Raw genomic sequence first — 115343 nt, 5'->3', positions numbered from 1 at the left:
GGCGTCCGTCTGCCTGTACGAGTCGGCGTTCGCGCAGCGCACGGCTCGTCCCTCCACAGGCGACTGATCGGGGACTCCTCCCCAGACCGTCCGGTACCGGACGGCGGTATCCCACGGGCCGGTAGGCTTGGGTCTCGTGTCAGAACCTCTCGAGATCAGCGAATCGGCCGTCGCCGACGCCGTGGACCGGGCCCTCGCGGCGGTCCGCGCCACGACGACCGTCGCCGAGCTGAAGCAGGCCAGGGCCGAGCACACCGGCGAACAGTCCGCGCTGGCGCGGATGAACGCGTCGATGCGCAGCGTGCCGAAGGAGCAGAAGGCGGCCGCGGGCAAGCTCGTCGGACAGGCTCGTGGGCAGGTGAACGCGGCGATCGCCGAGCAGGAGTCCGTGCTCGCCGAAGCCGAGGAACGTGCACGCCTCGACGCCGAGCGCGTCGACGTCACCGCGCTCCCGGTCCGCCGCGCGCCCGGCTCGCGGCACCCGCTGTCGCTCCTCAACGAGACCGTGGCCGACATCTTCGTCGGCATGGGGTGGGAAGTCGCGGAAGGCCCCGAGCTCGAGCACGAGTGGTTCAACTTCGACGCGCTGAACTTCGACCCGGACCACCCGGCCCGGGCGATGGCCGACACGATCTTCGTCGAGCCGGTCGAGCGCCACCTCGTCATGCGCACGCACACCTCCCCGGTGCAGGTGCGGTCGCTGCTCTCGCGCGACCTGCCGCTCTACGTCATCGCGCCGGGCCGGGTGTACCGCGCCGACGAGCTCGACGCCACGCACCTGCCGGTCTTCACCCAGGTCGAGGGCATCGCGATCGACAAGGGCCTGACGATGGCGCACCTGCGCGGCACGCTCGAGCACTTCGCACGCCAGATGTTCGGCGCCGAGGCGCAGATCCGTCTCCGCCCGAACTACTTCCCGTTCACCGAACCCAGCGCCGAGATGGACGTCTGGCAGCCGAACGCCAAGGGCGGCGCCCGGTGGGTCGAGTGGGGCGGCTGCGGCATGGTCAACCCGAACGTCCTGCGCGCCGCCGGCATCGACCCGGCCGAGTACCAGGGCTTCGCGTTCGGCATGGGCATCGAGCGGACGCTGCAGTTCCGCAACGGCCTGAACGACATGCGTGACTTCCTCGAGGGCGACATCCGCTTCTCGCAGCAGTTCGGAACGGTGGTCTGATGCGCGTCCCACTCCGTTGGCTCGGCGAGTCCGTCGACCTCCCCGACGACGTCACCCTCGAGCACGTCCACGCGGCGCTCGTGTCGGTGGGCTTCGAGGAAGAGGACGTCCACACCTACGACCTCACGGGCCCGATCGTCGTCGGCCGCGTGCTCGAGCGCGAGCCCGAGCCGCAGAAGAACGGCAAGACGATCAACTGGTGCCAGGTGGACGTCGGCGAGCCCGAGCCCCGCGGCATCGTCTGCGGCGCGCACAACTTCGACGTCGGCGACCTCGTCGTCGTCACGCTCCCCGGCGCCGTCCTGCCCGGGCCGTTCCCGATCGCCGCACGCAAGACCTACGGGCACGTGTCCGACGGCATGATCGCCTCGGCACGCGAGCTCGGTCTCGGCGACGAGCACGACGGCATCCTCCGCTTCGCGGACCTCGGCATGGAGCCCGAGGTCGGCGCGGACGCCATCGCGCTCCTCGGTCTCGACGACGCCGCGGTGGAGATCAACGTGACCCCGGACCGCGGGTACGTGCTGAGCATGCGCGGTGTCGCTCGCGAGTACGCCCACGCGACCGGCGCGACCTTCCACGACCCGGTCGAGCGGGTCGCCCCCCGCAGCGCCGAGGGCTTCCCGGTCGTGATCGACGACCAGGCCCCGGTGCGTGGCCGGGTCGGCGCGCACACGTTCGTCACCCGTGTCGTCCGTGGCATCGACCCGACCGCGAAGACCCCGGCGTGGATGGTCTCGCGTCTCGCCCTCGCCGGTGTCCGGTCGATCTCGCTGCCCGTCGACATCACGAACTACGTCATGTTCGAGCTCGGTCAGCCGCTGCACGGGTACGACCTCCGGACGCTGCAGGGCGGGCTCGGTGTCCGTCGTGCTGCTGCCGGCGAGACCCTGACGACCCTCGACCACGTCGAACGGACGCTGGACCCGGAAGACCTCGTCATCACCGACGACTCCGGTCCCGTCGGCCTCGCCGGCGTGATGGGCGGCGCCCGGACCGAGATCTCCGACGCGACCACCGACGTCCTGATCGAGGCCGCCGGCTTCGACCAGACCTCCATCGCCCGGACCGCGCGTCGGCACAAGCTCCCGAGCGAGGCGTCCCGACGCTTCGAGCGCGGCGTCGACCCGCTCGTGGCCGAGGCCGCCGCGAACCGTGCGGTCGAGCTCCTCGTCGAGCTCGCGGGCGGCACCGCGGACACCCTCGGCTCGACGCTCGTCGACACCGACCCCCGCCCGACGGTCACGATGCGAACCGCCCGTCCGGCCGAGCTCGTCGGCGTCGACTACTCCGACGCCGAGGTCATCGACACCCTGCGCGCGATCGGTGCATCGGTCGACGTCGACGGGGACACGCTCGCCGTCGTACCGCCGACCTGGCGCCCCGACCTCACCGACGACACCACCCTCGTCGAAGAGGTCGCGCGCATCGTCGGCTACGACCGCATCCCGAGCATCCTCCCCGTCGCGCCGCCCGGCCGTGGCCTGACCGGTCACCAGCAGGCCCGTCGCCGCGTCGCCGCCGCACTCGCCGCCGACGGCCTGGTCGAGGTCGTCACCGCACCCTTCGTGTCGCAGGCCACGCAGGAGGCCTACCCGGGCATCGACGGCGCCGGCGGGCCGAGCGTGGTCCTTGCGAACGCCCTCGACAGCGAGCAGAGCCTCCTCCGTCGCAGCGGGGTGCCGGCACTCGTCGACGCCGCCCGCCGCAACGTGTCGCGCGGCCTCGTCGACGTCGCGCTCTACGAGACCTCGCGGGTGTTCCTGCCGGTCGCGGGCGAGACGCTCGGCACCGACACGGTCCCGGCCGGCGCCGTCCTCCCGGACCGCGACACCCTCGCCGCGCTCGACGCGTCCCTGCCGCCGCAGCCGTTCCACGTGTCCGCGCTGCTCACCGGCAACCGGGTCGTGAAGCAGCCCGGCGTCCAGCCCGAGCCGTACGGCATCGCGGACGCACTCGACGTCGCGCGCGCCGTCGCCTGGGCGGTCGGGGTCGAGCTCATGGTGGCACAGACGACGCACCCGTCCCTGCACCCGGGCCGCGCGGCATCGCTCCTCGTGGACGGAACCGTCGTCGGCGTCGCGGGTGAACTCCTGCCCGAGCTGACCGAGGCAGCGGTCCTGCCGCGCGTCGTCGCGGTCGTCGAACTCGACCTCGACGCCATGGTCCGGGCGGCACCCGAACTGGTCTCGGTGGCACCGATCGTGTCCTACCCGGCGGCGACGCAGGACCTGTCCCTCGTGGTGGGTGCCGACGTTCCGGCGGGTGACGTACTGGATGCGGTGCGCACTGGTGCCGGAGAGCTGTTGGAGTATGCTCGCCTCGTGGATGACTACCGGGGCACCGGCGTGGACGAGGGACAGAAGTCCCTGACGTTCGCGCTGCGCTTCCGTGCCACGGACCGCACGCTGACCGCTGCCGAGGCCACTGAGGCCCGTGACGGCGCCGTCCGACGTGCCGGCGAGCGATTCGGGGCGACCCTGCGCGACTGATCCCATCGGGACCAGCACCGCCCGGGGCCGCCGCCTCCGACTCTCTCGACGACCAGTCCGACCAAAGGTGGAATCCCATGTCCGTATCCGTCGCCGTGGCGGGAGCCTCCGGCTACGCGGGCGGTGAGCTCCTGCGCGTGCTCTCCGCCCATCCCGAGTTCGACGTCAGGACGGTGACGGCGTTCTCGAACGCCGGACAGCCGCTCATCGCGACGCAGCCGCACCTCCGCTCGCTGTCGCACCTGACCCTCGAGCCGACGACGGCGGACAACCTGCGCGGACACGACGTCGTGTTCCTCGCGCTGCCGCACGGCCAGTCCGGGGCCATCACCGCGGAGCTCGGCGACGACGCCCTCGTCGTGGACTGCGGCGCGGACCACCGGCTGACGGACCCGGCGGCGTGGGAAGCGTTCTACGGCGGCGACTACCACGGCGCGTGGACCTACGGGCTGCCGGAGCTGCTGCACGCGGCGCCGACGCCCGGGTCGGCGGACGAGTGGCGTGACGTGGACGACATCCAGACGCAGAGCCGGCAGCGGGCGGCGCTCGTGGGGACGAAGCGGATCGCCGTCCCCGGGTGCAACGTGACCGCGGTCACGCTCGGCATCCAGCCGGGCATCCAGGCCGGGTTGATCGAGTCGGACGACCTCGTGGCCGTGCTGAGCGTCGGCCCGAGCGGTGCCGGCAAGAAGCTCGCGAACACGTACCTGGCGTCCGAGATCATGGGCTCAGCGAGCGCGTACGCGGTCGGCGGGAAGCACCGCCACATCCCGGAGATCCAGCAGAACCTCGTGGTCGCCGGCGCGTCCGACGTGACGATCTCGTTCACGCCGGTCCTCGTCCCGATGTCCCGCGGCATCCTGGCGACGACGACGGCGAAGCTCGCGCCCGGTGTGAGCGCCCGTGACGTCCGGCTCGCCTGGGAGCAGGCCTACGCCGACGAGCCCTTCGTGCACCTCCTGCCCGAGGGCGAGTTCCCCCGGGTCGCCGACACCATCGGCGCGAACACCGCACTGATCGGGCTCGCGGTCGACGAAGCCGCCGGTCGCGTCGTCGCGGTGAGCGCACTGGACAACCTGGCCAAGGGCACCGCGGGTGCTGCGGTCCAGTCGACGAACATCGCCCTGGGCTTCCCGGAGACCCTCGGCCTCAGCGTGGACGGAGTCGCACCGTGACCGACGCAAGCCAGCCCACCCACACCGACCCGGGCCTCCAGGGCGTCACCGCGGCAGCGGGCTTCCGCGCGGCCGGCGTGACCGCCGGCCTCAAGTCGAGCGGCAAGCCCGACGTGGCCCTCGTCGTCAACGACGGGCCGGACGCCGCAGTGGCCGCGGTCTTCACCAGCAACCGCGCCCAGGCGCACCCCGTGATCTGGTCGCGCCAGGCGGTCGGTGACGGCACCGCCCGCGCGGTCGTCCTGAACTCCGGCGGTGCGAACTGCTTCACCGGTCCGTTCGGCTTCCAGACCACCCACATGACCGCCGAAGCCGTGGGCGAGGCGCTGGGCATCGGCGCCGGCGACGTCGTCGTCTGCTCGACCGGCCTCATCGGGGTCGGCGACCAGACGTTCCGCGACAACGTCCTCAGGGGCGTCGACCTCGCGAGTGCGGCACTGTCGGCCGACGGCGGTCCGGACGCCGCGACCGCCATCATGACCACCGACACGAAGCCGAAGCAGTCGGTCGTCACCGAGGACGGCTGGACCGTCGGCGGCATGGCCAAGGGCGCGGGCATGCTCGCACCCGGGCTCGCGACGATGCTCGTCGTGATCACCACGGACGCCGTCGTCGGCTCGGACGAGCTCGACCAGGCGCTCCGGGCCGCCACCCGCGTCACCTTCGACCGGGTCGACTCGGACGGCTGCATGTCGACGAACGACACCGTGGTGCTGCTGTCCTCCGGTGCGAGCGGCGTCACGCCCGAGGTCGGCGACTTCCAAGAAGCCCTGACCGCGGTCTGCGCCGACCTCGCACGGCAGCTGCAGCAGGACGCCGAGGGCGCGAGCCACGACATCACGATCCACGTCGTGAACGCCGCGACCGAGGACGACGCGGTCACGGTCGGCCGGAGCGTCGCCCGGAACAACCTGTTCAAGGCCGCGGTGTTCGGCAACGACCCGAACTGGGGTCGGGTGCTCGCGGCGATCGGCACCACCGACGCCGAGTTCGACCCGTACGCCGTCGACGTCTCGATGAACGGGGTCCGTGTCTGCCACGCCGGCGCACCGGACGAGCCGAGCGACCGCGTCGACCTGACGCCGCGCGACACCGACGTCCTCATCGACCTCGGCGTCGGACCGTTCTCGGCGACGATCCTGACGAACGACCTCACGCACGACTACGTCCACGAGAACAGCGCGTACTCCAGCTGATGGCCGACGACAGCATCCTCTCGAAGGAAGAAGAGCACGAGCTCGCGACCGTCAAGGCCGCGACCCTCATCGAGTCCCTGCCGTGGCTGAAGCGGTTCTCGGGCAAGATCGTCGTCGTCAAGTTCGGCGGCAACGCCATGGTGAACGAGGACCTCAAGCGCGCGTTCGCCGAGGACATGGTCTACCTCCGGTACGCCGGCCTCCACCCGGTGGTCGTGCACGGCGGCGGCCCGCAGATCTCGGCGGCGCTGAAGGAACAGGGCATCGCGTCCGAGTTCCGCGGCGGGTACCGCGTCACCACGACCGAGGCGATCACGGTCGTCCGCGACGTGCTCGCCGGCGAGGTCAACCGCGAGATCGTCGACCTGGTGAACGAGCACGGCGAGGGCCTCGCCGTCGGCGTCTTCGGTGACGGCGGCTCGCTGTTCACCGGCGAGAAGAAGGGCGTCGTCGTCGACGGCGAGCACTTCGACCTCGGGCACGTCGGCGACATCACGCACGTCGACCCCTCCGGTGTGCTCGCCGCGATCGAGGCCGGCCGCATCCCCGTGGTGTCGAGCATCGCCATCGACGACGCCCACCCGGACCAGGCGCTCAACGTGAACGCCGACGCCGCGGCGGGCGCACTCGCGATCGCCCTCAAGGCGTCGAAGCTCATGATGCTCACCGACGTCCCCGGCCTGTACCGCAACTGGCCGGACCGCGACTCGATCGTCGACCTCATCGCGGTCGAGGAACTCCGCGCCCTCCTGCCGTCGCTCGAGTCGGGCATGATCCCGAAGATGACCGCGTGCCTCGACGCCGTGGTCGGCGGGGTCGGCGGCGCGACGATCATCGACGGGCGGATCCCGCACTCGATCCTGCTCGAGGTCTTCACCCTGCGCGGCGCCGGCACCGAGGTGATCCCGGACCCGAGCCGACGCACCGAGAACCAGATGACCCACGCCGAGATCGGCCGACGCGTCGCAGCACCGTCGACGAGCAGCACCACCGGCCAACACGTGGCCAGCACGACCGAGAAGGGACAGCCGCAGTGAGCACCGAGACGCAGACCGAGACCTGGAACGACCGGTTCGGGGCGTCGCTCATGCGATCCCTGACCCCGCCGAAGATCATGCTCGAGCGCGGCGAGGGCTGTCGCGTCTGGGACGTCGACGGCAACGAGTACCTCGACTTCCTCGCCGGCATCGCCGTCAACTCGCTCGGCCACGCGCACCCCGCGCTGGTCGAGGCGATCAGCGACCAGGCCGCCAAGCTCGTGCACGTCTCGAACTACTTCGCGACCCCGCCGCAGCTCGAGCTCGCCGAGCGGCTCAAGCGCATCACGGGCGCGGGTGAGGCCGGCCGCGTGTACTTCGGCAACTCCGGTGCCGAGGCCAACGAGGCCGCGTTCAAGCTCGCACGCCTGAACAAGGGCGCCGACGGGCAGAAGACCCGCATCCTCGCGCTGAAGCAGGGCTTCCACGGCCGCACGATGGGCGCGCTCGCGCTCACCGGCAAGCCCGCCCTGCAAGAGGACTTCCTGCCGATGGTCCCCGGGGTCGAGCACATCGACTCCACGGTCGCCGCGCTCGAGGAGTCGATCGACGACACCGTGGCCGCGCTCATCGTCGAACCGATCAAGGGCGAGGCCGGCGTGGTCGACCTGCCCGAGGGGTTCCTGCTCGCCGCCCGCCGCCTGACCGCGGAACACGGCGCGCTGCTGATCCTCGACGAGATCCAGACGGGCGTCGGCCGGACCGGCAACTGGTTCACCTACCAGGGCCACGGTTTCGAGCCGGACGCCATCACGATCGCGAAGGGCATCGCGGGCGGGTTCCCGATCGGCGCCCTCGTCACCTTCGGCTGGGCGTCCGAACTGTTCTCGGCCGGCCAGCACGGCTCGACGTTCGGTGGCAACCCGCTCGGCACCCGGGTGGCGAACGCCGTCCTCGCCGAGATCGAGCGCGCGGACCTCGTGTCCGGTGCGGTGACGAAGGGGGAGCGGATCCGTGCGGGCATCGCGAGCATCGGCTCGCCCCTCGTCGAAGAGGTCCGTGGCACCGGCCTCCTCATCGGGGTCGGTCTGACCGGCCCGGTCGCCGCCGCCGTCAACGCCGCCGCGCTCGAGCGCGGCCTGATCATCAACGCCCCGAACGAGTCGAGCCTGCGCATCGCGCCGCCGCTCGTCGTGTCCGACGCCGAGATCGACGAGTTCGTGTCGATCCTCGGCGAGAGCCTGGCCGCAGTCGCCGCCGAGCAGGGCACCACCACCCAGGAGACCTCCGCATGACCCGTCACTTCCTCCGCGACGACGACCTCAGCCAGGCGGAGCAGTCCGCGATCCTCGACCTCGCCGAGCAGATGAAGGCCGACCGGTGGGGGGCCAAGCCCCTCGCCGGACCGCAGAGCGTCGCCGTGATCTTCGACAAGTCGTCCACCCGCACGCGGGTGTCCTTCCACGTCGGCATCTCCGACCTCGGCGGCAGCCCGCTCATCATCTCGACGGCGAACAGCCAGCTGGGCGGCAAGGAGACGCCGTCCGACACCGCACGCGTCCTCGAGCGCATGGTGTCGGCGATCGTGTGGCGCACCTACGGCCAGGCCGGGCTCGAGGAGATGGCGGCGAACACGAGCGTCCCCGTCGTCAACGCCCTGTCGGACGACTTCCACCCGTGCCAGCTGCTCGCTGACCTGCTGACCATCCGCGAGCACCGCGGGACCCTGGCGGGGCAGACTGTGGCCTTCATCGGCGACGGCGCGAGCAACATGGCGCAGTCCTACCTGCTCGCCGGGGCCACCGCGGGCATGCACGTCCGCGTCGCGGCACCGGCCGAGTTCTCCCCGGCGGCCGAGGTCGTCACGGACGCCGAGCGTCGTGCTGCCGTGACCGGCGGTTCCGTGCTCGTCGTGACCGACCCGGTCGCGGCCGTCGCCGGAGCGGACGTCGTCGTGACCGACACCTGGGTGTCGATGGGCAAGGAAGACGAGAAGCAGGCGCGGCTCGACACCTTCAACGGGTACCGCGTGGACGACGCGGTGATGGCGCACGCCGCCGACGACGCCGTGTTCATGCACTGCCTGCCCGCCGACCGTGGGTTCGAGGTCACGGCCGAGGTCATCGACGGTCCGCGGAGCATCATCTGGGACGAGGCGGAGAACCGTCTCCACGCCCAGAAGGCGCTGCTCGCCTGGCTCCTCGCAGCGAACGCGACCGGTGCCCCCGCGACCGGCGCCCCCGCGACGACCGGCGCTCCCGCGACCGCCTGACCCAGGGAGACCACCGTGGCAGACCGCGTCGTCCTCGCGTACTCCGGCGGACTCGACACGTCCGTCGGCATCGGCTGGCTGCGTGACGCCACCGGCAAGGACGTCGTCGCCCTCGCGGTCGACGTCGGCCAGGGCGGCGAGGACATGGCGGCGATCCGGCAGCGCGCGCTCGACTGCGGCGCCGTCGAGTCGATCGTCATCGACGCGAAGGACGAGTTCGCCGACGACTACCTCGTCCCCGCGCTGCAGGCCAACGCCCTGTACCAGAAGCGCTACCCGCTCGTCTCCGCGCTGAGCCGTCCCCTCATCGCCAAGCACCTGGCGCTCACGGCGAAGCAGCTCGGCGCCGACAGCGTGGCGCACGGGTGCACGGGCAAGGGCAACGACCAGGTCCGCTTCGAGGCGGCCGTCGCGGCCCTCGCCCCGGACCTGACGAGCGTCGCACCGGTGCGGGACCTCGCGCTCACCCGCGACCGAGCGATCGCCTACGCCCAGCAGCACGGCCTGCCGATCGAACAGTCGGAACGCTCGCCCTGGTCGATCGACCAGAACGTGTGGGGTCGAGCGGTCGAGACCGGTCACCTCGAGGATCCGTGGAACGCCCCGGCGGAGGAGCTCTACGCCTACACGCAGGACCCGACCGTCCCGCGTGCTCCGGACGAGGTGACGATCACCTTCGAGCAGGGGGTCCCGGTCGCCATCGACGGACAGCGGTTCAGCGTGCTGCGCGTCGTGCAGGAGCTCAACGCGCTCGCCGGCAAGCACGGTGTCGGTCGGATCGACGTGGTCGAGGACCGCCTCGTCGGCATCAAGTCGCGCGAGGTGTACGAGGCGCCGGCCGCCGTCGCCCTGATCGCCGCGCACGAGGAGCTCGAGAACCTGACCCTCGAACGCGACGTCAACCGGTACAAGCGGCAGGTCGAGTCGGACTGGGCCGACCTGGTCTACGACGGGCTGTGGTTCAGCGGCCTGAAGCGGAGCCTCGACGCCTTCATCACCCACACCCAGCAGCACGTCTCCGGCGACGTCCGACTCCGGCTCCACGCGGGCCGAGCCGTCGTGACCGGACGCCGCTCCAGCCAGAGCCTCTACGACTTCGACCTCGCGACCTACGACACGGGCGACGCCTTCGACCAGTCGCACGCGAAGGGGTTCATCGACATCTGGTCGTTGCCGAGCAAGATCTCCGCCCGCCGCGACCTGGCCAACTGAGCGCACAGCGCACAGCGCACAGCGCACAGCGCACCGACATCCCGCCCCCAAACCCACGACCGGACGACGAGAGAACCATGACCGACGCGAACCAGCCCGCCGCCAAGACCGACGCCACCAACACCGGCGCCCTCTGGGGTGGCCGCTTCGCGGACGGCCCGAGCGCCGAGCTCGCCGCCCTCTCCCGATCGACCCACTTCGACTGGCAGCTCGCCCCCTACGACATCGCCGGCTCCCGCGCCCACGCCCGCGCGCTCAACACCGCCGGGTACCTGACGGCCCACGAGCTCGAGCGGATGCTCGCCGGCCTCGACCGCCTCGAGTCCGCGCACGCCGACGGCACGCTGCAGCCCGCCGACAGCGACGAGGACGTGCACGGCGCCCTCGAACGACTCCTCATCGCCGACCTCGGCCCCGAGCTCGGCGGGAAGCTGCGCGCCGGCCGGAGTCGCAACGACCAGATCGCGACGCTCGGTCGGATGCACATGCTCGACCACGGTCGCCGGATCGGGCACCTCGTCATCGACCTCGTCGACGCGATCTCCCAGCAGGCCAACGAGCACCCCGGCGCGATCATGCCGGGTCGCACGCACCTGCAGCACGCGCAGCCGGTCCTCCTCGCACACCACCTGCTCGCACACGCGTGGCCCCTGGTCCGTGACCTCGAGCGGCTCCGCGACTGGGCGGACCGCGCGAGCGTGAGCCCGTACGGCGCCGGCGCCCTCGCGGGGAGCTCGCTCGGGCTCGACCCCTCGGCGATCGCCCACGAGCTCGGGTTCGCCCGCCCCGCGGACAACTCGATCGACGCCACGGCGGCTCGTGACGTGGTCGCCGAGTTCGCGTTCGTCCTCGCGCAGATCGGCATCGACGTCTCCCGCCTGGCGGAGGAGATCATCCTCTGGAACACGAAGGAGTTCGGCTTCGTCCGGCTGCACGACGCGTTCTCCACGGGGTCGAGCATCATGCCCCAGAAGAAGAACCCGGACATCGCCGAGCTCGCCCGGGGCAAGTCGGGCCGGCTCATCGGGAACCTGACCGGCCTGCTCGCGACGCTCAAGGGCCTGCCGCTCGCCTACAACCGCGACCTGCAGGAGGACAAGGAGCCCGTCTTCGACTCGGTCGCCACCCTCGAGGTCCTGCTCCCCGCATTCACCGGCATGGTCGCGACCCTCTCGTTCGACACCGACCGCATGGCCGAGCTCGCGCCGCAGGGCTTCTCGCTCGCGACGGACGTCGCCGAGTGGCTCGTGCGCCAGGGGGTGCCGTTCCGTGACGCGCACGAGGTGTCCGGCGCGCTGGTCCGGTACTGCGAGGAGCGCGGGATCGAACTCGACGACCCCACCGACGACGAGTACCGGACGGTGTCCGAACACCTCACGCCCGAGGTCCGCGGCGTCCTCACCATCGAGGGTTCCGTCGCGTCGCGCGCCGGCATCGGCGGCACCGCGCCGGACCGCGTCGCCGAACAGCTCGCGTCGCTCACCCGCCGCGTCCACGACCTGGCGGAGGGCGTGCCCTTCACCCGATGACCGACCCCACGCTCGCGCTGCTGTCCGAACCGGCGCCGGTCTCGGCGCCGGCATTGCTCGGTGCGACGATCGCGGGCAAGGGCGTGACCCTGCGCATCACCGAGGTCGAGGCCTACTTCGGCCCCACCGACCCTGGCTCGCACGGCCACCGCGGCCCGACGCCGCGCAACCGTCACCTGTTCGGACCGCCCGGGACGCTCTACGCCTACCGCTCCTACGGCATCCACACGTGCGTCAACGTCGTCAGTGCGCCGGAGGGCACGTCGTCGGGATCGCTGCTGCGGGGCGCGCAGGTCGTCGAGGGCCTCGAGACCGCCCGTTCCCGCCGCGGCGAATCCGTCACGGACGTCGCGCTCGCGCGCGGTCCCGGCAACCTCGGCGGCGCGCTCGGTGCGGTGCTCGGTGAGGACGACGGCAGCAGACTCCTCGACGGCTCCGGCCCGTACGTGCTGACGTTGGCTGCCGGCCTGGAGGCGCGGCTCGCCGCCGTCGGACCGACTCGCGTCGTCGAGGAACTCCTGTCCGAGACTGTGCCGGGCCCGGCGGCGACCGGTCCGGTCCCGCGGATCTCACGAGGGCCGCGCACCGGCGTCGGCGGCATCGCCGGCGGCGCGCGCTTCCCCTGGCGCTTCTGGCTCACCGGTGACCCGACGGTGTCGGCGTACCGGCGGCACAAGGGCGCCTTCGATTGACGGAGCCGACCCGCGCCTCCTGGGCCGCGCGCGCCGCTACGATGGCTGGGTGTCCAGTGAATCCGCTCACGATGTCCTGACGCGCCAGCAGAACGACCCGAACTTCGCCTCGGTCTGGGACGAACTGCGCTGGCGTGATCTGGTGCACGTCTCCACCGACGAGACGGCACTCAAGGAGGCCCTCGACGGCGAGCCGATCACGTACTACTGCGGTTTCGACCCGACGGCGCCGTCCCTGCACTGCGGGAATCTGTTGCAGCTGCTCACCATGCGCCGGATCCAGCTGGCGGGGCACAAGCCGCTCGCGCTCGTCGGCGGTTCCACCGGGTTGATCGGCGATCCGCGGCCGACAGCCGAACGGACGCTCAACACCCGCGAGACCGTGCAGGAGTGGGTGACGCGGTTGCAGGGCCAGGTGTCGCGGTTCCTCAGCCCCGACGGCGACAACGGCGTGCGGCTGGTGAACAACCTCGACTGGACGGCGCCGCTGTCCGCGATCGACTTCCTGCGCGACATCGGCAAGTACTTCCGCGTGAACTCGATGCTCAAGAAGGACGCCGTCGCCGCGCGCCTGAACTCCGACTCGGGCATCAGCTACACCGAGTTCAGCTACCAGATCCTGCAGGGACTCGACTACCGCGAGCTCTTCCGCCAGTACGGGTGCACCCTGCAGACGGGCGGCTCGGACCAGTGGGGCAACCTGACCTCGGGGACGGAACTCATCCGTCGTGCCGAGGGGGCGACGGTGCACGCGCTGGGGACGCCCCTCATCACGAACTCCGACGGCACGAAGTTCGGCAAGAGCGAGGGCAACGCGATCTGGCTCGACCCGGACATGACCTCGCCGTACGCGTTCTACCAGTTCTGGCTCAACACGACGGACGCCGACGTGATCGCCCGGCTCCGCCAGTTCACGTTCCTGTCCCGCGCCGAGATCGAGCGGCTCGAGCAGGCCGTGGCCGACGAGCCGTTCCGGCGCGAGGCGCAACGGACCCTCGCGTTCGAGGTGACGGCGGTCGTGCACGGGGTCGAGGCGACGCAGGCGGCGATCGATGCCTCCGCGGCGTTGTTCGGCAACGGCGACCTGGGCGCGCTCGACGCCACCACCCTGCGGTCGGCGATCGCCGAGCTGCCGGGGTCGGTGGCGCTGCCCGGTGATGCGGACGTGGCCCGAGCGCTCGTCGACACCGAGTTGGTGAAGTCCCTCGGGGAAGCCCGTCGCGCCATCGACCAGGGTGGTGTGTACGTGAACAACACCCGCGCCGAGGACCCGACCGCGTCGCTGTCCGACCTCGCCCTGCCCGGGGGAGTGCTCGTGCTCCGTCGTGGCAAGAAGACCCTGGCCGGTGTGACGCTCTCCTGATCGTCGCCGCTCGTCGATGCCCGGTTCCCCTGGTGGGAGTCGGGCATCGCTGCGTCCGGGCCGCACGTGTTGCACAACGCGACACGCCCGGGATGTGGCCCGTCTTGGCGCACCCGCTGAACGCTGCGTATAGTTCTTACTCGTCACCCCAAAGGTGCGGCGGAGCGGCTGGAGCGAAAGCCCAGAGCACGCCGGCCCTCAAGCGGGACCATCCTCCACTGAAGTTCAGATCTGGCCTTGCGCTGGATCGCTTCGACGCCTAGGATGACTACTCCACCGGTTCTCTCCTACGGGATGAGCCACTGGGCCTCAGGGTCCGACGACACACCGGTGGTCAAACCAAGAACGAAAGCCTCTCTGGCGGAACCTCTTTCGGGGTCGAGTGGGGAGTGCGTCTGGTCCTTGAGAACTCAACAGCGTGCACATTGTCAATGCCAATTTATTGACCCCGTGACTCATCAGCTTGCTGGTGGGTTCGGAGACAATTCCTTTTGGATAGACAGAATTGTCAGTAGACAGTTCTTTTTGTCAGAATCAACTCGCTGACATCTTCGGGTGTTGGTTGTAATTTTTTTACGGAGAGTTTGATCCTGGCTCAGGACGAACGCTGGCGGCGTGCTTAACACATGCAAGTCGAACGATGATGCCCAGCTTGCTGGGTGGATTAGTGGCGAACGGGTGAGTAACACGTGAGTAACCTGCCCCTGACTCTGGGATAAGCGTTGGAAACGACGTCTAATACTGGATATGACTGCCGGCCGCATGGTCTGGTGGTGGAAAGATTTTTTGGTTGGGGATGGACTCGCGGCCTATCAGCTTGTTGGTGAGGTAATGGCTCACCAAGGCGACGACGGGTAGCCGGCCTGAGAGGGTGACCGGCCACACTGGGACTGAGACACGGCCCAGACTCCTACGGGAGGCAGCAGTGGGGAATATTGCACAATGGGCGAAAGCCTGATGCAGCAACGCCGCGTGAGGGATGACGGCCTTCGGGTTGTAAACCTCTTTTAGTAGGGAAGAAGCGAAAGTGACGGTACCTGCAGAAAAAGCACCGGCTAACTACGTGCCAGCAGCCGCGGTAATACGTAGGGTGCAAGCGTTGTCCGGAATTATTGGGCGTAAAGAGCTCGTAGGCGGTTTGTCGCGTCTGCTGTGAAATCCCGAGGCTCAACCTCGGGCTTGCAGTGGGTACGGGCAGACTAGAGTGCGGTAGGGGAGATTGGAATTCCTGGTGTAGCGGTGGAATGCGCAGATATCAGGAGGAACACCGATGGCGAAGGCAGATCTCTGGGCCGTAACTGACGCTGAGGAGCGAAAGCGTGGGGAGCGAACAGGATTAGATACCCTGGTAGTCCACGCCGTAAACGTTGGGCGCTAGATGTAGGGACCTTTCCACGGTTTCTGTGTCGTAGCTAACGCATTAAGCGCCCCGCCTGGGGAGTACGGCCGCAAGGCTAAAACTCAAAGGAATTGACGGGGGCCCGCACAAGCGGCGGAGCATGCGGATTAATTCGATGCAACGCGAAGAACCTTACCAAGGCTTGACATACACCGGAAACGGCCAGAGATGGTCGCCCCCTTGTGGTCGGTGTACAGGTGGTGCATGGTTGTCGTCAGCTCGTGTCGTGAGATGTTGGGTTAAGTCCCGCAACGAGCGCAACCCTCGTTCTATGTTGCCAGCGCGTTATGGCGGGGACTCATAGGAGACTGCCGGGGTCAACTCGGAGGAAGGTGGGGATGACGTCAAATCATCATGCCCCTTATGTCTTGGGCTTCACGCATGCTACAATGGCCGGTACAAAGGGCTGCGATACCGTAAGGTGGAGCGAATCCCAAAAAGCCGGTCTCAGTTCGGATTGAGGTCTGCAACTCGACCTCATGAAGTCGGAGTCGCTAGTAATCGCAGATCAGCAACGCTGCGGTGAATACGTTCCCGGGCCTTGTACACACCGCCCGTCAAGTCATGAAAGTCGGTAACACCCGAAGCCGGTGGCCTAACCCTTGTGGAAGGAGCCGTCGAAGGTGGGATCGGTGATTAGGACTAAGTCGTAACAAGGTAGCCGTACCGGAAGGTGCGGCTGGATCACCTCCTTTCTAAGGAGCATCTGGCTCGTCGTGTCCTTCGGGGGACGGTGGGTCCAGGCGCCGGATCGAGACGAACGTTCTCGCCGGTAGCTCATGGGTGGAACATTGACAGTGCAGTCGGGAGCGCAGCTTCCTGATCTCAGTACGCCGGGGCCTTCGTGGTTCGGGTTGGAACGGGTTGGGGGTGAGCGGGTCGGCTGGTGCACGTTGTTGGGTCCTGAGGGACCAGGCTTCCTGACCGTGATGGTCGGGGGTTGAGCCGTGACTGGGGCCTTTTGGGTTCTGGTTGGGTTCTTCGGTGGGCCGCATGATGCTGGGAGCATGGCTTCTGGGGGAGTGTGGTGCCGATCGTATGTTGAGAACTACACAGTGGACGCGAGCATCTTAGATCGCTCGGAACGATGATGACTTTCGGGTTGTTGTTGTTGTGAGTCGATCGCAATTTTAATCTTTGTGGTCAAGTTTCTAAGAGCAAACGGTGGATGCCTTGGCATCTGGAGCCGAAGAAGGACGTAGAAATCTGCGATAAGCCTCGGGGAGCTGATAATCGAGCTGTGAGCCGAGGATTTCCGAATGGGGAAACCCCGCTGGGCGCTTTTGTGACCTGGTGACTCCCGCCTGAATATATAGGGCGGGTAGAGGGAACGTGGGGAAGTGAAACATCTCAGTACCCACAGGAAGAGAAAACAACATGTGATTCCGTGAGTAGTGGCGAGCGAAAGCGGATGAGGCTAAACCGATCATGTGTGATAGCCGGCGGGCGTTGCATGGTCGGGGTTGTGGGACACGTCGCTCAGTTCTGCCGGACTGGGGCGGTTACAGCGCATCATAGTCGAACCGGTTTGAAAGCCGGGCCGTAGTGGGTGCCAGCCCCGTAGACGAAATGGTGTTATGGCCGGATGTGTATCCCAAGTAGCACGGGGCCCGAGAAATCCCGTGTGAATCTGTCAGGACCACCTGATAAGCCTAAATACTCCCAGATGACCGATAGCGGACAAGTACCGTGAGGGAAAGGTGAAAAGTACCCCGGGAGGGGAGTGAAATAGTACCTGAAACCGTTTGCTTACAAACCGTCGGAGCCTCCTTGTAGGGGTGACGGCGTGCCTTTTGAAGAATGAGCCTGCGAGTTAGTGATATGTGGCGAGGTTAACCCGTGTGGGGCAGCCGTAGCGAAAGCGAGTCTGAATAGGGCGATTTGAGTCGCATGTCCTAGACCCGAAGCGAAGTGATCTATCCATGGCCAGGTTGAAGCGACGGTAAGACGTCGTGGAGGACCGAACCCACTTCAGTTGAAAATGGAGGGGATGAGCTGTGGATAGGGGTGAAAGGCCAATCAAACTTCGTGATAGCTGGTTCTCTCCGAAATGCATTTAGGTGCAGCGTTGCGTGTTTCTCGCCGGAGGTAGAGCTACTGGATGGCCGATGGGCCTCAACAGGTTACTGACGTCAGCCAAACTCCGAATGCCGGTGAGTGAGAGCGCAGCAGTGAGACGGTGGGGGATAAGCTTCATCGTCGAGAGGGAAACAACCCAGACTATCAACTAAGGCCCCTAAGCGTGTGCTAAGTGGGAAAGGATGTGGAGTTGCATAGACAACCAGGAGGTTGGCTTAGAAGCAGCCACCCTTGAAAGAGTGCGTAATAGCTCACTGGTCAAGTGATTCCGCGCCGACAATGTAACGGGGCTCAAGCACACCGCCGAAGTTGTAGATTTCGCACACTCGATAAGCCTTCGTGGTTCAGTCGTGCGGAGTGGTAGGAGAGCGTCGTGTGGCGAGTGAAGCGGCGGAGTGATCCAGCCGTGGACGCTACACGAGTGAGAATGCAGGCATGAGTAGCGAAAGACGGGTGAGAAACCCGTCCTCCGAAAGACCAAGGGTTCCAGGGCCAGGTTAATCCGCCCTGGGTAAGTCGGGACCTAAGGCGAGGCCGACAGGCGTAGTCGATGGACAACGGGTTGATATTCCCGTACCGGCGAACAACCGCCCAAGCTAATCCAGTGGTGCTAAGAGTCCTAACCCGCATTGACCGGATCCCTTCGGGGTGATGGCGTGCGGTCTAACGCTCGACCCCATGCTGGTGCGGTTAGCGTATGAACAGGTGTGACGCAGGAAGGTAGCTGAGCCAGGCGATGGTATCCGTAAGGTGATCCTGGTGTAAGGATGTAGGGCTGACGATAGGCAAATCCGTCGTCTAGATGCCTGAGATCCGACGCGTACCCGTAAGGGGAAATCAGTGATCCTATGCTGCCGAGAAAAGCATCGACGCGAGGTTGCAGCCGCCCGTACCCGAAACCGACTCAGGTGGTCAGGTAGAGAATACCAAGGAGATCGAGAGAATCGTGGTTAAGGAACTCGGCAAAATGCCCCCGTAACTTCGGGAGAAGGGGGGCCGGACACGTGATGCGGACTTGCTCCGCTGAGCGTTGAAGGCCGCAGAGACCAGTGGGAAGCGACTGTTTACTAAAAACACAGGTCCGTGCGAAGTCGCAAGACGATGTATACGGACTGACGCCTGCCCGGTGCTGGAAGGTTAAGAGGAAGGGTTAGCCTTTGGGCGAAGCTCTGAATTTAAGCCCCAGTAAACGGCGGTGGTAACTATAACCATCCTAAGGTAGCGAAATTCCTTGTCGGGTAAGTTCCGACCTGCACGAATGGCGTAACGACTTCCCAGCTGTCTCAACCGCGAACTCGGCGAAATTGCACTACGAGTAAAGATGCTCGTTACGCGCAGCAGGACGGAAAGACCCCGTGACCTTTACTACAGCTTGGTATTGGTGTTCGGTGTGGCTTGTGTAGGATAGGTGGGAGACTGTGAAGCGGGCACGCTAGTGTTCGTGGAGTCGTTGTTGAAATACCACTCTGGTCACTCTGGATGTCTAACGTAGGACCCTGATCGGGTTCATGGACAGTGCCTGGTGGGTAGTTTAACTGGGGCGGTTGCCTCCCAAAGAGTAACGGAGGCGCCCAAAGGTTCCCTCAACCTGGTTGGCAATCAGGTGGCGAGTGTAAGTGCACAAGGGAGCTTGACTGTGAGACTGACAGGTCGAGCAGGGACGAAAGTCGGGACTAGTGATCCGGCAGTGGCTTGTGGAAGCGCTGTCGCTCAACGGATAAAAGGTACCTCGGGGATAACAGGCTGATCTTGCCCAAGAGTCCATATCGACGGCATGGTTTGGCACCTCGATGTCGGCTCGTCGCATCCTGGGGCTGGAGTAGGTCCCAAGGGTTGGGCTGTTCGCCCATTAAAGCGGTACGCGAGCTGGGTTTAGAACGTCGTGAGACAGTTCGGTCCCTATCCGCTGCGCGCGTTGGAAATTTGAGAAGATCTATCCCTAGTACGAGAGGACCGGGATGGACGAACCTCTGGTGTGTCAGTTGTTCTGCCAAGGGCACCGCTGATTAGCTACGTTCGGACCGGATAACCGCTGAAAGCATCTAAGCGGGAAGCCGTCTTCGAGATGAGATTTCCATGCACCTTGAGTGTGAGAGGCTCCCAGCAGACTACTGGGTTGATAGGCCGGATGTGGAAGCGGGGACTAACGACCCGTGGAGCTGACCGGTACTAATAAGCCGAAGACTTGACAACACAACTATTTCCGTGACCTTCGGGTCACGGGCTCGCGTCCACTTTGTGGTTCCCGACAGACGATCGGGAATCAAACTGAATACTTCAGCTTGTACTGAAGGAACGGTTTTGATCCAGGATCTGGGTCGAAGGTGTTCCGGTGGTCATAGCGAGAGGGAAACGCCCGGTCACATTCCGAACCCGGAAGCTAAGCCTCTCAGCGCCGATGGTACTGCAAGGGGGACCTTGTGGGAGAGTAGGACGCCGCCGGACTCAATTTAGTAAGAAGATGTGGGCCATCGGCCCTCCATCGAGAACTCGTAGGGGAGACCCTCGTTCTCGGGAGGCCGGTGGCTACTTCTGTTTCTGCCGCACCTCGCTCGACTCGTGCGCTCGTTCGTGATGGACTGGGTACGCGCGTGCGGGCGGGGACAGTGCGGCGCCGACACACACAACGACACAGCGGACGATGGCCTGGGCGAGCGCTCGGGCACGCAATGAGGAGCAACGGTGGCGAACGACGACGGTCAGCGGCGGAACGACGGCGATCGTGGAGACCGACGAGGCCGCGATGGCGACCGGTCCCCTCGGCGTGACGGTGGGAACCGTTGGTCGTCCGGGCCGCGCGACTTCGAGCGCCGCGAGGGCGACCGGCGCGACGCTCCCCGGCGCGATGGGGATCGTCCTGCTCGGGATGCTGGTTCGTCCCGTGACGGAGCGCGCTCCTACCGGGACGGCGATCGTCCGTTCCGCGATGGCGGCCGGCGGCCCGCGTGGCGTGGTGACCGTGACGACTCGAGTCGTCCTCCTCGTGGTGACGGTCCGCGCGGCTCGGATCGTCCTGCTCGTGACGGGGATCGCCCGTTCCGTGGGGGTTCTGAGCGTCCTCGTCGTGATGGCGACCGTCCGTTCCGCTCGGACCGTCAGGCTCGCGATGGGGATCGTCCCCGCCGCGATGGCGACCGTCCGTTCCGTGGTGGCGACGACCGTCCGCGTCGTGACGGTGACCGTCCGTTCCGGTCGGACCGTCCGGCTCGTGATGGCGACCGTCCGTTCCGGTCGGACCGTCCGGCTCGTGATGGCGACCGTCCGTTCCGGTCGGACCGTCCGGCTCGTGATGGCGACCGTCCGTTCCGTGGGGGTGCCGACCGTCCGCGTCGCGATGGTGACCGTCCGTTCCGGTCGGACCGTCCGGCTCGTGATGGCGACCGCCCGTTCCGCTCGGACCGTCCCGCCCGTGACGGCGATCGACCCCGTCGTGACGGTGACCGTCCGTTCCGCTCGGACCGTCCCGCGCGAGACGGCGACCGACCCCGTCGTGACGGGGACCGTCCGTTCCGCGGCGGCCAGGACCGTGACCGCGGTGGTCGCGACGATCGTCAGCGCTTCGGCGACGGCAGCCGGCACGCCGGTGCGCGGTTCGGCGAGGCCTCGCGGGACGACTGGGAGGACCGCGACCCGTACGGCACCAAGTCGATCCGCCCCCGCCACGAGGACCCGGAGATCCCCGAGGACATCCAGGCACGCGATCTCGACAAGGTCGCCCGGGCGGAGCTCAAGACGCTCAGCAAGGACAACGCCGACTGGGTCGCCCGCCACCTCGTGGCCGCGGCACTCCTGGTCGACGAGGACCCCAAGACCGCAAACCAGCACGCACTGAGCGCGGCTCGTCGAGCCGGCCGGGTCGGCGTCGTCCGTGAGACAGCGGCCATCACGGCGTACCGCCTCGGTGACTTCGCGACGGCGCTGCGAGAGCTCCGGACCTACCGACGCATCTCCGGCCGGAACGACCAGCTGCCGATGATGGTCGACTGCGAGCGTGGTCTCGGCCGTCCCGAGCGGGCGCTCGAGCTCGGCCGGTCCGTCGACCGCGCGGCGCTGGACACGGCCGTGCAGGTCGAGCTCGCCATCGCCATGTCCGGTGCGCGCCTCGACCTCGGGAATCCCACAGCTGCACTCGGCGAGCTGGAGATTCCACAGCTCGACCCGTCCACTGCCTACAGCTGGTCCCCGGCGCTCTACAGTGCTTACGCGGCCACGCTCGAGGAGCTCGGCCGCCAGGACGAGGCCGACGAGTGGTGGGCCCGTGTCGATCGTGCGGCAGCGGCCCTGGCCGAGGTCGCCGACGAGAACGCTTGGGAGACAGTTGATGTGGTCGAGGAAACGCTCGAAGTCGAAGGACCCGCAGATGAGCTCGCCGGAGCCGTCGACGACGAGCCCGACGCCGAGCTCGCCGACGAGCCCCTCGGTGACGAGCCCGACGACGACGAGCCGGCCGGAGACGAGCCCGGCGAGATCGACGACGACAACCCCTCCGACGTCGACGGGTCCGCAGCCGACTGACCTGCCGAAGCCGCCGACGGACGGTGTGGACGTCGTCCTCACCGACCTCGACGGCGTCGTGTACCGCGGCCGCAACGCGATCCCGCACGCGGTCGAGGCGCTGACCCGCGCCTCGCTGACCGCCCGCGTCGGCTACATCACGAACAACGCATCGCGCCGACCAGTCGACGTCGCCGAGCACCTCGAGCGGTACGGGCTCGAGGTGTCCGAGGACGACGTGGTGACCTCGTCGCAGGCGGGCGTCCGGCTGCTCGAGACGCTCGTCCCGGCGGGCGCGACGGTGCTCGTCACGGGTGGTCTGGGGCTGACGAGCATCGTCGAGGCAGCGGGCTTCACCGTGACGTCCAGCGCCGAGGACTCGCCGGCCGCGGTCATCCAGGGGTTCTCCCCCGACCTCGGGTGGACCCACCTCGCCGAGGCATCCTTCGCCCTGGCCGACCCGGACGTGCCGTGGGTCGCGACGAACATGGACTGGTCGATCCCGGTCGAGCGCGGCATCGCGCCCGGCAACGGCACGCTCGTGTCCGCCGTGCACCAGGCCGTCGGTCGGATGCCCGTGGTCGCCGGCAAGCCCGAGCGGCCGATCTTCGACGCAGCCCTCGCGCGCTTCGGTGGTGAGCACCCCTTGTTCATCGGCGACCGCCTCGACACGGACATCAAGGGCGCGAACGACGCCGGTATCCCCAGCGTCCTCGTCCTCACCGGGATCGACAAGGCCAAGCAGGTGCTCGCGGCCGACCAGCGTTCGCGTCCCACCTACATCCTCGGCGACCTCCGTGGCCTGTCCGAGCCCTACCCGGTGACCGTCCGGCGGGAAGACCCGGACGGCACCCGCTACGCCACGGTCGGTGCCGTCACGGTGGCGATGCGCGGCCACGTCGTACGGGTGCTCGACGACGGCGACGCGATCGACCTGCTCCGCGCCGGGACCGCCCTCATCTGGGAGTCCGGGCTCGCGATCTACGGACTCGACGTCGACCCGAAGCTGTACGGTGGCGAGTAGCGTGACCGAGGTGTCGAACGACGAGCGGGACCCCGAGCGTGACGCCCGCCCGGGCGACCCGGACCAGGTGCGGACGGACGACCACGCCGTGACGGATGACTTCGGGCAGCGCACCGCCGCGGCCGAATCGCTGCCGCTGGCCGAGCGCGCCGATGCGTTCTCCGCGCTGCACGACGAACTGCGGACCCGTCTCGAGAGCGGCGGCAGCACGAGTGCCTGACGAGCACGGCAACGGCGACGAGACCCTGCAGGACGAACGGCCCGTCCGACTCGATGCCCTCCTCGCTTCCCGCGGGCTCGCGAAGTCCCGCACGGCAGCGTCGAAACTGATCCAGGACGGCCGCGTGACCGTCGCCGGCACCGCGGTCGTCAAGCCGTCGGCGCCGGTGCGGCCATCGGCCCCGATCCACGTCGCCGGTGCGGACGAATGGGTGTCGCGTGCTGCGCTGAAGCTCCTCGGCGCGCTCGACACGTTCGGCGTCGACCCGTCGGACCGTGTCGCGCTCGACGTCGGTGCGAGCACCGGAGGGTTCACCCAGGTGCTCCTGAGCCGCGGCGCACGACGCGTGGTGGCACTCGACGTCGGGCACGGGCAGCTCGACCCCCTGGTGGCGCTCGACTCCCGTGTCGCCGTCGTCGAGGGCACGAACGCGCGCAACCTCACGGCCGAGGCCTACCTCGCGCTCGACCCCGCCGCGGCCGAGACGAGCCTCGTGGTGGGGGACCTGTCGTTCATCTCGCTCCGGCTCGTCCTGCCGGCGCTGGTCGAGTCCGTCCCCGCCGACGACTTCGTCCTGCTCGTGAAGCCGCAGTTCGAGGTCGGCCGCGGTGGTGTCCGTGAGGGCATCGTCCGTGACCCGGCGCTCCGGAACGACGCGCTCATGAACGTCCTCTGGGCAGCGTGGGACCTCGGTCTGGGCACCTCGGGGCTCGCGGCGTCGCCGATCGTCGGCACGCACGGCAACCACGAGTATCTGGCGCGTTTCCAGCGGGATGTCGGTGCCAATCCGACAGAATGGATCGTCCGGGCGACCGAACTGACGGAAGGGACGGCATGAGCGACGACCGGCACATCCTCCTGGTGTCCCACACGGGCCGCCGCGACTCGATCGACGCTGCGGTCGAGGTCTGCGACCTCCTGCACGCCGCTGGTCTCGTCCCGGTCATGCCGTTCGACGAGTACGCCGACATCCGCCGCGCCGAAGCCTCGGTCGGGCAGGTCGACATCCTCGGCGTCGACGTCCAGGCCGACCAGCTCGAGATCGTCATCGTGCTCGGTGGCGACGGCACGATCCTCCGCGCGGCCGAGCTCGTGCGCGGGACGGGCGCCCCGATCGTCGGCGTCAACCTCGGACACGTCGGGTTCCTCGCCGAGAGCGAGCGGGACGGGCTCCGGGCGACGGTCGAACGAGCCCTGTCCGGCGAGTACCACGTCGAGGAACGCGTCACCCTGCAGGTGGACGTCGTCGTCGGCAACGAGGTCGTCTACTCGTCCTGGGCGCTCAACGAGGCGACCATCGAGAAAGCCTCCCGGGAACGCATGCTCGAGGTCGTGACCGAGGTCGACGGCCGCCCGCTGTCGTCGTTCGGCTGCGACGGTGTGGTCGTGTCGACCCCGACCGGCTCCACGGCCTACTCGTTCTCCGGAGGCGGGCCGATCGTCTGGCCCGACGTCGACGCGCTCCTCATGGTGCCGCTGAGCGCCCACGCCCTCTTCGCGCGACCGATCGTGGTCGGCCCGGACTGCACCCTCGCGATCGAGGTGCTGCGTCGCACGAGCGGTGTCGGCGTCCTGTGGTGCGACGGTCGACGCACGCACGACCTCCCTCCGGGTGCCCGCGTCGAGGTCCGGCGCTCGCCGGACCCGGTGCGTGTCGCCCGCCTCAAGGACGCCCCGTTCACCGATCGGCTCGTGGCCAAGTTCCAGCTCCCCGTCGCCGGGTGGCGCGGCCCGCAGCAGGACGACGAGGACACCCTGTGATCGAGGAGATCTCCATCTCCGACCTCGGGGTCATCGGCGAGACCACCCTCGAGCTCGGCCCCGGCTTCACCGTGGTGACCGGTGAGACCGGTGCGGGCAAGACGATGATCGTGACCGCGCTCGGGCTGCTCCTCGGCGCCCGTGCCGACGCGGGGTCCGTCCGCCGCGGCGCGTCGACCGCCGTGGTCGAGGGGCGTTGGCACGTGCCCGAGCACGACGCCGTCGCCGAACGTGTCGAGGACGCCGGTGGCACCGTCGAGGACGGCGAGCTCATCCTGACGCGCACGGTCTCGGCCGAAGGTCGCAGCCGCGCGACCGTCGGCGGCCGCAGCGCTCCCGTCGCGGTGCTCGGCGAGCTCGCGGACCAGCTGGTCACCGTGCACGGACAGTCCGACCAGATCCGGCTGACCTCGGCGACCGCGCAGCGTGCCGCACTCGACGGCTTCGGCGGTCCGGCGCTCGAGAAGGTCCTCGCGGCGTACGTGCGGGCCTACGACACCTGGCAGCAGCACACCGGCGAGCTCGAGACCCTCACCCGTGACCGTGACGACCGGGTGGCCGAGGCCGAACGCATCCGCGCGGCGTCCGACGAGATCGAGGCGGCGGACCCGCAGCCCGGCGAAGACGTCGAGCTGGCCGACCGTGCCGAGCGCTTGGGGAACCTCGAAGAACTCCGGCTGTCCGCGGGCCTCGCGCACGAAGCCCTCTCGAGCGAGTCGCTCGACGGCGTGCAGGACGTCGTGGGCCTCGTCGAGTCCGCTCGCCGGGCGATCGAGCGGGTCGCGGCGTCCGACGCCGAACTGCAGCCCGTGCTCGAGCAACTCACGGAGCTCGGCATCCAGGCGTCCGAGGCCTCCGCGAGCCTGTCGAGCTACCTCGGCTCGCTCGAACCCGACGCCGGCCACGACCTCGAACTCATCAACGAGCGGCGGGCCCTGCTCGCCGGCCTCACGCGCAAGTACGGCGAGACCGTCGACGACGTGATCGCCTACGGGCAGCGCGCGAGTGATCGGCTGCTCGAACTGGACGGCGACGACGACCGCATCGTGGCGCTGCAGCAGGCGGTCGAGCAGGACGAGCAGACGCTCGCCGGTGCCGCCGCGGCCCTGACGACGGCACGGACCAAGGCGGCGAAGGACCTCGCCGAGCGCGTCACCGCCGAGCTGAAGTCCCTCGCGATGGCCGGGGCGACCCTCGTGGTCGAGGTCTCGGACGCCGGCGACTACCGGCACCACGGCCGCGACCAGGTGTCGATCCTGCTGCAGCCGCACTCCGGTACCGACCCGCGGCCGATCGGCAAGGGTGCGTCGGGTGGCGAGCTCTCCCGCGTCATGCTGGCGATCGAGGTGGTCATGGCGGGCAGCACGACGGTGCCGACGTTCGTCTTCGACGAGGTCGACGCCGGCGTCGGCGGTGCGGCGGCGATCGAGATCGGTCGTCGTCTGGCGAAGCTCGCGGAGCGCACGCAGGTCATCGTCGTGACGCACCTGGCGCAGGTGGCGGCGTTCGCGAACAACCACCTCAACGTCGTGAAGGACGCCAGCGGGGCGGTCACGTCGTCGAGCGTCCGTCGCCTCGAGGGCGAGGACCGCCTGCAGGAGATGGCGCGGCTGCTGTCTGGCCTCGGTGACAGTGCCAGCGGCATCGAGCACGCGCGCGAGCTGCTCGACGTCGCCGGCCAGAAGGCCTGATCGCGTCCCCGCCTGCCGGTCCAGGAGGCGCGGCTCGCGCCCGCCTCGCACCGTGCGTCGGGTGTCGGTCGGTGCGAGGCTCCCGACTCGGTGCGGGGTCGTAGCCGGGCACCGTGCGTGCAACCTCGCACCGGGCGACAGAACGCGCACGGTGCGAACGCGGCGGCTCCCGGCCGCCGCCCCGACCGTCCGCCGGAGCGCCCGGAGACCCGGCCACACGCCCGACGCAACGCCCACGGCGAACCGAGGTCGCGCCTCCTGGCAGTTCTGACGTACGATGGAATCCCGTGGCGGACACTCTCAGCGGCGGAACCAATTCTTCGAACGCGACCCCGAAGGTGACGAAGCAGATCTTCGTGACCGGCGGGGTCGTCTCGTCCCTCGGCAAGGGCCTGACGGCGGCCAGCCTCGGCAACCTCCTCACGGCTCGTGGCCTCAAGGTCGTCATGCAGAAGCTCGACCCGTACCTCAACGTGGACCCGGGCACCATGAACCCGTTCCAGCACGGCGAGGTCTTCGTGACCGACGACGGCGCGGAGACGGACCTCGACATCGGGCACTACGAGCGCTTCCTCGACATCAACCTGTCGCAGTCCGCGAACGTCACGACCGGCCAGGTCTACTCGACGGTGATCGCGAAGGAGCGTCGGGGCGAGTACCTCGGCGACACCGTGCAGGTCATCCCGCACATCACCGACGAGATCAAGCGTCGGATGCGCGAGCAGGCGCAGAACGACCCGCAGCCCGACGTCATCATCACCGAGGTCGGCGGCACGGTCGGTGACATCGAGTCCCAGCCCTTCATCGAGTCCGCGCGGCAGGTCCGCCACGAGCTCGGCCGCAACAACGTGTTCTTCGTGCACGTGTCGCTCGTCCCGTTCATGAACGCCTCGGGTGAGCAGAAGACGAAGCCGACGCAGCACTCGGTGGCCGCACTCCGTTCGATCGGCATCCAGCCGGACGCGCTGGTCCTGCGGAGCGACCGTCCGGTGTCGGACTCGAACAAGAAGAAGATCGCGCTCATGTGCGACGTCGACGAGGACGCCGTGGTGAACGCGGTGGACGTGCCGTCGATCTACGACCTCCCGACGCTGCTGAACAACCAGGGCCTCGACCAGGTCATCGTCGACGCGCTCGGGCTCGCGGCGGGTCCGGTCGACTGGACCTCGTGGACCCCGGTCCTGCGTGCCGTGCACGAGCCGAAGAAGGACGTCACGATCGCCCTGGTCGGCAAGTACATCGACCTGCCGGACGCGTACCTGTCGGTCACCGAGGCGCTCCGTGCGGGTGGCTTCGCGCACGACGCGAAGGTCACGCTGAAGTGGGTCGTCTCCGACGACTGCACCACGCCCGAGGGTGCGGCGAAGCAGCTCGGCGACGTCGACGGCATCTGCATCCCCGGCGGGTTCGGCGTGCGCGGCATCGAGGGCAAGCTCGGCGCACTGCGGTTCGCGCGTGAGCAGGGCATCCCGACGCTCGGTCTGTGCCTCGGTCTGCAGTGCATGGTCATCGAGTACGCCCGGCACGAGGTCGGCTTGACCGACGCGTCGAGCACCGAGTTCGACCCGGAGACCTCGACGCCGGTCATCGCGACCATGGCGGAGCAGGTGGACATCATCGCCGGTGGCGACCTGGGTGGCACGATGCGCCTGGGCCTGTACCCGGCGTCGTTCACCGAGGGCTCGCTGGCGGCGGAGCTGTACGGCGCTCCCGAGGCGTCCGAGCGGCACCGTCACCGCTACGAGGTGAACAACAAGTACCGCGAGCAGATCGCGGACGCCGGCCTGGTGTTCTCGGGCACGTCGCCCGACGGCACGCTGGTCGAGTACGTCGAGCTGCCGCGCGAGGTGCACCCGTTCTACATCGCCACGCAGGCGCACCCCGAGCTGCGCTCGCGTCCGACGGACGCGCACCCGCTGTTCGCGGGGCTCGTCGGTGCCGCGATCGAGCGGCACGAGGCGTCGAGCCTCTTCGACCCGCAGGAAGAGGAGCAGGTCGCGTAACGCGAGTGGTCTCTGACGGGAGGCGCGGTGCCAGCTGGCACCGTCCTCCCTCGCAGGCTCGGTCGGCGCGCCCCGCGCAACGCTTCGCGTTGCCGCCGAGCGGGGCGCGCCAGTGCCAGGATGGTCGCGTGACTGACGCACCCATCGCTGACGAACCCGCCTCGTTCGAGGTCACCGAGTCCACCGTCGTGTACGAGGGCGCCGTCTGGGACGTGCGCCGCGACAGCATCGCGTACCACGACGACACGATGGTCCGGGAGTACATCGACCACACCGGTGCCGTCGCGGTCTACGCCGAGGACGACGAGGGCCGCGTGCTCGTCATCCAGCAGTACCGGCACCCGGTGCGGATGCGCGACTGGGAGCTGCCGGCGGGGCTGCTCGACATGGCGGGCGAGGACCACCTGACCGCGGCGCAGCGCGAGCTGGCGGAGGAGGCCGACCTCGAGGCCGATGACTGGGAGCCCCTCGTCACCTACAACACCTCGTCCGGCGGCAGCGACGAGTTCCTGCAGATCTACCGCGCCCGTGGGGTGCGGGCGACCGCGACGGCGTTCGACCGCGAAGCGGAAGAGGCCGACATCGTGAAGCGGTGGGTGCCCCGGGCCGAGCTGGTGGAGGCGATCCTCGACGGTCGGCTGCACAACTCCGGGCTCGTCGTGGCCGTGCTCGCGGTGGACGCGCTCGAGCGGCGCGCGGCGTGAGCCTCGCGGCGCTGCTTGACCAGGGGCGGTGGACGCACGAGCCCGTTGCGGCGACGCTCGACGGCGACGCCCTGCGGGTGACGGCCGTCGAGGGCAGTGACGCCTGGCGCACCACCTCGTACGGGTTCGTGCACGACTCCGAGCACGCGCTGCTCCGCCCGGTCGACGGGGCGTTCTCGGTCGAGGTGTCGTTCGTGCTCGACTACACGGAGCAGTTCGACCAGGCGGGGGTGTTCCTGCGGGTCGACGAGCGGAACTGGATCAAGGCCGGCGTCGAGTTCGCCGACGGGACGCCCCAGGTCGGAGCCGTCGTCACGCGCGATGCGTCGGACTGGTCGGTGGCCCCCGTGCCGGAGTGGACCGGTCGGGTCGTCACGGTCCGGGCCAGCCGCGACGGCGATGCCGTGACGATCCGGGCGTGGGCGGACGACGAGCCGCCGCGGCTCGTGCGGGTGGCGTACCTCGACCCCGATGCCCACGTGTCGGCGGGGCTGCTCTGCGCGGCACCGTCCCGCGCGGGACTGACCGTCGCCTTCACCGGGTTCCGCGTGGGGGAGCCGGACGGGTCGCTGCACTGACGCTCCCCGAGCGACGCTAGCCTCGTGGGGTGATCCCGTTCGAGCGTGCCACGGAGACGTACCTGCGGCACATCGCGATCGAGCGGGGGCTCTCGCAGCACACGCTGTCGGCCTACCGGCGGGACCTGCTGGCGTTCGCGGAATGGCTCGCGTCCGCTCCGGTCGTGGAGTCGGACGGCGCCGACCGTGCCGGGGGATCGGCGGTGCTCGACGACGTCGGGAGGATCGCGCGCGCGGACCTCGCGGGGTTCGTGGAGCACCTCGCGACCCGACCGTCCGGGCCGCTCGCGCCGAGGTCGGTGGCACGCATGCTCAGTTCCGTGCGGTCGTTCACCGCGTTCGCCGCCGGCGAGGGGTGGCTCCAGCTCGACCCCGGCGCGTCCGTGCGGCCACCGAAGGCCCCGATGCGGCTGCCGAAGGCGATCTCCGTGCACGACATGGAGCGGTTGCTCGGGGCCGCGTCCGCCGGGTCGCCCGACGGTGCCGCCGACGACCTCGTGGGGCTGCGGGACCGGGCGTTGCTCGAACTCCTCTACGCCACGGGAGCGCGCATCTCGGAGGCCGTCGGGCTCTCGGTCGACGACGTGACGACGCTGTCCGACGGCTCCGGTGACCTCGACGACGGGCTGTCCGTCGTCAAGGTCACCGGCAAGGGCAACAAGCAGCGGGTGGTGCCGCTCGGCAGTTTCGCGCGGGCGGCGATCGACGCGTACCTCGTGCGGGCTCGCCCGGTGTTCGCGGCACGGGGAGCGTCGACGCCGGCGCTGTTCCTCGGCGCCCGGGGCGCACGGCTGTCACGGCAGAGTGCGTGGCTCGTGATCCAGTCGGCAGCGGAGCGTGCGGAGCTCTCCGAGCACGTGTCGCCGCACACGTTCCGGCACTCGTTCGCGACGCACCTGCTCGAGGGGGGAGCGGACGTGCGGGTCGTGCAGGAGCTGCTCGGGCACGCGAGCGTTGCGACGACGCAGATCTACACGATGGTGACGGCGGACATGCTGCGTGACGTGTACCAGACGGCGCACCCGCGGGCGCGGCGGTAGGGTCCGCACGCCAGCGGGGCGGAACCGCTCAGAACAGGTGGAACTGCGCGGACGCCGCCACGGCAGCCGTCGCCACCCCGAGGACCAGGGCACTCGCCGAAGCACTCCGCGCCAGCACCCGCCAGCCCCCGGTCGCCCCCGGCCATGCGACGCCGAGCACCCCCGCCACGATCGCCGCCGCACTGCTCGCACCCCAGGGGTTCACCACCACGGAGGCCGCCGCGAGCAGCACCGCCAGGGTCGAGAACGCACTGAAGCGGTGGACGCCGGAGCCCCCAGACGCCCAGGAGCGTGTCCTGATCGCCGCCGGCTGCACCGAGAACGACGGTCCGACGGGCGCGACGACCACCGGGACGATCGGCTCGGTCCGGCTCGGGAGCACCCGTGTCGCCGCTCCCCAGGCGCGCCCGTCCCACCAGCGCAGGCGGCTCGCGTCCTGCGGATCGGGGAACCAGCCGGCGGCCGGCAGCGTCACGGGGTGCTCCTCGGGGTGCGTGGGAAGGTGCACGTCGACGCTACGGGAGTGCGGGAAGCGGCCACAGTCCCAGCCCGGGTGTCGGCAGGAAGGGGGACCACCCGCGTGCAGTAGCGTCGAGCGGGTGACCTCGACGCTCGACGACTTCTGGCGTGACCGGCGCGACGAGCGACCGGAGTTGCCGACGGCCCTGCCGGAGGCGTGGTCGTTCGGCGCGACGCCGGCGCAGGCGGACGATCTGCTCGACCTCGTGCTGCGCGGGGTGAAGGACGGGACGGCGTCGTCGTTCTGGGACTACGAGGCGTCCGGGGACCGCGTGCCGGAGCTCGGGGACATCGGCATCGTCACGGACTCCACCGGGGCACCGCGGGCGGTCGTCGAGACGACGAGCGTCCGGATCGTCCCCTTCGACGAGGTCGATGCGGACCACGCCCGGGCCGAGGGGGAGGGCGACCGGACGCTCGCGCACTGGCGTCGGGTGCACGAGGCGTACTGGCGCGCGCACTCGGAGGACCCGCGCGGGTTCGATCCGCGGATGCCGGTCGTGTGCGAACGCTTCCGGCTCGTCTGGCCCGCACCGGCGACGACCCCGCCCGCACCGGACCCGACCGCCGTCGCCTGACCGCCCGTCAGGCCGGGACGGGCGCCGCGTCCACCTCGCGCATGATGTCCTTCACCGAAGCGAGCAGCCGGGCGTTGAACTCGACGCCGAGCTGGTTCGGCACCGTGACGAGCACGGTGTCGGCAGTCCGCACGGCCTGGTCCGCCGCGAGTTCGGCCACCAGGTCCTCCGGGGATCCGATGTACGACCGGCCGAACCGTGCGAGCCCGCCGTCGAGGTGCCCGACCTGGTCCTGGCCCTCGACCTGTGCCCGGACACCGAAGTAGTGCTGCGACTCGTCGTCGATGATCGGGATGATGCTGCGGGACACCGAGACCCGAGGGGTCCGCTCCCAGCCGGACTCGGCCCAGACCCGACGGAAGCGTTCGATCTGCTCGGCCTGGAGCTCGTCGAACGGCACACCGGTGTCCTCGGTCAGCAGGGTCGACGACATGAGGTTCATGCCCTGCTCGGCCGTCCACTCCGCGGTGGCCCGGGTGCCGGCGCCCCACCAGATGCGGTCGCCGAGCGAGTCGGAGAGCGGCGAGATCGGCAGGGACCCGACCGAGCCGGTCATCTGCGGGTTCGCGTTCGCCATCGGTTCGCCGGCGATCGCCCGTCGGAACACCGACGTGTGCGCACGGGCCATGTCCCCGCCGTTCTCGTCGGAGGCGTCCGGCACGTAGCCGAACTGCTGGTAACCGGCGAGGGCGGTCTCGGGTGAGCCCCGGGATACGCCGAGCTGCAGCCGACCACCGGAGATGAGGTCGGTCGCAGCCGCCTCCTCCGCCATGTACAGCGGGTTCTCGTAGCGCATGTCGATGACGCCGGTGCCGATCTCGATGCGGCTGGTCTTCGCTGCGATCGCGGAGAGCAACGGGAAGGGCGCCGCCTGCTGGGGCGCGAAGTGGTGGACCCGGAAGTACGCGCCGTCGACGCCCGCCTCCTCGGCGGCGACCGCGAGGTCGATCGCCTGGACCAGGGCCTCACGACCGCTGCGCACCTTCGACCCCGGCACGTCGCGCCAGTGTCCGAACGACAGGAACCCGATCTTCGTCATGTGGATACGAACGCATCCGACAGCACGGTCATTCCGGGCCGACTACGGTGGCCGGCATGGACGATCCTCGCCAGGCACTGGTCGCGGAGCGGGCGCGCAACGAGCGGCTCCTCGCGGACGTCGAGCGGAGCATGCGGGACGTCAGCGACGCCCGGCAGGACGCCAACTCCGACGACGAGCACGACCCCGAGGGCGCGACCCTCGCCTGGGAGCGCGGCTCGCTCGGCGCCGTGCGGGACGACGCCCGCGAGCGGATCCGGTTGGTGGACGCCGCGCTCGCGCGGCTCGACGCCGGGACCTACGGCCGCTGTGCGGTCGGTGGGGAACCGATCCCGGAGGCGCGCCTCGCCGCCGTCCCGTGGGCCGCGACGTGCGTGGCGCACGCGTGACGCGCCTCCTGGCCCGCACCGTCTGACGGGAGGCGCGGGTCGGCCCCGCCACGCGCCTCCCGTCCCGGACGCACCGCACGTCCACCGCGCGCGCCGCGGTTTCCCAGCCGCGCGCCCTACATTGCGGCACATGGAAGGCGACCCGAACGACCGGACCGACGCGGTCGAACGTGCCGAGACGCCGCACCGGCGGTTCCAGTGGTTCCACGACGTCCGCGCCTGGATCCACGCGCGTCCCCACCTGCACCTCTTCTACAAGGTGCTCGTCGGGATCGTCGGCGGGCTCGTCGTCGTGATCGGGTTGATCCTCGTGCCGCTGCCCGGACCGGGGTGGCTGGTGGTCTTCATCGGGCTGACGATCCTCGCGAGCGAGTTCCACTTCTTCCACCGGATCATCACGTGGCTCCGTGCCCAGCTGCACCGCTTCTGGGACTGGGCGAAGGCGCACGGGCCGCAGTGGCTCCGGAACGCCGCCGATCGCGGCAAGGCGGACGTCGACGCGGCGCACACCGGTGCTGCCCGGACGGTCGGGGTGCGCGGGCGCGGTGCGAAGCGGGCGCGGCCCGGGCACTGAGCCGCGCGCCCGTCGCGCCTACTCGGCAGGGGACACCCGGACCGAGCCGGTGCAGGTGCGCTCGAGCACCTCGGCGGCCTGCTCCTCGACGGCGGCTGCGTCCCGCGACACGAGCTGCAGCACGAGGGCGACGACCGCGGCGAGGACGATGAACGCCCCGTACCCGGCGATGACCGGCACGAGCCCGACGGTCGGCTCGAGCAGCCCTCCGACGACGGCCGGCACGCCGAACGCCAGGTAGCTCACCACGTAGATCGTGGAGAGCAGCCCCGCACGGTGCGTCGGTGCCGCGGTGGCGAGCAGCATCCGCAGCGGTGCCTGGAACCCGGCGCCGAAGCCCACGCCTGCGATCGCACTGCCCACGACGAGGCCGGGCAGGGAGTGCGCCATCACGAACGCCACCGTGACGATCGGTCCGAGCACGAGGGCGACCAGGCCGATCAGGACCGCACGACGGGCGTCCATCCGCTGCGTCGCGAGGCCGGTCAGCGCGCCGACCCCGGTGACGACGGCGATCAGGGCACCGGCGGCGAAGTGGTTCGTGATGCCGAAGACCGCGCCGAGCGCCGAGGGGACGAGCGACAGGAACATCCCGCCGAGGGCCCAGCTCGCGATGAGCGATCCGGCGACGCTGCGGAACAGCCGCCGCGAGGACCGGGGCACGCTGATCCGGGGGACGAGGGAGCGGAGGGCACCCGGTCGCGGGGTGACCCGCTCGGGGACGACGACGAGTGCGATCACCATGAGGACGAGCAGCGCCCCGAAGAGCAGGTACACGAGCTGCTCCGGCGCGGGACCCCACTGCACGAGGGCGCCGCTCGACATGGCACCGGTCGCGAGGGCGATCGGCGGGATGACGCCGTTCAGCACCCCGGCGAGGGTGGGGAAGCGCTCGAGCGAGTTGTCGATGAGCGCCGCTCCGAGGGCGCCGATGAGCAGCCCGACGGAGACGCCCTGCACGATGCGGTCCACGATCAGGGCGCCGACACCGTCCGCGACCGCGAAGAGTCCGAGGGACAGCGCGACGCCGAGGCCGCCGACGACGAGCACGGGCTTGCGGCCGACGTGGTCGGACAGGCGCCCGGCGACGAGCAGGCTGGCCAGCAGTCCCGCGACGTAGATGGCGAACACGCCGGTGAGCATGAGCGGGGTGAGGTGCCACTCCGCGGCGTACACGGGGTAGATCGGCGAGGGGACCGCCGACGAGGCGACGGACACGAGGAGCATCGCCGCGAGGATCCAGAACCCGGCGACCGAGCGAGCTGACTGCGCCATGTGCGCCACCTTCCGTTGCGAGCGGGACAGTACGAAGAGAGTCGTACAGTATCGAGTCGTGCTGTACGACGCAAGTCGTACTATGAGCGGAACGGTGGTAGCGTCCCGTCCATGCCCGCGACCGTGGATGCTCCCGAACACCTGCCGCAGCCGACCGTGGCCGAGATGGACCTGCCGGTCGTGATGGACGCCCTGAGCGACCCGATCCGGCTCGCGATCCTGCACCGCTACCTCGTCGACGCCGCCGGTGGCATCCGCAGCTGCGGCTGGGTCGGCATCGACCGGCCGAAGTCCACGCTGACCCACCACTTCCGCGTCCTGCGCGAGGCCGGGCTCCTCGAGCAGCACCAGGAGGGGCTCACCCGGTCGAGCCGCGTCCGCATCGAGGACGTCGAGCAGCGGTTCCCCGGGCTCCTCGACCTCGTGTTCGCGTGGGAGGTCCCCGCGGCCCTCATGCGCACGGACCTCGCCGAGGGCGCCGCATGAACGCCGCCGCCGCCTCCGCCTCCTCCGCCGACTTCGCCGCGTCCACCGGGACCCCGCACACGCTCCCGACGATCGGCGCCGACGCCGCCGTCACCGATGCGCTGCGCCAGGACCTGACCGACGCGGGGTTCACGGTCGAGCGGGTCGACGCCCTGTGGGGGGCCGAGGCTGCCGCGTCGCTCCACCGCGGTTCGCGCGTCGCAGCGCTCCGGGCGCTCGCCGCCCGCGACACGACACCGCTCGGCACCCTCGCGACGCTCTTCGTGCTCGGGCTCCCGGTCCGTCGTGCCGACGCGGACGCCGCGTTCCCGTCCGCCGGCGTGCAGTCCGTCGAAGCGAGCGGTCTGGTCCGCGTCGACGCCGACTCCGTCGCCCCCGCGGTGGACCTCCGCCCCTACGCCTTCGTCGACGACCTCGGCGCCGGCAGCTGGTGGATCGTCTCGGACCTCGGCGAACTCGCACTCGGCACGGCCCTCGGTGAGGAGCACGTCCTCGGCATCGGTGGTGCCACCACGACGCTCTCCGGCCTGCAGGTCCCCGTGCCCGTCCGTCGCGTGCTCGACCTCGGCACCGGCTGCGGTATCCAGGCGATGCACGCCCGGCGCTTCGCCGACGAGGTCGTCGCCACAGACATCTCGCGCCGGGCCCTCGACATCGCCCGGTTCAACGCGCAGCTCAACGGCATCGACGGCATCGAGTTCCGCTTCGGCTCCCTGTTCGAACCGGTCGCGGGGGAGCGCTTCGACCGCATCGTCTCGAACCCGCCGTTCGTCATCACGCCCCGCAGCGAGGGCGTCCCCGCCTACGAGTACCGCGACGGCGGCATGGTCGGCGACGCCCTCGTCGAGACCGTCCTGATTGGGCTCGGCGACCACCTCGAACCCGGCGGGACCGCGCAGCTGCTCGGCAACTGGGAGTACCACTGGGGCACGGACGGCCTCGACCGCGTGCGGTCCTGGTTCGAGCGCGCAGACACCGACGGACTCGGGCTCGACGCCTGGGTCATCGAGCGGGAACGGCAGGACCCGACGGCCTACGCCGAGACGTGGATCAGGGACGGCGGGACGAAGCCCGGGACGCCCGAGTTCGACCGGCTGGTCGGCGCGTGGCTCGACGACTTCGCGGACCGTCGGGTGACCGGCGTCGGCTTCGGGTACGTCGTGGTCCGGAAGCCACGGCCAGGGCCCACGCGGGCCGGCTCCGACGCGTCGCGGAGCCTGCGGAGCGACGTGGCGGCCGAGCCCGTGGGGAGAGGCGCGGCGCACCTCCGCCGCTTCGAGCGCGTCCCCGAGACGCTCGGCTCCAACCCCGCGGGTCTCGGCGCGACGGTGGCGCGGGTCCTCGACGCGGCCGCGTGGCTCGCCGCGCACGACGACGTCGCGCTCGCCGCCGCCCACCTCGTGGTCGCCGGCGACGTCACCGAGGAGCGCTTCTACTGGCCGGGCAACGACGACCCGACCGTGATGGCGCTCGTGCAGGGCGGTGGACTCGGGCGCCGCGTGGACGCCGACACCGCGCTCGCCGCGTTCGTCGGGGCCTGCGACGGGGAACTGTCGGTGGCGGCGATCGTCGGCGCCCTCGCGCAGATCACCGGGGTGGACGAGCAGGTGCTCGCCGCCGACCTGCTGCCGGCGGCGCGCGATCTGGTGCTCGACGGCCTGCTCGTCCCAGCCGCCTGACGATCAGGCGCGGTGGTCGCGCCAGCTGTGCTCGGGGGCGTAGCCCAGCAGCTCGCGGGCCTTCTCCGACGAGAGCAGCGAGCTGACGCCGTCGATGTCCGCGCGGCGCTCGATGTCCGGCACGTAGCGCTCGACGAGCTCGATCGTCGGAGTGTCCATGACGGTGTCCGGGCTCGCGATCACGAACGCCTCGAACCCGGTGAGCTCGGCCTCGAGGGCCTTGCGCACGGCCTGGGCGCCGTCGCGGGAGTCGATGTACGACCAGAGGTTGAACGTCTTCGCCTCGGGGGTGGCGTCCCAGGGGAACGCGGGGTAGTCGGTCTCGTCCATCACGTTCGAGAACCGCAGACCGATCATCTTCAGCTCCGGGTCCCAGCGGGTGAAGTGACGGGCCATCTCCTCTTCCACGGCCTTGCCGAGCGAGTACGACGACTGCGGGCGCACCGCGAACTCCTCGTCGACGGGCAGGTACGGCGGGTGGTGCTCACCCATCGGGATGCCGAGCAGGGTCTCGCTCGACGCCCACACCAGGTTCTTGATCTTCGCGGCGCGTGCGGCGTGGAAGACGTTGATCGACGACGTCACGTTGTTCGTGATGAGCGCGACGTCCGGCACCTGCCCGGGAGCGGGGACCGCGGCGAGGTGCACCACGGCGTCGACGTGGTCGTACCGGTCGTCGACGCCGAGCAGGACGTTCAGCACCTGGCCGTGGTCGGTGAGGTCGGTGCGGACGAACTGCACCCGTTCGGGCTTGTCGGGGAAGGGCACGCGGTCGACCAGGACCACGTCGTACCCGTGCGCATCGAGGTCGCGCACCACCGCTCGCCCGAGCTTGCCACTGCCGCCGGTCACCACTACACGCGTCATCGCTTCACTCCACATCGTCGTCGGGTCGCCCTCGCGGGCAGGCTCCATCCTGCCCGGCGCGACCTGACCCGACCAGGCCCTGTCCGTACCCCGTTGCCCGGGGTCAGGCGGTGGGGGTGACCTGGGCGATCGCGAGCCGTGCGACGAGCTCGACGTGCTGCGCCATGTCGCGCGACGGGTCGAACAGCCACTGGATCTGCATGCCGTCCGAGACCGCGAGCAGCACGCTCGTCAGTTCCTCGACGTCGACGTCGACGCGGAGTCGTCCGTCCTCCTGCATGGCGCGGAAGTCGGAGGACAGGTCGCGGCGGCTGCGCTCGTAGCGCTCGCGGAAGTACTCGTGCGCCGGGTGCTCCGGGTCGGTCGCGGCCGCGGCGGAGAGGTTGACGAACATCTGCACGAGGCCGGGGACCTCGGCGTTGTGCCGCACGATCGCGGCGAGCAGCGCTGCCGGGTCCGGGGCGTGCCAGTCGTGCTGCAGGTCGATCTCGTCGCGGCGCCGCAGGATCTCGACCCAGAGCTCGTCCTTCGAGTCGAAGTAGTGCAGCAACCCGGCCTGCGTCAGCCCGACGGCATCGGCGATGTCCTTGATGCTCGTGCGACGGAAGCCCTGCGACGCGACGAGGTCGAGCGCCGTCGTGAGGATCTCCTCGCGCTTCGCGATGCCCTTCGCGTACGAACCCCGTCGTGCCATGGCAGGACTGTACCGCTCTCGGCGACCGCCCAGAAAACCTAGCCCCGGTTGGTTTTGGTGTTACGGTGGCACGAGCCGCCGACGAAGGCGTGCGAGTCGCCGACGCAGGCGGCGTCCCCGAGAAGAGGTTGCAGTGGCCAACGATGCCCTGACCGTCAACGACACCCCGACCGCCGTCGCGCCCACGCGCGGCCGGGGCAATCCGCTCATGTACACGCTCGGCATGCCGATCGCGATGCTCGGCCTGTACATCGCGCTGCTGCCGCCGGTGCTCGTCGCCATGGCGCTGAAGGTCGCTGAGATCGCGCCGGACGACCAGGCGGGCGTGCTCGGCCTGGCGCTCGGTGTGGGGCGCGTTCGCCGCGATGGTCGCCAACCCCCTTGCCGGTCGCTTCAGCGATCGGACTGCCGGGAGGCTCGGCATGCGTCGTCCGTGGATCATCGGTGGCACCGTGGTCGGCTTCGCGGGCCTCGTGGTCGTCGCGACGACCACCTCGACCGTCGTGCTGGTCCTCGCGTGGGGCGTCACGCAGATCGCCTACAACGCCACGATCGCGGCGCTGACCGCCGTCATGCCGGACCACGTCACGCGGTCCCAGCGCGGCCGGGTCGCGGCGCTGCTCGGGCTCTCCCAGAACCTCGCGCTCGTCGGCGGCACGTTCCTCGTGCAGCTCTTCTCGACCTCGGCGACGCAGATGATCATCCCCGGCGCGATCGGGTCGATCGTCGTCGTGCTCTACGCGCTCGTGTTCCGCGACCGCGTGCTCACCAACCGGCCGACGTCGAAGCTCAGCGTCGGGCAGGTCTTCGGGTCGTTCGTGTTCAACCCGGTGAAGCACCCGGACCTCGGCTGGGCCTGGCTGACCCGCTTCCTCATGGTCGCCGCGCAGTACACCGCGGTGAGCTACCTGACCTACTTCCTGCGCGACGACATCGGCGTCGAGTCCGAGCACGTCGCGAACGCGGTGTTCCAGGGCACGCTGTGGAACGTCGTGGGGATCGTCCTCACGTCCCTCGTCGCCGGGTGGCTGTCCGACAGGCTCGGCCGCCGCAAGCTCTTCGTCGCCGTGGCCGGTGTCGTCGGCGTGGTGGGCCTCGTGCTCATCGCGCTCGCGCCGTCGCTCGGCATGGTGCTCGTCGGTGAGTTCGTGATGGGCGCCGGCATGGGTGTCTTCTACGCCGTCGACCTCGCCCTCATCACCGACGTGCTCCCCTCCGACGAGGACAACGCGAAGGACCTCGGCGTGGTGAACATCGCGCAGGCCCTGCCGCAGTCGATCGTCCCCGCCTCCGCCCCCGGTGTGATCGCCCTCACCGGCGGGTACAGCGGCTTCTTCATCACCGGCGCCGTCGTCGGACTGCTCGGCATCGCCTCGGTGTCCCGCATCCGCGGCGTGCGCTGACCACCTGTTCTGGCTCTGAACGAAAGGACCGACCACCGTGACTACCGTGGACGACGTGACCACCGCCTCCAGTACGGCCGAGCGCATCGAGGCGCTCGTCGGCCAGCTGACCACCGACGAGAAGGTGCAGCTCCTGACGGGGCGCGACTTCTGGACCACCTGGCCGATCGAGAAGATCGGGCTGCGCCGCATCCTCATGTCGGACGGCCCGTCCGGCGTCCGCGGTGAGGTCTGGGACGAGCGCGACCCGTCGCTGAACCTGCCGTCCGCGACGGCGCTGAGCGCGTCGTGGGACCGCGCGATCGCGAAGCGCTACGGCGCCGCAGCGGCCGTCGAGGCCCGCCGCAAGGGCGTCGACGTCGTCCTCGGCCCGACCATCAACCTGCACCGCTCGCCCCTCGGCGGCCGGCACTTCGAGGCGTTCAGCGAGGACCCGGTGCTCACCGGCGACCTGGCGGCGTCGTACGTCGAGGGCGTGCAGGAGAACGGCGTCGCCGCGACCCCGAAGCACTACATCGCGAACGACTACGAGACCGACCGCTTCACCGCGTCCACCGAGGTCTCCGACCGTGCCCTGCGGGAGCTCTACCTGCTCGCGTTCGAGAAGGCCGTGACCGAGGCGCACGCCTGGGCGATCATGTCGTCGTACAACTCGATCAACGGCGTGACCGCGTCCGAGAACGAGCTGCTCGAGACGCCGCTGAACTCCGAGTGGGGCTTCGACGGCATCGTCGTCTCCGACTGGACCGGCGTCCGCTCGGTCGACTCGGCGAAGGCGTCCCAGGACGTCGCGATGCCCGGGCCGAACCAGTGGTGGAGCGAGGGGCCGCTGCTCGCCGCCGTGCAGTCCGGCGACGTGCCGATCGAGGCGATCGACCGGAAGGTCCGCCGCATCCTCACCCTCGCCGCCCGCGTCGGCGCACTCGAGGGCTTCGAGCCCGTGGCCGCGCAGCCCGTGCACGTCGAGGACGGCGTCGCGTTCGTCCGCGAGGCCGAGGCCGAGGGCACCGTCCTCGTCCGCAACACGGGCGTGCTGCCGCTCGACGCGCCCGCCGTCTCACGCATCGCCGTCATCGGCCACAACGCCGACCAGGCCCGCACGCAGGGCGGTGGCTCGGCCACGGTCGTGCCGTCGCAGGTCGTCTCGCCGCTCGACGGGATCCGTTCGGCGTTCCCGGGCGCCACGGTGGACTACGCGATCGGTGCCGTCGTGCAGGAGGGCATCGCGGAGTTCCCGCTGTCCACCATCACCAACCCCGGTACCGGCGAGCCCGGCGCCCGCGTCGCGTTCGTGCGCGACGGGACCGAGCTGTACGTCGAGGACCGCCGTGCCACGGCGCTGTTCTGGTTCGGCGGCGACGCCCCCACGCGCGAGGCCGACCGGCTCGACATCACCACGACCTACACCGCGCCGTCCACCGGCACGGTCCGGATCGGCATCGGCGCAGCGGGTCGCTCGCGCATGTGGATCGACGGCGAGCTCGTGCTCGACGAGGACGTCCCGTTCGAGGGCGACCAGCTCGGCGCAGCGTTCCTCAACCCGCCGGCACGGTCGGTGCCCGTGTCCGTGACGGCCGGCCAGGACGTCGCGATCCGCATCGAGTACGACGTCATCCAGGACGAGACCCTCGGCGGCGTGCTCGCGTACCAGTTCGGTACCGAGCCGAGCGACGAGGACCCGTCGGTGCTGATCGACGCGGCCGTGGCTGCCGCGACCGGGGCGGACATCGCCGTCGTCGTGGTCGGGACCAACTCGAAGGTCGAGTCCGAGGGCTACGACCGCTCCTCGCTCGCGCTCCCCGGTCACCAGGACGACCTGGTCCGTGCGGTCGCCGCGGCGAACCCGAACACCGTGGTCGTCGTGAACGCCGGCTCGCCGGTCGAGATGCCGTGGCGGAACGACGTCGCCGCGGTCCTGCTCACGTGGTTCGGCGGACAGGAGTACGGCAACGCGCTCGCCGACGTCCTCACCGGTGCTCGCGAGCCGGGCGGCCGTCTGCCCACCACCTGGCCGGTCGCGATGGCGGACGTGCCCGTGCTGGACGTCACCCCGGTCGACGGCAAGGTGTCCTACGACGAGGGCGTGCACATCGGCTACCGGGCCTGGCTCCGCGCGGGCACCGAGCCGGCCTACCCGTTCGGCCACGGACTCGGCTACACGACCTGGACGATCGACGGCGTCACCGCGACGCCGACCGTCCGCGAGGGCGACGCGGTCATCGTCACCGCGACCGTCGCGAACACGGGCGACCGTGCCGGCAAGCACGTCGTGCAGGTCTACGCCTCGCGGGAGTCCTCGGCGGTCGACCGTCCGGTCCGCTGGCTCGTCGGCTTCGCGCCCGTGCGGCTCGACGCGGGGGAGTCCACCGAGGTCTCGATCGAGGTCCCGGCCCGGGCGTTCGCGCACTGGGACGGTGCATGGGCCCACGAGTCCGGCACCTTCACGCTGCACGTCGGCGCATCGGTGTCGGACGAATCCGGCACCGTGACGGTCCAATCCGCGTGAAGTCGTCCGGTTTCCGCGCTGACGCCGTGATCATTCAGTAACATCGATCTGCGCCAGGCGGCTGGTTACCGTCGGCGTGCGCACCGAGAACGGGGTCGCCATGCGTGCGACACGGTCTCCTGATCCGGCCGATGGAGCCCTGGTGGCCCTGGTGCGTCCAGAATGCGTCCCCGCGTCCGCGCGGGGACGCATTCGTTCGTTCCGGCAGATGCCAACCGGTTGACTTCTTCCCGCCTGGGAGAAACCAGTGAACGAACGTCACTTTTTCGGTCCATCAACCGCAATCCGGTGTGACAAACCACTCGGTAGGTGGAACGATGGGTGCACCATCCCGTGCGGATCAGGGACGAGATGGTCATCCGGTCGGGCTCCCGGGGGAACTCACCAACCCCCGGCGCGGGCCCGCCGGATGCCCCGCATCACTCCGCTCGGACGATGGGTGCCACGTCCTCGGCGACGATGCGCAGGATCCGCTCGTGCGACGCGGCGTCACCGTTCGCGGGCAGGGTGATCACGAGTTCGTCGGTCGACCGCACGGCAGGGTCGGCGAGCAGCGCGTCGACGATGGCCGACGGCTCGCCGGAGACGACCTTGCTGAAGCGGAACGGCGGGTTCCCCGAGAGCGGCCGCCCCTCGTCGTCCATGCCGCTCGCGTACCCGGTGAGGAACTCCTCGTGCACGGCGCGGTCGTGGTCGTCGAGCAGCGGGACCACGATCCGGCCGACGGCGACCTTCGGGGTGCGGTCGGGGTGCAGCTGGGCGAAGCGCTCGCGGTACGCGGCGATCTGGTCCGCCTGCGCCTCGGCGAACGGCGCACCGGTGTCCTCGGTGTTCAGGGTCGAACAGTGCAGCAGCAGGCCCTTCTCGGCCGTCCGCACCGCGGTGCCCATGCTGCCGCCGCCCCACCACACACGGTCGCGGAGTCCGGGACTGAGGGGCTGCAGCGTCAGCTCGGCGCCGGCCGGGATGCTCTCGTAGCCCGTGCCGGCAGTGCCGAGCGGCTCGCCCTGCAGCACCTCGAGCAGGCGGGACGCGCGCGCCTCGGCCTCGTCGCGGAAGCTGCGGTCGGACGCGCCGAACACCGGGTCGAGGATCGGGCCGTAGCCCGCGATGCCGGTCGAGATGCCGAGCTGCACGCGGCCGTCGCTGAGGAGGTCGACCGTGCTGGCGTCCTCGGCGAGGCGGATCGGGTCCTCGTAGCGCATGCCGAGGACCGCGGTGCCGAAGCCGATCGAGCTGGTCCGCTGGGCGGCGGCCGCGAAGAAGGTCATCGGGCTGGTCAGGAACGGCTCGAAGTGGCGCCCGCGGACCCAGCCGGTGCCGTACCCGAGCGACTCGGCGGTCTCGAAGAGCCGCAGGCCGTCCTCGAGGGCAGCGGCGGCGCCGGCCGTGCCGCCGTGGTTCGGGACGAAGGAGAGGAAGCCGAGTTCGCGCACGACGTGAGTCTATGCGCGCGTATCGAGCCGCGCCTCCCGTCGCGTCTGACCGACGGGAGGCGCGGCTCGGCGCCGCCCCGCGCCTCCCGTCCGTCACCATGCACCTGGGAGGATGGTGCCATGACCGACGTCACCACCCAGCCCCCGCTCGTCGCCGCCCTGCCGGCGGCGGTCGACGGTGTCGTCGACCCGGACGCCGTGTACGAGGCGTTCGCGGCCTGGGCGGCCGAGGGCGGGCGCCCGCTCTACCCGGCGCAGGACGAAGCCGTGATCGAGCTCGTGTCCGGCGCCAACGTCGTGCTTTCGACGCCCACCGGCACCGGCAAGTCGCTCGTGGCCGCGGGTGCGCACTTCGCCGCGCTCGCCGAGGGCAAGCGGAGCTACTACACGGCGCCGATCAAGGCACTCGTCTCCGAAAAGTTCTTCCAGCTCGTCGAGCTGTTCGGCGCCCAGAACGTCGGCATGGTCACGGGCGACTCGAGCGTCAACGCCGATGCCCCGATCGTGTGCTGCACGGCGGAGATCCTCGCGAACCTCGCGCTCCGGCAGGGACCGGACGCCGACGTCGACGTCGTCGTGATGGACGAGTTCCACTACTACGGCGACCCCGACCGCGGATGGGCGTGGCAGGTGCCGCTGCTCGTCCTCGAACGGGCGCAGTTCCTGCTCATGTCCGCGACGCTCGGCGACGTCACGACCATCGCGGACGACCTCTCGCGCCGGACCGGACGGCCCACCGCGCGGGTCACCGGGGTCTCGCGTCCGGTGCCGCTCGAGTACGAGTACGTGATGACGCCCGTGCAGGAGACGGTCGAACGGCTGCTCGAGGAGGGCAAGGCACCGATCTACATCGTCCACTTCGCCCAGGCCGCCGCACTCGAACGGGCGCAGGCGCTCATGTCGGCGCGCGTCGCGTCACGCGAACGCCGAGACCAGATCGCCGAGGCCATCGCCGGGTTCCGCTTCAGCGCCGGGTTCGGGCAGACCCTGTCCCGACTCATCCGGGCGGGCATCGGCGTCCACCACGCCGGCATGCTGCCGAAGTACCGACGGCTCGTCGAGCAGCTCGCCCAGCGCGGGCTGTTGCCGGTGATCTGCGGCACCGACACGCTCGGCGTCGGCATCAACGTGCCGATCCGCTCGGTGCTGCTCACCGGGCTGACGAAGTTCGACGGCACGAAGATGCGGCAGCTGTCCGCTCGTGAGTTCCACCAGATCGCCGGTCGAGCCGGTCGTGCCGGGTACGACACCGAGGGCGACGTCGTCGCCGAGGCACCGGAGCACGACATCGAGAACGCGCGGGCGGTCGCGAAGGCCGGTGACGACCCGAAGAAGAAGAACAAGATCAAGCGGAAGAAGGCACCGGACGGCTTCGTGTCGTGGGGCCAGGCGTCGTTCGAGCGGCTCATCGCGGCCGAGCCCGAGCCGATGGTCTCGCGGATGCGGATCACGCACGCGATGGTGCTCTCCGTCGTCGCGCGCGGCGGTTCGGCGTTCGAGTCCGTCCGGTCGCTGGTCTTCGACAACCACGAACCCCGGTCGCGGCAGCTCGCGATGGCCCGGCGGGCACTGACCATCGCACGGACGCTCATCAACGCGCGGGTGATCGAGAAGGTCGACGGGGAGTACCGGCTGACCGTCGACATCGCGCCGAACTTCGCGCTCAACCAGCCGCTCTCGCCGTTCGCGCTCGCGGCGTTCGAGCTGCTCGATCCTTCGTCTCCCAGCTACGCGCTCGACATGGTCTCGATCGTCGAGGCCACCCTCGACGACCCGCGGGCGATCCTCTCGCAGCAGCAGTTCAAGGAGCGCGGCGAGGCCGTCGCTCGGATGAAGCAGGAGGGGATCGAGTACGACGAGCGGATGGAGCTGCTCGAGGAGGTCACGTGGCCCCGCCCGCTGGCCGAGCTGTTGGAGGCGGCGTACGAGGCCTACGCTGCCGAACAGCCGTGGGTCCTCGACTTCGCGCTCTCGCCCAAGGCCGTCGTGCGCGACATGTACGAGCGGGCGATGACCTTCGGCGACTTCGTGCGGTTCTACCAGCTCACCCGCTCGGAGGGGCTCGTGCTCCGGTACCTGTCCGACGCGTACCGGACGATGCGGCAGACGATCGCCGACGAGCAGCGCACCCCGGAGCTCGACGACCTGATCGAGTGGCTCGGCGAGGTCGTCAAGCAGACCGACTCCTCGCTCGTCGACGAGTGGGAGGCGCTGCTGAACGGTGACGTCCTGCTCGCGTCGGAGGAACACGAGGAGATCGCGCCGCCGCAGCCCTCGCGGCTCACCGGGAACCCGCGGGCGTTCCGGGTGCTCGTGCGCAACGCCCTGTTCCAGCGGGTGCTGCTCGCCGCCGCCGACGACGTCGCCGGACTCGCGGCGCTGGACGGTGCGGCGGGCTTCGACGAGGACGCGTGGGACGCCGTGCTCGAGGAGTACTACGAGGCGCACGACGAGATCGGGACGGGTGCCGACGCCCGGTCCATGCAGTACCTGGTGCTCGACGAGGCCGGGGCCACCGGGGTGTCCGGTGCGGCGGGCTCGGCACGCGTCTGGCGTGCGCGGCAGATCTTCGCCGACCCCGCCGGCGACAAGGACTTCGGGTTCTCCGCCACGATCGACCTCGACGCGTCGGACGAGGCGGGCGAGGCCGTGGTGCGGGTCACCGAGATCGGACGCTTCGACGGCTGGTCGGACGTGGACGTCGACTGATGCCCGTGGTGCGCGAGCTCGGCGGCTCCTCGGCCGACGGTGACGTCGCCGCGCTGCAGGACCTGCTCGAGTCGGTGCCGGACTACGCGTTGCGGATCACCGGGTACCCGCCGGGGCCGTCCGACGGGCTGAGCGCGCTGCTGTCGGTGCCGGACGGGTTCGATCCGGCGGGGAAGGTCGGGCTCGGGCTGTGGGAGGGGGAGCGGCTCGTGGCGTTCGCGGACGTGCTGCTCGGGTACCCGTCGCCGTCCGTCGCGTACATCGGGCTGCTGGTCGTCCGAGGGGGCGAGCAGGGTCGGGGGCTCGGGCGGGCGATGCACGACGCGGTCGTCGAGCGGGTCCGGGCGGCGTCCGGGCGCTCGGGCGCGGGGCGCTCGCGCCGCTCGCGCCGTTTGCGCCTCGGGATCGTCGCGTCGAACGCGTCGGTGGCGGAGCCGTTCTGGCGGGCGCTCGGGTACGAGCCGACGGGGGAGGAGAAGCCGTTCCGGTACGACCACCTCGTCAGCATGGTCGCGCTCTGGGAGCGGCCGCTCTCGGAGCGGCCGCTCTCGGAACGGCCGCTCTGACGGTCAGAACAGGGTCGCGGGCGGGGTCGCCTCGGGCAGCGCGGCCGGTTCGGTGACCTCGACCCCGGGCCACCCCGGGCCGTGCGGCACCTCGGTGCCCTGCTGGTAGGCGGTCGCGGCACCGCGGGCGCGGACGTCGGCCGCCTCGTTCATCTCGTGCCCGACGTGGCCACGGACCCACTCGAAGGTGACCTTGCGGCCCTGCAGCTCGGCGTCGAGCTCCTTGATGATCTCGACATTCAGCACGGGCTTGCCGTCGGCCTTCCGCCAGCCCTTCCGCTTCCAGCCCGCGAGCCACTCGGTGCACGCCTTGATCGCGTACTGGCTGTCGCAGAGGATGTGCAGCGGCTCGCCGGTGTCCTTCGTGGCGCGGAGCAGCTGGAGGACGGCGGTCAGCTCGCCCTGGTTGTTGGTGGCGTTCGGCCACCCACCGGCGGCCCAGCGGTCGTCATCGACGTACCAGGCCCAGCCGGCCGGGCCGGGGTTGCCGAGGGCTGAGCCGTCTGCTGCGGCGACGATCGTCACGGTGGGACCTCCTGCGTGTGGCGAGTGCTGGTCAACCGTAACGGACCGGACCGACCCCCGGCGTCAGCGGTTCGCGGGGGAGATGTTGAGGGTGGCGTCCTCGTTGAGCCACTTGTCGCCGCGGAGCTCGAGGTAGGGGTTCATCCACTCGAACTGTTCGGGGGTGACGCCGAAGCGCTTCGACACCGTGGTGAGGTCGTCCCCGTGCGACACCATGTACCAGGTGGGCGTGCCGTCGACGTCATTCACGTACCCGTACGCACCCGGGCGGGCCTTCCCCACGGTCACGCGCAGGTCCGGGTAGGGGTTCGGGATCTTCCACGTCAGCGTGCCGACCGCGAGCACGGAGCCGACCCACGGACGGTCCGCGTCGCTGGTGCCGTCGCCGGACGACATCGGCACCAGGACGGCGCTCGCGAGGTAGTCGGGCCGTGCGCCGGCGTCGAGCGTGTACGAGTCGGGCGGTCCGGACGCGCGGTCCCACTGCACGAACCCACGGGTGACCGCGTCGTAGCCGTCCTGGAACCCGGCGACGCGGTGGCGGAACTGGATCGACATCGGCTGCGGGTTCGTCGTCCGGTAGTCCGAGAGGTGCACCGTGAACACGCCGCCGGCATCGGCGGTGACCCGCACGTGGATCGACGTGTCCCCGGTCTTCGACACGACGTCGGTCTCGGCGGCGACCGTCCCGGCAGGGAGGACCTGCTCGGGGGTCGGGGAGGCGGAGGGCGTCGGTCGCTCGGTGGCGTCCGGTCCCTGCACGGCCAGTCGGGTCGGACTCGGTACCGGATCGGGCCCGCTGAACACCGAGCAGCCGGTCAGTCCGATGGCTGCGACCGCCGACAGCAGCACCACCGCAGTCGTCCGTCCCCTCGTCACCGCTCGTCGCATGATCCCCCTCGTCCCCGGCCGGCGTCGGATCTCGCCTGGCCCGCGGCGATCGTAGCGTGGGGTCGAGGCGCGTTCCGGGCTCGTGACCGGATCGGTACCGATGCTGCGGGATCGAGCGGTCGCCCTCGGGCGGACCACCGGTCGGGTGCGTCGATCGGACTGCCGGGGGCGTCGCTCGGGCAGCGGGGCCTACGGTCGGCGCCATGAGCGACAGCATCCCCGACGTCCCGGGCCCCGAGGACTCCGACGACCGCGCACGCACCGACGCCCTGCGCGAGGCCGCACACCACGAGGGCGCGGACGGGGTCGGGGAGCGTGAGCAGCGCGCGGCCGACACCTCGTACAGCCCGTCGAGCGAGCGGGAGACCGAGGCCTCGCAGACGTCGCAGCGTGATCGCGCCGACCTCGAGGCGGACGGCATCGACCCCTCGAGGATCGTCGCCGCTCCGGGCACGGGTGGTGCCGACGACGCGGGTGACGTCGAGCCGGAGCCCGGCGACCTGCACCTGCCGTGGCAGTCCGAGGAGGACCGCCGGGGCTGAGGTTCCGGGGTACGGATCGCCCAGCCCGCCGGCGTAGCGTCCCGCGCATGCCGGTTCCGTGGATGGAGCGCACTGGTCGGACCCCAGGCGGGGTCGTCGGTGCGTGGTTCAACGTCGTCGTCTGTGCGGCGCTCGTCATCGGATTGCCGCTGAGCGTGCTGAGCCGTGGGCACGACCTCGCGCACGTCGTCTTCGCGATCGTCCTGACGGCGATCGCGGTCACCCTGGAGGTCGTGTTCGTCCGGAACCTCCGGCAGCAGATCGAGCGAAGGCGGGGGCGGTGACCGGCGCGACCTGGTTCGGCATCGGTGCGGTCGTCGTGGCGCTGTGGGGTGTCACGATCGCGGTGTTCAACCGGTGGGCGCAGTCCATCGGTGGCGACGAGCTCATGAACGGCAGGCCACTCACCCCGCGGTTCGTCCGGGTGATCGGCATCTTCCTCGCAGTCGTGGGGACCGGGATCGCCGTGGTCGCCTTCAGTGGGCTGCTCCCGACCGGCTGAGCGCGTCAGGACACCGAGTCCGGGTGGGACCCCGTGCGCTGCCCCGACTCGAGCGACGCGATCGCTGCCAGGTCGTCGTCGCTCAGCACGAACCCGTCGACGTCGAGGTTCGACCGGATCCGCGACGGCGTCACCGACTTCGGCAGCACCACCACACCCTGCTGCACGTTCCACCGCACGAGCACCTGCGCCACGCTCACCCCGTGGGCGTGCGCGATGCCGGTGAGCACCGGCTCGTCGATGAGCCGCCCGCGGCCGAGCGGCGACCAGGCCTCGGTCACGATCCCGTGCTGCGCGTGGAACGCCGTGAGGTCGCGCTGCGGCAGCCACGGGTGCCGCTCGACCTGGTTCACCGCCGGGACCTCGCCCGTCTCGTCGATGAGCCGTTCGAGGTGCGGCACCTGGAAGTTCGAGACCCCGACGCTGCGCGCGCGCCCCGACTCGCGCAGCTCGACGAGGGCGCGCCAGGTGTCGACGTAGCGGTCGTTCGCCGCGGCCGGCCAGTGGATCAGGTAGAGGTCGACGGTGTCGAGCCCGAGTCGCTCGAGGCTCGCGTCGAACGCCCGCAGGGTCGCGTCGCGCCCCTGGTGGTCGTTCCACACCTTGGTCGTCACGAAGACGTCGTCACGGTCGAGCCCGGAGGCGCGGATCGCCTTCCCGACGCCGGTCTCGTTGCCGTACATCTCGGCGGTGTCGACGTGCCGGTAGCCGGCGTCGAGCGCGAGACCGACCGCCGTCTCGGCCTCGGTGTCGTCGACCTTGTAGACGCCGAAGCCGATGGCGGGGATCGATGCGCCGTCGTGGAGGGGGACTGAGGTGACCATGCACCCATCCTGCCGATCGTGGCGGGGGTGCGCCGCGCCTCCAGGCTGGGCGTCGCACCACGACATCGACGTGACACGCGTCGATCGACGCACGGGACGTCGAAACACGCGTGTTTCGCGACCTAGGTGGGGATGTTCACCGGCTCGGTGTCGGGGATGGGGCTCGCGTCGCGACCACGCAGGTCGGGCAGCCAGCGCCTCGTGACGAGCGGCAGGACGACGCCCACCGCGGCCATCACGGCGCCGACCATCATCCCGCCGGTCGCCCCTTGGCTGTCGATGAGGAAGCCGGCGACCGCGGAACCGCCCGCTGCACCGATGAGCTGGCCAGTGCCCATCCAGCCGTACGCCTCGGCCGTGTCGGAGAACTTCACCGTCGCCGAGACCGAGCCGAACATGACGGCGAGGGCCGGAGCGATGCCCGCGCCGGCGATGACCAGGGCGAGGCAGAGCCACCAGAAGTTCGTGCCGCCGACGGCCAGGGCAAGTCCGACGAACACGATCGACATCCGCGTCCACAGGGTGTTGCGCGAGATCGGCAGGTGGCCGAGCGTGAGACCGCCGATGAGCGACCCGATGGCGAACACGGCCAGGACGATGCCGGCGTTCGGGCTGCCCTCGCCGAAGACGCTCGTGACGCTCGCCTCGACCGCCGCGCACGCCCCGATGAGGAGGAGGCCGGTGAGGGTGGCGACGACGACCGACGGCCGCTTCAGCACCACGCCGAACGCGCGCTTCGACCGCGGGATGCGGACCCGGCCGAGTTCGGGGGAGGCGATGAACCACGTGCCGCCGACGACCAGGAACACCATCGCGACGACGATCGCCTGGACCGTGCCGATCTGCGTCGCGACGAACGTCGTGATGACCGGGCCGGCGACCCAGATGAGCTCCTGCGCGCTCGCGTCGAGGGAGAAGAGGGGCGTGAGCTGCGACGAGGTCACCATCTTGGGGTAGATGGTGCGCACCGCTGGCTGCACGGGCGGGACAGCGAGGCCGCCCAGGAACCCGACGACCACGTAGGCCCACAGCGGCATGACGAAGAACGCGATGACGGCCATGCTCACGAGCGCGACGAGGCTCGTCAGGATGAGCACCGGCCGCATGCCCCAGCTACCCATCCAGCGGCTGGTGAGCGGACCCGCGATCGCCTGCCCGATGCTCGTCGTCGCGAGCACGAGACCGGCGGCGCCGTACGAGTCGAAGACGTGCTCGACGTGCAGCAGGTACGCCAGCGACAGCATGCCGAAGGGGAACCGTGCGGTGAGCTGCGCGGCGATGACGCGACCCACGCCGGGAGTCTTGAGGAGGGGGCCGTACGTGCTCACGAGACGAGTGTACGGACCGGACGGACGGCCCTGTCACCCGTCCGGGGGAGGTGTGGACGGAGAGCTGCCCGCGACACGCCGACACGCTGATTCCACACATGTGGATCGACGCTGTCCACGGGTGTGGGGAAGTGTCGGTGGTCCGCTGGAGAATGGCGGAATCACGGGCCTCTCCGAGCTGTTCACACTGTGGAGGAGCTTGTGGAGAACTACACGGCTGTAACACTTCCTCTTGTGGTCGGTGACTCCGCCAGCCACTAGATGTAGTGTGGAGGCATCGCAGCGGCCCCTCCCGGAACCTGCTGCACACAGGCATCAAGACAACCACCACAGCAACAGCAGAACCAGGGGAGATCATGGCCGTCACCGTCTACACCAAGCCGTCCTGCGTCCAGTGCACCGCGACGTACCGGGCGCTCGACAACAAGGGCATCCAGTACGAAGTGCACGACGTCTCCACCGACGAAGCCGCGCTCGAGCACGTCAAGAGCCTCGGCTACCTGCAGGCGCCCGTCGTCGTCACGGACGACGACCACTGGTCGGGCTTCCGTCCCGACAAGATCGCGACGCTCAGCGCCGAACTCGCGTAGTTCGACCCACGTCCGCGGGTGGTGACCCGAGCTCGTTCAGGAGGCTCGGATCACCACCGCAGGACACCCACGGTCCGTCTGTCCGCACCTTCTCATCGGAGGGGCACCATGAGCCGACTGGTCTACTTCTCGAGCGTGTCCGGGTACACCGCACGCTTCGTCGAGAAGCTCGGCCGTGACGCGGACCGGATCCCGCTCTACCCGAACGACCCGTTCCTCCACGTGGACGAGCCGTACGTGTTGGTGCTGCCCACCTACGGTGGCGGCAACGGGCAGGGAGCGGTCCCCAAGCAGGTCATCAAGTTCCTCAACGACGAACGCAACCGCTCGCTCATCCGCGGAGTGATCGTCGGGGGCAACACGAACTTCGGCGAGGCCTACGGTCTCGCGGGGGACGTCATCGCACGCAAGTGCAACGTCCCCGTCCTCTACAGATTCGAACTCTTCGGGACTCCTGACGACGTGTCAGCGGTCAACACAGGATTGGATGCATTTTGGACGCAGCAGTTGCAGACGTCGATCTGACGTCGCCGCAGACGGGGATGGACTACCACTCCCTCAACGCGATGCTCAACCTCTACGACGCGGACGGGAACATCCAGTTCGACAAGGACCGTGAAGCCGCGAAGCAGTTCTTCCTGCAGCACGTCAACCAGAACACCGTCTTCTTCCACAACCTGAAGGAGCGGCTCGACTACCTGGTCGAGAACGAGTACTACGAGCGCGAGACGATCGACATGTACTCGCTGGACTTCATCCAGAAGCTCAACGACCTGGCGTACTCGAAGAAGTTCCGGTTCCAGACGTTCCTCGGTGCGTTCAAGTACTACACGAGCTACACGCTCAAGACGTTCGACGGCAAGCGCTACCTCGAGCGCTTCGAGGACCGCGTCGTGATGACCGCCCTCGGCCTCGCGCAGGGCAACGAGCAGCTCGCGATCGACCTCGTCGAGGAGATCATCGCCGGCCGCTTCCAGCCCGCGACCCCGACGTTCCTCAACACCGCGAAGGCCCAGCGCGGCGAGCTCGTCTCCTGCTTCCTCCTCCGCATCGAGGACAACATGGAGTCGATCTCGCGCGGCATCAACTCCTCGCTGCAGCTCTCGAAGCGCGGCGGCGGCGTGGCCCTGCTCCTCTCCAACATCCGCGAGGCCGGCGCCCCGATCAAGCAGATCGAGAACCAGTCCTCGGGCATCATCCCCGTGATGAAGCTGCTGGAAGACTCCTTCTCCTACGCGAACCAGCTCGGTGCGCGTCAGGGCGCCGGCGCGGTCTACCTCAGCGCCCACCACCCGGACATCATGCGGTTCCTCGACACCAAGCGTGAGAACGCCGACGAGAAGATCCGCATCAAGACGCTGTCCCTCGGTGTCGTCGTGCCGGACATCACGTTCGAGCTCGCGAAGAACAACGAGGACATGTACCTCTTCTCGCCGTACGACGTCGAGAAGGTCTACGGCATCCCGTTCGGCGACGTCCCGATCTCCGAGAAGTACCGCGAGATGGTCGACGACTCGCGCATCAAGAAGACGAAGATCAAGGCGCGTGACTTCTTCACCACGATCGCCGAGATCCAGTTCGAGTCGGGCTACCCGTACATCGTGTTCGAGGACACGGTGAACAAGGCCAACCCGATCAAGGGTCGGATCAACATGTCCAACCTGTGCTCGGAGATCCTGCAGGTCAACACCCCGACCACGTTCAACGAGGACCTCTCGTACAACGAGATCGGCAAGGACATCTCCTGCAACCTCGGCTCGCTGAACATCGCGCTGACGATGGACTCGCCGGACTTCGGTCGCACCATCGAGACCGCCATCCGCGGCCTCACCTCGGTGTCGCAGATGTCGCACATCACGTCGGTCCGCTCCGTCGAGGACGGCAACGACAAGTCGCACGCCATCGGCCTCGGCCAGATGAACCTGCACGGCTACCTCGCTCGTGAGCGCGTGTACTACGGCTCCGAAGAGGGCATCGACTTCACGAACATCTACTTCTACACGGTGCTGTTCCACGCCCTTCGTGCGTCGAACAAGATCGCGATCGAGACCGGCGAGACCTTCGACGGGTTCCGCGACTCGAAGTACGCGTCGGGCGAGTTCTTCGACAAGTACACCGACCAGGCGTGGACCCCCGCGACCGCTCGCGTCGCCTCGCTCTTCGACAACGCGAACATCACGATCCCGACGCAGGACGACTGGAAGGCGCTGAAGGCGTCCATCCAGGAGCACGGCATCTACAACCAGAACCTGCAGGCCGTCCCGCCGACCGGTTCGATCTCGTACATCAACCACTCGACGTCGTCGATCCACCCGATCGCGTCGAAGATCGAGATCCGCAAGGAAGGCAAGCTCGGTCGCGTCTACTACCCGGCGCCGTTCATGACGAACGACAACCTGGACTACTACCAGGACGCGTACGAGATCGGTGCCGAGAAGATCATCGACACGTACGCCGCGGCGACGCAGCACGTGGACCAGGGCCTGTCCCTGACGCTGTTCTTCAAGGACACCGCCACCACGCGTGACATCAACAAGGCGCAGATCTACGCATGGCGCAAGGGCATCAAGACGATCTACTACATCCGTCTCCGCCAGCTCGCGCTCGAGGGCACCGAGGTCGAGGGCTGCGTCAGCTGCATGCTGTAGAGCCTGCCGCTCTGCATTCTGGAGGCGCGGTGCCAGCCCGCACCGCGCCTCCAGTCCCGTAATCATCACCATCTCTTGAAGGAAACGTGCGTTGGTCGAGAAGCTGAAGCTCATTGATCGGGTCCAGGCCATCAACTGGAACCGCATCCAGGACGACAAGGACGTCGAGGTCTGGAACCGCCTCGTCAACAACTTCTGGCTGCCCGAGAAGGTGCCGCTGTCGAACGACGTGCAGTCGTGGAACACGCTGACGCCGGCCGAGCAGAAGCTGACCATGCGCGTCTTCACCGGCCTGACGCTCCTGGACACCATCCAGGGCACCGTCGGCGCCGTGTCGCTCATCCCCGACGCGATCACCCCGCACGAAGAAGCCGTCTACACGAACATCGCGTTCATGGAGTCGGTGCACGCCAAGAGCTACTCGTCGATCTTCTCGACCCTCGCGTCGACGCCCGAGATCGATGAAGCCTTCCGCTGGTCCGAGGAGAACCCGAACCTGCAGAAGAAGGCCCAGATCGTCATGGACTACTACCAGGGCGACCAGCCGCTAAAGCGCAAGGTCGCTTCGACGCTGCTCGAGTCGTTCCTGTTCTACTCCGGGTTCTACCTGCCGATGCACTGGTCGTCGCGGGCGAAGCTGACGAACACCGCCGACCTCATCCGCCTGATCATCCGTGACGAAGCGGTCCACGGGTACTACATCGGGTACAAGTACCAGAAGGGGCTCGAGCAGCTCACGCAGGCCGAGCGTGACGAGCTGAAGGACTACACGTTCTCGCTCCTGTTCGAGCTGTACGAGAACGAGGTGCAGTACACGCAGGACCTCTACGACGAGGTCGGGCTGACCGAGGACGTCAAGAAGTTCCTGCACTACAACGCCAACAAGGCGCTGATGAACCTGGGCTACGAGCCGATGTTCCCGAAGAACATCACGGACGTGAACCCGGCGATCCTGTCCGCCCTGTCGCCGAACGCTGACGAGAACCACGACTTCTTCTCGGGGTCGGGGTCGTCGTACGTGATCGGCAAGGCTGTGAACACTGAGGACGAGGACTGGGACTTCTGAGTCTGGTCTGATTCGTGGGGGCGCCCCGTTGGCTTCGGCTGACGGGGCGTTCTTCGTTCGCGAGCACGGTCGCGCATCCGGCCGGATAGGGGGCGCTCATCGAGATTCGTTCCGGACGAGCTATGTGAGACGTGAAGGCCGTGGAGCGCGTGCCGCGGGAGGCGGTGTCCGATGGAGGACCGACTATCGGACGGCCATCAGGATCCCTATCGGAGACGCTGATGGGTAGCGACGGCTCTTGCGAGATCGGTCGCGGCCGTACTCTGACCTCCTCGCGTACTACGGTTCGAACGTGCCCGCGTTCTCCACTGACGACATCCTCGGCAACAGGCTGGACTTTGAGATTGCCCGCGACGGATTCGTCCGCAGGCTGCGAGACGATGCTGCGTTGCGCAATGCCGAGACGTGGCTTCGGCGCGAGGGCTATCGGGTCATCGAGCTGGACGCCGGGGCTTGGCAAGAAGGCAAGCAGATGCACATCGCCTTCGCGACGGCCCTTCAGTTCCCCAGCCACTTCGGGAAGAACCTGGACGCGCTCAACGACTGCATGTCAGACGCAGCCGAGGCGGACTACGGGTGGGATGCGACCGAGACAGGCCTCGTCCTGATCCTCTCCGGCTTCGAGCGTTTCACTCAGCGACTCCCACGGATAGCCGACGATGTGCAGCACATTCTGAGGAGGCAGGGACGCTACGCAGCACTCTTCGGGAACCGGCTCCTCACGATCTTGTCCTGAAGAGGATCCGCTGCCGGGCTGGTCGGGCGATGCAATTCGATCCGAGTGACTGTTGTTCTAGTCGGTGGCTTTGCTGGCGGCGATGGCGGTGAAGACGCTGACGATCAAGAAGGCGATCGCGACCAGGATCGCAACGATGCCTTGTGCGTTGCCGTTGAGCAGGACTGCTCCGCCCAACCAACCGAGCCCTACAGCGACCACGGCGACGGCAGCTGCCCAGACAGCAACGGCGATGTTGCCGTGTGCCTGGTGATGGAGACGGGTCGCGTTTCGAATGTTCGCGATGGTCGAGATGACGGCGCTGATGGTGAGGATGAGGAACGCCACGATGACCACGTCGGAGGCGCGCGTGGCGAGCTCGAAGTACGCCAGGAACACGGCAATAACCGCCGCACCGATCAGCGGGCGGATCGGATGCGTCGGTGTTGTGGTCTGAGCGTCGGTGACGGCCATCGGGGTTCCTTTGTCGGCGATAGGTGTGTGGAAATGCTACTGGCGGATCAGGGGGCGACAGCGACTCATCGCCCCCTGATCAGTCTCAGTAGTTCGTCGTGAACGCCTTCGAGGAGTTCACGTGGAGCGACATGTAGAGATCCTCCGACTGATGCCCGGTGTTCCCGACATAGTGCGCGTGGGCGGTCCAACGCCGCAGGAATCACCGCGGTGGTCCATGCGCTCGCGAAGGCTCCGCATGCGGCCGATGCGATCGCCACGGCGCTGATCGAGCGGGAGGTGCGAGAGAAGTGCGACGGCTGATGCGGCGGTGATCCGGTGAGCCCCCTGTCTTCCGAGCGGACCCTCATGGGCCCATCTGCTCGGCTACTGAGAAGCCTCGGTGTTGCGGATCTCGTGGCTGCCCCGTTCTGAGTCGCGTCGCTGCCGAAGTCGAGTTGCCCGCAACACGCCGGTCACGATCAGGACCGTCATGACGATCCACCCGGTGATCGCGAGCGGCCCGACAAGGCGTTGGTCGAACGGCGGAAAGAGGATCGACTGGTACGTGGCGAAGCTGTTGAGCGCCGCGTGTGCGAGGACGCAGGGCAGAAGCGATCCGCTCGCAAGCCGGAGCCAGCCGATCAGCACGCCGGCACCCACGCAGCCGATGGTCATCATGATGATCCCGAGCGGGTCACGTTGCTCGTAGTTCAGGCCGAGCAGGATCGCGGGGGCGTGCCAGAGACCCCAGATCGCCCCGCTCAGGCTGAGGGCCCACCCGGTTCCGAGCGGCAGCAGTTTCGGGAGGAGCCAGCCGCGCCAACCGATTTCCTCGCCCGTCGCAGCGATCGCCGTGATCGCTATCCCGATGGGGAGGTTCACCAGTTGCAGCAGCGCAAGGAGCGCCATCGGCATCGGCGGCTGCTCGCCCGTGACTCGAATGATGAGCTCTCTCGCCACGGACCGCTCAGGATCGAGCTGCACCCACCCGAGCAGCAGGCCGAGACTCCAGCTGCCCAGAACCAGCACCGCAGCTCCGGCGATGCCGGCGCCAGCGAAGCGCCAGCCCTGACGGGTGAAGAATCCTGTCAGACCGAGCTCAACCAGGAGCGCTTTCCCGCGATGACGCTGGAGCATGACTGCGACCAGCAGCGCTGCGAGGCCCGGTGTGAACATCATCGCCACGGTCGCGATGTAGGCGCCTGGGCTTCCGACGGGATCCGAGAGATCCGCGCTCGTCTGAACCGCTGGCCAGAGCAGCCCCCACGCTGCACCGTACGCCAGGCACACGAACACGCTGACCGCACCCCATCGGGTGCCCCGCGGCCTGCCTGCCGTGGTCTCCCTGTGGTCCTTTCGCGCCGTGATCTGCCTCATGGTGCCTCCTTGTCGATGCGAAGTAGCCAGTACGGAACGACTGCCCACGCCGGGCCTGCCAGGAGTACCCACCACGCTGCTGGTGCCACGATCGAGGCCGCGAATCCCGCGATCATCAGCCAGCTGATCGCCACAGTGGCGATGAACCCAGCGGTCACCGCGCAGGCGATCCGACCCTTCCGTCGATCTCGCGCGAAGGCCGATCCGACCGCCGCGACAAGAAAGAGGGTCTGCACGGCAGCGAGAAGGCTCACCGTCCCCAGCGGGGTCCCGTATCCGCCTGGGCTGCCGTCCGGACCGAAGGTCGTAGCGATCCGATCGGGGAGTCGGTTCCACCACGCACTCGTGACTGCGATCTCGATGAAGACGGGGACGGCCGCGGCGAGGGAGCCAAGAGACGCGCTACGCACGTGCTGCGCGCTCACCGGACCCCAGCGCCATTCACGCTAGGGCTGTGCACGGTGGCGTGGTGCCTTCTGACGAGGCGGGACCAGAACTGGTGCGTCTGCTCATGCGGCGTGTACGGCATCGCGGCGATGCCGACGATCGCAATCATGATCAGCCCGAAGCTCCAGAGCCCCATCGTGATGATGATCGCCCCGTGCAGCACCACGCACAGGACCAAGGCAATCGAACGACTTCGCGGGCCACACAGAATCAGCACACCGATCGCGATCTCCGCTATCACCGCACCCCAGGTCAAGCCCACCGTCACAGCGGGCAGCGTCGTCGCAGCTTGTAGGACAGGAGCAAGCGGTCCGCTCGCCCCGAAGAACGGGTCCCGAAGGACGTAGTACTCGGCTGTGCCGTTGACCCATTCGGTCGCGAACAGCTTCGCGATCGCGGCATTGAAGTAGATCGCAGCGACCTGGACCCGCATGACCATGAGACCACCGAGTGCTACTTGCCGGCGCCATATCGCGACGTGCTCCGGCGGACCAAGCAGCCAGCGACGTTGGTCGGCCAAACTCACGGCGATGAGGAGCAGGGTGCACACCGCAGCCGCCTGGTCGCCACCGTCGGGGAGCGAGATCGACCCAGCGATCGAGAACGCAACCCAGGCGTGCAGGATCGCCATCGTGGATGGTGCAACCCCGGCAGCGACCCCGACGAGGATCATGACCATGGCGGATGTGACGAGTCCATCGGGCAGGAAGCGCCCTAAGCAGTACGTCGACACGTTTCGCAGCCCGTCACAGACCGGACCGGCTCCGCTGCCCACCAAGGTCTGCATCAACGCGTCGTAGGGCGTTGCGACGAGGATCGTGAGCTGGGCCAGCGCGAGAATGCCCCGGAAACCGCTGAAGCGGAGCGACTGAAGGTCGAACCCGCGGATGGTGCGCCGCAGCCGGGGCGCGCTCACCTCAGCGAAGATCAGTTGCACGACACCTCCACCCGTGCAGCCTGCAGCACCCGGAAGTTCGGGAGATCGAAGCTACGGAATTCGAACGGCGTCGCCTTTTCCTGAGCCAAGAGGAGATCCCCGCAGAGAGTCCTCCGCTTCGCCTCATTCTTGAGAGACTGCGGTCGAACTTCGGCGGCCTGTCGGATGCACTTCTGCGAGGCAGATTTGTCTGTGCACTTCGTCCAGTTCGCCACACGCTGATGCAGCGCTGCTAGCTCAGGGCCCTGGGCGCGCTGTGCGCGCGAAACGCCGAACATGTTCGTCGCTCTTGCTTGCGGCAGTGACAGTGCTGATTCGCCTGTCTGGGTGCGGTACGCGACGTACTGCCGGCCCTTGGACGATGCGGTGAAGAATTCCCAGCGCTGTGGGGCGATCGCCAGCACGGTATCTCGCACCTTCACCGCAGCAGGATCGCGACTCGACAAGGCGTGTGGCGACAACGACTGCACGATCGTGAGTGCCGTCCAGCTCATCAGCAGCACAACCGTCGTGACAAATGGCCAAACCGGTCGGTTCTCACCCATCAGCGAAGCGCGCGAGTCAGCTCCGAAGCAAAGAGCGCACCGGAGTCACGATCTGCCGACTTGGGCCCCCAGAACTTCACCGAGACGGAGACAGCCGCCCAGACCAGGACACCGACGGCGAGGACCACGAGGCACTTGCCATCGCCGGTGATCGCGGCAGGCTGTGAGGTGGCGATGCGCTCGGTCGCGGTTTCGAACGCGTGCAGCGCATCGAGTACTCGGTAGGGATCGCCGCTCTGGAGGGGGATGGTGATGTTGTCGTGGAACTGTGGGTAGGCGTTCTTGTACTCCGCGGTCACGGCGGAGATCTGCGCAGCTGTCAGCTTCTGCTCTGCGCTTGGTACGTACGTTGCAAGTTCAGGGTGTTCGGCGATGATTCGCCCCTGCCCGGTGAACAGCTCGATCACGTTCCGATCGGAGAGCGGGGCTCGCTCGGCGGCGAGGTGATGCGTCGTCGGTGTTGCTGCCTGGGCTGGCAGCGCCGGCACTGTGATTGCAGCGGAAACGGTGACCATCACGGCCGCAGCCGCGATCATGATCTTCGACATCGAAGGTTTTTCCTCTCGAGGTTCTTGTCAGTTGCTCGACGGCAAAGCAGCCGCCAGTTCGGCCGCGAACTGTTCCTCGGTCACGGCGGAGCCGGATCGGCCAGCAACCCAGACGAGGACGCCCAACCAGAGCGTGGCCGCGACCGCGACGGCGATCAGCAGGGCGCACTTGCCGTCGCCGGTGATGGCGGCAGGCTGTGAGGTGGCGATGCGCTCGGTCGCGGTTTGGAAGGCATGCAGCGCGTCGAGGACCCGGTACGGGTCGCCGCTCTGGAGCGGGACGGTGATGTTGTCGTGGAACTGTGAGTAGGCGTTCTGGTACTCCGCGGTCACAGCGGTGATTTGCGCAGCTGTCAGCTTCTGCTCGCCGCTTGGTACGTACTTCGCTAGTTCAGGGTGTTCGGCGATGATCCGCCCTTGCCCGGTGAACAGCTCGATAACGTTTCGATCAGAAAGCGGAGCCCGTTCCACTCTGACGTGTTGCGACGTTGGTGTTGCTGCCTGGGCAGGCGGCGCCGGCACCGTGGTTGCAGCGGAAACGGTGACCATAGCGGCCGCAGCCGCAATCATGAACTTCGACATCGAAGCCCCCTTCTGGCGCAGCCCCTCCGCGCCGAGGACAACGTACACATACCGAAGTGTGATGCGCAACATATCGATGTAGCCCTGGCCTCGTACCAACGCAACCTGTCAGCCGGACGGCGGCCGCGCCTCCAGGCCGGATCGAGAGCCGCGCACGCGGCGGACGCAACACGAACGGCGGCCCTCCTCCTCCCGGAAGAGAGCCGCCGTGGTGTTTCGCAGTGTCAGCGCGCAGAAGGAACGGCCGCGCCGACGAGCTCGGCCCGCACGATGTCCGCACCAGCGGACAGCGCACTGAGCTTCCCCAGCGCCGCACCCCGCGCCAGCGGCGCCATCCCACAGTTCGAGCTGGGGATGAGCTTGTCCGCATCGACGAACTCGAGCGCCCGCCGCAGCACCTCAGCGACCTCGTCCGGGGTCTCCACGACCTCGGTCGCGACGTCGATCGCCCCGAGCATGACCTTCTTCCCCCGGATGAGCTCCACGAGGTCGAGGGGCACGTGCGAGTGGATGCACTCCAGCGACACGATGTCGATCGACGACTGCTGCAGCAGCGGGAACGACTGCTCGTACTGCCGCCACTCCGCCCCGAGCGTCTCCTTCCACTTGTTGTTCGCCTCGATGCCGTACCCGTAACAGATGTGCACGGCGGTCTCGGCGCGGAGCCCCTCGGTGGCGCGCTCGAGCGCGGCGACGCCCCAGTCCTGCACCTCGTCGTGGAAGACCGTGAAGGCGGGCTCGTCGAACTGGATGATGTCGACGCCGGCGGCTTCGAGCTCCCGGGCTTCCTGGTTGAGGATCGCGGCGAACTCCCACGCCAGCTTCTCGCGGGACTTGTAGTGCTGGTCGGAGAGCGTGTCGATCATGGTCATCGGCCCGGGGAGCGCCCACTTGATCGGCCGGTCGGTCTGCGCTCGGAGGAACTTGGCGTCGTCGACGAACACCGGGGCGGGCCGACTCACGGCGCCGACGACCGTGGGGACAGCAGCGTCGTAGCGGTCGCGGATCCGGACGGTCTCCTTGCGCTCCTGGTCGATGCCGTCGAGGTGCTCGATGAACGTCGTGACGAAGTGCTGGCGGGTCTGCTCGCCGTCGCTGACGATGTCGATTCCGCGGTGCTCCTGCTCGTGCACGGCGGATCGGAGCGCGTCCTGCTTCCCTTCGGTCAAGGCGGCTCCGTCGAGCTGCCAGGGGGACCAGAGGCGCTCGGGCTCGGCGAGCCAGGACGGCTTCGGCAGGCTGCCGACGATCGCGGTGGGGAGGAGAGAACTCATGGAGGTGACGGTCCAGACGGTCAGCGGGCGGGGACGGGCTCGGCAGCGAACTCCGAGAGGAGTGCGCGGTGTGGCGTCACGAGGTGCTCCTCGGTCCACCGGCCCTGGGTGATCCCGAGGCGGCTGCGCTCCTCGCGGTCGTAGGTGACCGGAGTGGGCGTGAAGTCGGTGTGGTCGAGCGTGGGGCGGTACGTGCTGCCAGCGGGGCTGTTCGCGGCGTAGATCTCCGGGCGGTAGATCTTCTGGAACGTCTCCATGGTGGCGATCGTGCCGATGAGCTGGAGGTCCGTGTAGTCCCCGGTCAGGTCGCCGCGCGTGTAGAACGCGAGCGGGGCCGACGCTCCGGCGGGCTGGAAGTACCGGACCCGCATGCCCATCCGGCCGAAGTAGTCGTCGGTGAGCGAGGAGTGCTCGTGCTCGTACTCGGCGCCGAGGACCGGGTGGACGTACCCGGTCCGGCGGTAGGTCTGGCTCGTCGAGACGCTGATGCAGACGACGGGCTCGGCGCTGAAGCCGTCGTGGAACGCCGACGACGAAAGGAACCGCTGGAAGAGGGCCCCGTGCAGCACACCGAAGTCGGACGGCAGGCCCGGCGACGACGGCAGCAGCACCGAGAAGTCGTAGTCGCGCAGGTACGACGAGAAGTTGTTGCCGAGGATGCCGTGGTGGTGCTCGCCGGTGTGCTGGTCCACGATCGTGACGTCGAGCATCTCGAGCAGCGGGAACTCGGCGTCCGATCCACCGTCGGAGAACTGCAGTGCGGCCGAGACGATGTCGAGCTGCAGGCGGTAGCGATCACCGGCAGCCGAGAGCTCGTTCGCGCGGCCGTCGATCATCGCCAGCGCAGCACGGAGGTTCTCCTGCCGGCGCTCGCCGCGCGCCAGGTTGGCGAAGTTCGTGGTCAGCCGGGAGCTGTCCGACGGGGAGTAGTCCTCGTCGAACCGGGTCCGGGTGATGCTGAAGGTGATCTCGCTCGCCATGATGCATCGATCATGGCGGGATCCCGAGGCCATCAGGTAATACCGAGACACTATGCGGCGGTATAGCCTCGGCCTATGGCCCGGGTCTCGAACGACATCACCCTGCAGCAGCTCCGGTACTTCATCGAGGTCGCGACCGAGGGCTCGATGAGCGCCGCGGCCGATCTGCTCTACGTGTCGCAGCCGACCATGTCCGCGGCGATGAAGGACCTCGAGACACGGATCGGTCGCCCGCTCTTCACCCGTTCGGCCCGAGGCGTCGTGCTCACCGTCGACGGCGTCGAGTTCCTCGGGTACGCCCGGCAGGTCGTCGAGCAGGTCTCCCTGCTCGAGCAGCGGTACGTCGGGCGGCAGGCGTCGCGTCGACTGCTCGGGGTGTCGGCGCAGCACTACTCGTTCGCCGTCGAGGCGTTCGTCCGGATGGTCGAAGCGGCGGCCGCGGACGAGTACGAGTTCTCGCTCCGCGAGACGCGCACCTGGGACATCATCGAGGACGTCCGCACGCTGCGGAGCGAGGTCGGCATCCTCTACCGCAACGACTTCAACAAGCAGGTCCTCGGGAAGCTGCTGCGGGACGCCGGTGTCGTGTTCACCCCGCTGTTCGTCGCCCAGCCGCACATCTTCGTCTCCCGGCGGAACCCGATCGCGTCGCGGGAGCGCGCGACCCTCGAGGACCTCGCCGACCTGCCTCGACTCACGTTCGACCAGGGCGCGAACAACTCCTTCTACCTGGCCGAGGAGATCCTGTCGACGATGTCGAGCAAGCGGGAGATCCGGGTCTCGGACCGGGCGACGATCTTCAACCTCATGATCGGCCTCGGTGGGTACACGATCTCGACGGGCCTCATCAGCGACGACCTCGACCCCGAGATCGTCGCCATCCCGCTCGACGTCGACGAACGCATCGAGATCGGGTGGATCGCCCACGCCTCGGTTCCCCTCACCGTGCAGGCGCAGGCGTACCTGGACGAGTTGCGAGCGGTGGTCAGGAGCTACGGCGTCGAACCGCTCGCGCGGTGACCAGCCTGGAGGCGCGACCCGCCTCCGTCAGGCGGGTCGCGCCTCCAGGCTCCCGCGACCGGCGCGGGGCGCGACGGACCGCCGTATCCTGGCTGCCGGCCCGCGTCGACTCCGCGGCGCGGAGGGAACTGCCATGAGCATGGAAGGCGCGGCCTGGAGCTCGCTCTACAAGATCTCCACCGCCAAGGACGGCAGGAACGGGTTCTCCCGCGAGTCGCTCCGGCGCATCATGACATTCGCGACGCCGTACCGCGCCAAGCTCGTGGTCTTCATCGCGCTCTCGATCGTCGGCGCGTTCCTCGCGGTCGCGACTCCGGTGCTCGCCGGCCAGGTGGTCGACGTCATCGCCGCTCGTGGCGCGGTCGGCACGATCGTCTGGCTCGCGGTGGTCATCGCCGTCGTCGCCGTGGCCGACGCTGCCTCGTCGCTCGCGACCCGGTGGTACTCCGCCCGCATCGGTGAAGGGGTGATCCTCGACCTGCGGACCGCGGTGTTCGACCACGTGCAGAAGATGCCGATCGCCTTCTTCACCCGGACCCGGACGGGCGCGCTCGTCAGCCGCCTCAACAACGACGTGATCGGAGCGCAGCAGGCCTTCAGCGGCACGCTGTCCGGCGTGGTCACGAACCTCGTGGCGCTCGTCCTCACCCTCGCCGTGATGCTCAGCACGTCGTGGCTCGTGACGGTGATCGCGGTGCTCATGCTGCCGCTCTTCCTGGTGCCGGCTCGCCGCATGGGTGGTCGACTCGCGGCCCTGCGTCGCGAGGCCGCCGACCACAACTCGGCGATGAGCACGCAGATGACCGAGCGCTTCTCCGCTCCCGGAGCCACCCTCGTGAAGCTCTTCGGTCGGCCGGAGGAGGAGTCCGAGGAGTTCCGCGTCCGTGCGGCGCGCGTCCGGGACATCGGGGTGCGCACCGCGATGCTGCAGTTCGTCTTCGTCACCGCCCTGACGCTCGTCGCGGCCCTCGCCCTCGCGCTCGTGTACGGCCTCGGCGGGGTCCTCGCCCTCGGCGGCCAGCTGAACACGGGTGACGTGGTCACGCTCGCGCTCCTCCTCACCCGGCTGTACGTGCCGCTGACCAGTCTCGCGAACGCCCGTGTCGAGATCATGAGCGCGGTCGTCAGCTTCGAGCGGGTGTTCGAGGTCCTCGACCTCGAGCCGCTCATCCAGGAGAAGCCCGGCGCCGTGGCCGTGCCGGACGGTCCGGTCACGGTGGAGTTCGACGACGTCCGGTTCGCCTACCCCTCGGCGGACCGGGTGTCGCTGGCGTCGCTCGAGGAGGTCTCCACGCTCGACACCCGGGGCGGGGACGAGGTGCTGCACGGCATCTCGTTCCGGATCGAGCCCGGACAGACCATCGCGCTCGTCGGGACCTCGGGCGCGGGCAAGTCCACGATCGCGCAGCTGCTCTCGCGGCTCTACGACGTCGACCAGGGCGCCGTCCGGCTCGCCGGTGAGGACGTCCGCGACGTGACCTTCGAGTCCCTCCGGCACACGATGGGCATGGTGACGCAGGACGGGCACCTGTTCCACGAGACCATCCGCTCGAACCTGCGGCTCGCGCGGCCGGACGCCTCCGACGACGAGGTGTGGGACGCGGTCCGCCGCGCGCGCCTCGAGACGCTGATCCGGTCCCTGCCGGACCAGCTCGACACGATGGTGGGGGAGCGCGGCTACCGGCTGTCCGGCGGGGAGCGACAGCGGATGACGATCGCGAGGCTCCTGCTCGCCCAGCCGCGGGTGGTCATCCTCGACGAGGCCACGGCGGCCCTCGACTCCACCTCGGAGGCTGCGGTGCAGGCTGCGCTCAGCGAGGCGCTCGAGGGACGCACGGCGATGGTGATCGCGCACCGACTCTCCACCATCCGGAGCGCGGACCAGATCCTCGTCGTCGAGGACGGCTCGATCGTGGAGCGCGGGACGCACGAGGAGCTGCTCGCGGCGGGTGGCCGGTACGAGGAACTGCACCGGACGCAGTTCGCGGTGCAGAAGGACGTCGCTCCGGACGAGGTGGGTCCGGCGAGGGCGTAGGTGCACTCGGCCGCCGTGCTGCACTACGGTCGGGGCGGGGGTTCGATGCTCCCGCCGACCCCCGAGGAGCGCACCGTGTCGTCACCGACGCCGCCAGGCTGGTACCCCGACCCGTCCGGTCAACACGCCACCCGGTGGTGGGACGGCACCCAGTGGACCGTGCAGGTCGGCCCGCCGCCCGCGCAGCTGCCCCGCCAGCGGCTCCCCGAGCACGTGCCGACGGACACCGTGTTCGTCTGGGTCCTCGCGCTGCTCCCGCTGCTCTCCCTCCCCGTCACCTTCCTCTACGAGCCGCAGGTCCGTTACGGCGTCGGTCCGGGAGGCGTCCGGACGGTGGACCCGACCTCCATCTACACCGCCGGGTACTTCCTGCTGCAGGCGTTCTCCGTGCTCCTGTACGCCGCGAACGTCGTGCTCGCGTTCTTCGACCACCGGGCCCTCGGGCGGCGCGGCGTCGTCCGGCCGTTCTCGTGGCCGTGGGCGTTCCTGTCGCCGATCGTCTACGTCATCGGCCGGTACGTCGTCGTCCGCAAGGTCGCACCCGGACGGCCCATGTGGCCGCTGTGGATCAGCATCGCCGTCGTCGTCATCGGCATCATCGTCGGGATCGGTCGGGCCGTCGCGGTGTTCCAGCAGGTGCTCCCGTAGGCGTCACCGGACGAGGACGAGTCGTGCACTACACACGAGCGACGAGCGACGACCTGGACGAGTTGCGGACGTTCCTGCTCGAGGCCGACCTGACGATCGCCGGCCTCGACTCGCCGGCCGTGCAGGTCTGGCTCGAACGCGGACCCGAGGGCGGGATCACCGGCAGCACCGGATTCGAGCTCAGCGCGGACGGCGCGCACGCCCTGATCCGGAGCGTCGCGGTGTCCGGCTCGATGCGGGCGTCCGGGGCCGGTACGCGGCTCGCGCGCTTCGCGCTGGCTGAAGCGGCTCGAGCGGGCGCGGGTCGAGCGTGGTTGTTCTCGCGGCGGTCGGGGCCCTTCTGGCAGAAGCTCGGCTTCACTCCCGCAGACCGCGACGTGCTCGCTTCCGTCCTGCCCGGGACGCAACAGGTGCGCCTCTTCACGTCGACCGGGCAGCTCGGACGCGAGGTCGCGTGGTCACGCGAGCTCGTCAGTGGTGACGTCTCGTTCCGGGTCCGCGAGCGGGGCGCGTAGCATTGCCCGACCCGGCGCTCGGTCGCGGTCCACACCCCAACGCACGGGAGGCAACGTGAACGGCCCACTGCGGAGCACTGTTCGTGGACGGCGTCGAGGGGGAGCCCGGGTCGTGGCCGGAGTGGCCGTCGCACTCCTGGCGATCGTCGTGTCGGGGTGCTCCACGCAGACGGCCCCGAAGGCCGCCGATCCCCTCGCCACCTGGAACGCGGCCGTGGCCGACCGGGCCGACGAACCCGCGAACTGGGTCGCCCTGGGGGACTCGATCACCGAGGGGCAGGGTGCCTCCGCCCGCTCCACCCGGTGGATGGACCTCACGCTCGACGGGCTCCGCACGGAGCACCCGACGGACGGTGTCACCGGTGGCGCCGGGTACCTCCCGGCACAGTTCGCCGTGTACGGCCCGGACTCGACGTGGGGTGACTGGGCGACGGCGAGCACGGGGTCGAGCCAGTTCGACGCCACCGCACCCGACCTCGGCTACCGATCGGTCGCGATGCAGGCAGGCGCTTCGCGCACCTACGCATTCACGGGCACCGGGATCGACATCTGGTGGGCGCGCTACCCCGGGTCCGGCGACTTCACCTACAGCGTCGACGGAGCCGCACCGGAGACCGTCGCCACGACGGGGTCCGCCAGCACCGGCACGACGACGACGGTGGACGGGTTGTCGAGCGGGGAGCACACGGTGACGGTCACCGCTGTCTCGCCGTTCTCCCTGCTGGGGTTCACGATCTTCGACGGCGACCGGGGCAAGGGCATCCACCGCTACGACTCCGCCCACTCCGGAGCGACGATCGCGACCTTCACCGAGGACCAGGAGGGCTTCCTGACAGCGATGCGTCGTGCTGCGCCGGACCTCGTCACGATCACGCTGGGTGGCAACGATGCGTCGAAGCTCACCCCCGAGGAACTCGGGACGCAGTACGTGGCGTTCCTGAAGGCGCTCGCGGCACTCCCCACGAAACCCTCGCTGCTCGTGATCGGCGAGTTCGACCCGGCCTCGAGCATGACGGACGGCATGGCGAGCCCGTGGTCGACCTACCTCGCCGAGATCGAGAACGCCGCAGCGAAGGGTGGCGCCGCCTTCGTCGGCCTGGCGGACGCTCTCCCGCAGGCCGACCACTCGGGCACGGGGATCTACTCGACGGACGGCATCCACCCGAGCGACTCCGGCCAACGGCGGATCGCGAAGCTCGTGCTCGCCACCCTGGCTGCGCACGAGGACGACTGACGGACTGGAGGCGCGGTGCCAGCTGGCACCGCGCCTCCCGTCCGTCAGTGCGGAGCCCGTCAGCGAGTGCTGACGGTGACCCGGGTCAGCGCGAACGCGCCGTCCTGCGCGAAGAGCGCGAGACGCCCGGACGGGCGGTCGTAGAGGCGCGTGCTCAACGCGACGGAACCGTCGACGACGGCGACGCAGAGGTCGCCGTCGAGGTGCACGTCGATGCGGTGCGGGCCGGGAGCGAGGGGGACCGGGCGCTCGAGCTCGACCGCGTGCGGGACGTCACCGAGGATCTGCCACTGCTCACCGCCGGTCGTACCGCGCGGCCACCGATCGAGGACGAGTCGGGAGCGGTCCGGTTCGAGGCGGAGCGCGTAGCCGGCTTCCGCGTCGTCGCTCGTGCGCAGGAGCACACCGAACGACCGCGTGTCCGGGGCGACGTCGAGCTCGATCGTGACGAGCGCCTCGGCGGGGAGTTCCGGCCCGGTCCAGGATGCGAAGCGGCTCGATGCGCCGTCTCCGACGACCGGTGCCGCGCCGTTCACGGGTGTGAAGACATCGGTGACGTCGACCTCGTTCGCGTACGCCGCTCGGAGCGTCCGGGGGAGGTCGAAGCCCAACGATCCGTCCGCTCGCTGGTGCGCCTGGAGGGTCGCCATGGTGCCGGCCCACTGCCACGCCCCGGCGTCGCGTTCGCCCTCCTTCGTGGCGATCCACCCGACGAAGAAGCGGTCCTCGCCGAGGGCGACGGTCTTCGCGGCGTAGAACGCGCGGCCGTCGACGGTGTCGTCGGCGGGCGCGAGCCACGGTCCGTCGGGCGACGTCGCGACGCGGTAGCGCGTGCAGAACGCGTCGGAGAACTCGGAGTACACGAGGTACCACCAGTCGCCCCACCGGAAGACGTCCGGGCACTCGTGGGCGATGAACCGGTGCGGCGCCCAGATCGGGTCGGCGTCGCGCCAGGTGACGAGGTCGTCCGACTCGAGGCGGGCGACGAGACCGGAGCGGCGGTAGGGCTCGTCCGAGCGGCGGGTCGCGAGGAGCATCTGCCAGGGGCGCTCGGGCGACGGGCGGAAGACGAACGGGTCGCGCCAGTCCTCGGGCGCGTAGCCGGGGAGTGCTGGCAGGTCCCACTCGGGGTGCTTCGTCCAGCGCGTGAGGTCGCCGTCGGAGGTCGCGTGGCAGACGACCTGGACGTCCTTCCGACCGAGATCGGTGTCGGTGGTGATGCGCGGGTTGTGGCCGGTGGAGAACAGGTGCAGGAGCCCGGAGTCGTCGCGGACGACGCTGCCCGTGTAGCAGTCGAAGTCGCTGGCGTCGGGTCCGCCCGAGGGGAGCACGACGCCGTGGTCCTCGAAGGTCACGAAGTCCGTCGTCGAGACCGCGCCCCAGGGCATGCCGGTCGGACGGTCGACGGGTGCCGCGTCCGGCCGTTCGTCGAGCAGGTAGTACAGCCACGCCCGGTCGTCGGCCGCGAACGGGATGACGTCGCCCACGAAGCCGTTCGGCGGGCGGAAGTGGGTGCTCGGTTCGGCGGTCACTCGGACTCCTGCGGATCGGTTGCGGGTGCGGGTGCTGGGGCGTCCCGTGGCGTTGCGAGGGAGCTTCGCGGGACGTACTCGCAGGGCACGAGGTGGCGCCCGGGATCGTGCGTCTCGGCGAGCAGGAGCGTGCCGGCGTCGAAGCCCATCTGCTGGTGGGGGAGCGCGACCGTGGTCAGCGGCGGGTGCATCTGGTCGGCGAGGTCGGGCTGGTCGTCGAAGCCGACGATGCTGACGTCCTCCGGACAGCGGAGCCCGAGGGACTGCGCCGCCATCAGTGCGCCGACGGCCATGCGGTCGTTCCCGCACACGAGGGCGGTCGGCGGGTCGTCGGCGAGGAACTCCATCGCGAGGTCGTAGCCGGAGCCCACCTGGTAGGTGCCGTACCGGACGGGGACGGCGTCTGCTCGGAGACCGGCTTCGGCCGCGGCCTCGTCGAACCCGCGCTTGCGCTCGCGGCAGGCGTAGTCGTCCTCCGGACCGCCGAGGAACGCGACGTCGGTGTGCCCGGCGGCGAACACGGCAGCGGCGACGTCGTGGCCACCCTGGAACTCGTCGGCCAGCACGGTGACGGCCGGGGCGCCGTCCGGCGGGAAGCAGTTCACGAAGACCGTCGGCACGCCCTCGACGCCCGACACTGGCGTGACGTCCTCGGGGCCGGGGGCGGCGTAGATCAGGCCGGCGACGCCCTGCTGCACGAGGTTCGCGACGGCCGCCGTGCCGCCGTCGGACGTCTGCGCGGTCTCGACGACGAAGCAGACGTACCCGGCTTCCTGCACGGCCTGCTGCACACCGAGCACGATGTGACCGGCGTAGGGCTGGGAGACGAGCCGGTCCGCGATGACCCCGACCGTGTAGGACCGGTTCGACCGGAGGGACTGCGCGGCACGGTTCGGCTGGAAGTTGAGCGCCTTCGCCGACTCGAGCACGCGGGCCCGGGTGTCCGCGGCGATCGAGACGTCGCGCCGGTCGTTCAGCACGAACGAGACCGTCGGCTGCGAGACGCCGGCATGCCGCGCGACGTCCTTCATCGTGACGCGGTGCGACGGTTCCGTCTGCTTTCGGCTCGCCATCTGTCCTCCTTCGACATGCTCATCATGGCAGAAGCAAATACGTATTGCCTCATCTGGACGACTTGTGTACAGTCGGCGAGCAAATACGTATTGGCTCCGACTCGACGGGGCCACGATCGCTCAGAGAGGAGCGACCCATGGCGAACGGATTCAGCACTCCGATCGACCGACGCACGCTGTTCAAGTTCGGTGGTGCCGGACTCGCACTGGCCGGCATCGGATCGCTCGCGGCGTGCTCCACCTCCGGCAGCGGCGGTGGCGCGACGGGCACGATCAAGATGCTCTACTTCGGGGAGCAGAGCGCGGCGACCGCACTCCAGAAGGCCATCGAGCCGAAGATCCGGCAGCTCGACAAGACGGCGAAGCTGCAGGTCACGGCCATCAACGGCACCGACTGGAACGACTTCCTGGCGAAGGTGCTCACGCAGATCGCTTCCGGGGACGTGCCCGACATCGTCAGTGTCGCGACCGAGGGGCAGCAGCTGCTCGCCTCGAAGAACCTGCTGACGCCGCTCGACGACCTCGTCACCAAGAACCTGTCCGGGCTGTCGACGTACTTCAGGGGCATCCACCCCTCGCTGGTCGAGTCGACGATGTACCAGGGGCACCTCTACACGCTGCCCGACAGCTTCAACGCCGGCAGCATGTTCTACTCGACGTCGCTGTTCGACAAGGCGGGGCTCTCGCGTCCGGCTGCGAACTGGTCGATGGACGACTTCCACTCGTCGGCGGAGAGCCTGGCCAAGGTCGGCGGCAGCACCTACGCGTTCGACTGGGTCGTGCGGCTCTGGGGCAGCTGGACCTCGTTCCTCTACGCGAACGACGGCAACCTCCTCGAGGAGGGTCGCTACTCCGGCGGCGACTGGCTCTGGGGCAGCAAGGCGTTCGACGGCAAACGCCGTGGGCGTGAGCGGCCGCAAGGGAGGCTGGAAGTGGGGCGACCCGACGGCGAACTCCGACGCCGCGGTCGAGGCGCTGCAGTACGTGATCGACCTGCAGAAGTCGGGGGCGTCCCCGTCGCCCGACGTCGGCGGTGGCGGCACGCTGCAGGGCCTCTTCGCGTCCGGGCGCATCGGCATGACGATCGGTGGTGGGTTCTGGGCGGGTGGTCTCCACAACGCGGGCATGAAGGACGGCAGCTTCGACGTCGTGGAGTTCCCGACGTGGAAGAGCAACAAGTCGCTCTTCGGTGCCGGCGGGTACGGCATCTTCGACTCGTCGAAGCAGAAGGACCTGGCGTTCGAGGTCATCAAGCTGATGGTGCAGCCGGAGAGCTTCGACGCGCTCTGGCCCGGCAACGTCACGACACCGGCGCAGAAGTCGCTGCTGACGGCCGATCGGTACAAGACCACGGGGCCGGAGCACTGGTCGGTGTTCTACGACCAGCTCGACAACTCGGTGCCGATCTCCGCACCGCCCTACTACAACGCGCTCGCGACGGCCCTCAACCAGCGCACCACCCAGGCGATCTCGTCCGGCAACGCGAAGAAGGCGCTCGACGGCCTGCAGGCCGACATCGAGAAGGCCGCCGCGCAGGCGTCGTGATGACCGCGACGACAGGATTCCGCACCCGGCGGGCTGCCGAGGTCGCAGCCCGCCGCCCGGCGGCCAAGCGCGTCCGGCGCCGTGAAGCCTCGTTCGGCTACGCGATGATCGGACTGGCGGTGGTCTTCGTCGCCGTCTTCACGTTCATCCCGATCCTCGCGTCGCTCGGGCTCTCCTTCACGTCGTGGGACGTGATCAGCAGCCCGGAGTTCGTCGGCCTGGACAACTACGTGCGGCTGTTCACCGACGGTCCGGTCCTGGCCTCGTTCGGGGTGACCGTCGTGCTGGCGGTCTGCATCGTCGCGTTGCAGATCTCGCTCGGCATGCTGTTGGCGGTGCTGGCGAACAACCGGAAGCGCAACGCCACGCGCGTCTTCTTCCGGACGTCGTTCTACCTGCCGCTGCTCGCGTCGTCCGCGGCGGTGTCGATCTTCATGGGCTACATCTTCGACACCAAGTTCGGGCTCATCAACTACTACCTGAACGAGATCGGGCTCCCGGGCGCGCACTGGCTCAACGACCCGTTCTGGGCGAAGGTCACGGTCGTGCTCGTGGTGGTCTGGCAGCAGGTGGGGTTCACGTTCGTCCTGTTCGTGGCCGCCCTGATGTCCGTGCCGGTCGACGTCCAGGAGGCCGCAGCGATCGACGGAGCCGGGCCGTGGCGCACCCTCTTCCGGATCAAGATCCCGTTGATCAGCCCGACGATCCTCTTCGCCACCGTGATCGCGATGATCAACGCGATGCAACTGTTCGACCAGCCGTTCATCATGACGAAGGGCGGGCCGGGCACCGCGACGACGACCGCGACCATCTCCCTCTACCAGGCCGGCTTCCAGAACCTGCAGTTCGGGTTCGCCTCCGCCATCGCGATCCTGTTGCTCGTCATCATCGGCATCATCACCGGGATCCAGTTCATCGCCGCACGAAAGCTGGTGTTCTACCAATGACGACCACCGACGTCATCAACCCGCTCCACGCGCCGGAGACCGTCGCGCAGCCGAGCGTCGCCCACATCGTCCGTCGCCGCCGACCGGTGGCGAAGGTCGGCAGCGTCATCGGGCTGGTCATCCTGATCATCGCCGCGGTGTTCGCGCTCGGGCCGCTGCTCTGGACCCTGACCACCTCGCTCCGCACCCCGGCCGAGTCGTTCGACAACCCGCCGCAGTGGATCCCGCTCTCGTGGGACTTCAGCAACTACGCGGCCGTGTTCAACCAGATCCCGATCGGCCAGTTCTTCGTGAACAGCGTGCTCGTCACACTGCTCATCGTGGTCGGCCAGACCATCACCTGCACGCTCTCGGGCTACGCGTTCGCGATGATCAGCTTCCCGGGGAAGAACACGATCTTCGGGATCTTCCTCGCCACCATGATGGTGCCGATCCAGACGATCATCATCCCGGTGTTCGTCATCCTGAAGGACATGGGACTGACCGGCTCCATCGCCTCGCTCATCGTCCCGGCCCTCGGCAGCGCGTTCGGCACCTTCCTGATGCGGCAGTACTTCATGCAGATGCCGAAGGAGCTCGGTGAGGCGGCGCGCATCGACGGAGCGACGCAGTTCGGCGTCTTCTGGCACGTGTACTCGCGGATGGCCAGCCCGGCGATCGCGACGCTCGCGATCCTGAACTTCTCCGGGTTCTGGGCCGAGTACTACCGGCCGCTGATCTTCCTGAACCAGCAGGACACGTTCACGCTCCCGCTCGGCCTGGTCGGCCTGCAGGGCAACCTCGGCACCGGCTCGATCTCGGTCGTGCTCGCCGGCGTGGTCCTGACGATGATCCCGAGCGTGCTGCTGTTCATCGTCGCCCAGCGGTACTTCATCGAGGGCGTCACGGCGGGGTCGTCACGATGACCGACACGCCCGTGACCGAGGCGCCTTCGGCAGTGGCCCCGCCGGCCGACGCCCGCGCCGTCCCCACCCCGTCCCAGGAAGCAGCACCGACCGTGATCGCACCAGCCGACCACCACCTCCCGCAGTTCCACGTCCGCCTGCCCCGCGGGTACGTCAACGACCCGAACGGCCCGATCGACATCGGCGGGCAGGCGCACCTGTACTTCCAGTCCCGGCCGCGCGTCGACCTCGACGTCCCGGTGGAGTGGGGACACGTGACGAGCCACGACCTCGTGCACTGGACGCTCCACCGTCCGGCGATCGTGCCGGTCCCGGGCGGTGCCGACTCCGGTGGTGCCTGGTCGGGCAACACCGTCCTGCACGACGGGGTCGTCCGCGCCTACTACTCCGGCAAGGTCGACCACAGCCCCTTCCAGTCGGTGCTGCTCGCCGAGTCCACCGACGGCGGAGCCACCTTCGGAGCCCCCGTGCAGGTCGTCGCGGACCCCGGAGCCGAGGAATCGATCACGATGTTCCGCGACCCGTTCGTGTGGTCCGACGGAGACGGGTGGTCGATGGCCGTCGGCGCCGCGGACGCCGACCAGGTGGCGTCCGTCCGGCACTACCGCTCGACCGACGGTGTCGACTGGGCGTTCGTCGGCGACCTCGTCGCCATGCCGCGCGCGACGGTGCACGGCATCGACACCGGCGAGGGCTGGGAGTGCCCGCAGATCATCACGATCGACGGCGCCGACGTGGCGATCGTCGCGTCGTGGTCCCACGCGGAGGGGCCCGGCGACGTGCTCGCGGTGCCCCTGACCGGTGACCCGCGGCCCTCCCGGATCGACGACGGGCAGCACTTCTACGCGGCCTCGGTGATGCGGACGGGGTCGTGGGGCCCGGTGCTGTTCGGGTGGATCACCGAGGGCCGGACCCGGGAGTGGACCGAGCAGGCCGGCTGGTCGGGCGCGATCTCCCTGCCGCGCCGCGCGTGGGTCGCGGACGGACGGCTCCTGACCGAGCCCCACCCGGCCCTCGATGCGCTGCGCGTCGGTTCGGCGACGGACGGCCGCGCGGAGACGATCGGCGCCCAGGCGGAGATCGTGCTCCACGACCCGGTCACCGGTCGCATCCGGGTCCGGTTCTCCGACGCCGAGTTCCTCGACATCGTCGTCGACACCGAGGCGGACACGCTCACCGTCGACCGGTCCTGCGCCAGCACCGACCAGCGCGCGGACCGGCACCCCGCCGAGATCCGTCATCCGTTCGACGCCGCGGCGGACCGCCCCGCGGTGCGCGTGCTGCTCGACGGTTCCGTGGTCGAGGTCTTCACCAGCGCCGGACGCTCCGTCACGACGCGGGTCTACCCGGTGCAGGCACCGCCGTGGACCGTCGAGGCCCCGGAGGGCGCGTCGTGGTGGCCGCTCGAGTGCTCGGTCACCTCGGTGGCGTCCGCTCCGCGGGCGGTCGTCGCCGGCGCCGGGACTGCCTGATGTCGCTGCGGTACGGCCCCGTCGCCGGTCCGGGAACGACACGGACGTGTCGATGATCACCGTCGCCGGCGAAGCGCTGGTCGACGTCGTCGGTCAGGGCCGCGAGGTCCCCGGCGGCGGGCCCGCGAACGTTGCGCTCGGCCTGGGGCGGCTCGGCGCCGAGGTCGAGTTCGCGACCTGGCTCGGTGCGGACGAGCGAGGACAGCGCGTCGCGCATCACCTCGAGGCCTCGGGCGTGCAGCTCGTCGCCGGCGGCATCGGCGCTGCACGGACGTCATCCGCGACGGTGCTGCTCGGTGCGGACGGGCAGCCCAGCTACGCGTTCGACATCGAGTGGGACCTCCCGCGCCTCCAGCGGACACCGGAGTGGTTGCACGTCGGATCCATCGCCGCGTTCCTCCAGCCGGGGGCGGAGAAGGTGCTCGCTGCGGCCGAACGGACCACGGCCGCCGGTGGGATCGTCTCGTTCGACCCGAACGTCCGCCCCGCCCTGCTCGGCACCCGGTCCGCAGCACGCGCCCGGTTCGAGGAGCTGGCGGCCCTGGCGACCGTGGTGAAGCTCTCCGACGAGGACGCGGCATGGCTCTGGCCCGGGCGTGACACCGACGCGGTGCTCGACGCGATCATCGCGCTCGGGGCGGAGCTCGCCGTCGTCACCGCCGGGGCATCGGGATCCGTCCTGTCCACGCCCTCGGAGCGGGTGACGGTGCCGGGGGAGCGCGCGGCCGTCATCGACACGGTGGGCGCGGGGGACACCTACACCGCGGCGCTCCTCTGGCAGTTGACCCGCTCGAGGCCGTGGCCGGCGGACTCGTCGTCGACGGGCAGTGGCTCGTCGCTGGGGCACCTCGACGGCACCGCGTTGTGGGAGCTGGGACGGACGTGCTCCATCGCCGCGGCGATCACGGTCGGACGTCGCGGGGCCGACCTGCCGACCATCGACGACGTCCGGCTGGCCTCCGGCCCGAAGGCCGTCCGGTGACCGCGTCGACCGTGCGGACCCACCGACCCTCGTCCACGACCTGAACCCTCGAAGGAGAACACCGTGCTCGGCAACCTCACCGGCATCCACCTGCTCGTCATCCTCGGCATCGTCATCCTGCTCTTCGGCGCCACCAAGCTCCCCGCCCTGGCGAAGGGTCTCGGGCAGTCGCTCACGATCTTCCGCCGCGAGGTCCGCGACACTGAGCCGCACGGCACCCCGACCGGCGACTCCACTCCCGCCGCGACGTCGACCCCGACGACGCCCGTCGAGTGACGACACCGCCTCGAGCTGAGCGGAGCGCACCGTGGACGCCGAGAAGCTGATCGTCATCGGGATCGTCGCCGCGGTCTTCGTCGGACCGCACCGCCTCGTCGGTCTCGCGCAGCAGCTGGCCGGGTTCGTCCGACAGCTCCGTCACTGGGCGGAATCCACGAAGGCCCAGGTCGAGGAGGAGATCGGCGTCGAGATCGACTGGTCCGAGCTCGACCCGCGTCGGTACGACCCGCGCCGGATCATCCGTGATGCGTTGACGCACCCGTCGTCAGCGAGCGAGTCGGGGAAGCGGGCGTCAGCGGCGACGGCTGTCACCCATGAGACTCAGCAGTGATGCCCCGCGCCGCTCCGCGGAGCGCGTGAGTTCCCCCACCACGCGATCCGCGGTCGAAGCGTCTGATGCACGAACGCCTCAACGGACAGCAGCGCTCGACCAGAGCCCGCGCGCGAGTCCCCACGCCCGGCGGAGGACCGGGTGCAGTTCCGTGGCTGCCGCGACGAGCAGCGTGCAGGCCTGCGCGATCAGGAACACCACGAGCGCAACCGACGCGACCGCGGTGACGATCCACGCGGTTGCCAGCACCAGGAGCAGCACCCCGAGTACCCGGACGGCACGGGGTTCCACGGGCTGCCGCGCGGAGAGGGCCCCAGCTGCGACGAAGGCGAGCGGGACGAGTGCCTGCAGGACGAGCGCGACGGGGAACCACAGCTGACTGCTGGTCGCCGGGGACAGCGTCGCCACGAAGCCGACGACGCCAGCGGCGACGAGGATGCGCACGGCATCGCGGGTGAACGCTCCACCAGCGACAGCCAGCGACCCTGCTGCCACGGACGTCGCGGCGAGGACGGGTACGGCGATCGCGCCGAGGACGTGGTGCCCGGTGAAGCCCAGCAGGTTGTCGATCGCGAGCAACGCCGCGCAGGAGGCGCCGACGGCGAGGGCGACGGATGGTCTCGTTCGCGACCCCCTCATCGCTCGCTGCCGTCGATCGGTTGCGAAGAGTCGCCGGTCCCTCCGTGCGCAGTCAACGATCGCCGCTCGTCTGCGCTCAAGTTCATCCTCCCCGAATCATCGCCACGGGCGCGGCGACGAAGCCCAGAATGCTGCACATCAGCGAACGGTACAACCTCACGGGTGCGAGCGATACGGGGAAGATGACCCTTGACTACGTAGACAACCCCGTGGTTACCTGTCTCCCACACCCGAACTCCCTCGGGCCCGAGGCTGCAGCGAAGGAGCTGGCACATGAGCGACACCGCCCCCGTCCGCCGCCTGCGCCCCGCCTCGATGACCGACGTCGCTGCCCTCGCCGGTGTCTCCCAGAAGACCGTCTCCCGCGTGGTGAACGACGAGCCCCACGTCACCGAGGCCGTGCGCGCCAAGGTCGAGGCCGCGATCGCCGAGCTCGGGTTCCGCCCGAACGCCGCCGCCCGCTCCCTCAAGTCCCAGCGCTCCCGCCGCGTCGGCCTCATCACCATCGGCACGAACCTGTACGGCCCGACGGCGATGCTCACCGGCGTCGAGCAGGCCTGCCGCACGAACGGCTACAGCCTCGCCGTGGTCCGAACGGTGACCGCGACCGCCGAGGAGCTCCAACCCGCGGTGGACTCCCTCATCGGCCAGGACGTCGAGGCGATCGTCTTCTCCGAGCCGGTCGACAACCAGATGGACCAGCTCCGCATGCCCTCGGGCGTGACCGTCCTGACGCTCGGGCCGCCCGACGTCGCCGACCGTGAGAACACCCTCGCGGTCGGCCTCGACGAGACCGGTGCCGCCTTCGCTGCGACCGACCACCTGCTGGCCCTCGGTCATGAGACCGTGTGGCACATCGCCGGCCCCGGGAACTGGACCTCGAGCCAGCGCCGGGAGACCGGTTGGCGCGCGGCCCTGCAGGATGCGGGCGTCGCCGAGCACGAACCGGTCGAGGGGGACTGGTCGCCGCAGAGCGGCCATGACGCGATGCGCGCGCTCCTCACCCGACCCGACGTGACCGCGGTGTTCGTGGCGAACGACCAGATGGCGATCGGCGCGATGTCCGCGATCCAGCAGGCGGGTCTGTCCGTCCCGGGCGACATCAGCATCGTCGGCTTCGACGACATGCCGATCGCGGCGTTCCTGCCGGTGCCCCTCACCACCATCCGCCAGGACTTCGACGAGGCCACCCGTCTCGCGATGCACCGCCTGTTCCGGACGCTCGACGGCCACCCGCCGGCCGAGCGGCACCGGATGCTCCCCGGCCAGCTCATCACGCGCGCCACCAGCGCGCCGCCGTCACCGGAGCGGCGTCACCTCCGCCCCGCCGACTGAACACCGGACGGGAGGCGCGGCTTGCCGCCGTCCCGTGAGTGAGCGCTCACGCGCGCTCGCCTCCACACCCGCACCCACCTCGACGACGACGTCAGGAGACGACACGTGACCCCAGTACCACCGCGACCCGGCGCGACCGCCGCAGCCGCGCCTCCCGACCGGAACGCGAGCCGGGGACCCAGCCGACGCGACCTGCTCCGGTGGGGCGCCGCTGCTGGCGGAGCCTTCGCGCTCAGCGGCCTGCTGGCCGCCTGCTCACCGCAGTCGACCGCGGCCGTCCGCTCCGGACGCGCCGACCTGGCGTTCTGGACGCACGACCCCGGCTACGAGAAGTTCTTCACCCAGGCGCTGCCGGTCGCCGACCGGAAGTCCGACTTCCGGTTCGCGCTCGACATCACGACGATCGCGGCGGCCGACATCCCGACGAAGCTCATCGCCCAGGCGGTCGCGGGCACGGGCACACCGGACGTCGCGGGACTCGAGATCGGAGCGTTCTGCCGGATGCTCCGCGGCGACATCGCGAAGGAGCTGCTGAGCGATCTGTCGCCGTCGGTGGCCGCGCAGCAGGACGACCTGATCGCCGCACGACTGACGCCGTTCTCGAAGGACGGACACCTCTACGCGCTCGACTCGGACACCCCGCTCTGCGTGTACTACCACCGTGCCGACCGGTTCGAGGCCCTCGGCATCCCCGACGACCTGACGACGTGGGAGGAGTACATGGACCTCGGGGCGAAGCTCAACAAGAGCAAGGGCGTCTCGCTGCACGCGGTCGCGGTCACCGACCCGGGCGGCACGTTGCAGAGCTACCAGATCCTGCTGCTCCAGCGCGGCGGTGACATGTACGACGAGGACGGCGGCATCGCCATCCAGACCCCGGAGGCCGAGCGCACCTTGCAGTTCCTCGTCGACGGCGTGCAGTCCGGAGCGATCGCCACGGTCGCGGACATGTACGGGCCGAGCCTGCAGTCCGGGCTGAAGGGCGGCACGATCCTGGCGGTCGACATGCCCTCCTGGTACGCCAGCTACGGCATCAAGCCGAACGTCCCCGAGCAGAAGGGGAAGTGGCGCGTCCGGAACCTGCCCCGGTTCGCCGGTGGCGGCAGCACGACGAGCGTCGGCGGCGGGACCGGGTTCGCGGTGCTCCGCGACAAGCCCCTCACGAAGGCGGGGATCGACCTCGTGCTCGCGGCGTACCTCGACCCGGACCAGCAGGTGAAGCGGTACCAGGACCTCGGGTACCTGCCGACGCTGCGCTCGGTCTACGACGACCCGCGCCTCGCCGCGATGAGCGACCCGTACTTCGGCGGGCAGCAGCTGTTCGGCGTCTACAAGTCCGTCGTCGACGACGTCCCGTCGCAGCACCAGAGCGCCGACGCAGCGATCCTGCAGACCGTCCTGAGCGGCTACATCATCAAGGCCTACAAGGGCCAGATCTCCCCGAAGCAGGCGCTCGACGCCGCTGCGGCCGACTTCCGCGGCCAGACCCGCGCCTGAGGAGGACGACGTTGTCCACATCCACCGCCACCGGCATCCCGGTGTCCGCCACCACGGCCGATCCGCCGGCCCGACGACGACGGCTCAACACGAACGGCGGCAGCGCGCCGTACCTGTTCATCGCGCCGTTCTACGTGCTGTACGGCCTCTTCATGATCGTGCCGGTGCTCGCCGCCGTGTACCTGTCGCTCACGGAGTGGGTCGGTCTCGGCACCCCGAACTGGATCGGGCTGTCGAACTACGCGAACCTGTTCCGCGACACCAGCTTCGGCACCGCCCTGGTGAACTCGCTGATCTACACGCTCATCGCCGTGTTCGTCATCGTGCCGGTCTCCCTGCTCGTCGCGCAGGCGCTCAACGCCAAGGGGCTGCGCGCCCGTGACCTGTTCCGCGTGACGTTCTTCATCCCGATGGTGCTGTCACCGATCGTCATCGCGCTCATCTACAGCCTGGTGTTCGACACGAACTACGGGCTGCTCAACGCCTCGCTCAAGGCGCTGTTCGGGCTGCCGAACACCGACTGGCTCGGGGACCCGACGCTCGCGAAGGTCGCGATCGGGTTCGTGCTCCTCTGGCGCACGGTCGGGTACCTGACGATCTACTTCCTCGCGGCGCTCCAGAACGTGTCGCCGGAGCAGTACGAGGCCGCGTCGCTCGACGGTGCCGGCACGTTCCGGAAGTTCACGAACGTGACCCTGCCGGAGATCCGACCGGTCACGAGCTTCGTCGTCGTCACGTCGTTCATCAGCGCCGCGCAGCTCTTCGACGAGCCGTACCTGCTGACGAAGGGCGGCCCGGGCGAAGCGACCCTGTCCGTCGCCATGTTCATCTACCGCGCCGCGTTCGAGCGACAGCAGTTCGGGTACGCGGCCGCGGCCGGGGTCGTGCTGTTCGTCATCGTCTTCGGCGTCAGCCAGATCCTCAACCGCGCACTCGCCATCGGGAGGGACGCATGACCGCCACCACCGACCGCCCGACCACCCGGGCCGTCACGACCGCCGGAGGTCGGGCTCCCCGCTCCGGCCCGCCCCGCACGCGCGGGTGGGTCGCCCGCCGTGGGCTGCTCTACGCGACCCTCATCGCCCTGCTGCTCGTGTTCGTCTTCCCGCTGCTCTGGGCCCTGTCCGGCTCGTTCAAGCGACGCGGCGACATCTTCGCGACACCGCCGTCGCTGATCCCGAACCCGGCGACCGGCGAGAACTACTCCAACCTGCTGTCGACCCAGCCGTTCTGGGCGTGGTTCGGCATCAGTGTCGGGACCGCGCTCATCGCCACCGTCGTGTCCGTCTTCGTCTGCGCGATGGCGGGCTACGGGTTCGCGAAGTTCCGGTTCCGGGGCAAGCGGGTGCTGTTCGCGGTGATGTTCTCGTCGCTGTCCGTGCCGTTCGCGGTGATCCTCGTGCCGCTCTTCATCCTGGTGGTGAAGTCGGGGCTCACGAACCCGTGGTTCTCGCTCGTCGTGCCGTGGGTGGCGCCGGCGTTCGGCATCTTCATGATGCAGCAGTTCATCGTCCAGGCGATCCCGGACGAGATCATCGAGGCCGCCCGCATCGACGGCAACTCGGAGTTCGGCACGTTCCGTCGTGTCGTGCTCCCGTTGCTCCGGCCGTCCCTCGGCGCACTCGCCGTGTGGAGCTTCCTGCCGAGCTACAACTCGTTCCAGTGGCCGCTGGTCCTGTTGCCCGACTCGAACCAGTACACCCTGCCGCTCGGCCTCAACGCGATCTTCGCCTCGGAGAACCGCTCGTACGACCTCGTGCTCGCCGGCGCCGTGCTCGCGAGCGTGCCGACCATCCTCGTGTTCCTGCTCCTCCGCAAGCAGCTGCTCGACGGCCTGACGGCCGGCGCCGTGAAGGGCTGAGACATGACCCGCGACCAAGCACCCTCGAACGGAGTACCCCGCACCATGCAGCACGACCGCGTCCTCTTCGGCGCCGCTTACTACCACGAGTACCAGCCCACACCCCGGCTCGACGAGGACATGCGCCTCATGCAGGAGGCCGGGTTCTCGGTCATCCGCGTCGGCGAGTCCGTCTGGAGCACCTGGGAGCCGGAGAACGGCCGGTTCGACCTCGAGTGGCTCGCCCCGGTGCTGGACGCCGCGCACGAGCACGGCATCCGGGTGGTCCTCGGCACGCCGACCTACGCGGTGCCGATGTGGCTCGCCCGCATCGTGCCGGAGATCAACGTCCGGCGACGGACCGGTGGCGAGGCGATGGGCTGGGGGGCTCGCCAGGAGATCGACTACGCCCACCCGGCGTTCCTGTTCCACGCCGAGCGGGTCATCCGGAAGATCGTCGCCCGGTACGCCGACCACCCGGCCGTGATCGGGTACCAGGTCGACAACGAGCCGGGCAACGAGCTCATCGCGAACCCCGAGGTGTTCCAGCGGTTCGTCGACCACCTGCGGCACACCTACGGGAGCGTCGAGCGGCTCAACGAGGAGTGGGGGCTGACCTACTGGTCGCACCGGCTCTCGACCTGGGCGGACCTGTGGACCCCGGACGGCAACGCGCAGCCGCAGTACGACCTCGCGTGGCGTCGGTTCCAGGCCTCGATCACGACGGACTTCATCGCCTGGCAGGCATCGGTCGTGCGGGAGTACTCCCGTGCGGACCAGTTCGTCACGACGTGCATCGCCTACGAGCGGCCCACCGTCGAGGACGAGGCGCTCACCCGTTCCCTCGACGTCACGGCCGGCAACCCCTACTACCGCATGCAGGACGCGCTCGAGCTCCCGAGCACCGACGAGCCGGCCCAGTTCTGGACGTCGTCCGGCGCCTGGTCGATCGTCGCGTCGGGCGACCGGATGTACGGGTCGAAGCAGGCGCCGTTCCTCGTCACCGAGACGAACGCGCAGGCCATCGGCTTCTCGTGGATGAACGAGCCGGCGTACGAGGGGCAGTGGCGCCAGGCCGCGTGGGCGCTCGTTTCCCGTGGCGCCTCGATGATCGAGTACTGGCACTGGCACACGCTGCACTACGGGGTGGAGACGTACTGGGGCGGGGTGCTCCCGCACTCCCAGCAGCCCGGGCGGACGTACGAGGAGATCGCCCGGATCGGTGCCGAGTTCGCCCACGCCGGGGACCGGGTCGCCGGACTCCGGCCGCACGCCGACGTCGCGCTGCTCTTCTCGAACGAGTCGAAGTGGGCGTTGAACGAACACCCGGCGCTCGGCGACGGCATGGAGCCCGACCGCCGATCGTGGCAGACGGTCTACGACGCGTTCGCCCGCGGCGTGTTCGACGCCGGGCTCCAGGCGAACACGGTGCACCCGTCGCAGGTGTTCGACCGCGACCCGGGGTCCTTCGCCGCCGAGCGCCCGGTCCTCGTCGCCGCGGCGTTCACCATCGCCACCGACGCGCAGCTGCAGTGGCTCGCCGCCTACGCCGAGGCCGGCGGCCACCTCGTGGTCGGCATCCGCACCGGCTACGAGGACGAGGAGGCGCGTGCCCGGCTCGAGCGCAAGCCCGCCTTCCTCGACGTCGCGGCGGGCGTCCACTACGACGAGTTCAGCAACCTCGGTCGCCGCATCCCGGTGTCCGCCGGGGCCGCCGCGACGGACCACGGGTTCTCCGTGCCGGTCGGGGCCACGGCCACCCGGTGGGCGGACGGCCTGCTCGTCGACGACGCCGACGTGCTCGTCGGGTACGAGCACCCGCACCACGGCCGGTTCGCCGCGGTCACCACCCGTGCGCACGGTGCCGGGCGGGTGACCTACGTCGGGACCGTCCCGGACCCGGCGCTCGCCGCGGCGCTCGTCGACTGGGCGGCTCCGCGGGCGGACGGAGCACCCGGCTGGCGTCCCCAGACCGACACGCAGTCGGTGCAGAGTTCGGTCAACGGCCGCGGGGAGACCGTGCACGTGGTCCACAACTGGTCGTGGACGCCGAGCACCTTCCAGGTGCCGGTCGCGGCGGAGGACGTCCTCGACGGCACGGCGCTCGCCGCCGGGTCCGAGCTGTCGCTCGGGGCGTGGGACGTGCGGGTGCTGGCCGTCCGGTAGGCGACCACTGCGGGACGGGAGGCGCGGTGCCAGCTGGCACCGCGCCTCCCGTCCGCCGTCAGGTCACCGCCACGCCGCCAGCTCACGCGAGAGCGTCGCCCGCGACCGGACCAGCATCCCGCGCACCGTCGAGACCGGCAGCCCGAGCGCATCGGCGACCTCCCGGTAGGACAGCTGCTCGACGTGGCGCAGCTCCCAGCACCGGCGCTTCGTCGCGGGCATGGTCGTGAGCACCGCCGTCGCAGCCTGCGCGAGGGATGCACGCTCGGTGACACCGGTCGGGGCGTGGTCGTCCGCTGCGGGCGTCGACTCGTCGAGCCGTCCGGTGACCCGCGCGGCGGCCTCGCTGAACCGGTCGTAGCTCCGCCGCCGAGCGGTGGTCACGAGCTAGCCGCCGATCGCCGCTGCATCGACGATCGACCCCAGGTGCGTCCACGCCGCGAGGAACGTCTCCTGCACGACGTCGTCGGCGTCCGCGTGGGAGTGCAGGACGCGCATGGCGGTGGCGTGCACGAGCGGCGTGTGCCGTCGCACGATCGATGCGAAGTCCGCGGGGTGCGGTGGTGCTGCGGTGGGGGCGCGCATGAGCACGGTGGGCTCCGATCCTCGGGTGGATGCGTCCAGGGGATTCGGAATCGGGTCACGCCGAGAGGGTCGGAGTGCTCACCTCAGATCGCGGGGGATCGGGCCTGGTGCGGGGCCGCCCGACCAGCGCCGGATGGCGTCCTCGTCGAGGGCGGTGATCCCGTGGTGCACCGGGAGGGTGACGTGGTCGACGACGGCTCCCGTGGCACGCAGGCGCTCGGCGGTCCGGAGGCCGTCGCCCGCCGCGCGGCGGGCGTCGAACCGGGCGTCGAGCACCAGCACCGGGACGCCGGAGCCGGTGCCGACCGGTTCGGACTGGAAGGGCGGTTGCGGTCGGATGAGGACCCCGGCCGTGAACAGGTCCGGGCGCAACTCGATGAGGGCGGCAGCCGCGATCGCCCCGTTCGAGAAGCCGAGCACGAACCGGTGTGCGGTCGGTGCGAGCTGCGCGCTCCCGTGGTCGACGGCGTCGGCGAGCAGCGCGATGCGCGCCCGCAGGTCGTCCTCGTCGAGGCTCCGGTCGGGGCGACGGCGGAAGTGCGCGTACCCCTGCGGCGTCGGTTCGGTGCCGCGCAGCGCGATCTTGGCATCGTCGGGTGCCAGCCGATCCGCGAGGGGGAGGAGGTCGGTCTCGTGACCGTCGGACCCGTGGAGCAGCACCCACGTCGTGCCGGTCGGACGCGCGACGGCAGGGACCGACAGCACGATGTCCGTGCCGAGCGGTGATCGCAGCGAGCGTGTCCACGAGTGCACGGGTCGATCATGCTCCGCAGCGTGCCCAGAGGACCGTCCGCAGATGGTCGCCGACGTCGGCCGTACGGTTCACTCGACAGGGGGTGAGCGAGAGGACGACACCATGGCGGATCTGCTGATCGGGATCGAGGAGCACTGGGTGCACGAGGGGATCGACCGTGCGCAGCGTGCATTGCCGGCTGATCGGCGCGACGACAGCCTCGTCCTCAACGACCACGGCGATGCCGCGCGGCGCCTCGGCGACATCGAGAGCGAGCGCCTCGCCGCGATGGACGCACAGGGCGTCGACATGCAGGTCCTGTCCCTCGCCCCGCCGGGCACGCAGGGGCTCGACGCGGTCGACGCGATCGCCCTGAGCCGCGATGCGAACGACGAGGTCGCGGCCGCGGTCGCCGCACACCCGGATCGCTTCCGGGCCTTCGCGACCCTGCCGCTCGCCGACCCGCACGCCGCCGCCGTCGAACTGGAGCGCGCCGCAGCACTCGGCCTCGTCGGCGTCATGCTGCACGGCCGCACCGGGGACGTCCTGATCGACGACCCGCGCTTCGAGGAACTCTGGACCGTCGCGGAGCAACTCCGGCAGCCGGTGTTCATCCACCCGCAGATCCCCCCGCGGGCCGGTCCGGGACGCCTCCTACACCGGGCTCGGCGGCCTGCCCGACCTCGCGCTGGCGACCTTCTCGTGGGGCTGGCACCTCGAAGCGGGAACGGCCGCGCTCCGGCTCATGGCGCGCGGCGTGCTGGATCGCCACCCGTCGCTGCAGCTCGTGCTCGGGCACTGGGGCGAGCTCCTGCTGTTCTGGCACGACCGCGCCGACGGACTCGCACGTGCGGCCGGCCTCGAACGGTCGATCACGGAGTACCTGCGCGAGAACGTCTGGATCACGGCCTCCGGCATGCTCGACCCGGCGATGCTGCAGCACGCCCTGAGCATCACGACGCCGGACCGGCTCCTGTTCTCGACCGACCACCCGTTCCAGCAGCCCACCCGCGAGGAGATCACGGCCTTCCTCACGGCACTGCCCGATCAGCAGGCCCGCGATGCCTTCGCGTCGGGGAACGCCCGTCGGCTGTTCGGTCTCACGGGCTGAGCACCCCGCCGCCGGTACGCTGCGGACATGCCGGGGGACTTCACGATCCGAACCACGACCGAGCGCGACTGGGAGCAGGTGCGCGCTCTCCGCATCGAGAACGCCACGGACGACCCGATCTCCTACGGGGCGACGCTCGAGTACACGCTCGCGATGACCGAGGACGACTGGCGGCTCCGCGCGAGGCGTGGCGAGGGGACCGAGACGACGAGCGTGGTGGCGGTCGACCGGACGGGTCGCTGGATCGGGATGATGAGCGGCCAGGTCGGTGACGCGTACGGCAACGATCCCGTGCTCACCGGCGTGTACGTCACGCCGTCGTCCCGCGGTCGGGCGAACGGCGTCGCGGATGCGCTGCTCGACCACGTGGTCGGGTGGGCAGCGGGGCACGGCGAGCGGCTCCGCCTCGAGGTGTACGACCAGGCGGTGCCAGCTGGTCGCTTCTACGAACGTCGCGGGTTCCGGGCGAGCGGTCGCTCCCGCGACTTCCGACTGCTGGGGCAGGGGCGGGACGCCCCGTCGCTGCGCCTGGTCGAGTTGGTGCGGACCGTCACGTGACCCGCTGACGGACGGGAGGCGCGGTGCGGCCCCGCCCCGCGCCTCCCGTCCGCTGTGCGGTCGTCAGACCGCGGCGAGCTCCCGCGTCAGTGCCGCCACGAACGCGTCGATGTCCTGCTCCGAGGTGTCGAACGAGCACATCCACCGCACCTCGTTCCGGCTGGCGTCCCAGTCGTAGAACCGGAAGTGCTCGCGCAGCCGATCGGCCACGCCGGCCGGCAGCGTCGCGAAGACCCCGTTCGCCTGGGTCTCCTGGCTGAACCCGACGCCGCGGATGCTGCCGTCGGCGATCCCCGCCTCGAGGGCGCCGCGGAGTCGCTGCGCCATGGCGTTGGCGTGCCCGGCCGACCGGACGTAGAGGTCGTCGCTGAGCAGGGCGATGAGCTGTGCCGAGACGAAGCGCATCTTCGACGAGAGCTGCATGTTGAGCTTGCGGAGGTAGTGCAGGCCCTCCGATGCCTCGGGGTTCAGGACGACGATCGCCTCGCCGTAGAGCATCCCGTTCTTCGTCCCGCCGAAGCTCAGCACGTCGACGCCGGCGTCGGTGGTGAAGTCGCGCAGGGGGAGCCCGAGGCTCGCGGCCGCGTTCGAGATGCGGGCGCCGTCCATGTGCAGCGTCATCCCGAGCGGGTGGATGTGGTCGGCGATCGCGCGGACCTCGTCCACCGAGTAGGCGGTGCCGAGCTCGGTGGTCTGGGTGATCGAGACGACGAGCGGCTGGGCGCGGTGCTCGTCGCCCCAGCCCCAGGCCTCCTTGTCGATGAGCTCGGGGGTGAGCTTGCCGTCCGGCGTCTCGACGGGCAGGAGCTTGATCCCGCCCACGCGCTCCGGGGCGCCGGCCTCGTCGGTGTGGATGTGCGCGGTCGAGGTGCACACGACGGCGCCCCAGCGGGGGAGCATCGACTGCAGTCCGACGACGTTCGCGCCGGTGCCGTTGAACACCGGGAACGCCTGCGCCTGCGACCCGAAGTGCTCCCCGACGACCTCGTTGAGCCGTGCGGTGTACACGTCTTCGCCGTACGCGATCTGGTGGCCGTCGTTGGCCGCGGTGATCGCCGCGAGGATCTCGGGGTGGATACCGGCGTAGTTGTCCGAGGCGAAGCCCCGCAGGTCCAGGTCGTGGAGTCGAAGGGTCACGCGTTCATCCTAGGTTCGGGGCGTCGCCCGCCGAGAGCGGGATGCGGGTGCCGTTCACGGCTGCGGGGTCGGCCGACCAGAGCCGCACGACCTCGTCGCCGAGTCGCGCCTCGAGGCCGGCGAGTGCGCGCACGACGAACACGACAGCGGCAGCGGTGTCCGGCGCGTCCGTGCCGAAGCCCTGGGCGACGGCGCGGACCCAGGCGTCCGAGGCGGCCTTCGCGGCGGCGTAGTTCGCGGCGCCGGCGGTGGGCGAGTCGACGGTGGTGGAGGAGACGAAGGCCAGACGTCCGGCGGGCGAGGCGACGAGGTCGGCGAAGAACTCCCGCGTCGTGTTCCGGAGCGTCCGGAAGGCCCGGTCGAGGAAGTCCCAGTCGTCGTCCGACTGGCCGGCGATGCTGCCACCGCCACGCCAGCCACCGACCAGGTGGACGAGCCCGTCGATCGGCCCGAGGTCCGCGTGGATCCGCGACGCCAGGGCGGCGACGTCCGCACGCGACGAGAGGTCGCACGTGTGGGTGGTGACGCCCGGGACGGCGGTGCTGAGCGCCTCCAGACCCGCTGCCCTCGTGCCGACCGCGACCACCGTCGCACCGGCGGTGACCAGCGACCGCGCGACGGCCTCGCCGCTGGTGCTGGTCGCGCCCGCGACCAGCACCACGCGACCGGTGAGCGACCCATCGCTCACGCGGCGACCTCCGTCGTCCCGGTGATCCCGGCCGTCGACGCGATGACCGGCGCCATCTTCTTGTTGAGCGCCTCGTAGAACATCGACAGCGGGAACTCGTCGTCCATGACCGCGTCGGTGTAGCCCTTCGGCGGTCCGGCGAGCGTCCTCGGTGGGGAGTCCGCGCGCCCAGGCCGAGGCCGGGTGCGGCGTGAGCGTCCGGGTGAGCATCTCGTACGCGGCGAGCCAGTGCGCCGCCTTCGGCCGGTCGATCGAGCGCCGGTACAGCTCGTTGATCTCGTCGCTGAGGGCGATGATGACGTCCGGGACGGCCTCCCAGTCGATGGTGAGTTGCGTGTCCGTCCAGTGCAGGACGTCGTGCTGGTGCATCCACGCGAAGAGCAGCTGGCCGCCGAGGCCGTCGTAGTTGCGGACACGGCTGCCGGTGATCGCGAAGCGGAAGATGCGGTCGAACACGACGGCGTACTGCACGAGACGGGCGTGGTCACGGATGGCGCGCTGCGCGTCCTGGAGGCTCGCATCCGGCAGCGCCGAGAGGGTGCGTTCCAGACGCACGGACTCACGGAACGCGGTGAGGTCGCAGCGCAGCTCCTCGAGCGAGTAGAGGAAGAACGGCATCCGCTGCTTGATCATGAACGGGTCGAACGGCAGGTCTCCGCGCATGTGCGACCGGTCGTGGATGATGTCCCACATCACGAAGACCTGCTCGGTGAGCTCCTGGTCGTCGAGCATCGCGCGTGCGTCGTCAGGAAGGTCGAGCTTGGTGATCTCGGCGGCTGCGCGGACGACCCGGCGGTAGCGGGCGGCCTCGCGGTCCTGGAAGATCGCGCCCCACGTGAACGTCGGCAGCTCGCGCATCGCGACGGTCTCGGGGAAGAGCACGGCGGAGTTCGTGTCGTACCCGGGGGTGAAGTCGACGAACCGCAGCGCGACGAAGAGCGCGTTGCCGTAGTCCCCGGCCTCGAGCTCGGCGATGAACTCGGGCCAGATGACCTCGACCAGGACGGCTTCGACGAACCGCGAGGAGCTGCCGTTCTGCGTCACCATCGGGAACACGACGAGGTGGCCGAGCCCGTCGACGCGGTGCTGCTGCGGCTGGAACGTGTTCAGGGAGTCGAGGAAGTCGGGGACGCCGAACCCCTCGTCGCGCCACCGGGCGAAGTCGTGCTGCACGGCCTCGAGGAAGGCCGCGTCGTGCGGGAAGCACGGTGCCAGCTCGGCGATGGCCGGGACGATCGTCGCGACGTGCTCGGTCGCGGCGGCGTGGTCGGCAGGCTCGGGCACGGAGCCGTCCTGCACCTGGACGGTCTGCAGCGCGGTGACGGCGTCCTGCAGCCGGAGCCAGGCCGGGTGGGCGGCGACCTCGCGCACGGACAGGCGGTCCTCGACGACCTCGGGTTCTCCGACGATGGCGTCCTTCGAGAACTCCTGGACGAACTGCGACATGTCGTACCTCCCGTCGTTGGGCTGGCTGCGGGTGCGCTGGTGCATCGAGCCTAGGGAAGATCGGGGGGCGCAAAGTTGCCCATCTCCGGCGGAATCGTGCGCATCCGGCGGCCCCGCGCTCGGAACTGATCGCACCGCGCAAGGTTCCTCCGTTGCCGGGCTGGACTGCGCTCGACATCGCTTCACCGGTACGGTCGCAGTGAGCTTCAGGGAGGACCGTGGACGAACGGATCAGCGACGGGTCGAGCGTCGACATCGAGGTCGTCCACCCCGGTGACCCTCTGGCTGATGGGATCGTGCGGACGTACCTCGCCGAGGTCGCGTCGCGCTGGTACGGACGCCCGGCGACCGAGGACGAGGTCGACCAGGCGCTGCGCGACGAGCCGTACGACGACCTGCAGGGTGCGTCCGGGAAGTTCCTCGTCGCCGTCGAGCAGGGTCGAGCGATCGCGTGCGCCGGAGCGCGGTTCGGTGCCGGTCTCGGTCTCGGTGTCGCCGAACTCACGAAGGTCTTCACCCTGCCCGAGGCGCGTGGACGGGGCACGGCGGCCCGGCTCGTGCGCGAGCTCGAGGCGGCGTGCCGTCGCCGCGGGATCGGCGTGCTCCGGCTGGACACCCGTGCCGAACTCGCCGAGGCCTGCGCGCTCTACGAGCGGCTCGGGTTCGAGCGCGTGCCCGCCTTCACCGACGACCCCTACTCGGACCGGTGGTACGCGAAGCGGCTCTGAACCGCAGCGACCGTGGGTCGGGAGGCGCGGGTCGGCGCCGCACCGCGCCTCCTGGTCGAGCCGTGGTCGCGTCCACGGCTGCCGGGCCGGCTACCGGACACGGCTGGGTCAGCGCCGCCGCCGCGCGCGGCGCATCGGGACGTGGCCCCACCAGCCGAGGCCGTCGGCGTCCACGTCGAGGTGGTCGAGCCACCGGCCGAGCGGCTCGCCGATGTTGAAATCGGCGACTTCCCAGCCGAATTCCTCGGGTGTGGCTTCGTCGCCGGTCGTGTAGGCGTCCAGCCAGTCGATCGTCGTCGAGCGCTCGCGGACGATGCCGACGCGCGGGCCGCCCCACGGAGCGTCGTAGACCACGCGGAAGCCGTCCTCGGTCGCCCAGGCATCGTGGACGACCACGGACTCCGCTTCGGTCGGGCCGCCGTCGCGGAGCTTCCGCAGGCAGGCGAGGAGTGCCCGCGGACCCCACTCGTCCGACGCCGCCGCTTCGAGTTCGGCGATCAGTTCGGCATGTCGCTCGCTCAGCACCCGGACACACCGCCGGGTCCTGTCGTCTCGGCCACGCTGCGCGTCAGGCGCTCGGGCCGCTCGTCCGGTTCAACCGGTCGGCCGCACGCCCGAGGAGCCAGTTCACGGCCCACCCGACCACGCCGATGACCGGCACCGCGACGATCACGACGGTCCAGACGATCTTCACGAGGTCGCTCCGACGTCGGTCCCGCCACACCTGCACCAGCGCCAGCACGTCCAGCGCCAGCACGACCAGCAGGACCAGCACGTGTGCGCCGCCCAGGTTCTCGAGCACGTCGTTCTCCCCTCGTCCGCCGCGGCGCAGGGATGCGCTGCGCGGCGGTCCAACGATAGGAGGGCGCGGCGGGTGGTTCGTCAGTCCAGCGGTTGACATCAGTGAGCGGGCGAGCGGGCGAACACGCCACCGAGCGTCGCACGCGCGACCGCGCTCGCCTCGTCCGGTGTCAGGGGGCCACGGCCGTTGAAGAGCCGGAACACCACCGGCCCGAAGAGCAGGTCGATCATGAGGTCCGTGTCGAGTCCGGACCGGATCTGCCCCGCAGCGACACCCGCCTCGATGAGAGCACGCGTGGCGTCGCGTCGCCGGCGGAAGAACACTGCGTCCACGAGGGCGGTGCCGTCGGGTCGACCTGGTGCCGCTCCGAGCAACTGGACGGCCATGGCGCCTTCGGCTGTGCCGTAGAACGCTGCGAGGCGGACGAACTGGTCGTGGAGATCAGCGATCGCATCGCCGGTCGAGCGCGTCGGGACGGCGTCCGTCACGACGGAGCCCCACGCCTCGACGGCGAGCGCGAAACCGCTCGGCCAGTGCCGGTAGATCGTCGCCTTGCCCACCCCCGATCGCCGAGCCACCTCGTCGATGGAGAACTTCTGCCATCCGACCTCGCGGAGCACGGTCGCGGCACCGGTCACCGCCGCTGCTCGGGACTCCTGACTGACCGGCCTTCCGCGAACTGCCATGCGGCGAGTTTACAGAACGATTCGTTCAGCATATGGTGGAACGGACCGTTCAGAAATGAAGTCTCGAGTGAGGAGCTCCGTCATGGTTGATCTGCGAGTCGGACTCATCGGTGTGAACGCGAACCGCGGTTGGGCAGCGGAAGCGCACGTTCCCGCCATCCGCGCGGTCCCCGGTCTGGAGCTGACGGCCGTGGCGACGCGGAAGCAGGCGAGTGCTGACGCTGCCGCAGCCGCGTTCGGCGTGCCGAAGGCGTACGGCGATCCGGACGCGCTCATCGACGACCCCGAGGTGGACGTCGTCGCGGTGGCCAGTTCCGTCGCGACGCACCACCGTCTCATCAGTCGGGCCGTCCGGGCCGGAAAGCACGTCCTCACCGAATGGCCGCTCGCGGTCGGCACGGGAGCGATGGCGGCACTTGCCGACCAAGCGCGCACCGCGGGCGTGCACACCGCCCTCGGGCTACAGGCACGTCGGAACCCCGCAGTCCTCGGCGCGCAAGCGGTCATCGCACAGGGCGAGATCGGTCGGCTGTTGGTCGCGCGGGTGTTCTCGAGCACCATGGCGTTCGGTGCAGCGGTGGACGACGAGACCCTTCCGCTCGAAGACCCCGCTGCCGGCATGCACCTGTTGACGATCCAGGCGGCACACACGCTCGACCTGCTGGCGGTCATCGCCGGCACGCCCGTGCAACTCGCTGCGACGACCACGATCCGCTTCCCCGAGCTGCGTCGGGCGGACGGTGACGGTGTGCGGAGAGTCCTTCCGGACCACGTCCTCGCGCAGGGCACACTGCCCGACGGGGGAGCGTTCACCGCCGAGATCGAGGGCGGCCGTGACGCAGGCGACACTCCGTTCCGACTCGAACTCGAGGGCAGCGACGGGACCGTCCGACTCGAGGGCGGCGCACCCCGCGGGTTCCAGTCCGGCACCCTCGAGCTGACGGTCGACGGCGCGACCATCCCGGTCGAGACCGGGATGCTGCCTGCCTCGGTCGTCAACGTCGCCGGCGTCTACCGTGCGCTCCGTGACGACGTCCGCGACGGCACGGTCACCGCGCCGTCCTTCGCCGACGGTGTCCGCCTGGCGCATCTGCTGGACGACGTCCGTCGGAGCGCCGTGACGGGCTCGACCGTCACCCCGACCGCCCCCTGGCCGAAGGGCAGCGACCTCGTCACTCCGTAGGCGCGGGTGCTCCGGTGCGGGGGACAGCGGAGGTCCGCCGAAGATGTGACGGTCTTCTTGGAGGTACAGGCCTACCGTCTGTTGCGTGCGGCAACGACGCCGCACGATGACGAATCGAGCATCATGCAACGACGGATGAAGCACCTCGTCGCGATCGCGCTGAGCGCCGGTGTCGTGGGGGCACTGCTGCCCGCGGTCGCCGCCCAGGCGGTCACGACGAGCGACACCCCGGACTTCGGGAGCAACGTCAAGATCTACAGCCCCTCGACGCCGACCTCGACGATCCAGGCCGACGTCGACGCGGCGTTCAACGCACAGCTCCGGAGCACGACCGCGCAGTTCGGGACGCAGCGCTCCGCCTTCCTGTTCAAGCCCGGGAGCTACGGCCGCGTGTGGGCCAACCTCGGCTTCTACACGACGGTCGCCGGCCTGGGGAAGAACCCCGACGACGTGACCATCAACGGCGCCGTGAACGTCGACTCCGGGTGGAACGCCGGTGACGAGAAGAACGCGACGCAGAACTTCTGGCGGTCGGTCGAGAACGTGGCGATCGTCCCCGAGGGCGGCACCGACCGTTGGGCGGTGTCCCAAGCCGCCCCGATGCGGCGGGTCCACATCAAGGGGAACCTCACGATGGGCCCCTCGAACCAGGACGGCGGCCAGGGGTACTCCTCCGGCGGGTACATCGCGGACACGAAGGTCGACGGGACGGTGACCTCCGGCTCGCAGCAGCAGTGGTACACCCGCAACTCGTCGATCGGGTCCTGGCAGGGCGGCAACTGGAACATGACGTTCTCGGGCGTGCAGGGCGCTCCCGCGAACGACTTCTCGAAGAGCTACACGACCCTGTCCACCACGCCGACGACCCGCGAGAAGCCGTACCTGTACGTCGACTCGTCGGACAAGTACCACGTGTTCGTCCCCTCGCTCCGGCAGAACTCGTCGGGCGTGACCTGGCCGAACACCGCCGGCACGGACATCCCGATGCGCAACTTCTACGTCGCCCACCCGGGTGACTCGGCGGCGACGATCAACAGTGCGCTGTCGCAGGGCCTCAACCTGTTCTTCACGCCGGGCACCTACCAGCTGAACGCTCCCATCGCGGTCACCCGTCCCGACACGGTCGTCACCGGGATCGGCTTCCCGACGCTCGTGCCGACGCAGGGCAACGCGGTGCTCACCTCGACCGACGTCGCCGGCGTGAACGTGTCGAACCTCGTCGTCGACGCCGGTTCGCAGAACAGCGCCCAGCTGGTCCGACTCGGCACGAGCGGCTCGCACGTCGACCACGCCGCCGACCCGCAGAGCATCCAGGACGTGTTCTTCCGCGTGGGTTCGAGCATCCAGGGCAAGGCGACGACGACCCTCCAGGTCAACGCGGACGACACCCTGGTCGACCACATCTGGGCCTGGCGCGCCGACCACGGCGGAGCCGCCACCGGGTGGACGGTCAACACCGGCGCGACCGGCGTCGCGGTGAACGGCAACGACGTCCTCGCGACCGGTCTGTTCGTCGAGCACTACCAGAAGTACGAAGTGCAGTGGAACGGCAACAACGGACGGACGATCTTCTTCCAGAACGAGATGCCGTACGACGTGCCGGACAACGCGTCGTGGCAGAGCCCGACCGGTGCCGGCTACGCCGCCTACAAGGTCGCCGCGAACGTCACGAGCCACGAGATCTGGGGCGGCGGTGTCTACTGCTTCTTCAACACGAACCCGGCGGTGCACGCCGATCGGGCGTTCGAGGTCCCGCAGACCGCCGGTGTCCGTGCGCACGGGCTCGTCACGGTGTCCCTCGGTGACACGGGCACGATCTCGAGTGTGATCAACGGGGTCGGGGGAGCGGTGCCGACGCCGGCGGGGAACACCGCCCCCAACCGGCTGGCGTCCTACAACTGATCCCGAGCGGGTCCCCGGCCGAGGGTGGCTAGAACAGGTTGCCCCCGCTGGCGACCTGGATCGCGACGAGGGCTCCGGCGAAGACCACCAGCACGCCGACCAGTGTCGCGAGTGCGACGGGCCACCCCGTCCGGCGTCGGGCACGGCGCGCGATCGAACCGACGACCCCCGCGACGAGGACGACGAGCGTGAGGACGAGGTGCCAGTTGCGCACGGCCGCGCCGGGGTCGTCAGCGCTGCTGCACCCCGGCGACGGTTGCGCGCACCCGGCGAACGCGAGCTGGCCGATGAGGACGACGAACCACGCCGCCGGGCTCACCAGGACGGCCGCGCCGAGGAGCAGGACGGTGGCGACGAGGTCGACCGAGCCGGGGTCGCGGGGTGGCGGCGCCTGCTCGGCTCGCGGCGGGTGCAGCACCAGGTCGTCGCCGGGATCGTCCCACCAGTCCTCGCGTGCCCCCATGCACCCAGCGTAGGTGGGAGCGGTGGACGCGAGTGGACGGCGGACGGGAGGCGCGGGTCGGGCCCGCACCGCGCCTCCCGTCAGAAGCGGGTCGAGCCACGCAACCGGCGCGGCCGGCCGTCGGGGTCCACGGCGAGTCGCGCGGCGGGACGCGCCCACAGACGCTGCAGTGCCGAGACCGGTTCCGGCTCGTGCTGGCGGATGCGCCCAGGGGGTCGCGGGCCGGGCTGCCCGTCCTCGTGCCAGTGGTCGAGCGCACGTGCCGTGGACCGCCAGAGGGCGAGCAGGTCCGCGCCGGACCCGGTGAACCGCTCGTCGTCGGGCGTCGTCGCGAGGTGCTCCGCCCAGAGCTCGTGGCGGAGGTCACGGGCGAGGGACCGGTCGTCGTCCGAGGTGTCCACGACGGCGCACGTGAGTTCGCTGTCGGACGTCCACGAGCGGCGGTTGAAGTTGTCCGAGCCGATCGTGAACCACTCGTCGTCGACGATGCAGACCTTGGCGTGGATGTAGATCGGGCGGCCGTCCTCGTGCTCGAGGTCGAAAGCGCCGACACGGTCGGGTGCGGTGCGGCGGAGCGTCCGGAGCGCCTCGATCTGGCCGAACCGGCTCGGGGGACCGCCGAGCGGCCCGTCCGAGTTCGGGTACCGCGGCACGAGGACGACGACACGGAGCTCCCGGTTGCGTTCGAGGGCCTCGGCGATGCCGGTCGCGACCTCGCGGGACCAGAGGTACTGGTCCTCGATGTAGAGCAGCGATCGCGCTCGGGCGAAGGCCTTGCCGTACGCGCGGGCGATGCTGCGCTCACCCAGGGGCGCGAACGGGAACGGCGGGTGCTTCACGCCGTACGTGCGGAGGAGCTGCACGGCGTGGTGCCCGGCCGGTGGTGGTGGCGCCGTCCGTTCGGGCAGGGGCTCGGTGTGCCGCGGCATGTGGACGAGGCGTTGCAGCAGCATCCGGTACGGCATGCTGCGGTCGAGGGGGAGCGGGTCGTCCCAGCGCTCGGCGAACACGGCGAGCACGTCCGCGACGACCGGCCCGCGGAGCTCCATCGACGCGTCGTGCCAGGCCGGGCGCTCGCCGTAGCGGGCGTCGATCGAGACGGGCTGCGGGTCGCCCTCGTGCGCGGCGTCGTCGCGACGGCTGTGGCAGAGGTCGATCCCGCCGACGAACGCGACGTCGCGGGATGGGTCCTCGCGGTGCTGGATGACGAAGAACTTCTGGTGGTGCGAGCCGAACACCCGGACGCGCTGGTCGAGCAGCACCTGGCCGCCGGCGTCGTTGATCTTCCGGCCGAGCAGCTCGTTCGACCGGGCGCTGATCGACGCTGAGACGCGCTCGCCGTGGGACCGCCAGATGAGCCCGCGCACCTCGATGCCCGCTCGTGCACGGTCGGCCAGCAGGTCCCCGATCGTCGGGCCGTCCGGCAGCAACCGCTCGTCGGCGTCGCCGCGCCAGTCGGTGAACCACACGCGGTCACCGGGGCGGAGAGCGGTCAGTTCCGCGTGGATGCGGTCGAAGTAGGCGGCGCCGTGCACGAGCGGACGGACGTGGTTGCCCTCCGACCACGGTGCCGCGTCGGCGCCGGTGTCCCCCTCGGCGTCGGGCCGGTGCCGGTCCGTGTCGTCGTCGGGGTGTCCCGCGTGCACGCCGGTGGCGAGGTTGCCTCGCTCGTCGCGGGAGAGGAACCAATCAGCTGGACCGGTACGCACAGTCGAACAGTACGGGACGGCGACGTTCAGGGGCGCGAGCCCGGCAGGGGGATCTCGTGGCGGTCGTCCCACGGCTCGGCCCAGCCGAGGCGGTCGAACAGGGCGTCGAGGAGCATCGCGGTGAAGCCCCAGACGACGTGCTGCTCGGGGCCGGAGTCGATCGTGAACGCCGGGCCGCGCCACTCCTGACCGCCGCGGCGGATCACCGTCACGCCGCGGTGGGCGGGGTCGAGCAGGTCGGCCACCGGCGCCCGGAACACCGCGGCGGACTCGGCCTCGTCGACGACCCGGACGGGCGAGGACTCGCGCCACCACCCGATCACCGGCGTGACGAGGTGCCGCGAGAACGCGAGCGGCACCGGGGCGATCGTGCCGAGGACGTCCACGCCCGCGGTGTCGATGCCGGTCTCCTCGCGGGCTTCCCGGAGTGCCGCGGCGGTCGCGTCCGTGTCACCGGGGTCGACCCGGCCGCCGGGGAACGCGATCTCGCCGGGGTGGGCGCGGAGCGTGGTGGCCCGTGCGAGCAGCAGGACGTCGAGGTCCCGAGAGACGTCGGTACCGGCGGCGGGGCGGTCGCTCGGCACGTCGTCGAGTTCGCCGAACAGGATGAGGACGGCCGCGTTGCGGGAGGCGCTGGCCACCGGCATGCCCGTGACGAGCGGGGCGGCACCGGGACCGACGAGCGCGGAGAGCTGCTGACGCGCCGGGTTCACGTCGTCAGCCTAGGTGCTGCGCTCCGAGGCGGAACATCCGGGAGGTGCGCCCCCGGGGGATCTCCGAGGCACGACCCGTACGTTCCGAGTCAGCACCACCGGGACCACGGCGGTCCCGCACCGACACTGCACGGGAGCAGACCATGAGCGACACCGACGGCACCGCACCGAAGAACGACGCCGAGGGCACCCCGAAGCCGGACGGCCTCGGCGAGGACGGCACGATCCCCAACGAGCCCGACGGCCTCGCCGCCGGACACGTGGGCGACGACTCGCACTTCAACCCGGAGGAGGACGACGGCACGGAATGAGGATGCTCATCACCGCCACGATCGGGGTCGGGCTGGCCCTGGCGCTCGCCGGGTGTTCGTCGCCCGGGTCCGTCTGCGCCGACTACGGGCAGGGCAACACGGTGAACGTCGTCGTGCCCGACCACCTCGCGACCACCGTCGAGTCGGTCGCCGTGTGCGTCGGTGCCGACTGCACGCCCGAGCAGGAGTCGGCGACGTCCGAGGTCGACGGCGCGACCTGGACGGTCCCGGTCGAGCAGACGCAGGACGAACGCGGCCGCGTGGCGCTCTTCGACGCCGACGGTGCGCGGCTCGACGAGCGCGGCGTCGAACTGGCCTGGACGGACTACGGCTTCGGCGCACCCCTGCAGTGCCGGGGGAGCGGTGTCGCCGAGGTCTGGCTCGACTGACGGCCCGAAGCGCAGGCCGCACCGGACGGTGAGCTCGGAGGCTAGAGCACCCGCTCCAACAACCGCAGCGTCCCCGCGATGTCCACGTCGCGGTCGAGCAACCACTGCACCTGCAACCCGTCGAACGCCGCGATGATGAGCGACGCGACCTGGTCGAGGTCCGCATCGCTGTGCCGACCGGTGGCGGCGAGCTCGTCGCGCAGCTGCTCCGCGAGCTCGCTGCGCGCCGTCGTGAACCGCGCCGCGAAGTACGACCGCGCCGTCTCGTTCCCCACCTCCACCGAGGCACCGAGCAGCGTCGTGTAGAGCGTCACCAGGGCCGGCTCGCTGACGTTCCGGTGGGCGACGAACTCGAGCCGGGGGAACACGCCGCCGGTGTCGCCCAACGCCCGGTTCGACGCGTCGTCACGCTCCCGCAGCACCTCGACGAGCAGGGCCTCGCGCGATGAGAAGTAGTGCCGAAGTGCGGCGTGCGAGATGCCGATCGCCTCGCCGATGGCCCGGAGCGAGGTCCCGTCGATGCCACGGGAGGCGACGACCTCGAGCGTCTGGTCGAGGATCTCCTGCCGGCGCTGCACGCCCTTGGCGTAGGGCCCGCGGCTGCCGGTTCCATCGTTGGAGGTCACTCGGACCAACCTACCGGCAGCCATGAGTCGCCGAAGTGCTGGCGCAAAGTACCGAAACAAAAACTTCCGGTCGGAGGTTTTGGGTGCTACTGTCCCGATCACCTAGTAGCACTAGGGATTCAGCGGGCCCCGAAGCCCCCTATGACTCGAGGAGGAGTCATGTCGACACCGACGTCGAAGGAAGAACCCACACGCGGCATCGCCGGAACCGCAACCCCCGCGGTCACCGCAGCCGCCGGCGCCACCGCCACGGACGCCGCCGCGTCCCGAGCGTTCTCGGTCGAGGGCATCACCCAGTCCGTCAGCACGATGCGGGTCGGCCGCGGCTACCTCTGGGGCCTCAGCTTCGCCCAGTTCGGCCTCTTCGTCGCCCTGCTCACGCCGGTCTTCGTGAGCATGTCGATCAAGGCGACCGAGCTCAACCCGTCGAACCCCGAGACGATCGTCGGTTCCGTCCTGCCGTTCGGCGCGATCGGTGCCCTGCTCGCGAACCCGCTCTTCGGCGCGATCTCGGACCGCACCCGCACCCGCTGGGGTCGTCGTCGGCCGTGGATGGTCGGCGGCGTCATCGTCTTCGTCGGTGCGCTCGCCTGGCTCGCGTTCTCGCCGAACGTCCTGCAGCTCACCCTGGCGTGGGTCCTCGCGCAGGTCACCGCCAACGCGGTCCTCGCCACCCTGACGGCGAGCTTCGCCGACAACGTGCCGGAGTTCCAGCGCGGCAAGGCCTCGAGCGTCATCGCGCTCGCGCAGAACACCGCGATCCTCGCCGGTCTGTACCTGGCCGTCTACCTGGTCGGCAACCTGCCGATGCTCTTCATCGTCCCGGGCATCATCGCGATCATCGCGATCCTCGTCTACTCGTTCGTGGCCCGCGACGAGCTGCCCACGACACCGATCAAGCCGTTCAGCTGGGTCAACCTGATCAGCTCGTTCTGGACCAACCCGATCAAGCACCGCGACTTCGGGCTCGCCTGGTGGGGGCGCTTCCTCATCACCTTCGGCACGTTCATGTTCACGACCTACCGCCTGCTGTACATGGAGGACCGCATCGGCCTCCCGCAGAAGGAGGCCGTCGGCATCGTCGCGTTCGGTGTGCTCCTCTACACCGTCGCCCTGCTGGTCAGCGCCGCGCTCTCCGGGTGGGTGTCCGACCGCGTCGGCCGCCGCAAGGTCTTCGTGTGGAGCTCCACGGCCCTCACCGCCGTCGGCCTGGTGATCCTGGCGCACGTGGACACGGTCGGCGGGTTCTACTTCGCCGAGATCGTGATGGGCTTCGCCTTCGGCATCTACTCCGCCATCGACACCGCCCTCATCGTCGACGTGCTGCCCGACCCGGAGCGCCCCGGCAAGGACCTCGGCGTGATCAACATCGCGAACGCGCTGCCGCAGTCGCTCGCCCCGGCCGTCGGCCTCTTCCTCCTCGGCGTCGGGGGCGGTCAGAACTACACGCTCATGCTCTGGGGCGCGGGTGTCGCTGTGATCCTCGGCGCACTCGTGATCTTCCCCATCAAGTCGGTCCGGTAGACGGCGCACCAGCGCACGGTCCTGGAGGCGCGACCCGACTCACGAAGGCGAGTCGCGCCTCCAGGCGATCACCGCACACACCGCAAACCTCCCTGAAAGGACCAGCCATGGCACCCGCCATCTCCCTGCAGCTCTACACGGTGAACGCCGCGCTGGAGCCCGACCTCGACGGCGGCGTCCGCCGCCTCGCCGACATCGGCTTCGACACCGTCGAGGCGTTCGCGTTCGTCGACCGAGCAGCGCAGCTCAAGGAAGCGTTCGACGCCCACGGCATCACCGCGAAGACCGGTCACGCGTTCCTGGTCGAGGAGACCATCCCGCTGCCCGACGGCACCGTGATGACCGCTCCGTCGCACGCCGACACGTTCGCCGCGGCGAAGGAGCTCGGCCTCGAGATCGTGATCGACCCGTTCGTCGGCCCCGACCACTGGACCACCCGCGAGGGCGTCGAGCGCGTCGCGGCCCGACTCAACGCCGCCGCTGCCGAGGCGGCCGAGCACGGCCTCCGTGTCGGCTACCACAACCACGACCACGAGCTCCGACCGCAGATCGACGGCCGGCCCGCACTGCAGGTGCTCGCCTCGCTGCTCGACCCGGGCGTGGTGCTCGAGCTCGACCTGTACTGGGCCTCCGCCGCGGGCATCGACCTCGTGCCGTTCATCGAGGAGCTCGGTGACCGCATCGTCGCCGTGCACGTCAAGGACGGCCCCATGCGCGACGACATCTCCACCGCGACGATCCCCACCGACCAGACCCCGGCCGGCCAGGGCGACGTCCGGCTCGCCGAGGCGCTGCGTGCCGCGACGGCCCTCGAGTACGCCGTGATCGAGTTCGACGGGTTCGCGGGGGACATCTTCGACGGGGTCGCCCAGTCGTACGAGTGGCTCGCCGCGCAGCTCGCGCCGAGCGGATCGGCGGTGTCCGCATGACCCGCACGGGCAAGGTCGGCATCGGCTTCATCGGCGCCGGCATGATCAGCGAGCAGTACCTCGCGAACCTCACGACCTTCCCCGACGTCGAGGTCGTCCGGATCGGCGACATCGACACGGAGCGGGCGGCGGCGTCCGCGGCGAAGTGGGGCGTCGCGGCCTCCGGCGACGGTGCGTCGGTCCTCGCCGACCCCGACGTCGAGATCGTCATCAACCTGACGCTCCCGGCCACGCACGTGGCGGTGTCCACGGACGCCCTCCGCGCGGGCAAGCACGTGTGGAGCGAGAAGCCGATCGGGGTCGACCGCGAGTCCGCTGCGGGCCTGGTCGCCCTCGCCGACGAGCTCGGGCTCGGGCTCGGCATCGCGCCCGACACCGTGCTCGGCCCGGGGTGGCAGACCGCCAAGCGGGCGATCGAGGCCGGCGCGATCGGCACGCCGCTCACCGCGGTCACGAGCATGCAGTGGCAGGGGCCGGACGTGTTCCACCCGAACGCGTCGTTCCTCTACGCCAAGGGTGCCGGCCCGCTGTTCGACATCGGCCCGTACTACTTCACGGCGCTCGTGCACCTGCTCGGGCCGATCGACTCCGTCGTCGCGACCGGGTCGCGGTCCCGCGAGACCCGGGAACTCGTCGTCGGGCCGAACGCGGGCCAGTCGTTCCCCGTCGAGGTGCCCACCCACGTGTCCGTCCTGTCGTCGTTCGAGCAGGGTGGCAACGCGCAGTCGCTGCTGTCGTTCGACACCCCGCTGTTCCGGCACGGCGTCTTCGAGGTCAACGGCACCGAGGGCACGATCCTCCTGCCCGACCCGAACACCTTCGGCGGCGGGCACCCGATCCGGATCGCCCGACCGATCCCCGTCGGTGCCTCGTGGCCGTTCGAACAGGAGTGGGAGACGCTCCTCGACGAGGAGCCGACGGTCGGCCGGGGCCTCGGCGTGCTCGACATGGCGCGGGCCATCCGCGGCGGCGGTTCGCACATCGCGACCGGTGCGGTCGGCTACCACGTGCTCGACGCGATGGTCTCGGTGGAGGAGTCCATCGAGCGGCGGTCGTTCGTCGAGGTCGAGTCCACCGTCGGGGCGATCGCGTCCCTGCCTGAGGACTTCGACCCGTTCGCTGCCACGCTGGAGACGGCGCCGGCTGCGGTCTGACGACCGGGGCACCAGACAGGAGGCCCTGCTCACGTCCGCCGCGTGCGGAACGTGCGCAGGGCCTCCCGTCGTGTCCGTGGTCACCAGGGAACGACGCCCGCGTCCTCGAAGAAGCCACCGCGCGGGCCGTCGTCCGGCAGCGTCGCGAGCCGCACCGCGGTCGCCGCGCCCTGCGCGGCCGTGCGGTCGCCGCTGAAGCCGTTGAAGTCCGTCGCGACGAGCCCCGGGCATGCAGCGTTGACGATGACCGGGGTGTCCGCGAACGTCCTCGCGTACTGGGTCGTGATCCCGTTGAGGAACGTCTTCGACGGGGCGTACGCGGCCATCACCGGACCCGGCTGGCGGCCGAGGGAGCCCATGCTGCTCGACGCGTTCACGATGCGCGGCGCGGGGGAGCGGCGCAGCAGCGGCAGCATCGCGTTCGTCACGCGGACGACGCCGTAGACGTTGACGTCGACGACCTGCCGGACGACGTCGAGGTCGAGCGTCGTCGGGTCCTGCGTCCACGTCACCGGGTCGAACGGGCCCGAGATCCCGGCGTTGTTCACGAGGACGTCGAGTCGGCCGAAGCGCTCCTCGACCTCTGCCGCAGCGTCCGCCACGCTCTCGTCGCTCGTCACGTCGAGCCGGACCCCGTGGGCGTCGACCCCGCTCGCCCGCAGTCGTTCCACCGCTTCCTCGCGATCGGTGTCGCTCCGTGCCCCGACGAGCACGCGCATCCCCGTCGCACCCAGCTGCTCGGCGATCGCGTACCCGATGCCCTTGTTCGCGCCGGTCACCAGCGCGGTCGTCTTGTCGTTCTCCATGTGCTCGATCGTCGGTCCGGGGTGGTTCCCGCGTCCAACACCGATCGGGTGGGTGGTGATACTCGCCGGGTATCGGTGGGCGTAGGCTCCGTGCGTGGACGATGTCGAGACGCGCGAGCTCCGGTACTTCGTCGCCGTCGCCGAGGAACTGCACTTCGGCCGCGCGGCGCTCCGGCTCGGGATGGCGCAGCCGCCGTTGTCGCGGGCGATCCGGCAGCTCAAGGAGCGGATCGGCGTCCGGCTCTTCGACCGCGACCGTCGCGGCGTGACCCTCACCGACGCGGGGTCGGCGCTCCTCCGCGAAGCCCCGGCCGCCCTCGACGCCGTGCGCGCGGCCGTCCGGCGGACCCGACGCGCGGGGGCACCGCAGCAGCGGCTCGTCCTCGCGACGAAGGCCGGGTCGTCGCACGAGTTCCTGCAGGCCCTGCTCGACGCGGCCCCCGAGGACGTGCCGGTCGACGTGGTGCTCTGCGAGATCGGTGAGCAGGCGGGACTCCTCCTCGACGGCACGGCGGACGTGGCGGTCATGCACCGGCCGTTCGACGACTTCGCCGGGATCGAGTCGGTCGACCTGTACTCCGAGCCGCAGGTCGCGATCGTCCCCGCCTCCCACCCGCTCGCCGACCGCCGGTCCCTCACGATGGCCGAGGTGTCGTCGGTCCCCGACCTGCCGATGGCGCGGTGGCCGCTCGCCGACTGGACCTACCCGCCGGGACCGGGGCCGGAGGTGCACTCGCAGTCGCAGCTGGCGCAGCTCGTCGCGCTCGGTCGGACGCTGCTCGTGATCCCGCGCTCGAGCCGGGCCTGGCAGTGGCCCGAGCACGTTGCGGTGCCGGTGCTCGACGCGCCCCTCGCGACGACGGTGCTCGGGTGGCCGGTCGGGCGGGAGACGACGGCGGTCGCGCGGCTCGTGGCGACCGGGCTGCGGATCGGGGAGGCCGCGGGCGCGGTCAGCGCCTGACGATCCCGGTCAGCGCCTGACGATCCCGGTCAGCGCCTGACCGGGGCCGGTCAGCGGCGAGTGGCGTGCTGCCGCAGCGCGACCACCACGCGGTCGAGGAAGTCGTCGACCTCGTCCTGGCGGTAGCCCTCGCGGAACTTGGTCGGCTGGAAGCGTGCCAGGGTGACGTCCTCGGGCGTCAGCGGGTCGACCGGACGTCCGGCCTCGTACCCGGCCAGGGTCGCCCGGACCCGGTCGAGGAAGTCGTCGACCTCGCGCTGGTCGTACCCTTCGCGCCACTTCGTCGGTGCGAACTTCGCGTTCGCCACATCACTCGCGAGCATGCTCTCCCCCTCGTGCCGGACCCCTCGTACCGGCGTGTTCGACGATCCTCGCACAGGTCACCCGGCGGGTGTACCCGTCCAGACCCGGTCGATCGGCACGTCGTGGCCGAGCACCGCGACCGCCGCACGGTGCCCCGAGTACAGCGCGCCGGCCACCGTCGCCGGGTCGTCGGTCCACGTCGCCTCACCCGCCAGGTGCACGCGTCCCGCGATCGGCACCGCGAGGTCGTCGTGGTCGCTCGTCGTCGACCCCGGGAGCATGTGCGCGTACGAGCCCCGGGCGAACGGGTCGTCCTGCCACGCCGTCACGAGCACCGACGTCGGCGTCCCCGCGGCGTCACCGTACAGTCGCCGGAGCTGCTCGAGCACCGAGTCCGCGACCCGCTCCTCGCTCCAGCCCCGGATCGCCCGCGCTGCCGGACCGGCCGCGAAGGTGAGCAGCGTCGGCACCCCGTCGAGCCGCGTCAGGTCGTACCAGGAGTGCCACCACCGTCCGGCCGGACCGAGCTGCCGGACCGCGTAGACGTCGGCGTCCCAGAACCGCTCCGGGAACCGCAGGACGACCTTCTCGAAGGCGTTCATCCGCAGCCGTCCGAGTGCCTGCCGGTGCCGTGCGGGCAGCGGCGGCTCGATCACGAGGTCGCCGGCGTGCAGCACCCCGACGGGCACCGTGACGACGACGGCCTCGGCGTGGGACGGGCCGCGGCTGCTCGTGACCACCACCCCGCCGTCCCCGTGGTCGATGCGCTCGACGACGTGCCCGAGCCGGACGTCGAGCCCCGCGGCGAGGTGTGCGGGCAGGGCGTCGTAGCCGTCCGGGAACACCACCTCGTCGCCCGCGATCGCGTCGTCGTCGAGCCCGTGCGCGGCGAGCTCGTCGCTCGCGACCCCGTACTGCTCCTCGCTCCGGTGCTCGAGGTGCTCGCTGACCCGTTCCGCCCGCTCGGCGTCCCAGTCCTGCGCCGCGACGGCCCGGGCGACCACGTCGCGGTAGCTGTCGAGCGGCGCCGATCGATCGACCTCGTCGGCCAGGGCGCGGTCGACCGTCCGCACGTCGTCGGCGAACCGGGCGGCTGCACCGGCGTCGAGCCGACGACCGTCGGGCCCGTGGTACGCGATCGGCCGGCTGTCGACCTGGTACCCGCCGACGGTGAACTCGACCGTGCGGATGCCGAACGCGGCGACGGCGTCGGCCACGGCGTTGTCCTCGACGCCGTGGATCCACGAGGCGCCGAGGTCCGTCACGTGCCCGTCGGTCCGGTCGGTGTGGACCCGACCGCCGATCCGGTCCCGGGCCTCGAGCACGACGACCCGGCGCCCGGCCCCGGCGAGCACCCGTGCGGCTGCGAGCCCGCCACGCCCGCACCGATCACGACGACGTCGGCGTCCTCCATGCTGGTGCTCCTCTCGGGACTGGATCAAGATTGACACAGCCAGGTGCGGAAATCGTTGCTGAGGTCTAGTTTCAGTGCTCGTATCCACAGAGTCGTGGAGCGACGGCGACGGTTTCCGTCGCTCGCCATCGAGAGAGCGTGGTGGTCATGCGAGACGAACGGGTCGTGACGGTGTCGACCGAGACCGTCGGCACGGAGAAGGGCCTGCGACCGGGGGCCATCGGCCTGGTCGGCAGCGTCGTCATGGGCATCTCGTCCACCGCGCCCGCCTACAGCCTGGCCGCGAGCCTCGGGTTGGTCGTGGCCAGTGGGGGAGCGCTCCTCGCCGGGGTGAAGGCCCCGGCGATCATGCTGCTCGCGTTCATCCCGATGTGGATGATCGCGGTGGCCTACCAGGAGCTCAACCGCGAGGACCCCGACTGCGGCACGACGTTCACCTGGGCGACCCGGGCGTTCGGTTCCGTGACGGGGTGGCTCGGCGGGTGGGGGATCATCGCCGCGGACGTCATCGTGATGGCGAACCTCGCCCAGATCGCCGGCTCGTACGGGTACTCCTTCGTCGGCGTCCTCACGAACGACCCGGCGATCAGCGCCCTCGCGAACAGCACGCTCTGGTCGACCGTCGCCGGTGTGGCCTGGATCGCCGTGATGACCTTCATCTGCTACGTCGGCGTCGAGGTGTCGGCCCGGCTGCAGTACGTCCTGCTCGGCATCGAGGTGCTCGTGCTCGTGATGTTCGCTGCCGTCGCGCTCGTGCGGGTCGGCACCGGCAACGGCGTCGAGGGCTCGATCACACCGTCGCTGTCGTGGCTGTGGCCGAGCGGCATGGACTTCGGGTCGGTCATCGCGCCCGCCATGCTCACGGCGATCTTCATCTACTGGGGCTGGGACACCGCCGTCTCGCTCAACGAGGAGACGAAGGACCCCGAGAAGACCCCCGGCCGCGCAGCCGTCATCAGCACGGTCCTGCTCCTCGTCATCTACGCCCTCGTGTCGATCGCGGCGATCGCGTTCGCCGGCGTCGGGACGAAGGGCATCGGCCTCGGGGCGCAGGGCAACGCAGACGACGTGTTCTCGGCGATCGGCCCGGCGCTCTTCGGCAACTCGTTCCTCGGGCACGCGGCGATGGCCCTGCTGTCGTTCTCGATCCTCACCTCGGCGTCCGCCTCGACGCAGACCACGATCATGCCTACCGCACGGACATCGCTCTCGATGGCGGTCTACAAGGCCCTGCCGTCGCACTTCGCCCGGATCCACCGGCGCTTCCTCACGCCGACCTGGTCGACCATCGGGATGGGCATCGCGTCGATCGGCTTCTACGTGCTGTTCACCGTCATCTCGACGAACCTGCTCACCGCCCTGATCGGTTCCGTCGGCCTGATGATCGCGTTCTACTACGGGCTGACCGGCTTCGCGTGCGTCTGGGTCTACCGACGGACGCTCTTGCGCACCGCACGGAACTTCGTCATGCGGGGGCTCGTCCCGTTGCTCGGCGGCCTGACGCTCGCGGTGACGTTCGTCTACGGACTCGTGCAGTTCGCCCAACCCGACTGGCTGCAGGGCGACGACGGCAAGGACGTCACGATCCTCGGCATCGGAGCGGTCGCCGTGGTGGGTGTCGGCGCGATCCTCATCGGTGTCGTGCTGATGGTCGTCTGGTGGCTGCGGTCCCCGGACTTCTTCCGGGGGCGGACGCTCACAAGCACGAGCAACATCCTCGTCCTCGACGGCCCGGGTGGCGTCCCGGAGCCGACCGTCATCGCGCCCGACTTCTCGAACCTGCCGACGGGCAGCATCGCCGTCGACGAGGAGACCGGCAAGCGGTTCCGGCGGACGCGGTCGCGTCGCCGCGACGACGACTGATCTCGCGCACCGGCGGCGGACGGGAGGCGCGGGGCGGGCCCGCACCGTGCCTCCCGTCCGTCAGTCGGTGCGGTCAGTGCCGGTGGGACCGCCGTCGGCCGAGGATCGCGTCGAGCATCCGCGAGAACCGCGGACGCCGCGCCACCGGCTTCGTCTCGATGGACCGGGTCGGAGCGCGGAGCGCGAGATCGTGCAGCATGTTCCGCTTCGAGCCGTCCCAGTTCGCGAACAGGTACGCGCCCCCGAGGAACGACAGGCTCCGCACCGGCGTGCGCTTCCACGAGTCGGCCGCGACGTAGTACCCGGCGTGCCCGGCGTGGATGTGCTTGATCACGGTGTCGACGTCGATGACGCTGGTGGTCGTCACGACGGCAGTGATGCCCGTGCGGTCACGGGCGACGTACTCGATGAGGTGTTCAGACACGAGGGCTCTTGGTCGGGTCGGGGCCCGTCGAGGTCGGGGAACGCGACACGACGAGGCATGGCCGGAATCGTCGTTGCTTCCGAAACCAAGAATACGCCGAGAACTCTGTGCAGGGCGAGGAGGAACCTGTCCGGATGCGCACCGTGAACACCACCGGGGGGATCCTGTTCGCCGCCGTCCTGGCCGTTGCCCTGACCGGGTGCAGCGGCGGGACGACCGCCGGCCCCACCGCCACCGCCACCCGCACCGTGACCGCCATGCCGACTGCGGTCGCCGAGAGCCCGACCCCGACGTCGACTCCGACCCCCACGCCGACGTGCGGCCCGAGGAGCGGTGCCGAGGCCGCCGCCCAGCCGATCGCCGACCTGCCCTTGCCGGCCGGGCTCGAGGACGCGAAGTGGGACGCCGCACGGGCCGACACGTCCGGGTACGAGGCGTGCGCCCCGCTGTCCTGGGTCACGGTGAGCCTGGACCTCGCGACCGGCAGCTCGCCCGTCGCGATCCTGCTCTTCCACGACGGCCGGTACCTCGGAACGGCCACGAAGGAGCAGTACGGCTTCGTCCCGGACATCAGCCGGACCGACCCGTCGACGATCGCGGTGGCCTACCGCTACGCGAAGCCGGACGAGTCGACGGCGGACGCGAGCGGTCGGGCGGACGCGACGTTCCGGTGGGACGACGCTGCCGGGCGCGTGGTGATGACGGGCGAGACGCCGCCGGCCGGCTGAGGCGCGACGCCGGACGCCGGACGCCGGGTGTCCTGCCATGCTGGACGCCATGCCGTTCCTCCGCACCGCCTGGCCGGGTGTCGCGCTCGCCCTCGTCATCGGGCTCGCCGCCACCGTCGTCGGCCGCGAGGTCCCGGTCGTCGGCGGCCCGGTCCCCGCGGTCGTGCTCGGCGCCCTGGTCGGGTGGCTCGTCCGCCGACGACGACAGCGCGACGGCACCGGCGCGGGCTCGGGCGGCGATCTCGGCCTGCTGCAGCCCGGCGTGAAGTTCGCCTCGAGCCGGATACTGCAGTTCGCCGTCGTCCTGCTCGGCGCCCAGCTCTCGATCGCCGAGGTGCTCCGCATCGGCGGCGAGACGCTGCCCGTGATGCTGACGACCCTCGTCGTGTGCCTCGTCGCAGCGTGGGGGATCGGTCGGCTGCTCCGGGTCTCGAGTGCCCTCCGCACGCTCATCGGCGTCGGGACGGGGATCTGCGGCGCCTCGGCGATCGCGGCCGTCACGCCCGTGATCGGCGCGGTCAGTGCGGACGTCGCCTACGCGATGTCGACGATCTTCCTGTGCAACATCGCCGCCGTCTTCGTCTTCCCCCTCGTCGGCCACGCACTGGGGCTCTCGCAGCACGCGTTCGGCGTCTTCGCCGGCACCGCGGTGAACGACACCTCGTCGGTGGTTGCCACGGCAACCGTCTACGGTCGCCAGGCGACCGACACGGCGGTGGTCGTGAAGCTGGTCCGGACGCTCATGATCATCCCGATCGTCGTGGGGCTGGCCGGACTGGAGGCACGGCGCACCTCCCGCGAGCAGGTCGCGTCCGGCGTGGACACGGGCCGCGCCGGGGGCGTCCGCGGGTTCCGCGTGTTCCGGTTGGTCCCGTGGTTCCTGATCGGGTTCCTCGTGGTCGTGCTCCTCCGCACCCTCGGGGTCCTGCCGGCCGCAGCGGCCCCGGGGTTCTCCACCGCCGCGACGTTCCTCATCACGGTGGCGCTCGCCGCGATCGGGGTCTCGACGGACTTCGGCGCGCTCCGGCGAGCCGGGTTCCGGCCGATGCTGCTCGGGATCGCCCTGTGGGTGCTCGTGGCGGGGACGAGCCTCGGCGCGCAGGCGGTGTTCGGGCTCCTCTGACGGCGTCGGGGCTCACACGATGCGCGAGTCGATCACCGCCCGGTCGCCCCGGTACCGCGAGAACCCGTACTCCACCGGGGTCCCGTCGGCCAGGCACATCAGCCGCTCGATGTGGAAGATCGCCTGCCCCGGATCGATGTCGAGCAGGTCCGCGCTCCACTGGTCGGCGTTCACCGTGCTGAGCAGCAGTCGACGAGCGACCGGCCGCTGCCCGACCCGCCGCACGAGCACGTCCGGCACGTACTCGGTGAGCGGCTCCGACACGAGGTCCGGGAACCGCTCCTGCGGCACCCAGCTCGTCCGCACCCGGCTCGGCTCCCCGTCGAACGAGATGAGGCTCTCGACGAAGTACGCGGCGCTGCCGTCCATCTCGAGGTTCCGCCGGACGGTCTCGGGCGCGGGCACGAGCTGGACGCACAGGTGCACGATGCTCAGCCGCGGGGAGTCGAACACGCTGCCGCCGGTGTTCTCGCCGTAGATCGTGACCTCCTCGGTGGTCCGGGCGAGGCTCACCGAGGCCACCGGACGCACGCCGAACGTGCCCGACCGCGGTGCCCGGGTGAGCAGCCGCTGTTCCTTGAGGAGCGTCAGCGCCGCCCGCAGGACGTTCCGCGTCGTGCCGTACAGGTCGAGGAGCTCCCACTCGTACGGCAGCGGTCCGGTGAACCGACCGGCGACGATGTCCGCGCGGATGAGGTCGGACACCTGCCGGGCGGCGTCCGAGCGACGGTTGAAGCCGATCCAGTGCCCGGGCGTGACATCGCCGATGGCCATGTCCGTCCACGGTGGGACCGGACGACGTCCCGCGGTGCCGTCCAGTCGGTCGTCCGGTGCGACGTCGGTCACGAGACCACCCCCACGGTCGTGGTGTCGCCGGTCCACCCGGCCCACCGGAGGAACTCCCGGGCGAGGCGCACCGGGTAGTCGGGTGCCTGGATGTCGATGGACACGAACACCCGGCGGTAGAAGGTCGGACCGCCGAGCAGGTCGACGGCGATCCCGAGGTCGACGTCGGGCCGCAGGTCGCCGGCGTCCATCGCCCGCTGGAGCATCGCGTTCACCCGGACCCGTCGGTCGAGGTGCCACGCGGCGACCGCCTCGGCCACCCGGGGCTCGTGCGAGGCGAGCTCCACGATGAGCGGCAGCGCCCGGCCGACCGGGGTCGCGACGAGCGCGTGCACCCAGCCGCGGGTGAGCCCGAGGACGCCCTCGTCGATCGGGGCGTCGAGGATCGTCGGGATCGACTCCTCCATCAGGCGGATGACGGTCTCGGTGAGGAGCACGTCGCGACTGGACCAGCGCCGGTAGATCGTCGCCGCGCCCACCCCGGCGGCGTCGGCGACCGCCCGGATCGTGAACGCGCGGGGGTCGCCCTCGGCGAGGATCGCGATGCACGCCGTGTACACGGCCTCGTCGACCGCGGCGTTGCGGGGCCGTCCGCGGACCGGGGCCTCGGTGCTCACGCGGCGCTCCAGAGCGCGAGTACCCGGTCGATGCCCCACACCTCGCCGATCTTCGCCTGGATGTCGAACAGGTTCGCCTCGTGCACGCTCGGCAGCCGGTCGCCGACGGCCTCGCGCACGACGATCGGCACGAAGCCGTGCTGCATGGCGTCCGTCGCGGTGGCCCGGATGCACCCGCTCGTCGAGAGTCCGGCGATGAAGAGCGTGTCGACCCCTCGTGCGACGAGGTCGGCGGCCAGCGAGGTCCCGAAGAACGCGCTCGGGTACTGCTTCGGCACGAGGGTGTCCCCGTCGACCGGCGCGAGCCCCTC

Annotated in this window: 112 protein-coding genes, 3 rRNA genes and 5 pseudogenes (2 of these 120 cut by a window edge); 75 read left to right on the top strand and 45 right to left on the bottom strand. The window is 69.9% G+C overall.

Annotated elements, in window-relative coordinates:
- The 15 genes from QE359_RS01135 to rrf form a co-directional block, all read left to right on the top strand.
- Positions 1-67: the end of an RNA methyltransferase gene (locus QE359_RS01135; protein WP_309776966.1), read on the top strand. The gene continues 779 nt to the left of window position 1, outside the view; 67 of the gene's 846 nt are visible here — the last part of the coding sequence; the start codon falls outside the window, past its left edge; the stop codon is at positions 65-67.
- Between the two features lie 69 nt (positions 68-136).
- Positions 137-1177, top strand: a complete 1041-nt coding sequence (gene pheS / locus QE359_RS01130; protein ID WP_070419380.1) for a phenylalanine--tRNA ligase subunit alpha — start codon at positions 137-139, stop codon at positions 1175-1177.
- A complete protein-coding gene (pheT, locus tag QE359_RS01125; protein WP_309776965.1) occupies positions 1177-3669 on the top strand; it encodes a phenylalanine--tRNA ligase subunit beta in 2493 nt (830 codons plus the stop codon). Before pheS ends, pheT begins: the two co-directional genes overlap by 1 nt.
- Positions 3670-3746: 77 nt before the next feature.
- Entirely contained in the window at positions 3747-4844 is a 1098-nt protein-coding gene (locus QE359_RS01120) for an N-acetyl-gamma-glutamyl-phosphate reductase (RefSeq protein ID WP_071295808.1), read from the top strand.
- On the top strand, positions 4841-6040 hold the full coding sequence (gene argJ, locus QE359_RS01115; protein WP_309776963.1) for a bifunctional glutamate N-acetyltransferase/amino-acid acetyltransferase ArgJ: 1200 nt from the start codon (positions 4841-4843) through the stop codon (positions 6038-6040). Before QE359_RS01120 ends, argJ begins: the two co-directional genes overlap by 4 nt.
- A complete protein-coding gene (gene argB, locus QE359_RS01110) occupies positions 6040-7077 on the top strand; it encodes an acetylglutamate kinase (protein ID WP_071302045.1) in 1038 nt (345 codons plus the stop codon). The genes argJ and argB overlap by 1 nt, the downstream gene beginning before the upstream one ends.
- On the top strand, positions 7074-8312 hold the full coding sequence (locus QE359_RS01105; RefSeq protein ID WP_309776960.1) for an acetylornithine transaminase: 1239 nt from the start codon (positions 7074-7076) through the stop codon (positions 8310-8312). The genes argB and QE359_RS01105 overlap by 4 nt, the downstream gene beginning before the upstream one ends.
- Positions 8309-9289, top strand: coding sequence for an ornithine carbamoyltransferase (gene argF / locus QE359_RS01100; protein ID WP_309776958.1), 981 nt, complete (start codon positions 8309-8311; stop codon positions 9287-9289). Before QE359_RS01105 ends, argF begins: the two co-directional genes overlap by 4 nt.
- Positions 9290-9304: 15 nt before the next feature.
- The gene (locus QE359_RS01095; RefSeq protein WP_309776957.1) at positions 9305-10501 is read left to right on the top strand and encodes an argininosuccinate synthase; all 1197 of its coding nucleotides are present in this window, start codon (positions 9305-9307) and stop codon (positions 10499-10501) included.
- A 77-nt stretch (positions 10502-10578) separates the two neighbouring features.
- Positions 10579-12030, top strand: coding sequence for an argininosuccinate lyase (gene argH / locus QE359_RS01090; protein ID WP_309776956.1), 1452 nt, complete (start codon positions 10579-10581; stop codon positions 12028-12030).
- Positions 12027-12722 carry a DNA-3-methyladenine glycosylase gene (locus tag QE359_RS01085; RefSeq protein ID WP_309776955.1) on the top strand — a complete coding sequence of 232 codons (696 nt, stop codon included), beginning with the start codon at positions 12027-12029 and terminating at the stop codon, positions 12720-12722. Before argH ends, QE359_RS01085 begins: the two co-directional genes overlap by 4 nt.
- Positions 12723-12771: 49 nt before the next feature.
- Entirely contained in the window at positions 12772-14085 is a 1314-nt protein-coding gene (gene tyrS / locus QE359_RS01080; RefSeq protein WP_309776954.1) for a tyrosine--tRNA ligase, read from the top strand.
- A gap of 572 nt (positions 14086-14657) precedes the next feature.
- Positions 14658-16179 (top strand): 16S ribosomal RNA (locus QE359_RS01075).
- A 446-nt stretch (positions 16180-16625) separates the two neighbouring features.
- A 23S ribosomal RNA gene (locus QE359_RS01070) occupies positions 16626-19756 on the top strand.
- Between the two features lie 135 nt (positions 19757-19891).
- A 5S ribosomal RNA gene (rrf, locus tag QE359_RS01065) occupies positions 19892-20008 on the top strand.
- The 16S, 23S and 5S rRNA genes sit together here, the layout of an rRNA operon.
- Before the next feature lie 81 nt (positions 20009-20089).
- Here rrf and QE359_RS01060 read toward each other — a convergent pair.
- Positions 20090-21142, bottom strand: a complete 1053-nt coding sequence (locus QE359_RS01060; RefSeq protein ID WP_309776953.1) for a hypothetical protein — start codon at positions 21140-21142, stop codon at positions 20090-20092.
- Positions 21143-21337: 195 nt separating this feature from the next.
- Here QE359_RS01060 and QE359_RS01055 point away from each other — a divergent pair, with 195 nt between their 5' ends.
- The 10 genes from QE359_RS01055 to QE359_RS01010 all read left to right on the top strand — a co-directional run bounded on the left by QE359_RS01055 (position 21338) and on the right by QE359_RS01010 (position 31078).
- Entirely contained in the window at positions 21338-22078 is a 741-nt protein-coding gene (locus QE359_RS01055; RefSeq protein ID WP_309776952.1) for a hypothetical protein, read from the top strand.
- A gap of 25 nt (positions 22079-22103) precedes the next feature.
- Positions 22104-23081 carry an HAD-IIA family hydrolase gene (locus tag QE359_RS01050; protein WP_309776951.1) on the top strand — a complete coding sequence of 326 codons (978 nt, stop codon included), beginning with the start codon at positions 22104-22106 and terminating at the stop codon, positions 23079-23081.
- Between the two features lies 1 nt (position 23082).
- Complete coding sequence (locus tag QE359_RS01045; protein WP_070417893.1) at positions 23083-23301, top strand: hypothetical protein; 219 nt, start codon at positions 23083-23085, stop codon at positions 23299-23301.
- Positions 23294-24139, top strand: a complete 846-nt coding sequence (locus QE359_RS01040) for a TlyA family RNA methyltransferase (protein ID WP_309776950.1) — start codon at positions 23294-23296, stop codon at positions 24137-24139. Before QE359_RS01045 ends, QE359_RS01040 begins: the two co-directional genes overlap by 8 nt.
- On the top strand, positions 24136-25062 hold the full coding sequence (locus QE359_RS01035; RefSeq protein WP_070417894.1) for an NAD kinase: 927 nt from the start codon (positions 24136-24138) through the stop codon (positions 25060-25062). Before QE359_RS01040 ends, QE359_RS01035 begins: the two co-directional genes overlap by 4 nt.
- The gene (gene recN, locus QE359_RS01030) at positions 25059-26753 is read left to right on the top strand and encodes a DNA repair protein RecN (protein WP_309776949.1); all 1695 of its coding nucleotides are present in this window, start codon (positions 25059-25061) and stop codon (positions 26751-26753) included. The genes QE359_RS01035 and recN overlap by 4 nt, the downstream gene beginning before the upstream one ends.
- A 287-nt stretch (positions 26754-27040) precedes the next feature.
- The gene (locus QE359_RS01025; RefSeq protein WP_309776947.1) at positions 27041-28756 is read left to right on the top strand and encodes a CTP synthase; all 1716 of its coding nucleotides are present in this window, start codon (positions 27041-27043) and stop codon (positions 28754-28756) included.
- A gap of 128 nt (positions 28757-28884) precedes the next feature.
- Positions 28885-29460, top strand: a complete 576-nt coding sequence (locus tag QE359_RS01020) for an NUDIX hydrolase (protein WP_309776945.1) — start codon at positions 28885-28887, stop codon at positions 29458-29460.
- On the top strand, positions 29457-30038 hold the full coding sequence (locus tag QE359_RS01015; protein ID WP_309776944.1) for a DUF1349 domain-containing protein: 582 nt from the start codon (positions 29457-29459) through the stop codon (positions 30036-30038). The genes QE359_RS01020 and QE359_RS01015 overlap by 4 nt, the downstream gene beginning before the upstream one ends.
- Positions 30039-30070: 32 nt before the next feature.
- Positions 30071-31078 carry a site-specific tyrosine recombinase XerD gene (locus QE359_RS01010; protein WP_309780390.1) on the top strand — a complete coding sequence of 336 codons (1008 nt, stop codon included), beginning with the start codon at positions 30071-30073 and terminating at the stop codon, positions 31076-31078.
- A gap of 28 nt (positions 31079-31106) precedes the next feature.
- Here QE359_RS01010 and QE359_RS01005 read toward each other — a convergent pair whose 3' ends face one another.
- Positions 31107-31586: a DUF2510 domain-containing protein gene (locus QE359_RS01005; protein WP_309776942.1), complete on the bottom strand. Its 480-nt coding sequence runs from the start codon at positions 31584-31586 to the stop codon at positions 31107-31109.
- Between the two features lie 91 nt (positions 31587-31677).
- Here QE359_RS01005 and QE359_RS01000 point away from each other — a divergent pair, with 91 nt between their 5' ends.
- Entirely contained in the window at positions 31678-32175 is a 498-nt protein-coding gene (locus QE359_RS01000) for an ASCH domain-containing protein (RefSeq protein WP_309776941.1), read from the top strand.
- 7 nt (positions 32176-32182) lie between these two features.
- Here QE359_RS01000 and QE359_RS00995 read toward each other — a convergent pair whose 3' ends face one another.
- Positions 32183-33214, bottom strand: a complete 1032-nt coding sequence (locus QE359_RS00995) for an LLM class flavin-dependent oxidoreductase (protein ID WP_396127712.1) — start codon at positions 33212-33214, stop codon at positions 32183-32185.
- 56 nt (positions 33215-33270) lie between these two features.
- Here QE359_RS00995 and QE359_RS00990 point away from each other — a divergent pair, with 56 nt between their 5' ends.
- Complete coding sequence (locus QE359_RS00990; protein WP_071295664.1) at positions 33271-33603, top strand: TraR/DksA C4-type zinc finger protein; 333 nt, start codon at positions 33271-33273, stop codon at positions 33601-33603.
- Positions 33604-33733: 130 nt separating this feature from the next.
- On the top strand, positions 33734-34177 hold the full coding sequence (locus QE359_RS00985) for a TIGR02611 family protein (RefSeq protein ID WP_070417903.1): 444 nt from the start codon (positions 33734-33736) through the stop codon (positions 34175-34177).
- 18 nt (positions 34178-34195) lie between these two features.
- Here QE359_RS00985 and QE359_RS00980 read toward each other — a convergent pair whose 3' ends face one another.
- Positions 34196-35452 (bottom strand): MFS transporter, encoded by a 1257-nt coding sequence (locus QE359_RS00980; protein WP_309776937.1) that lies wholly within the window; start codon positions 35450-35452, stop codon positions 34196-34198.
- A 111-nt stretch (positions 35453-35563) separates the two neighbouring features.
- Between QE359_RS00980 and QE359_RS00975 the strand changes: the two genes are divergently transcribed.
- Both QE359_RS00975 and QE359_RS00970 read left to right on the top strand, forming a co-directional pair.
- Positions 35564-35938: a helix-turn-helix transcriptional regulator gene (locus tag QE359_RS00975; RefSeq protein WP_070417905.1), complete on the top strand. Its 375-nt coding sequence runs from the start codon at positions 35564-35566 to the stop codon at positions 35936-35938.
- Positions 35935-37617, top strand: coding sequence for a methyltransferase (locus tag QE359_RS00970; RefSeq protein ID WP_309776934.1), 1683 nt, complete (start codon positions 35935-35937; stop codon positions 37615-37617). The genes QE359_RS00975 and QE359_RS00970 overlap by 4 nt, the downstream gene beginning before the upstream one ends.
- Before the next feature lie 3 nt (positions 37618-37620).
- Here the strand turns inward: QE359_RS00970 and QE359_RS00965 are convergent, their stop codons facing one another.
- Together QE359_RS00965 and QE359_RS00960 are read right to left on the bottom strand one after the other, a co-directional pair.
- Positions 37621-38484, bottom strand: coding sequence for an NAD(P)-dependent oxidoreductase (locus tag QE359_RS00965; RefSeq protein ID WP_070419385.1), 864 nt, complete (start codon positions 38482-38484; stop codon positions 37621-37623).
- 103 nt (positions 38485-38587) lie between these two features.
- Positions 38588-39178: a TetR/AcrR family transcriptional regulator gene (locus QE359_RS00960; RefSeq protein WP_309776930.1), complete on the bottom strand. Its 591-nt coding sequence runs from the start codon at positions 39176-39178 to the stop codon at positions 38588-38590.
- A 365-nt stretch (positions 39179-39543) separates the two neighbouring features.
- Here QE359_RS00960 and QE359_RS00955 point away from each other — a divergent pair, with 365 nt between their 5' ends.
- Positions 39544-40581 carry an MFS transporter gene (locus tag QE359_RS00955; RefSeq protein ID WP_309776928.1) on the top strand — a complete coding sequence of 346 codons (1038 nt, stop codon included), beginning with the start codon at positions 39544-39546 and terminating at the stop codon, positions 40579-40581.
- A 46-nt stretch (positions 40582-40627) separates the two neighbouring features.
- Complete coding sequence (locus QE359_RS00950; RefSeq protein ID WP_254803983.1) at positions 40628-43087, top strand: glycoside hydrolase family 3 protein; 2460 nt, start codon at positions 40628-40630, stop codon at positions 43085-43087.
- A gap of 419 nt (positions 43088-43506) precedes the next feature.
- Here QE359_RS00950 and QE359_RS00945 read toward each other — a convergent pair whose 3' ends face one another.
- Entirely contained in the window at positions 43507-44523 is a 1017-nt protein-coding gene (locus QE359_RS00945; RefSeq protein WP_309776927.1) for an LLM class flavin-dependent oxidoreductase, read from the bottom strand.
- A gap of 120 nt (positions 44524-44643) precedes the next feature.
- Here QE359_RS00945 and QE359_RS00940 point away from each other — a divergent pair, with 120 nt between their 5' ends.
- Together QE359_RS00940 and QE359_RS00935 are read left to right on the top strand one after the other, a co-directional pair.
- Positions 44644-47232, top strand: a complete 2589-nt coding sequence (locus QE359_RS00940; protein WP_309776925.1) for a DUF3516 domain-containing protein — start codon at positions 44644-44646, stop codon at positions 47230-47232.
- Positions 47233-47237: 5 nt separating this feature from the next.
- Positions 47238-47798 carry a GNAT family N-acetyltransferase gene (locus tag QE359_RS00935; RefSeq protein WP_309776924.1) on the top strand — a complete coding sequence of 187 codons (561 nt, stop codon included), beginning with the start codon at positions 47238-47240 and terminating at the stop codon, positions 47796-47798.
- Positions 47799-47801: 3 nt separating this feature from the next.
- On the opposite strand, the gene QE359_RS00930 is transcribed toward QE359_RS00935, so the two are convergent.
- Positions 47802-48323, bottom strand: coding sequence for a ribonuclease H (locus tag QE359_RS00930; protein ID WP_070417909.1), 522 nt, complete (start codon positions 48321-48323; stop codon positions 47802-47804).
- 63 nt (positions 48324-48386) lie between these two features.
- Entirely contained in the window at positions 48387-49214 is an 828-nt protein-coding gene (locus QE359_RS00925) for a hypothetical protein (protein WP_309776919.1), read from the bottom strand.
- A 203-nt stretch (positions 49215-49417) separates the two neighbouring features.
- Here QE359_RS00925 and QE359_RS00920 point away from each other — a divergent pair, with 203 nt between their 5' ends.
- Genes QE359_RS00920 through QE359_RS00910 form a run of 3 tightly spaced genes read left to right on the top strand, consistent with a single transcriptional unit; the run spans position 49418 to position 50258 of the window.
- Complete coding sequence (locus tag QE359_RS00920; RefSeq protein ID WP_070417911.1) at positions 49418-49756, top strand: hypothetical protein; 339 nt, start codon at positions 49418-49420, stop codon at positions 49754-49756.
- A 47-nt stretch (positions 49757-49803) separates the two neighbouring features.
- Positions 49804-50040, top strand: coding sequence for a hypothetical protein (locus QE359_RS00915; RefSeq protein WP_309776918.1), 237 nt, complete (start codon positions 49804-49806; stop codon positions 50038-50040).
- Positions 50037-50258: a hypothetical protein gene (locus QE359_RS00910; protein ID WP_309776917.1), complete on the top strand. Its 222-nt coding sequence runs from the start codon at positions 50037-50039 to the stop codon at positions 50256-50258. Before QE359_RS00915 ends, QE359_RS00910 begins: the two co-directional genes overlap by 4 nt.
- Positions 50259-50263: 5 nt before the next feature.
- Here the strand turns inward: QE359_RS00910 and QE359_RS00905 are convergent, their stop codons facing one another.
- Both QE359_RS00905 and QE359_RS00900 read right to left on the bottom strand, forming a co-directional pair.
- Complete coding sequence (locus QE359_RS00905) at positions 50264-51082, bottom strand: aldo/keto reductase (protein WP_309776915.1); 819 nt, start codon at positions 51080-51082, stop codon at positions 50264-50266.
- Between the two features lie 122 nt (positions 51083-51204).
- Positions 51205-52410: an MFS transporter gene (locus QE359_RS00900; RefSeq protein WP_309776913.1), complete on the bottom strand. Its 1206-nt coding sequence runs from the start codon at positions 52408-52410 to the stop codon at positions 51205-51207.
- A gap of 356 nt (positions 52411-52766) precedes the next feature.
- On the opposite strand from QE359_RS00900, the gene nrdH reads away from it, so the two are divergent.
- From nrdH to QE359_RS00875, 5 genes are all read left to right on the top strand, one after another.
- Positions 52767-53000 carry a glutaredoxin-like protein NrdH gene (nrdH, locus tag QE359_RS00895; RefSeq protein ID WP_022904483.1) on the top strand — a complete coding sequence of 78 codons (234 nt, stop codon included), beginning with the start codon at positions 52767-52769 and terminating at the stop codon, positions 52998-53000.
- 108 nt (positions 53001-53108) lie between these two features.
- Positions 53109-53525: a class Ib ribonucleoside-diphosphate reductase assembly flavoprotein NrdI gene (nrdI, locus tag QE359_RS00890; protein WP_022906556.1), complete on the top strand. Its 417-nt coding sequence runs from the start codon at positions 53109-53111 to the stop codon at positions 53523-53525.
- 17 nt (positions 53526-53542) lie between these two features.
- Positions 53543-55648, top strand: a complete 2106-nt coding sequence (gene nrdE / locus QE359_RS00885; protein WP_083295195.1) for a class 1b ribonucleoside-diphosphate reductase subunit alpha — start codon at positions 53543-53545, stop codon at positions 55646-55648.
- Positions 55649-55739: 91 nt separating this feature from the next.
- Positions 55740-56714, top strand: coding sequence for a class 1b ribonucleoside-diphosphate reductase subunit beta (gene nrdF / locus QE359_RS00880; protein ID WP_071303048.1), 975 nt, complete (start codon positions 55740-55742; stop codon positions 56712-56714).
- A gap of 292 nt (positions 56715-57006) precedes the next feature.
- Complete coding sequence (locus tag QE359_RS00875; RefSeq protein WP_309776903.1) at positions 57007-57450, top strand: barstar family protein; 444 nt, start codon at positions 57007-57009, stop codon at positions 57448-57450.
- Between the two features lie 57 nt (positions 57451-57507).
- Here the strand turns inward: QE359_RS00875 and QE359_RS00870 are convergent, their stop codons facing one another.
- From QE359_RS00870 to QE359_RS00835, 9 genes are all read right to left on the bottom strand, one after another.
- Positions 57508-57903, bottom strand: a complete 396-nt coding sequence (locus tag QE359_RS00870) for a hypothetical protein (protein ID WP_309776901.1) — start codon at positions 57901-57903, stop codon at positions 57508-57510.
- 366 nt (positions 57904-58269) lie between these two features.
- Positions 58270-59262, bottom strand: a complete 993-nt coding sequence (locus QE359_RS00865; RefSeq protein ID WP_309776896.1) for a CPBP family intramembrane glutamic endopeptidase — start codon at positions 59260-59262, stop codon at positions 58270-58272.
- A complete protein-coding gene (locus tag QE359_RS19025) occupies positions 59259-59672 on the bottom strand; it encodes a DUF1648 domain-containing protein (protein WP_396127747.1) in 414 nt (137 codons plus the stop codon). The genes QE359_RS00865 and QE359_RS19025 overlap by 4 nt, the downstream gene beginning before the upstream one ends.
- 11 nt (positions 59673-59683) lie before the next feature.
- Positions 59684-60646 carry a sporulation-delaying protein SdpB family protein gene (locus tag QE359_RS00860; RefSeq protein WP_309776894.1) on the bottom strand — a complete coding sequence of 321 codons (963 nt, stop codon included), beginning with the start codon at positions 60644-60646 and terminating at the stop codon, positions 59684-59686.
- Positions 60637-61191, bottom strand: a complete 555-nt coding sequence (locus QE359_RS00855; protein WP_309776892.1) for an SdpA family antimicrobial peptide system protein — start codon at positions 61189-61191, stop codon at positions 60637-60639. Before QE359_RS00855 ends, QE359_RS00860 begins: the two co-directional genes overlap by 10 nt.
- A complete protein-coding gene (locus QE359_RS00850; protein ID WP_309776890.1) occupies positions 61191-61739 on the bottom strand; it encodes a hypothetical protein in 549 nt (182 codons plus the stop codon). The genes QE359_RS00855 and QE359_RS00850 overlap by 1 nt, the downstream gene beginning before the upstream one ends.
- Before the next feature lie 27 nt (positions 61740-61766).
- Positions 61767-62321: a hypothetical protein gene (locus QE359_RS00845; protein WP_309776889.1), complete on the bottom strand. Its 555-nt coding sequence runs from the start codon at positions 62319-62321 to the stop codon at positions 61767-61769.
- 224 nt (positions 62322-62545) lie between these two features.
- Complete coding sequence (locus tag QE359_RS00840) at positions 62546-63595, bottom strand: methionine synthase (RefSeq protein WP_309776887.1); 1050 nt, start codon at positions 63593-63595, stop codon at positions 62546-62548.
- A gap of 20 nt (positions 63596-63615) precedes the next feature.
- The gene (locus QE359_RS00835) at positions 63616-64575 is read right to left on the bottom strand and encodes a putative oxygenase MesX (RefSeq protein WP_309776885.1); all 960 of its coding nucleotides are present in this window, start codon (positions 64573-64575) and stop codon (positions 63616-63618) included.
- A gap of 75 nt (positions 64576-64650) precedes the next feature.
- Here QE359_RS00835 and QE359_RS00830 point away from each other — a divergent pair, with 75 nt between their 5' ends.
- The 5 genes from QE359_RS00830 (at position 64651) to QE359_RS00810 (ending at position 70027) form a co-directional block, all read left to right on the top strand.
- The gene (locus tag QE359_RS00830) at positions 64651-65595 is read left to right on the top strand and encodes a LysR family transcriptional regulator (RefSeq protein WP_309776883.1); all 945 of its coding nucleotides are present in this window, start codon (positions 64651-64653) and stop codon (positions 65593-65595) included.
- 133 nt (positions 65596-65728) lie between these two features.
- Entirely contained in the window at positions 65729-67630 is a 1902-nt protein-coding gene (locus QE359_RS00825; protein ID WP_309776881.1) for an ABC transporter ATP-binding protein, read from the top strand.
- 75 nt (positions 67631-67705) lie between these two features.
- Positions 67706-68278, top strand: coding sequence for a DUF2510 domain-containing protein (locus QE359_RS00820; protein ID WP_309776879.1), 573 nt, complete (start codon positions 67706-67708; stop codon positions 68276-68278).
- 23 nt (positions 68279-68301) lie between these two features.
- Positions 68302-68793, top strand: coding sequence for a GNAT family N-acetyltransferase (locus tag QE359_RS00815; protein ID WP_309776878.1), 492 nt, complete (start codon positions 68302-68304; stop codon positions 68791-68793).
- Positions 68794-68905: 112 nt separating this feature from the next.
- Complete coding sequence (locus QE359_RS00810) at positions 68906-70027, top strand: GDSL-type esterase/lipase family protein (protein ID WP_309776876.1); 1122 nt, start codon at positions 68906-68908, stop codon at positions 70025-70027.
- A 59-nt stretch (positions 70028-70086) separates the two neighbouring features.
- Here QE359_RS00810 and QE359_RS00805 read toward each other — a convergent pair whose 3' ends face one another.
- The 3 genes from QE359_RS00805 to QE359_RS00795 all read right to left on the bottom strand — a co-directional run bounded on the left by QE359_RS00805 (position 70087) and on the right by QE359_RS00795 (position 73056).
- Complete coding sequence (locus QE359_RS00805; protein WP_309776874.1) at positions 70087-71559, bottom strand: glycoside hydrolase family 32 protein; 1473 nt, start codon at positions 71557-71559, stop codon at positions 70087-70089.
- The gene (locus QE359_RS00800) at positions 71556-72632 is read right to left on the bottom strand and encodes a LacI family DNA-binding transcriptional regulator (RefSeq protein ID WP_309776872.1); all 1077 of its coding nucleotides are present in this window, start codon (positions 72630-72632) and stop codon (positions 71556-71558) included. The genes QE359_RS00805 and QE359_RS00800 overlap by 4 nt, the downstream gene beginning before the upstream one ends.
- 283 nt (positions 72633-72915) lie before the next feature.
- A complete protein-coding gene (locus QE359_RS00795) occupies positions 72916-73056 on the bottom strand; it encodes a hypothetical protein (RefSeq protein ID WP_309780472.1) in 141 nt (46 codons plus the stop codon).
- Between QE359_RS00795 and QE359_RS00790 the strand changes: the two are divergent.
- From QE359_RS00790 to QE359_RS00755, 8 genes and pseudogenes are all read left to right on the top strand, one after another.
- Positions 72998-73405, top strand: a pseudogene (locus QE359_RS00790) (extracellular solute-binding protein); the annotation flags it as partial. The gene QE359_RS00795 and the pseudogene QE359_RS00790 sit on opposite strands and share 59 nt — an antisense overlap.
- Before the next feature lie 133 nt (positions 73406-73538).
- Positions 73539-74177, top strand: a complete 639-nt coding sequence (locus tag QE359_RS00785; RefSeq protein ID WP_309780388.1) for an extracellular solute-binding protein — start codon at positions 73539-73541, stop codon at positions 74175-74177.
- Complete coding sequence (locus QE359_RS00780; RefSeq protein ID WP_309780387.1) at positions 74177-75124, top strand: sugar ABC transporter permease; 948 nt, start codon at positions 74177-74179, stop codon at positions 75122-75124. The genes QE359_RS00785 and QE359_RS00780 overlap by 1 nt, the downstream gene beginning before the upstream one ends.
- Positions 75121-76029, top strand: a complete 909-nt coding sequence (locus tag QE359_RS00775) for a carbohydrate ABC transporter permease (RefSeq protein ID WP_083295207.1) — start codon at positions 75121-75123, stop codon at positions 76027-76029. Before QE359_RS00780 ends, QE359_RS00775 begins: the two co-directional genes overlap by 4 nt.
- Positions 76026-77501: a glycoside hydrolase family 32 protein gene (locus tag QE359_RS00770; protein ID WP_309776869.1), complete on the top strand. Its 1476-nt coding sequence runs from the start codon at positions 76026-76028 to the stop codon at positions 77499-77501. Before QE359_RS00775 ends, QE359_RS00770 begins: the two co-directional genes overlap by 4 nt.
- Before the next feature lie 52 nt (positions 77502-77553).
- Positions 77554-78483 (top strand): carbohydrate kinase, encoded by a 930-nt coding sequence (locus tag QE359_RS00765; protein ID WP_309780385.1) that lies wholly within the window; start codon positions 77554-77556, stop codon positions 78481-78483.
- A gap of 63 nt (positions 78484-78546) precedes the next feature.
- A complete protein-coding gene (tatA, locus tag QE359_RS00760) occupies positions 78547-78759 on the top strand; it encodes a twin-arginine translocase TatA/TatE family subunit (protein ID WP_309776867.1) in 213 nt (70 codons plus the stop codon).
- 31 nt (positions 78760-78790) lie between these two features.
- Positions 78791-79093: a Sec-independent protein translocase TatB gene (locus QE359_RS00755; RefSeq protein WP_309776865.1), complete on the top strand. Its 303-nt coding sequence runs from the start codon at positions 78791-78793 to the stop codon at positions 79091-79093.
- A 78-nt stretch (positions 79094-79171) separates the two neighbouring features.
- Here the strand turns inward: QE359_RS00755 and QE359_RS00750 are convergent, their stop codons facing one another.
- Positions 79172-79732 (bottom strand): hypothetical protein, encoded by a 561-nt coding sequence (locus QE359_RS00750; protein WP_309776863.1) that lies wholly within the window; start codon positions 79730-79732, stop codon positions 79172-79174.
- Between the two features lie 273 nt (positions 79733-80005).
- Here QE359_RS00750 and QE359_RS00745 point away from each other — a divergent pair, with 273 nt between their 5' ends.
- The 5 genes from QE359_RS00745 (at position 80006) to QE359_RS00725 (ending at position 86570) form a co-directional block, all read left to right on the top strand.
- Positions 80006-81067, top strand: coding sequence for a LacI family DNA-binding transcriptional regulator (locus QE359_RS00745; RefSeq protein ID WP_229085482.1), 1062 nt, complete (start codon positions 80006-80008; stop codon positions 81065-81067).
- A gap of 105 nt (positions 81068-81172) precedes the next feature.
- On the top strand, positions 81173-82564 hold the full coding sequence (locus QE359_RS00740) for an extracellular solute-binding protein (RefSeq protein WP_309776858.1): 1392 nt from the start codon (positions 81173-81175) through the stop codon (positions 82562-82564).
- Positions 82565-82575: 11 nt separating this feature from the next.
- Positions 82576-83520: a sugar ABC transporter permease gene (locus QE359_RS00735; protein WP_309776857.1), complete on the top strand. Its 945-nt coding sequence runs from the start codon at positions 82576-82578 to the stop codon at positions 83518-83520.
- Entirely contained in the window at positions 83517-84425 is a 909-nt protein-coding gene (locus QE359_RS00730) for a carbohydrate ABC transporter permease (protein WP_309776854.1), read from the top strand. Before QE359_RS00735 ends, QE359_RS00730 begins: the two co-directional genes overlap by 4 nt.
- 3 nt (positions 84426-84428) lie before the next feature.
- The gene (locus QE359_RS00725; protein ID WP_309776852.1) at positions 84429-86570 is read left to right on the top strand and encodes a beta-galactosidase; all 2142 of its coding nucleotides are present in this window, start codon (positions 84429-84431) and stop codon (positions 86568-86570) included.
- A 63-nt stretch (positions 86571-86633) separates the two neighbouring features.
- Here the strand turns inward: QE359_RS00725 and QE359_RS00720 are convergent, their stop codons facing one another.
- From QE359_RS00720 to QE359_RS00710, 3 genes are all read right to left on the bottom strand, one after another.
- Positions 86634-86954 (bottom strand): sigma-70 family RNA polymerase sigma factor, encoded by a 321-nt coding sequence (locus QE359_RS00720; protein WP_309776851.1) that lies wholly within the window; start codon positions 86952-86954, stop codon positions 86634-86636.
- 3 nt (positions 86955-86957) lie between these two features.
- Positions 86958-87155, bottom strand: coding sequence for a sigma-70 family RNA polymerase sigma factor (locus QE359_RS00715; protein WP_309780384.1), 198 nt, complete (start codon positions 87153-87155; stop codon positions 86958-86960).
- Positions 87156-87233: 78 nt separating this feature from the next.
- Positions 87234-87908, bottom strand: a complete 675-nt coding sequence (locus QE359_RS00710; RefSeq protein ID WP_309776849.1) for a hypothetical protein — start codon at positions 87906-87908, stop codon at positions 87234-87236.
- Here QE359_RS00710 and QE359_RS00705 point away from each other — a divergent pair.
- From QE359_RS00705 to QE359_RS00695, 3 genes and pseudogenes are all read left to right on the top strand, one after another.
- Positions 87862-88485 (top strand): annotated as a pseudogene (locus QE359_RS00705) (amidohydrolase family protein); the annotation flags it as partial. The gene QE359_RS00710 and the pseudogene QE359_RS00705 sit on opposite strands and share 47 nt — an antisense overlap.
- Positions 88486-88645: 160 nt before the next feature.
- Positions 88646-88999, top strand: coding sequence for an amidohydrolase family protein (locus QE359_RS00700; protein WP_396127711.1), 354 nt, complete (start codon positions 88646-88648; stop codon positions 88997-88999).
- A gap of 27 nt (positions 89000-89026) precedes the next feature.
- Positions 89027-89557, top strand: coding sequence for a GNAT family N-acetyltransferase (locus tag QE359_RS00695; RefSeq protein ID WP_309776845.1), 531 nt, complete (start codon positions 89027-89029; stop codon positions 89555-89557).
- Positions 89558-89620: 63 nt separating this feature from the next.
- Here QE359_RS00695 and QE359_RS00690 read toward each other — a convergent pair whose 3' ends face one another.
- The 3 genes and pseudogenes from QE359_RS00690 to QE359_RS00680 all read right to left on the bottom strand — a co-directional run bounded on the left by QE359_RS00690 (position 89621) and on the right by QE359_RS00680 (position 92828).
- Positions 89621-90694 carry a low specificity L-threonine aldolase gene (locus tag QE359_RS00690; RefSeq protein ID WP_309776842.1) on the bottom strand — a complete coding sequence of 358 codons (1074 nt, stop codon included), beginning with the start codon at positions 90692-90694 and terminating at the stop codon, positions 89621-89623.
- A gap of 4 nt (positions 90695-90698) precedes the next feature.
- Positions 90699-91352: an SDR family oxidoreductase gene (locus QE359_RS00685; protein WP_309780383.1), complete on the bottom strand. Its 654-nt coding sequence runs from the start codon at positions 91350-91352 to the stop codon at positions 90699-90701.
- A 26-nt stretch (positions 91353-91378) separates the two neighbouring features.
- A pseudogene (locus tag QE359_RS00680) lies at positions 91379-92828 on the bottom strand (DUF6421 family protein).
- Between the two features lie 218 nt (positions 92829-93046).
- Here QE359_RS00680 and QE359_RS00675 point away from each other — a divergent pair.
- Positions 93047-93556, top strand: a complete 510-nt coding sequence (locus tag QE359_RS00675) for a GNAT family N-acetyltransferase (RefSeq protein ID WP_309776840.1) — start codon at positions 93047-93049, stop codon at positions 93554-93556.
- Between the two features lie 108 nt (positions 93557-93664).
- Here the strand turns inward: QE359_RS00675 and QE359_RS00670 are convergent, their stop codons facing one another.
- The 3 genes from QE359_RS00670 to QE359_RS00660 form a co-directional block, all read right to left on the bottom strand.
- Positions 93665-94081, bottom strand: a complete 417-nt coding sequence (locus QE359_RS00670; RefSeq protein ID WP_309776839.1) for a hypothetical protein — start codon at positions 94079-94081, stop codon at positions 93665-93667.
- A 43-nt stretch (positions 94082-94124) separates the two neighbouring features.
- Entirely contained in the window at positions 94125-94358 is a 234-nt protein-coding gene (locus tag QE359_RS00665; RefSeq protein ID WP_022907408.1) for a PLDc N-terminal domain-containing protein, read from the bottom strand.
- Positions 94359-94456: 98 nt separating this feature from the next.
- Complete coding sequence (locus QE359_RS00660; RefSeq protein WP_309776837.1) at positions 94457-95044, bottom strand: TetR/AcrR family transcriptional regulator; 588 nt, start codon at positions 95042-95044, stop codon at positions 94457-94459.
- A gap of 82 nt (positions 95045-95126) precedes the next feature.
- On the opposite strand from QE359_RS00660, the gene QE359_RS00655 reads away from it, so the two are divergent.
- A complete protein-coding gene (locus QE359_RS00655; RefSeq protein ID WP_309776834.1) occupies positions 95127-96227 on the top strand; it encodes a Gfo/Idh/MocA family oxidoreductase in 1101 nt (366 codons plus the stop codon).
- Positions 96228-96362: 135 nt separating this feature from the next.
- Positions 96363-98129 (top strand): hypothetical protein, encoded by a 1767-nt coding sequence (locus tag QE359_RS00650; protein ID WP_309776832.1) that lies wholly within the window; start codon positions 96363-96365, stop codon positions 98127-98129.
- Between the two features lie 28 nt (positions 98130-98157).
- Here the strand turns inward: QE359_RS00650 and QE359_RS00645 are convergent, their stop codons facing one another.
- The 3 genes from QE359_RS00645 to QE359_RS00635 all read right to left on the bottom strand — a co-directional run bounded on the left by QE359_RS00645 (position 98158) and on the right by QE359_RS00635 (position 100948).
- Complete coding sequence (locus tag QE359_RS00645; protein ID WP_309776831.1) at positions 98158-98592, bottom strand: hypothetical protein; 435 nt, start codon at positions 98590-98592, stop codon at positions 98158-98160.
- Between the two features lie 80 nt (positions 98593-98672).
- Positions 98673-100301, bottom strand: a complete 1629-nt coding sequence (locus QE359_RS00640) for a phospholipase D-like domain-containing protein (protein WP_309776829.1) — start codon at positions 100299-100301, stop codon at positions 98673-98675.
- A gap of 26 nt (positions 100302-100327) precedes the next feature.
- Entirely contained in the window at positions 100328-100948 is a 621-nt protein-coding gene (locus QE359_RS00635; RefSeq protein ID WP_309780382.1) for a CoA pyrophosphatase, read from the bottom strand.
- 209 nt (positions 100949-101157) lie between these two features.
- On the opposite strand from QE359_RS00635, the gene QE359_RS00630 reads away from it, so the two are divergent.
- Both QE359_RS00630 and QE359_RS00625 read left to right on the top strand, forming a co-directional pair.
- Positions 101158-101325, top strand: coding sequence for a hypothetical protein (locus QE359_RS00630; protein ID WP_309776828.1), 168 nt, complete (start codon positions 101158-101160; stop codon positions 101323-101325).
- Positions 101326-101327: 2 nt separating this feature from the next.
- Entirely contained in the window at positions 101328-101714 is a 387-nt protein-coding gene (locus QE359_RS00625; RefSeq protein ID WP_309776826.1) for a hypothetical protein, read from the top strand.
- 41 nt (positions 101715-101755) lie between these two features.
- Here QE359_RS00625 and QE359_RS00620 read toward each other — a convergent pair whose 3' ends face one another.
- Positions 101756-102340, bottom strand: a complete 585-nt coding sequence (locus QE359_RS00620; RefSeq protein WP_309776824.1) for a TetR/AcrR family transcriptional regulator — start codon at positions 102338-102340, stop codon at positions 101756-101758.
- Between the two features lie 159 nt (positions 102341-102499).
- Here QE359_RS00620 and QE359_RS00615 point away from each other — a divergent pair, with 159 nt between their 5' ends.
- From QE359_RS00615 to QE359_RS00605, 3 genes are all read left to right on the top strand, one after another.
- Complete coding sequence (locus tag QE359_RS00615) at positions 102500-103864, top strand: MFS transporter (protein WP_309776822.1); 1365 nt, start codon at positions 102500-102502, stop codon at positions 103862-103864.
- 107 nt (positions 103865-103971) lie between these two features.
- Positions 103972-104793: a sugar phosphate isomerase/epimerase gene (locus tag QE359_RS00610; RefSeq protein ID WP_309776821.1), complete on the top strand. Its 822-nt coding sequence runs from the start codon at positions 103972-103974 to the stop codon at positions 104791-104793.
- Positions 104790-105947 (top strand): Gfo/Idh/MocA family oxidoreductase, encoded by a 1158-nt coding sequence (locus QE359_RS00605; RefSeq protein WP_309776820.1) that lies wholly within the window; start codon positions 104790-104792, stop codon positions 105945-105947. Before QE359_RS00610 ends, QE359_RS00605 begins: the two co-directional genes overlap by 4 nt.
- An 80-nt stretch (positions 105948-106027) precedes the next feature.
- On the opposite strand, the gene QE359_RS00600 is transcribed toward QE359_RS00605, so the two are convergent.
- Positions 106028-106753, bottom strand: a complete 726-nt coding sequence (locus QE359_RS00600) for an SDR family oxidoreductase (RefSeq protein ID WP_309776818.1) — start codon at positions 106751-106753, stop codon at positions 106028-106030.
- 94 nt (positions 106754-106847) lie between these two features.
- On the opposite strand from QE359_RS00600, the gene QE359_RS00595 reads away from it, so the two are divergent.
- Entirely contained in the window at positions 106848-107714 is an 867-nt protein-coding gene (locus QE359_RS00595; RefSeq protein WP_309776816.1) for a LysR family transcriptional regulator, read from the top strand.
- A 68-nt stretch (positions 107715-107782) separates the two neighbouring features.
- Here QE359_RS00595 and QE359_RS00590 read toward each other — a convergent pair.
- From QE359_RS00590 to QE359_RS00580, 3 genes and pseudogenes are all read right to left on the bottom strand, one after another.
- Positions 107783-107896: pseudogene (locus tag QE359_RS00590) on the bottom strand (DivIVA domain-containing protein); the annotation flags it as partial.
- Positions 107897-107941: 45 nt separating this feature from the next.
- Positions 107942-108037: pseudogene (locus QE359_RS00585) on the bottom strand (DivIVA domain-containing protein); the annotation flags it as partial.
- A gap of 57 nt (positions 108038-108094) precedes the next feature.
- Positions 108095-109372, bottom strand: a complete 1278-nt coding sequence (locus tag QE359_RS00580; RefSeq protein WP_309776814.1) for an NAD(P)/FAD-dependent oxidoreductase — start codon at positions 109370-109372, stop codon at positions 108095-108097.
- Positions 109373-109578: 206 nt separating this feature from the next.
- Here QE359_RS00580 and QE359_RS00575 point away from each other — a divergent pair, with 206 nt between their 5' ends.
- Entirely contained in the window at positions 109579-111294 is a 1716-nt protein-coding gene (locus QE359_RS00575; RefSeq protein ID WP_309776812.1) for an APC family permease, read from the top strand.
- Between the two features lie 73 nt (positions 111295-111367).
- Here the strand turns inward: QE359_RS00575 and QE359_RS00570 are convergent, their stop codons facing one another.
- Positions 111368-111718 carry a hypothetical protein gene (locus QE359_RS00570; RefSeq protein WP_309776810.1) on the bottom strand — a complete coding sequence of 117 codons (351 nt, stop codon included), beginning with the start codon at positions 111716-111718 and terminating at the stop codon, positions 111368-111370.
- A 143-nt stretch (positions 111719-111861) separates the two neighbouring features.
- On the opposite strand from QE359_RS00570, the gene QE359_RS00565 reads away from it, so the two are divergent.
- A complete protein-coding gene (locus tag QE359_RS00565; RefSeq protein ID WP_309776808.1) occupies positions 111862-112446 on the top strand; it encodes an LppP/LprE family lipoprotein in 585 nt (194 codons plus the stop codon).
- Positions 112447-112495: 49 nt separating this feature from the next.
- Positions 112496-113569 (top strand): putative sulfate exporter family transporter, encoded by a 1074-nt coding sequence (locus QE359_RS00560; RefSeq protein WP_309776806.1) that lies wholly within the window; start codon positions 112496-112498, stop codon positions 113567-113569.
- Positions 113570-113581: 12 nt separating this feature from the next.
- Here the strand turns inward: QE359_RS00560 and QE359_RS00555 are convergent, their stop codons facing one another.
- The 3 genes in view from QE359_RS00555 to QE359_RS00545 are tightly spaced (each overlapping or abutting the next) and all read right to left on the bottom strand, a layout consistent with a single transcriptional unit that may run on beyond the window.
- Positions 113582-114415 (bottom strand): GntR family transcriptional regulator, encoded by an 834-nt coding sequence (locus tag QE359_RS00555; RefSeq protein ID WP_070418011.1) that lies wholly within the window; start codon positions 114413-114415, stop codon positions 113582-113584.
- The gene (locus tag QE359_RS00550) at positions 114412-115032 is read right to left on the bottom strand and encodes a TetR-like C-terminal domain-containing protein (protein ID WP_070418012.1); all 621 of its coding nucleotides are present in this window, start codon (positions 115030-115032) and stop codon (positions 114412-114414) included. The genes QE359_RS00555 and QE359_RS00550 overlap by 4 nt, the downstream gene beginning before the upstream one ends.
- A protein-coding gene (locus tag QE359_RS00545) for an isochorismatase family protein (protein WP_071295724.1) crosses the window boundary here: on the bottom strand, positions 115029-115343 show its 3' portion. 309 nt of this gene lie beyond the right edge of the window; only the last 315 of its 624 coding nucleotides appear in the window; its start codon lies off the right edge, out of view; the stop codon is at positions 115029-115031. Before QE359_RS00545 ends, QE359_RS00550 begins: the two co-directional genes overlap by 4 nt.

This window comes from Curtobacterium sp. SORGH_AS_0776, from assembly GCF_031453355.1.
Lineage (GTDB): Bacteria > Actinomycetota > Actinomycetes > Actinomycetales > Microbacteriaceae > Curtobacterium.
Note: the sequence above shows the minus strand (reverse complement) of the source record. Positions and strands in the feature narration are given on the sequence as shown.

Bases quoted from the DNA above. Each gene is read 5' to 3' on its own strand.
- pheT (WP_309776965.1), top strand. From the start codon at position 1,177: ATGCGCGTCCCACTCCGTTGGCTCGGCGAGTCCGTCGACCTCCCCGAC.
- QE359_RS01120 (WP_071295808.1), top strand. From the start codon at position 3,747: ATGTCCGTATCCGTCGCCGTGGCGGGAGCCTCCGGCTACGCGGGCGGT.
- argB (WP_071302045.1), top strand. From the start codon at position 6,040: ATGGCCGACGACAGCATCCTCTCGAAGGAAGAAGAGCACGAGCTCGCG.
- argF (WP_309776958.1), top strand. From the start codon at position 8,309: ATGACCCGTCACTTCCTCCGCGACGACGACCTCAGCCAGGCGGAGCAG.
- argH (WP_309776956.1), top strand. From the start codon at position 10,579: ATGACCGACGCGAACCAGCCCGCCGCCAAGACCGACGCCACCAACACC.
- QE359_RS01085 (WP_309776955.1), top strand. From the start codon at position 12,027: ATGACCGACCCCACGCTCGCGCTGCTGTCCGAACCGGCGCCGGTCTCG.
- QE359_RS01035 (WP_070417894.1), top strand. From the start codon at position 24,136: ATGAGCGACGACCGGCACATCCTCCTGGTGTCCCACACGGGCCGCCGC.
- QE359_RS00995 (WP_396127712.1), bottom strand. From the start codon at position 33,214: ATGACGAAGATCGGGTTCCTGTCGTTCGGACACTGGCGCGACGTGCCG.
- QE359_RS00990 (WP_071295664.1), top strand. From the start codon at position 33,271: ATGGACGATCCTCGCCAGGCACTGGTCGCGGAGCGGGCGCGCAACGAG.
- QE359_RS00985 (WP_070417903.1), top strand. From the start codon at position 33,734: ATGGAAGGCGACCCGAACGACCGGACCGACGCGGTCGAACGTGCCGAG.
- QE359_RS00980 (WP_309776937.1), bottom strand. From the start codon at position 35,452: ATGGCGCAGTCAGCTCGCTCGGTCGCCGGGTTCTGGATCCTCGCGGCG.
- QE359_RS00975 (WP_070417905.1), top strand. From the start codon at position 35,564: ATGCCCGCGACCGTGGATGCTCCCGAACACCTGCCGCAGCCGACCGTG.
- QE359_RS00970 (WP_309776934.1), top strand. From the start codon at position 35,935: ATGAACGCCGCCGCCGCCTCCGCCTCCTCCGCCGACTTCGCCGCGTCC.
- QE359_RS00965 (WP_070419385.1), bottom strand. From the start codon at position 38,484: ATGACGCGTGTAGTGGTGACCGGCGGCAGTGGCAAGCTCGGGCGAGCG.
- QE359_RS00960 (WP_309776930.1), bottom strand. From the start codon at position 39,178: ATGGCACGACGGGGTTCGTACGCGAAGGGCATCGCGAAGCGCGAGGAG.
- QE359_RS00955 (WP_309776928.1), top strand. From the start codon at position 39,544: ATGGTCGCCAACCCCCTTGCCGGTCGCTTCAGCGATCGGACTGCCGGG.
- QE359_RS00940 (WP_309776925.1), top strand. From the start codon at position 44,644: ATGACCGACGTCACCACCCAGCCCCCGCTCGTCGCCGCCCTGCCGGCG.
- QE359_RS00925 (WP_309776919.1), bottom strand. From the start codon at position 49,214: ATGCGACGAGCGGTGACGAGGGGACGGACGACTGCGGTGGTGCTGCTG.
- QE359_RS00920 (WP_070417911.1), top strand. From the start codon at position 49,418: ATGAGCGACAGCATCCCCGACGTCCCGGGCCCCGAGGACTCCGACGAC.
- QE359_RS00915 (WP_309776918.1), top strand. From the start codon at position 49,804: ATGCCGGTTCCGTGGATGGAGCGCACTGGTCGGACCCCAGGCGGGGTC.
- QE359_RS00905 (WP_309776915.1), bottom strand. From the start codon at position 51,082: ATGGTCACCTCAGTCCCCCTCCACGACGGCGCATCGATCCCCGCCATC.
- nrdH (WP_022904483.1), top strand. From the start codon at position 52,767: ATGGCCGTCACCGTCTACACCAAGCCGTCCTGCGTCCAGTGCACCGCG.
- nrdI (WP_022906556.1), top strand. From the start codon at position 53,109: ATGAGCCGACTGGTCTACTTCTCGAGCGTGTCCGGGTACACCGCACGC.
- nrdE (WP_083295195.1), top strand. From the start codon at position 53,543: ATGGACTACCACTCCCTCAACGCGATGCTCAACCTCTACGACGCGGAC.
- QE359_RS00870 (WP_309776901.1), bottom strand. From the start codon at position 57,903: ATGGCCGTCACCGACGCTCAGACCACAACACCGACGCATCCGATCCGC.
- QE359_RS00865 (WP_309776896.1), bottom strand. From the start codon at position 59,262: ATGAGGCAGATCACGGCGCGAAAGGACCACAGGGAGACCACGGCAGGC.
- QE359_RS00855 (WP_309776892.1), bottom strand. From the start codon at position 61,191: ATGGGTGAGAACCGACCGGTTTGGCCATTTGTCACGACGGTTGTGCTG.
- QE359_RS00850 (WP_309776890.1), bottom strand. From the start codon at position 61,739: ATGTCGAAGATCATGATCGCGGCTGCGGCCGTGATGGTCACCGTTTCC.
- QE359_RS00845 (WP_309776889.1), bottom strand. From the start codon at position 62,321: ATGTCGAAGTTCATGATTGCGGCTGCGGCCGCTATGGTCACCGTTTCC.
- QE359_RS00840 (WP_309776887.1), bottom strand. From the start codon at position 63,595: ATGAGTTCTCTCCTCCCCACCGCGATCGTCGGCAGCCTGCCGAAGCCG.
- QE359_RS00835 (WP_309776885.1), bottom strand. From the start codon at position 64,575: ATGGCGAGCGAGATCACCTTCAGCATCACCCGGACCCGGTTCGACGAG.
- QE359_RS00830 (WP_309776883.1), top strand. From the start codon at position 64,651: ATGGCCCGGGTCTCGAACGACATCACCCTGCAGCAGCTCCGGTACTTC.
- QE359_RS00825 (WP_309776881.1), top strand. From the start codon at position 65,729: ATGAGCATGGAAGGCGCGGCCTGGAGCTCGCTCTACAAGATCTCCACC.
- QE359_RS00800 (WP_309776872.1), bottom strand. From the start codon at position 72,632: ATGGCGAGCCGAAAGCAGACGGAACCGTCGCACCGCGTCACGATGAAG.
- QE359_RS00780 (WP_309780387.1), top strand. From the start codon at position 74,177: ATGACCGCGACGACAGGATTCCGCACCCGGCGGGCTGCCGAGGTCGCA.
- QE359_RS00775 (WP_083295207.1), top strand. From the start codon at position 75,121: ATGACGACCACCGACGTCATCAACCCGCTCCACGCGCCGGAGACCGTC.
- QE359_RS00770 (WP_309776869.1), top strand. From the start codon at position 76,026: ATGACCGACACGCCCGTGACCGAGGCGCCTTCGGCAGTGGCCCCGCCG.
- QE359_RS00765 (WP_309780385.1), top strand. From the start codon at position 77,554: ATGATCACCGTCGCCGGCGAAGCGCTGGTCGACGTCGTCGGTCAGGGC.
- QE359_RS00750 (WP_309776863.1), bottom strand. From the start codon at position 79,732: ATGAGGGGGTCGCGAACGAGACCATCCGTCGCCCTCGCCGTCGGCGCC.
- QE359_RS00745 (WP_229085482.1), top strand. From the start codon at position 80,006: ATGAGCGACACCGCCCCCGTCCGCCGCCTGCGCCCCGCCTCGATGACC.
- QE359_RS00730 (WP_309776854.1), top strand. From the start codon at position 83,517: ATGACCGCCACCACCGACCGCCCGACCACCCGGGCCGTCACGACCGCC.
- QE359_RS00725 (WP_309776852.1), top strand. From the start codon at position 84,429: ATGACCCGCGACCAAGCACCCTCGAACGGAGTACCCCGCACCATGCAG.
- QE359_RS00715 (WP_309780384.1), bottom strand. From the start codon at position 87,155: ATGCGCGCCCCCACCGCAGCACCACCGCACCCCGCGGACTTCGCATCG.
- QE359_RS00695 (WP_309776845.1), top strand. From the start codon at position 89,027: ATGCCGGGGGACTTCACGATCCGAACCACGACCGAGCGCGACTGGGAG.
- QE359_RS00660 (WP_309776837.1), bottom strand. From the start codon at position 95,044: ATGGCAGTTCGCGGAAGGCCGGTCAGTCAGGAGTCCCGAGCAGCGGCG.
- QE359_RS00655 (WP_309776834.1), top strand. From the start codon at position 95,127: ATGGTTGATCTGCGAGTCGGACTCATCGGTGTGAACGCGAACCGCGGT.
- QE359_RS00650 (WP_309776832.1), top strand. From the start codon at position 96,363: ATGAAGCACCTCGTCGCGATCGCGCTGAGCGCCGGTGTCGTGGGGGCA.
- QE359_RS00645 (WP_309776831.1), bottom strand. From the start codon at position 98,592: ATGGGGGCACGCGAGGACTGGTGGGACGATCCCGGCGACGACCTGGTG.
- QE359_RS00635 (WP_309780382.1), bottom strand. From the start codon at position 100,948: ATGCCGGTGGCCAGCGCCTCCCGCAACGCGGCCGTCCTCATCCTGTTC.
- QE359_RS00630 (WP_309776828.1), top strand. From the start codon at position 101,158: ATGAGCGACACCGACGGCACCGCACCGAAGAACGACGCCGAGGGCACC.
- QE359_RS00625 (WP_309776826.1), top strand. From the start codon at position 101,328: ATGCTCATCACCGCCACGATCGGGGTCGGGCTGGCCCTGGCGCTCGCC.
- QE359_RS00615 (WP_309776822.1), top strand. From the start codon at position 102,500: ATGTCGACACCGACGTCGAAGGAAGAACCCACACGCGGCATCGCCGGA.
- QE359_RS00610 (WP_309776821.1), top strand. From the start codon at position 103,972: ATGGCACCCGCCATCTCCCTGCAGCTCTACACGGTGAACGCCGCGCTG.
- QE359_RS00605 (WP_309776820.1), top strand. From the start codon at position 104,790: ATGACCCGCACGGGCAAGGTCGGCATCGGCTTCATCGGCGCCGGCATG.
- QE359_RS00600 (WP_309776818.1), bottom strand. From the start codon at position 106,753: ATGGAGAACGACAAGACGACCGCGCTGGTGACCGGCGCGAACAAGGGC.
- QE359_RS00575 (WP_309776812.1), top strand. From the start codon at position 109,579: ATGCGAGACGAACGGGTCGTGACGGTGTCGACCGAGACCGTCGGCACG.
- QE359_RS00560 (WP_309776806.1), top strand. From the start codon at position 112,496: ATGCCGTTCCTCCGCACCGCCTGGCCGGGTGTCGCGCTCGCCCTCGTC.